Genomic DNA, 115,343 nt, shown 5'->3' with positions numbered 1-115,343 from the left:
CAAGACACCGGGCTTTACCGTCACGGTTCTTTTAACGCTGGCTCTCGGCATTGGCGCTAACTCCGCCATCTTCACGCTGGTCAACGCCATCCTCATGCATAACCTGCCCGTCACCGATCCCAAAACTCTGGTCCGTATTGGTGACCAGGACGATTGCTGCGTCAACGGCGGCTGGAATGACAACGGCGATTATTCTCTCTTCGACACCGACAGCTATTACATGTTCAAGAAGAGCCTCCCGGAGTTCGAAGAACTGGCAGCAATGGAGTCCGGCTACGCCTGGCGGCCCGTTACCGTCCGCCGTGCCGGCCCGCAGACCATTGCGAAATCCGTGGCGGGAACCTTCGTCTCGGGAAACTACTTCCGAGTCTTCGGCCTTTCACCAGCCGCAGGCCGCCTGTTTGTGGACTCCGATGACCAGAAGGGCGCACCTATCACTGCCGTAATGAGCTATGACACCTGGATGCAGGACTTCGGCGGCGATCCCTCCGTTGTCGGCAGCAGTTTCTTCATCAATACCAAGCCTGCCACACTCATCGGTATTGCGCCGAAGGGCTTTTACGGCGATCGCATCGATACCAATCCGCCGAAATACTTCCTGCCCATGAACACCATGGATATGGTCATCGGTGCGCCATACTTCAACGATCCGGACTCTCGCTGGGCCTACATCATCGGTCGCGTAAAACCGGGAACCTCCCTGCCCGCGCTGCAGGCCAAGGCCAGCACACTCCTCAAACAGGAGTTCGCACCGCTCAAGACATTTACGGATCAACGCGCGAAGAAGGCCCTCCCCAACACTCATGTGGTGCTCTCGCCCGGCGGAGGCGGCATCCAGAACATGCAGGATGGCTATAAGGATCACCTCCAGCTGCTGCAGTGGATTGCCGCAATGGTGCTTCTGGTCGCATGCGCCAATATCGCCAATTTGCTCCTCGTCCGGGGCATGAGCCGCCGCGCGGAGCTTTCCATCCGCTCGGCTCTTGGCGCGCAGCGCAGCCGTATCGTCCGCCAGTTGCTTACGGAAAGCGTGCTCCTCTCCGGCCTGGGCGGCCTGCTTGGGCTTGCGGTCTCCTACCTTGGCGCACGCGCACTGCTGATGCTGGCCTTTCCTGACCAGCACAATATGCCGGTCAATGCTTCTCCTTCCCTGCTCGTCATCGGCTTCTCCTTTGCGCTTTCGCTCGTCACTGGCGTCCTCTTCGGTTTGGCCCCTGCGGTGATGGCCGCACGCGCCCAGCCGGCCGAAGCCCTTCGCTCCAATGCCCGTACCACTTCGCAGGGCGCATCTTTACTGCAGCGCGCTCTGGTTGTGCTGCAGGCTGCGCTCTCGCTCGTGCTTCTCGTCGCCGCAGGTCTGTTTGCGCAGAGCCTAAGCAAGGCTGAGGGAGTGGACATGAAGCTGAACACAACAAACCGCTACATTGCACATATCAATCCGCAAGCGGCCGGTTACAAAAACACTGAGGTAGAGCCTCTCTATCAGACCATCGTGGACCGTTTCCACGCCACTCCCGGCGTGCTCAAAGTCGGCCTCGTCACCTATACGCCGATGGAAGAGAACAACTGGGGGTCCGGTGTAAAAATTCAGGGCGAGAACGACATCAATAAAGGCGCTTCGTGGGTGAAGGGCACGCCGGAATACTTTGATTCGGTGGGCACGCACGTCGTCTCGGGACGAGGATTTACATCGCAGGACACGCTCAACGCGCCATCCGTGGCTGTCGTCAATCAGGAGTTCGTCAAGCAATTCTTCGGCAACCGCAATCCCATCGGCCATCGTTTTGGCTTTTCAGGTCCGAACAAGACTCCACAGGATGGAGCGCATGAGATCGTCGGCGTGGTGGAAGACACCACCTATACCAGCGTCTATTGGAAGAACCACGCCATGTACTTCCTGTCGCTCACGCAACCGGCCGGCATTCCAGATGCTGACAATCCCCTCGACAAAGACCAATCTATGTACGCGGGCGCAATCGTGATCCAGACAGCCCATCCCATTGCCGGCTTTGAAAAGATTGTCGGCGATACCCTGGGGAGTATCAATCCCAACCTCACGATCGTGAAGTTCCAGACGTTTCAACAGCAGATTGACGATCGCTTTATCGATGAGCGCCTCATTGCGCGTCTCACTTCCCTTTTCGGCTTGCTGGCCCTGCTGCTTGCCGCTATTGGGCTCTACGGCGTCACGGCATACACCGTCGTTCGCCGCACGCCGGAGATCGGTATTCGCATGGCTCTTGGAGCCGCAAGGGCACGGGTCATCGGCATGGTCATGCGGGGAGCCATGTTGCAGGCCCTTATCGGACTAGCCATAGGCATTCCCGTTTCGATCTTCTGCGTGCGCTATGTCAAATCGCAGCTCTACGAGATCACAAGCGTCAACACGTCCGTCATGGTGGGCGCGATCGCCGTACTGACTCTCGCCGCGGCAATCGCAGGTCTCATCCCTGCCCGCCGCGCTGCCTCAATTGACCCTGTGAAAGCGCTGCGTGTCGACTGAGACTGGTACGCAGCAGATACACTGAATGTCATCAGCGAACCATTTAACCGAGGCTCCAGGCCATGGCTAATGGTTCGCTGCTTTCCTATGAAATGGAGACATTCATGAAAACGGACAGGTTCGTAAAGCTGCTTTTATTGGTGATAGCCGTCGCTACTTCGGTCATCGCGCTCCGCCCTTACCTTGCTCCCACGGTAGTCAAGGCGCAGGATGGCACGAATCCCTATCCGTTCTATATTGAACCCGGCACTTATATGCTGCGTGCGCCAGACGCCAGCCGCCAGGTGCTCGGCAGAGTCGTAATCGACATGCGCAATGGAAACGTGTGGGGATTTCCTACGACTTCGTCGGACCCGTATCCCTCAAGCCCTGCAAGCAGCACACCGGTCACATCCCATCCGTTCCTGCTGGGCAACTTTGCGTGGTCGGACGTCGACAAGGCGAATCAGCCTAAATAGCCAGGCGGAGAAAGTTCGCCTATTACAACACGGCTTTAACTGGCTTTTTCTGATCCGGATCTACGGCCCCGCTGACATTCATGGCGGACTGATGATCCATCCATTCATCCAGCCGCGAGCGCTTGAAGCGCCAGCGATTGCCTAGCTTGAAAGCAGGCACAAAGCCCTCGGATGCGTATTTATACAGCGTGTCGGGAGATATGCCCAGATAGTCCGAGGCCTGGCGGATGTCCATGACCTCGCGCACCTCAGGAACCAGAAGATTGGAACGACGGGCAGACGCGTTATGCATGGAGATCCTCCAGATAGGTCGTGCCAGGCTGCAAGTCATTTCGCTTTCTGGCCGGTGATCTTGTATATAACGCGGTTTCATCGGGTAATTCAAGGATTTTTCCGGCTTTTAGCGTAATTTTTTGCCTGACAATCAGCGGCGGCCTGCGCCGGACCACGAAGAATCCTGAAGAAGTCGCCTATCTTGAGATACTGCGCCGGGTCAGCGCAAGATATTGGGCTGTTATGCCAAATGGTGCGTCATTTGCCGGGACTGTGAAACGGGCAGTTCCGGGGCGGAATGCAGGTTTTACAGATTCTGTGGCAAAAACCGGTACCCTGTGATGCGATCTATTTATTTTTCAATAGTTTAGGCCTCATAGAAGCCACAGATTTAAAGAATTACAGATTCTGTACGAAGCAAAAATCATGCATTTTCTGTTTTTCCATCCAAGTAAGTCATTTATTTTCAACTTTTTGCGACCGTATTTTCGATTGATAAAGAGTGCGAAAATGCGGTCAAAATGCGGCCAAAGTGACACTTTTGAGATCCAATCATGTTGAGAACGCCATACGAAGACACTTCACGGCGCAAAATATCAAGGCCTGTCCTCTGGTTTGCGGAGAGGATCGGGCCTTTTTCCACTTCAAGATAAGCATGGCACAAATGGGGATAATTTTATGCAAACTATCTGGAAGGAATTTGGGTACGAAAGAACAATGGACGAAAGTAATGAAGAGGACAAGCTGGCGAGTCAGCCTGGATTATCGGCTGTTATTTTCATTTCTCAAGTCAGCGCTGGGAGACACAAACAGAGTACCGCACTTGCTCGAAGCAAATGCGGTACGAAGGGGATAGAAACTTAACACATCTGTGCTAATCAGTTTTGCTGGTTTGGCTGTTGACTTCCACTGCCACTGCCGCCGCTATTGCCGCTTCCGCTGCCCTGCTGGCCGCTTTGCTGCCCCTGATCATCGCGACGCTTGAGCGTGGGGCGATCATCGCCGCTGCTCGATCCGTCGCTTGAATTGGGATCAGAGCCCGATGCGGTGCTGGCACGGCGCAGGGATGGCTTCTTGTCCTTGGTATCGGTCAGCCGGCGCTTATTCTCAATGCGGGCCAGGCGGGCCTTAACGTCTTCAAATTCTGACGTGGTAACGGTGTACTCATCGCGCGGCGGCAGAATCCGTGCAATTTCCTCCTGAGAATGCAGGATGCGGTCGGGCGTCTGTGGATGGTCGGAGAATGCCTTGGCCACAAGCCCGGGCTTGCGCTTCTCCAACGCTTGAACCTTCTCAAAGAAGGCGATAAATGCCTGTGGATCGTACCCGGCGCGATACATGTACTGCACACCCAGGTAATCCGCCTGCGCCTCAAACTCGCGGAAGAAGTGCAGGAAGGTCATCGGGATACCGATATTGGCCGCTTCGTAGATGCCGTATCCTGTCCAGCCGCCAATAAAGATCAGCGGAATGGTGCCAAGCTGCGCGTACTGCGCCCGGGTCATCTCACGCGCCGTATGGTGCGCGCATACGTGCGCCGTCTCATGCGCCATGACGCCGGCCAGCTCGGCCTCCTCGTCGGCGTTGAGAATCAGGCCGGAATTGACGTAGAAGAAGCCGCCGGGGAGGGCCATCGCATTGATCTCGTCCGAATCGATGACCTTAATGGTGAACGGCACCTTGCAGTCTGAGTTCTTGACGATGTTCTGACCGATACGATTGACGTATTCGGTCACCACCGGGTCGGTGATGAACTTAGTGCTCTTCTCGATATCCATCGAGGCGGACTTGCCCATCTTGATCTCAGTATCGGTGGAATACCAGTTGCCCAGACCACGGCCGCCAATCTCCCGATTGCCGACGGCGCTCACGTCATCGATGCTGCCCGGCTTGACATTGATCTTCTGGCTGCCCGGCTCAACTACCTTTTCCGGATCAACATTGACCGCTGGGGCTACATCGCCCTTTACCGGCTCGGTGCCGGGCGCAGGACTCTGCTTGTCTTTGTCCTTGCCTTCCTTGTCCTGAGTCTGGCTTGGGCTCTGTGCCGTGCTCTGGTTGGCGCTTTGACTGGCGGGTTGGGAGGAAGGCTGCGTATCTCCTGCCACTGGCGCGGTGCCTGGGGCGGGAGCAGTGGTGGATGGTGTGGAAGAAGGCGGGCTTTGCGGCTGTGCCGGAGGCTGCGTCTGAGGAGCCTGCTGCGCGTATGCCGTTGTGGCCAGCAAAACTGCCAGCGATAGAACTATTCTTTCCGTTGCCCCGTGCCTCATGGCGCACCTCCCCTTGAGACTACACCCACTTCGCTCAAGTCGTTAGACGCCAGTATCCGCCTGTTAGGCAGCAAAGGGGGAATATTTCATTCCCTCAAAGATTCTTTTCGATCCTGTGAAACCAAATAGACCTCAATTTCGTTTGGCTTGTAAGCGGCTGGCCAATCTGTCGGGGGACGAACCCGACTCCTCACCCCGACAGCAGTTTTGCGCTACAAACTGTCTGTTAAAGTGGAGTTCCAAGAGAAATGAAGCAAAAGCCACTTCTGAACCTTTGCTTGCTCGCTGTCGCACTGCTGGGTCTGTGCGGAAGTAGAGCTGCGGAAACGCAGGCGCCGCCGGACTCCCCGCCACCTCCTGCTCATTCGCGATCGCATAGTGGCCCGCAGGAGCAGCATTCCGCCAGCAAAAAATCCGCCAATACAGATTCCGATGAATCGATTCTCCTGGATGCAACCCACATCGGCGCGCCGGTGATGCTGACCAAAGGGTGGCGCGTCGGCGTGACTGGCGACGAGGCTGCTGCATCCGACTTTGACGATTCCAACTGGGCGGTGCGCGATGCAGCCGAATCCATCGCCGACGTGGATGACGACTCCGACTCCGATAAAAACAACGACAACGGGCTCCGGAGACACGGCCCGCATGACTTCGTCTGGTTCCGTCTGCATCTGAAGCTCGCGCCGAACCACGGCCCACTCGCTTTGCTCATCGAAGTGCCAGTCAAGGGAAGCGCGTCCTTAAGCGGAGTCGGCACCCTCAGTTCTGACGCTGTCGTTTTCGCCAATGGCCAGGAGATTCGTCCAGATGGACCGAACAATGCCACTCCGGAGCGCTACCAGTCCATTTCCCGTCTTTACCATCTGCAGGTGCCGCCGGGGGAGACAGGTCTTACTCTAGCCGTTCGCACATTTCACATCCCGTTTGGACTGACGGCATACACACGCTTCTTTGCCGCTCGCACGCTTATGCTGGGTAGTCCGGAATCGCTTACCCGTTCTGTTGAACTGTGGCGCGATCACAGTCTCTTTGAGCGGCTGCCCAAAGTAGTGAACTCCATTCTGCTGGTGGTTTTGGCCGGGTTTCTTTTTGCTCTTTACTTCACGCAGAAGGGGCACCGGGAATATCTCTGGCTGGGCTTATATGAGCTGGTGCAGGCGCCGATCAGTCTCATCGACATGGCAGGCAGCTTTGCCTATATGGAAACGCTGCTCTACGCTGCCATTTTCCTGCAGCTCGTAGCCATCTCCGCCTATCTTTACTTTGAATTCCTGGTGGCCTTTCTTGATCTGAGCCACCGCTGGACGGGGAAATTCAAGCGGTGGTTTATCTATGCGCTCCGCTTCACCGCGCCTGTTCTGCTCGGCGTTGGCCCGCTTCTGCTGTTTGTTGAGCACGGCCGGTTCGTTGGCGTTTTGCTGGGATTTGACATGGTGGCAAGCGCCTTCTGGATGCTTCTCTGGCTGGTCTTCTGCCTGGTGGTGCTGATTGCCGCCACGGCGCGCCGCAACTACGAAGCAGGCTTGCTTCTTATTCCGCTGCTGCTCTCGTTCGTTGGGCTGATCGAACCCATCTTCACCTCCGGCATGATGGACACCAATGGCCACCCGTACCATTCGCCCCTCACCGTCTATGCCGGTCCGGTGCCCATTCACTTTGCTTCCATTGCGGATTTTGTGGGCCTGCTCACCATTGTGCTGATTATTTTCGGGCGATTCCTCCGCATCCACCACGTCCAGGAACGTGCCTCAAGCGAGCTGGCCGCAGCGCGCAGCGTGCAGGAGCTGATGATTCCCCAGGAGAAGGTCAAAACTCCCGGCTTTGAAGTCGAATCCGTCTACAATCCTGCGGCCGAGGTGGGCGGAGATTTCTTCCATATCGAAAACACTCCGGACGGCGGGATGCTGATCGTCATTGGCGACGTGGCTGGCAAGGGCCTGAAGGCCGCCATGAATGTCTCCATGCTGGTGGGCGCTCTTCGCGGCGTGGATGTGCACAGTCCCGCCAAAGTTTTGCAGTCCCTGAACAGGGCAATGGTCGGCAGCGACAGCTTCACTACCTGTCAGGCCGCATGGTTCGGCCCCAATGGCGAACTCGTCATGGCCAATGCCGGTCACCTGCCGCCTTATCTCAACAGCCAGGAGATTGCCATTCCTGGCGGTCTGCCGGTTGGCGTACTCGCCGATGTTACTTATGACGAGATTCGTCTATTTCTGCATCCCGGCGACCGCGTGCTATTTCTCTCCGATGGCGTCGTTGAAGCCCGCCAGCCTTCTGGTGAACTCTTCGGCTTTGACCGAGTGCACAACCTGAGCAATCAATCCGCCTTCTATATTGCTGATGCAGCCAAGGAGTTTGGCCAGGAGGACGACATTACTGTCCTTACTGTGCGGCGACTGGCACCTGCTGCTGTTGCGGCCTAACGTTGAATTTACGCATAATCTAGCTTAAGCTGGCTTAAACAGGAGCCTTCAATGCTGGAAGTTGGTGCTTTTGAAGCGAAAAATACTCTTGGGGCATTACTTGACCGAGTCGAAGCCGGTGAAGAAGTCCGTATTACGCGCCATGGCCGACCCGTAGCTCGCCTTGTTCCGGACGTGAAACCCGACATCGCTCGCGCACAGGAAGCCGCTAGACGCATTCGCGAGCGCGCCAAAGAGAATAAGCTAGGTGCGTTCAATTGGGACGAGTGGAAGGCATATCGCGATGAAGGCCGCCGGTGACTCTCGTTTTGGATGCTTCCGTGACGCTGGCCTGGATTTTGCCCGGGAAAAGAACGCCGGCAATCGAATTCGTACTTGAGACTGTTGTGAGTTCTGGTGCTGTTGTTCCCGAACTCTGGCGAATTGAAATAGCCAACATCCTGCTGGTCAGTGTTCGCCGTTCGCGAATAACGCGTGCGTACAGAGATGAATCGCTGGAAGACCTGAACGGCCTCGCCATTACTATTGACAACGAAACCAGCTTGCATGCTTGGTCACGCACTCTCGCCTTGGCGGATAAGCATGGCCTCACACTTTACGATGCCGTGTATCTGGAACTCGCGCATCGACTTGAATTGCCTCTTGCAACACTTGATGAGGATTTGCGTCGTGCTGCTGAAAAAGAGAAGATCCTTCTGCTCGGCATATAGCTTTCAAAACAATAAAAGCCCCATCCGTTTGGATGGGGCTTTTATTGCATATTACTCACCTGGGATTAGTCGTAATACTCCAGCCCGAGGTGCGTAATCAGTCCTTCGCCCTTGATGTAGCGCAAGGTGTTCTTCAGCTTCATCGACTGAATGAATAGATCGTGCTCCGGGTACAAGCCCTCGGCGGTCTGCGGTGACTTCAGGTAGAAACTCAGCCACTCCTGAATACCAAGCGAGGCCAGTTCCGGCGTGCGCTTTGCCAGGTCGAGGAAGAGCACCAGATCCAGCGCAATTGGCGCAGCCAGAATCGAATCGCGGCAGAGGAAGTCCACCTTGATCTGCATCGGATAACCGAGCCACCCGAAGATGTCGATGTTATCCCAGGCTTCCTTGTCATCTCTGCGCGGCGGGTAGTACTCGATGCGAATCTTGTGGTAGATGTCCTTGTACAGGTCCGGGTAAAGGTCCGGCTGGAAGATGTATTCGAGTGATCCCAGCTTCGACTCTTCCTTCGTCTTGAAGCTCTGCGGCTCGTCCAGCACCTCGCCGTCGCGGTTGCCCAGGATATTCGTCGAGAACCATCCGCGCACACCCAGCATGCGAGCCTTGAAGGCCGGCGCAAGCACCGTCTTCATGAACGTCTGCCCGGTCTTGAAGTCCTTGCCGCAGATTGGCGCGGAGTTCTTCTTTGAAAGCTCAATCATCGCCGGCGTATCCACCGTCAGGTTCGGCGCGCCATTGGCAAACGGCACTCCTTCGCTCAGCGCCGCATAGGCATAAATCTGTGAAGGCGCAATGCCCTCGTCGCTGTTCTCCAGGCCCTTTTCAAACGCTTCAATGGACTGATGCACTGCCGACGGCTCAAGGAAGATCTCCGTCGACCCAGCCCAGATCATCACTACGCGGTCCACGGTCTTTCTAAAGTTGCGGATATCTTCAACGACCTGGTTGGCAAGATCTTTCTTGTTCTTGCCCGTCTTCACGTGCGTACCGTGCAGACGCTTCACATAGTGCTGGTCAAACACCGCAGGCAGCGGCTTGATGGTCTCAAGATACGGCTTCAACCGAAGCAGAAGATCTTTATCGAGCACCGCCGCGTGCGCTGCGGCCTCATACACGTTGTCTTCAAAAATATCCCAGCCGGTGAAGACCACGTCATTCAGGTCCGCCAGCGGCACAAAATTCTTAATCAGTGGCGAGGTACCATCTGTGCGCTTGCCCAGCCGAATCGTGCCCATCTGCGTCAGCGAGCCAATCGGCTTCGCAATCCCGCGCCGAACTGCTTCCACACCTGCAATCATCGTGGTGGCCACGGCGCCCAGGCCGACCACCATTACTCCCAATTTGCCCGTCGCGGGCGCAATGCTCTGCACTTCCTTGCTCGACATCGTTACTCCTCGTCCTTCCTGTCTGTTTCAGCGTGGCTTTTCACGCGCCACCTGTTTCAATTCGCCATCATGGCCAAACACGTAAGTGTATCGTGTCAGCCCATGTTTTCCCTGCGGGCGCGCTGCACATGCGTCCATACAAACCAAACACCGGCAACCAGAATCAGAACAATGATTGCCGTATGGAACCGATGAAAGTATTCGTGGAATGGCGAGTGCGGATCGTCCCACTGCTCGCCCAGCTTCATGCCTGCATATGCCAGCGCCAGGCACCACGGCCATGAGCCGATAAATGTGTAGAGATGAAACTTTCCCTGCGGCATCTTCGCAATGCCTGCGGGAAACGCGATAAACGTCCGCACCACAGGCAGCAGCCTTCCCACCAGCACCGTAGCCGAACCATATTTCTCAAAAAACCGCGTCATGCGATCCAGGTCGTGCTTGCTCATCAGCACCCAGCGGCCGTAGCGCTCCACCAGTGGCCGTCCGCCCTTGGCGCCAATCCAGTACGCCACCACGGAGCCCAGATTGCACCCGATCGCACCTGCCGTGGCCGTCCACCACAGGTTCAGGTGTTTGAGGTACACCAGGTAGCCCGCAAACGGCATGATGATCTCAGAAGGCAGCGGAATGCACGCCGATTCAATCGCCATCAGCGCGGCAATTCCGGCATACCCGCCGGCATCAATCACACTCGTTACAAAGTGAACAAGGAAGGCAACAATCTTATCGCTCATGCGTGGTCTCCAGTATAAAGGGTCTCCTGCGCGGACGGCGAACGTACTGCCTCGCGGCAGGTTGCGCGAAAGAGACAGACTCGCTGCGCTGTTACGATAGATAGTCACGCAAAGATAAAAAGAGGTGCCGTTTTGTCCGACTTTCCTCCCGTTCCGCTCACGCTTGAAGGCTCCGCCGTACTGCATCAGTTCTTCCGCTTTGACTGGAAATCCTGGCGGGCCTTCGCGGATACCTCCTCGTATAGCGAGTCCTACTCGGAGAGCGAACGCAAGAAAATCGTTGCCGAGTTCATTTCTGTATTTCACGGCCTTGAGAAATCCACCGACGGCAAAGTTCAGTCCGCGCTGTTTTCGCAGCTCGGCCACAAGGGCGACTTGATCTTTGTGCACTTCCGCGATTCGCTCGAAGCGTTAAACCAGGTGGAGCTGACACTAGCGCAGACTCGCTTCTATGATTTTCTGACCCCGGTGCACTCCTATGTTTCCGTTGTGGAGCTTGGGCTATATGAGTCCACGCGCAAGACGTATGAGGCCGCGGCGGAGAAGGGCCTGGCGCAGCACTCACCGGAGTGGAACGCGGAGATTACTGAATCGCTCGCGCGCGCTACGGCAGCGATGGCTCCGCGCCTCTTTCCTGGGATGCCGGAGGCGAAGTACCTCTGCTTTTATCCCATGGACCGCAAGCGCGACGAGCAGAAGAACTGGTACAACATTCCCTTTGTCGACCGCCAGCGCATGATGCACGACCACGGCATGATCGGCCGCCGCTATGCGGACCAGGTACGTCAGATTATTACCGGGTCCATTGGCATGGATGACTGGGAGTGGGGCGTGACGCTCTTTGCGGAAGAACCGGTGGTCTTTAAAAAGCTCATTTACGAGATGCGGTTTGATGAGGTCAGTGCGGACTACGCGCTGTTTGGGCAGTTTTTTATTGGGTTGAGGTTGCAGATTGATAAGCTCACTGACTGGCTCAGTGGCAAGCTATAGTTAGTCAAACAAGCATGCCAACAATTTTCGACAATGTCGTTCGAAAAGAGAATGATCACACCGGTCTTCTCCGCAATCTGATGGACCGCTACCCTGTCGTTGCGTCTCAGGTCCTTACCTGTCTTACGGGGAGCGACATATCCGAGATTGAAGCAGCAAAACTGACTTATCGAACTCAATGGATATTTGAGGGACCTGGCGGTCGTGAAATTCCAGACATTGTGGCGCGCGGAGATATGCTGTACTGTCTGATCGAAGCGAAAATTGATCCTCAACTCGGATTAACTGAAAAGCAATTGCAGGGCTATGCGGAGTGCTTTTCTGATAGCGTCGGCAGAAGGCATTTATGTTTTCTTGTGCCTGATGATTGGAAGCACTGTGAACAAGTTGCCAAGATCAAAGCTGTGCTTGAGCCTCAGCATATCAATGTACATCGACTTACCTGGGGAGAATTGGTTAAGCATTTAGCAGAGGCGGCCGCCAAAGTTCATAGCGACGAGATATTGAAAGAGGTTATAGGCTTCTGGAAGTGGAGGTTTGAAAGCTGCAGCATGGACCCTAAAGAGCGTGATTTTCTTCAATCTTGGTCAGGCGCGGAATATCGCGCAATTCGTAAGTTAGAAAAAGCAGTTGACCAGGCGAGGAAACTATTTGATGCACGATTGAGCCAGACGGAGTCCGAGACAGATATTGGAGCGTACGGCTTTTACATCAAACGCGATAATCATTATGTGCTTTGGGTGGGAATCTGGGATAAAGCTCCGACACCTTTAGGTTTTAGCTGCCTCCCCGCAAAATCCAATTGGATTAAGCCAATGAAATCCCTCTCCGGATATGATTCCGTAAATGGTAAATTTGGGGAACATTACTTTTGGAAACTTCAACCAGAAACCTGGGATAACCCAGAGGCTATTTATACGACAGTGAAATCGTTTTTGGATACCAACTATTAACCCCTCACGCCGCATCCAGCACAAGCTTCTTCCCCAGTGCACGCAGAGCCACGTCGATCCGGTCGATCTTGGTGGCGTGTTTCAGATCGGTCAGGCGGTTTACTTCCTGCTTTGTTGTTCCGATGCGCCGCGCCAGCTCAATGGGCCGCACCTTCTGCCGCAGCATTTCATTCAGCAGCAGAACCTTTGCCATCACGCTTAGCGGCAATTCCACGATTGCCTGCCCGCGCTTAGGCTGAGACGGCATGGGAACTGGGCGCTGGTCTTCAAAATAAAAGTCCATCGACACTTCAAGTGCTTCCTTGGCCATCTCCAGCGCCTCAGCACGATTTTTCCCGTGCGTAATCGCTTCCGGAATGTCGGGGAAGGTAGCGAGAACAAATTCTCCATCCTTGCGAAGCTTAACCGGATAGCCATGCATAGTGTTACTCCTTCTCCTTGAGCCCAAGCTGCTTCTTGATGGCTTCCACCAATCCCTTGCCAAGCTCCTTGTCGTGCATCGGCACCACGGATTGTTTCCCGTTGAAATAGAGCTTGAGATGGGAACCCTTCTGATCCCCGAAGATCACACCCTGTTTTGCCAGCCACCGTTTGAACTCGGAGCTCTTCACGTTTCAAGAGTACACACTTTTGTTTACTGCGACAATCCCGCAAACTCCGCTACTATGAAATTTATGGCCGCGACCAGAACTGCCCCCAAAAAGTCCGTAGCGAAAAAAACTACCCCAAAGAAAACCGCCCACCGCGGCGATCTTGCTCCAGAACGCGTTGCCGCGATTTTGCGTGGGCTGGATGAAGCCTATCCCGAAGCTATCTGCGCACTCGATCACAAGTCGCCATGGGAGCTGCTGGTGGCTACGATTCTTTCGGCGCAGTGTACGGATGTGCGGGTGAATATGGTTACGCCCGCGCTCTTCAAACGCTTCCCTACTCCGGCGGCAATGGCGAAGGCGACACTGCCGGAGCTTGAAGCGCTGATTAGGACGACGGGGTTCTATCGGAACAAGGCCAAGTCTCTTCAGGGTGCGGGAAAGACCATTACAGAAAACTTTGGCGGCAAGGTTCCGCAGACGCTTGCCGAGCTGATCACCGTTCCCGGAGCGGCGCGGAAGACGGCGAATGTGGTTCTTGGGGTCAGCTTCGGGAAGGCTGAGGGCGTGGTGGTGGATACGCATGTCTTTCGTATCTCGCGGCGGCTTGGTCTGGCCAAAGGTGACACGGCTCAGAAAGTCGAGCAGGAGCTGATGCATGTGATTCCGCAGAAACGCTGGATCAGCTATTCGCACCAGATCATTCATCACGGGCGCAAGGTCTGCATTGCCCGCAAGCCGAAATGCCATGAGTGCAACCTGGAGCAGCTCTGCCACTCGAAGGATAAGACCTGGCATTCGTGAAATTTGCCTGAGTTATCCTGTGCAAGCTTGATTCCGAACCTAATTTATTTTGTGCAGGTTGCAGTTCTTCGCTCAGTTTCTACGGAAATCTTTATGTGATCCTCATTCCCTGACTGTGCAACGCTGGGTGTTTACTCTTTGCATAACATATATGGTTACCTGCCCTCGAAAAGGATGGGGGAGGGGGGCCTTCCTCTCTTAAAACATGAAAGCCCGAATCCGCTATGGATTCGGGCGTTCTTTCTGCTGCTGATTATGAGTAAAGCACAAATGGGGTTAATTGCACGCAAAGTTTCTGGAGTGAGAAGACGGTACGAAAGGACAGTGGACTTTGGTAACGGTCAGCGAAAGAAGAAATCCGCGACTGCAGCGATGAGGCCGGGGACGTCGGAGGGATTGGCCTGGATGGCGGGGAGCCAGTTGTGCTCCCGCAAGGTCTGGCTGGTGACGGGGCCGATGGAGATGGCGGGAATGTCTGCCAGTGGAAACTGAATTCCTGCTTTGGCGGCAGCTTGTGCGAGATGCGTCACGCTGGAGGAACTGGTGAATGTCACGGCGTCGAGTTTCTTCCCTAAAGCTGCGCGCAGTTTTTCGGGAGCATCGGCTGGAAGGACGTTGCGATAGGCGTCGACTACATCGACTGTGGCTCCCGCAGTACGCAACGCCTCTGGGATGACGTCGCGGGCCTGCGATGCGCGGGCGAGAAGGATGCGCTGGCCGGGCCAGTAGCTGGCCAGACCTTCAACGAGACTTTCAGCTACATAGCTGGTGGGAATGAAATCGACCTGAAGGCCTGCGTTCTGAAGCGCGGCGGCAGTGGAAGAGCCGATGGCGGCTACTTTGGCGCGGGCAGAGATGCTGAAGTCCAGATTCAGTAGTTTCGCGCGATTGAGAACAGCTTGCACGGTATTGGTGCTGGTGAAGATGAGCCAGTCATAGGAGGCGACGTCGTGGAGCGCTGAGTCGAGGGCGGCAAAACTTCCGGGAGGACGGATTTCGAGGATGGGGACTTCAACGGGTTCGGCTCCAAGGGAGCGGAGGCCTTCTGAGAGCTTGCTGACCTGGTGCGCGGCTCGGGTTACGAGGATGCGGCGGTTGGTGAGGGGGAGCGGGATTGAGGCGGAGTCAGGCATTGGTGGTTTGGAAGGATGGGGACGGGTGAATGGTTGGATTTGTGATATCCCAGGTCTCAAAATCGAGACCTGGGGCACCCTCAATTTGCGGTAGAACGGATAAAAAGCAACGACAAGAACAACCGCAGATCCTTCACTCCGCCTGAAGAACGGCTTCGTTCAGGATGACACGCCATAGGGAATAAGAAGTTTGGCAGCGCCGGATTGCATCAGGCGTTCGGCGGCGAGGAGGCCGAGGGTGTGCGGCTCGGTTCCCTGCCGCAGATTGCGCTCATGAATGCGGATGGAGGCGCCGGTGGCGGGGTCGGCTACGACGGCGAAAATTTCTACTTGCGCAGAGACTGGGTGTGCTGCATCTGGGAAGCGGCAGTGGACGCCGATGGGGACCTGGCAGCCGCCGCCGAGGTCGGAGAGGCAGGCGCGTTCGGCGGTGACGGCGTAATGCGTGTCGGGATCGTTGAGGAAGCTGAGGGCGGCGATGGTGACGGTATCGCCGAGGCGAGTTTCAATGCCGAGTGCGCCCTGGCCGGCGGCTGGGCAGAACTGATCGGGCTCGAGGCGCTGGCGGATCCACTCAGTGCGTTCGAGGCGGTCAAGGCCGGCGGCGGCGAGCAGGATGGCGTCGACCTGGCCTTCTGCCAGTTTGCGAAGGCGGGTATCGACGTTGCCGCGAAATTCTACTGCTTCGAGGTCGGGGCGTAGGGCTTTGAGCTGGGCGCGGCGGCGCTGGCTGCTGGTGCCGATTCTTGCTCCCTGCGGAAGTGCGGCGAGGCTCTCGTAGTGAACGGAGACTAGAACGTCACGTGGGTCGACACGCTTTGGTGTGGCGGCTAGCTCGAAGCCTTCGGGCAGGTCCGTGGGCAGGTCTTTGAGAGAGTGGACGGCGAGATCGACCTTGTTTTCGGCGAGGGCATCTTCAATCTCTTTTGTGAAGAGACCCTTGGTGGTGCCGGACTGCTGGGCTACCTGCGCGAAGGTGATGGACTGGAGGCGGTCGCCGGTGGTCTTGATAATTTCGATTTCGACGGAGTGGCCCTGGGCGCGGAGAAGGCCGGCGATGTGGTTGGCCTGCCAGAGGGCGAGCTGGGAGCCGCGGCTGCCGATGCGAAGGTTCATTTGCGGGACTCCGCTGTAGCTGATTGCGTATCGAATGCCTGCTCGGTGGGCTCAGGCGAGGCGGAGATGATGTCAGGGCCGTTTTCCGTGATCACAGGCAGCGAATAGGTTTCGCAAATTGCGTCGAGGCGGGTTGCGTCGTTGTCGCGGGCGGCCTGCTTGAGGGCCTGCATGGGTGGGTGAAGGAACTTGTTGACGAGGCCGCGAGTGAGGGCTTCGACGGCTTCGAGCTGATCGGGGGTGAGCGGGCCGAGGCGGGAGAGTGCGCGCTTGATTTCAGACTGACGGAGCTCTTCCGCCTGCTTCTGGAGAGCAACGATGGCAGGCGCGGCGGAGACGGCACGCTGGCGTTCATGGAAGCGCTCGACCTCGCGGGCGATGAGGGCCTCGGCGTCGGCTGCCTCCCGGCTGCGCTCGTCGAGGTGCGAAGCGGCTACCTGCTGGAGGTCGTCGATGTCGTAGACGAAGAGGCCTTCGAGCTTGTTGACTGCCGGGTCGACATCGCGGGGAACGGCGATATCGATGAAGAACATGGGGCGGTTGCGGCGTTTCTGCAGGTACTTCGTACCGTGTTCCTTTCGGAATATGGCATGGGGAGAACCTGTGGAGGTGATGACGATGTCTGCCTCAGCGGCGGCTTCATGGAGCTGATCGAACGGGATGACGCGGGCGTTGAAGGGCTCGGCCATTTTGTGCGCGCGCTCTGCAGTGCGATTGGTGACGAGGACGGTGCCTGCGCCCTGTTGGACCAGATGACGTGCGGCTAGCTCTGACATTTTGCCTGCGCCGACGAGGAAGACGGTGCGGCCGTTGAGGGATCCGAAGATGCGGCGGGCCAGCTCGACGGCGACTGAGGCGATGGAGACCGAGCTGGAGCCGATCTCGGTTTCTGTGCGGACTTTTTTGGCAGCGGCGAAGGTGGATTGAAGGAGATGATCAAGCTGGCCGCCGATGGTGCCGGATTCGCGGGCGACGGAGAAGGCTTCTTTGACCTGGCCGAGGATTTGCGGCTCGCCGATGACCATGGAGTCGAGGCTGGAGGCGACGCGGAAGAGATGGCGTACGGCCTGCTTGCCGCTGTGCTGGTAGACGTGGCCTTCGAGGGAGTTGGGGCCGAGGTTGAACTGGTCGCGCAGGAAGGCGGTGAGATCGGGGCTGATGTTGTTGTCCTGATGGTCTGCGGCAGGGATGAGGGCAGTAATCAGTTCGACGCGGTTGCAGGTGGAGACGATCATGCACTCGGCGACGCCGGGGACGGAGGCGAGGGCGCGAGTGACGGAGGCGAGATCGTCGCGGGAGATGGCGATGCGCTCACGCAGCTCAATGGGCGCGGTTTTGTGATTGACGCCGAAGACGCCAAGGACGGTTTTGTGGCTCTGTTCGGGTGACAGGTTAGGCGTCATGGGGCACCGTACCTGTGGACCGAGCTGAACACGTTGGCTGCCCAGACGGCGAGCATGACCAGAAGGACGGCTCCGGAGAGATATGCGGCGCGGCGGCCGCGAAGGCCGGCAGAGTTGCGGACAAAAAGCAGCAGCACGTAGACGGCCCACATGATGAAGGAGGCGATGACCTTGGGATCGCGGAAGTAGGCTGCGCCGAGGACGGAGTCCTGCGCGAGGACTGCGCCGATGATGAGGCCGACGGTCATGCAGGGAAAGCCGAAGAGCAGCGTGGCGTGCGCCATGCGCTCGAGGTTGTCGAGGGGCGGAAGCCAGTCAAGGGCGCGGGGACTGGTACTGGAGGGCTTGGCTTTGATTCGTTTTTCCTGCACGAGATACAACAAGGATGCGAGAAGACTGAAGCCGAGGGCTGTGTATGCGGCGAGGAGGGCTACGATGTGCGCGACGAGCCAGCTGATGCGGACGCCAGCGGAGGGAAAGATGTATCGATCTACGCCGAGCGCTGGGATGAAGATGATGAAAAAGGTGACGGGCAGGGCGAAGATGCCGAGCGAAACCGCTCTGTAAAGCCACCAGACGAGGAAGAAGGCGGCGGCGACGAGGAGGGCAAGGAGGGATTCCGTATCGCGGACGCCTACCGGGAGCCAGCTATGGGCGGCGGCGAGCATTTCCACGACGGAGACGAAATGGAAGAAGAAAGCCAAGCCGCCGAGGTAGAAGGTGGCTTTGCGCCAGCGCTCACGGGCAAAGAGCACGGCGGGAAAGACAGCGACGCCTGCCGCTGCATACAACACCGCCGCTACTCTGAGCCAAAGCAAATACATTCCGCCGACCTCTTGGGACGCAAGTACCAGTATAGTTTGCGTTCGTGTTCCGTTCCCTGAATACGTGGGGAGGGTGGAATGCAACATCCTCAATATGGTTGATTTGGGTGGGGCGGGACGGTGTCTGGCGTCACAGTGCAAAGGCTGGTTCGCTTTGGAGTCTAAGGTGTGGGGCGCACGGTAAGCTTGTAATCAATTGTGATCAAGGATGAAGGTCAATCCGTGGTGGAGGCGTTTGCGTTAACTAGCCCTGGTGTGGGGGCGGACGCTGAGGCTGTTGTGGGTGAGGCAGGTGCTGGCGCGGCGGGTAAGGCTGCAGAGCTGACGCCTTTTATGCGGCAATGGACGGCGGCGAAGACGGAGAATCCGGATGCGCTGCTGTTCTTCCGCATGGGGGATTTTTACGAGCTTTTTTACGACGATGCGGTGACGGCAAGCCGCGAGCTGCAGCTGACGCTGACGGCGCGGGATCGCGAACGGCTGGTGCCGATGTGCGGGGTTCCGTATCACTCGGTTGAGGGCTACCTGACGCGGCTGCTGAGGCGGGGATTCCGGATTGCGATCTGCGACCAGATGGAAGACCCGAAGCTGACAAAGAAGATTGTGCGGCGCGAGGTGACGCGGGTGCTTTCGCCGGGAACGGCTCTGGATGCTTCGCTGGCTGCGGAGCAGAACAATTTTCTGGCGGCTTATTTTGAGGCTGGTGTTTCCCACCCTAACGACAAAAACAAAAGCGTCGCGAGGGTGGGGCACCCTGTTTGTGCGGTTGCGCTGCTGGATGTTTCGACGGGGGAGTTTCGCACGGCAGAGTTTGCGGGTGCGAATGCGAGGGCGCAGGCTGCGGACGCGATTCTGATGGCTGGGGCGAATGAGGTGCTGCTGGGGGTGAGTGCGGAGACTCCGGCGGGGTTGGAGCGTGTGGCGGCGAAGACGCGCGTGGAGGACTGGGTCTTTACACATGATTTTGCCGTGCCGCTGGTGGAGCGGCAGCTGCATGTGAAGTCGCTTGAGGGCTTTGGGCTTGTTGGGCACGAGGCGGCGGCGATTGCGGCGGGCGTGGTGCTGCATTATGTACGGACGACGCAGAAGAATGAGGCGCTGCATATTGATTCGCTGCGGTTCCAGGAACACTCCACGGCGCTGGAGCTGGACCAGGTTTCTGTGCGGAATCTCGAATTGATAGAGCCGCTGTTTCAGGGACAGAACTCGCACGTAACGCTGTTTCATACGCTGGATGAGTGCCTGACACCGATGGGCAAGCGGCTGCTAAGGGCGACCATTCTGCGGCCGCTGATCGAGGCGCGGGAAATTGACGCGCGGTATGAGGCGGTGGGTGAGGCCGCGGGTGATTTGATGCGGCGGGAGGAACTACGGCGTGCGTTTGCGGGGATTCTGGACCTGGAGCGGCTGCTGGCGCGGCTGTCTTTGGATTCGGCTGGGCCACGGGATGTACGGGGGCTGGCGGCGAGTTTAGCGAAGTTGCCGGGGCTGAAGGCGGCGATTGGCGCGATGGACGCGCCGCTGTGGAAGGCGATTGCTGCGCGGCTGGATACGCTTGAGGATGTGACGGCGCGGGTTGCGACAACGCTGGTGGATGAGCCGCCGCTGACGTTGGCGGATGGTGGTGCGATTGCCGTGGGTGTGGATGCGGAGCTCGATGAGCTGCGGACGATTTCGACGAGCGGGCGGCAGTCGATTGCGGCGATTGAGGAGCGTGAGCGGCAGCGGACGGGGATTGGATCGCTGAAGGTTCGATATAACTCGGTGTTTGGTTATTACATCGAGATTACGAAGTCGAATCTCTCGCATGTGCCGGTGGATTATGAGCGCAAGCAGACGCTGGTGAATGCGGAACGGTTTACTACGCCGGAGTTGAAGGCGTACGAGTTGAAGATTCTTACGGCGCATGATCGCTCGATTGAGATTGAGAAGCGCATCTTTGCTGAGCTGAGGCGGTTTGTGCTGGAGGCGGCTGGGCGAATTCGGCGGAGTTCCGCGGCTGTGGCGGAGGCGGATCTGCTGGCTAACTTTGCGCACCTGGCTGCGGCGCGGAGGTATGTGCGGCCGCAACTGAGTGAGGAGACGGTGCTCGAGGCTGTCGGGGCGCGGCATCCGGTGATCGAGCATTGGATGGAGGAAACGCGCGAGGGACGGTTCATTCCCAATGATATTTTTTTGAATGCTGGCCAAGGTCCGGAATCGCCGGGGCCGAGCCTGCTGCTGATTACTGGGCCGAATATGGGCGGCAAGAGCACATATCTGCGCATGACGGCGATGCTGGTGCTGATGGCGCAGATGGGATCGTTTGTGCCGGCGACGAGTTTGCGGCTGGGGCTGGCGGATCGTATTTATACGAGGATTGGCGCGAGCGATAATGTGGCGCGCGGGCGCTCCACTTTTATGGTGGAGATGACAGAGACGGCTACGATTCTGAATACAGCGACGCAACGATCGCTGATTCTGCTGGATGAGATGGGGCGCGGGACGGCGACCTTTGACGGGCTAAGTCTGGCGTGGGCTACGGTGGAGTATCTACATGCGGAGACTGGAGCGCGCACACTTTTTGCGACGCACTATCACGAACTGACGATGCTGGCTGAGAAGTTGCCGCGCGTGCGCAATCTGCGTGTTGGCGTGAAGGAAGCGGCGAGCGGTATTGTCTTTCTGCATACGATTGAGCCGGGTGCGGCGAGCAAGAGCTACGGCATTGAAGTGGCGAAGCTGGCGGGGTTGCCGCCTGCGGTGATTGAGCGTGCGCGGCATGTGTTGAAGCAACATGAGAAACAGGAACGGCAGAGTGTGCAGGTAGAAACCGAGCCGGAGCCGATGCAGTTGACGATTTTTACGCCGCTTTCGCAGCGGATTGTGGACCGGATTGCGGAGGTGGATGTGAATTCGCTGACGCCGCTGCAGGCGCTGAATCTTTTGGAAGAATTGAAGAACGAGTTGAAGAATTAAGTACGAGGGGCGAAATTGGCATTGAACGTTCGTCAGGCTGCGGGAAGTTTGATGGTTGTCGGGCTGAGCGGAACTGAGCTTTCCGGCCTGGAACGTGCATGGCTGAAGCTGGTTCGGCCGGGAGGGACGATTCTCTTTCGGCGAAATATTGTGGATGCTGCTCAGACACGATTGCTGCTCGATGAGATTACATCTTTCTCTTCGCCGCGGGCGTTGAGATGCGTCGATCTTGAAGGCGGGACGGTGGACCGGCTGCGCGATGCGCTTGCGCCAATGCCTGCGGCGCAGCTTGTAGCGAGAGCGGATGCGATTCCCACCCGCTCGCAAAAAGCGCGAGCGAATGGGGCACCCAGGTCTATGGCTCATCAGCATGGAACTTTGATTGCGCAATCCGTGAGGGCGTTTGGGTTCAATGCGACGCTGGCGCCGGTGCTTGACCTTGCGCTTCAAGACTCGATGCAGGTGATGGGCACGCGGTCCACTGGCAGCAATGCGGATGAGGTTGTGGCTTTTGCTCGGCCATTTCTTGCGGGGCTTGCGGAACAGGGCGTTGCGGGATGCGGAAAGCATTTTCCGGGACTCGGCGGAGGGACGAAGGATTCGCACTTTGATACGCCGGAGGTTGAGCGTACGTGGGGTGAATTGTGGGAGCAGGATATTGCGCCTTATCGAGCGCTGCGAGATGAGCTGCCGATGGTGATGGTGAATCATGCGGCTTATCCGCGTACCAAGGGGAAAGATTTGCCGGCTACAGCTTCGTCCTTTTGGATCCATGAGGTGCTTCGCAAGCAGGTCGGTTATCGCGGGCTGATTTTTTCCGATGATATGGAGATGGGCGGCATCCTGAAGTTTCTGCCGATGGAAGAGGCTGCCGTTGCTGCAATTCGTGCGGGGATGGACATGATTGAAATCTGCCACAGTGCGGAGTTGATTCTGCGCGCTTATGAGGCGCTGATTGCGGAGGCAGAGCGGTCTAGTGCGTTCAGAGCTCTGCTGTTGAAGCGCGCGCAGGAGGCAGCGAAGAAGCGGGCGCGGATTGTGCCTGCGCAGGCTGCGAAGGCACTGACTGCGAAACAGTATGAAGCGCTGCGGGCGAAGGTTCGTGCGTTTCACGAAAAGGTTCTTGCGCTGGCGGGAGATACTGCGCCGGATTCGGCGGGCAGTAAGTTGAAGCCCGTGGTGGAGACGGCATGAGCACAAAGGCAATGATTGTGGCTGGCGTTATGAGCGGCACATCGGCGGATGGAATCGATGTGGCAGTGGTCAAGATTGCGCCGGGCAGACAGCGCGCAAAGCTGACGCTGTTGGCTCATGAGGGATTTCCCTACCCTGCTGCGCTGCGTAGCGCGATTCTTGCGGCGATGAATGCGGCATCGATTTCTACAGCAGAGCTAGCGCGGCTGAACTGGCGGCTGGGGCTTGAATATGCGGATGCGGTTCGCAAGACTGTTGCGAAGCATGGGGTGAAGGTTGATCTGATTGGATGCCACGGGCAGACGCTTTATCACCAAGCGCGTACAAAACGTTATGCGGGACGAAACTTTGCCTGCACCTGGCAGCTTGGTGAGCATGCTGCGATTGCGCAGGCGCTGCATGTGCCAGTGGTTTCAAATTTTCGACCTGCGGATATGGTTGCCGGCGGACAGGGTGCGCCGCTGGTTTCTCTGCTGGACTATGTGCTCTTTGCGGATGCGAGGCGCGGACGCGTGCTGCAGAATATCGGCGGCATTGCGAATCTGACAGCGATTCCTGCGGGGTCGGGAGCGGATGCGGTGATTGCTTTCGACACCGGGCCGGGCAACATGGTGATGGACGCGCTGATGCAGAGGCTTTTCGATAAGCCATACGACCGCAATGGATCGATTGCTGCGCGCGGCAAGGTGATTCCGGCTGTGCTGAGTGTGGAGTTGAGGCATCGCTACTACCGGACTGCGCCGCCGCGCACGGCAGGGCGCGAGGAGTTTGGCCGTGAATATGCGGAAAGCTTTCTGAAAGCTTGCAAGAAGCAGAGCAAAGCTCCTGAAGATGCGATTGCAACCGCGACGGCGCTGACTGCGGAATCGATTGCGGGAAGCTATGGGCGCTTTGTTGCGCCTGTCATGCACGGCAAGCCGGTCGACTACATCGTTTCCGGTGGTGGTGCGCGCAACCGCACGCTGATGACGATGCTTGGCGAACGACTTGCGCCGCTCGGATGCAGGCTCGCTGCGATTGACGGATTCGGTTTGCCTGCTGAAGCGAAAGAGGCTGCGGCGTTTGCGCTGCTGGCTTGGCAGACATGGCACAGGCTTCCGGGGAATGTTCCGGCGGCGACTGGCGCGGAGCGAGCTGTTGTGCTGGGACAAGTGACGTATGTTTAGGCGCGTCGGCATCCAGTTATCCCACATCCCAACTGGAGGGATGTGGGGCACACGGGCATCCCACCCCAGGCGCAAAAACAAAGGCGCGCCGAGGGTGGGGCACCCATTGTTGTTTGTCTGCATAATTGCCTTTGCTTTGGCGGGATGTAAATCCGCGCAGCGTGATCCGCGCACGGTGGTGTTTCTGATTGAGAGCAGTCCGACGAGCCTTGATCCGCGCGTGGGTACGGATGCGCAGTCGGAACACATCGATGAGCTGATTTTTGATGGACTGGTCAAGCGCGATTCCAGCTTTCACTTTCTGCCGGCTCTGGCGGAAAGCTGGGAGCAGCCCGATCCGCTTACGTTGATCTTTCACCTGCGCGATGGGGTGCATTTCCATGATGGACACGCACTGACGAGCCGCGATGTGGTGTGGACGCTGAACTCGATGCGGGATGGAACGGTGATCAGCGCGCGGACGGCGTCTTATGCATCTGTGGACACGATGGAGACGCCGAATGCGCATACAGTCATCTTTCATCTCAAGAAGCCGGACAATTTTCTTTTGACGAATCTTTCGACGGGGGCGATGGGGATTGTACCGGAGGGCAGCGGGAGGGATTTCTGGCGGCATCCGGTGGGCACGGGACCCTTTCGGTTTGTGAGCCAGCAGATTGACCAGGATGTAGTTGTAGAGCGTAATGCGCAGAGCTGGTCTGGTTCGCCGAAGATTGAGCGCGTGCGATTTACGGTGGTTCCGGATTCAATCACGATGTCTCTGGAGCTTGAGAAGGGTTCTGCGGATGTGGAGAGCAACGCGGTGCCGATGGATGCGCTGCCGGTGCTGGCCAGCCGCCCGGACCTGGAAGTATCGGATGCACCGGGAACGCAGGTGCAATATCTAAATTTCAATCTACGTGATCCGTTGTTGAAGGATGCGCGTGTGCGACAGGCGATCTCATGCGCGATTGATCGCGATCTGCTGATTCGCACGCTGATGAGCGGGCGTGCGCGACCGGCGAAGAGCTTGCTGCCAACGACGCACTGGGCGTGGAACAATGATGGGCCTTCGTTCAACTATGATCCGGCGCGGGCTGAACAGTTGCTGGATGACGCGGGCTACAAGCGTGGTAGAGATGGCGTGCGTCTGCACCTGACGATGAAGACCAGCACGGTGGAAGATGTGCGGCTGCTCTCGGCTGTCTTTCAACAACAGTTGGCACGGGTGGGAATTGCGCTTGAGCTTCGCAGCTACGAATTTGCGACGTTTTATTCCGACGTGGTGAAGGGCGCTTTTCAGATGTATTCATTGCGATGGATTGGCGGAAACGAACAGCCGGATATTTTTACCTACGCATTTTCAAGCTCGCGCTTTCCGCCGAAGGGCGCGAACCGCGGACATTACTCGAATGCCCAAGTGGACGCGCTGCTGGAGGATGCCTGGCAGAGCCCGGACCAGGAGCGGCGGCGCGCAGATTATGCGCAGGCGCAGCAGATGCTGGCGAGCGATCTGCCTGCGATCAATCTGTGGTATCGGGATACGGTGGTGGTGCACAACCTGCGCCTCACAAATGTACAGCCGACGCCTTCCGGCAGCTTTACCTTTCTGGAATCAGCCGAGTTAACGCAATAGCGTTCATTTTCGGGCATTTCGGCGTCTTTTGTCGTCTTTTTAGCCCCCTTGATCGTCTACAGTAATGAGCAATGAATTCTTTAGTTGCAGGTTGAGAAACCTGCAAGCGGGGACGAATGAAACGTACGACTCAAATTCGGATTCGCATGGCAGCTTTGGCTGCACTGGTTCTCTCTTTTGCTTTCTCTTTTGGCGCGCTGGCGCAGACGGCCTCGCGGTCACTGCGTGGCGCCATTACGGCGATTAATGGCAATACGCTTACGGTCAAGACCGACACGGGCGAATCGCACCAGGTAACGGTTGCGGCGGATACCGATCTGAAACGCATCGAGCCGGGCCAGACGAGCCTGAGCGGTGCGGCTGCAATTACACTCTCCGACTTAGCTGTGGGCGACCGCATCCTGGTGCGCGGACTGGATGCAGCTGCAACGGCGGACCCGCTGCAGCCGAAGCAAATTGTTGCGATCAAGGCTGCGGATATGGCGCAAAAGCAGGAGAAGGATCTTGCTGACTGGCAAAAGCGCGGGATTGCAGGGCTCGTGAAGAGCGTGGATGCGGCGAACGGCGCCATTACAGTATCGACCGGTGCGGGGCCGACCGCGAAGACCTTAGTCGTGAAGACGACGAAGGCCACGGTTCTTAAGCGCTATGCGGCGGGTACGGTGCGCTTTGACCAGGCGCAGCCTGCACCGATTGACGCGATTCATGAGGGCGATCAGCTTCGCGCTCGCGGCGAAAAGAATGCCGATGGAACGGAGATTGCTGCTGAGGAAGTTGTTTCCGGCAGTTTCAGAAATGTTTCCGGAACGATTCTGGCTGTTGATGCCGCCGCTTCTACGGTGACGCTGAAGGATCTGACCACCAAGAAACAAGTGACGATTCATATTGGACCGGATGCACAGATGCACCGTATTCCGGACCAGATGGCTCAGTTCATTGCTGCGCGGTTGAAGGGCACGACCCCTGCAAGTGCTGGTGCGGCAGGAGGACAGCGTTCTGCAGGGTCCGGCGCAGGTGCCGGCTCTGGCGGTGGACGCGGAGCCGGTGCAGCCGGTGGTGATCCACAACAATTTCTGAACCGCACGCCTGTGATTCAAATTAAGGATCTGCAAAAGGGCCAGGCCGTCATGGTGGTGGCGACGGATGCAGCAGGCAGTTCCGGAGATGTAAATGCCATTATGCTTCTTGCCGGTGTGGAGCCGCTGCTGGAAGCGCCCGCTGCACGTGACCTGCTCTCTAACTGGAGCATGGGCGGCGGCGGAGGAGAAGCAGCCGCTGGAACGCAATAAGCTTCAGACGACTGCGCTAAATCAAAATTTAATACTGAACTCATCGACTGAACGAATCTCAGATCACGAAGAGGATTACTTTGCATTCAGCATTTCATCGATCTTTTTATCTTTTGGTGGCCCTTGGCGCAGGTGCGTCGACAATGCTTTCCGCGCAGGCTGCGTCGCCTCCGCCGGCAGCTTCTGTATCGGCCACTGCGCAGGGTGCGCCTGGTGCATCGACTGTGACCATTCGCGGGCGTATTGCCGATCCTGACGGTGCATTGATTCCCGGGGCCAAGGTCACCATCAACGGACCGGACGGTAAGGCGGTTGCCTCGACGACGGCGGATTCCGCAGGTAATTATGAGATTCGCGGCCTGAAGCCGGGCAGCTACGTTGTGATGGCGAGCTATCCGGGCTTTGCACCGTTCCAGTCACAGCCGATCGCTATTGCCGCAGGACAGGCCAAGCGCGTTGACGTCGCCATGGCAATCCAGGTGGAGCAGCAGAATGTGGTTGTTACCGATGACGCGCCTACGGTGAACGTGGAGGCCAGCGGCAACTCGAACGCAATTGTGCTCAAGGGCAAGGATCTTGAAGCCCTATCGGATGATCCTGATGAGCTTTCGAACGAACTGCAGGCTCTGGCCGGTCCTTCGGCTGGTCCCAACGGCGGACAGATCTACATTGACGGCTTTTCCGGCGGTCAGCTTCCGCCCAAGTCCGCTATTCGCGAGATTCGCATCAATCAGAATCCGTTCTCCGCAGAATATGACCGCCTGGGCTATGGGCGCATTGAGATTTTGACCAAGCCCGGCACGGACAAGCTGCACGGACAGGCTTTTATTCAGGGTAACGACAGCGCGTTCAACACAAACAATCCGTTTAATAAAACTCTGCCTTCTTATTACAGTTATCAGTACAACGGAACGGTGAGCGGCGCGATCAATAAGAACACCTCATTCTTTGCCAGCGCGGAGCGGCGCAACATTGGGGATGTGAACTCGTTTCTGCTGTCGGAGGCTGTTCTTCCTGATGCGAATGGGATCTACCAGGTACTTCCGAATTACTCCGTTGCGCTGCCAACACAACACAACCGCACCAATGTTTCAGGGCGCATCGACTGGCAGGTAGGACAGAAGAACACCTTCACGGGGCGCTACAGCTTTTACGACGATTCGCAGCAGAACAATCTCAATTCTGCGTCATTGCCGAGCGCAGCTTACAATTTGTCCACTACTGACCACACGGTGCAGATCAGCGATGCGTATGTGATCAACGATCACATTGTGAACGAGAGCCGCTTCCAATATCAGCGAACGAATGAGTACACTACCCCGGCATCGACGGACCGTACCGTATCCGGAGCAGGCGAATTCACAGCGGGAGGCTATCCGGCGCAGTCGGGTTCAGACCATACGACGAAGCTCGAATTCCAGAACCTGACGACATGGAGCGTGAAGAATCACGCTATAAAGTTTGGCACACGGCTGCGCGATGGGCGCGACGCGAACTTTACCGATTCGAACTTTAATGGTGAATTGGGCTTCAGCGCCAGCTCACAGAGTGACCCGTCAACAAAGCTCCCATACACTGCTGGGGATGTTTACGCAAATTTTGCCAATGGTCTGGCAAACGGTCAAAGCTATCAGCAGTTGCAAGCCGAAGGATGGGCCCCGACCACTGTAAATTACACCACCGGCAACGAACATGCGTTGGCGAATATGTTCGATGCGGCGCTCTTCTTTCAGGACGACTGGAAGGTAAATACCCGGCTAACACTTTCCGGCGGCGTTCGCTGGGAGGCTCAGAATCATGTGGGTGACCATAACGATTGGGCTCCTCGCATGGCCCTTGCTTATGCGCTGGATGGCGGCAACGGCAAGCAGGCCAAGACCGTGGTACGTGCCGGATGGGGCTTCTTTTACGATCGCTTTACTATGAGTAACCTGCTGTCAATTCAGCACGCCAATACGCAGGATTCGTTCGTGCTGAACCGGCCTGTATGCAATGAGACGACACCTTCGAATACAAATTCGTGCGCAGCCACAGGCGTCACGGTGAATAGCCTGGATCTGAGCACTCTGACGAGCACTGCGGGAGCTACTACAGGGAACAGCATTCCATTGCGGTATCGCGTGGATGCGAACTACCACTCGCCTTATACCAGCCAAGCCGGCGGAAGCCTGGAGCGGCAGATTACGAAGACCACAACTGCAACGGTGACGTATCTGCACTCTTTTGGCGGGCACCAGATGGTGACCACCAATGCGAACCAGCTGAATTCCGATGGCGAGTATCCAGTCAACCCTGCGGGCGGATATTTCTACCAGTACACGCCGGAGGCCGTCTTCAAGCAGGATCAGCTGATTTCGAGCGTGAATGCGCGCATCAGCCCGAAGCTGAGTTTGGTCGGGTTCTACACTCTTGGGTTCGCACATAGCGATGGCGGCGCCGGATCCAATGCCTCAAATGCTTACGACATCAGCCAGGATTATGGCCCGGCGACGTTTGTCTCGCGGCACCAGGTCTTTGCCATGGGCAACTACACCGGCCCCTTTCAGCTGCGCTTCAGTCCATTCATGATTGCGCAGTCGGGCAAGCCTTACAACATTGTCCTGCAGAATGACTTTCTGAATGGGTTCAACAACCAGCGTCCGGGAACGGCTTCGGCTGCACAGTGCGCGGGCGATCCCAGTGAAACACGTTATTACTCAACCCAGTATGGCTGCCTGGACTCGCAGCCTGTGACCGGCGAAGCACTGATTCCGGCAAACATCGCCAAGGGACCGGCAGCCGTGGCTTTCAATCTTCGCATCAGCCGCAGCTGGGGCTTTGGGCCCGCGACGGGCGGCCCTGCTGGCAACCAGGGCGGAGGGCCCGGCGGTGGTGGACCTCCGGGCGGCGGTGGTGGCGGTGGCCGCGGCGGCGCACCCGGTGGAGGACTTGGCCCGGGTGGATTAGGTGGCGGTGGTGGCGGCCGCGGCGGGTTTGGTGGCGGAGGAAGCACGAATCGCCGGTATTCGCTTACCTTCAGCGTGCAGGCACTGAATCTGTTCAACAACGTCAGTTACGGAGGCCCGAACGGGACTCTTGGATCGAGGGACTTCGGCGAATCGACGACACTTGCCAAAGGTGTCTTCAGCAGTCCTACGGGTTCGGCAGTGCGGCGTATCTTCGGACAATTGATCTTCCAGTTCTAGTTGGCTGGCAGTATCTGCAGAACGGCCGGAGCAGATTGCTTCGGCCGTTTGCTTTTAGTGCAGCCTTCATCACAGTGCGGATCGGTAAATCTCTTCCCACTCGCGCATTTTGGCTTCCATGCTGAAGTTCTCCAGGATGCGAGTACGTGCGGTTTCGCCGATCTTGAGTTGATCGTCGACGCTGAGGGTCATCATTCGGACCATTGCCTCCGCCAGAGCGCGAGAGTTCCCTGCCTCGACAAGCCAGTTGGTGTGGCCAGCCATCTCGCGTACCCCACCGACATCTGTGGCAACGACTGGCTTCGCCATTGCCATGGCTTCGCCGAGCGCCAGAGGCATTCCCTCCCAGGCGGAAGCGAGTACGAAGGCATCGGCGGCATCGAGGAGTGCGGCTACGTCCTGGCGTGCGCCAAGCCAGCGGACACGATCTTCGATGCCGAGCGCCCGCGCCAGCACTTGCAGTTCATCTGTGTAAGAGGGCTCGCCGGCGCCAATAATCCATAACTTCGCGGTAGGCTGCTCCAGGCGGAGAGCCGAAAAAGCATGCAGCAGGTTCGGATAATCTTTGGCCGGAGCGAGCCTGCCGACTGCGATCCAGACAAAATCGTCTTCGGCGACGCCCACCTCTGCGCGTATCGCGTTGCGCCGTATTGGACTGGGAAGAAAGTTTTCTGTCTCGATGCCATTGGCAACGACGCCGGCTTTGCGCACGGGAATCGCCCGCAAATACACATAGCGGTCGCGGGCGGCCTCACTCACTGCGATGGTCTGCTTGCTGAGCGGGTCCGAAATGCGGTAAGCGAGCATGCGGAGCCGACCGCCTTCATAAACGTTGTGAATTGTGGAAATTACCGGAATTCCTCCACAGAGCCGGCCCAACAGCCGACCGGCAAGATTGCCGTGAAAATTGTGCGAGTGGATCAGATCGGGGCGGAAGTGACGAATGACAGAAGCTCCGCGTGCGAGGCCTCGCAGGGCGCTCCACAGATTTTTTTGAAAGCCCAGATAGACCACGTCGAACGGGGTCGAATCAGCGTTCGCGGCTGATCTTGAGAGTAGATCGTCTGCACCGCGCGGCAGCAAAACTATCAGCCTGACGGTGTGTCCGGCGCGCGCCATACGACTTGCAAGCCAGAGGACTTGCCGCTCGGCGCCACCTACGCTAAGAGAGGTAAGAATATATGCGACACGCATCGAAACTTAAATCTTACAAAAAAACTACAAAAACAGTGGTAAAGTTGGCAGTACATCTCACGAGGAGCCCCATGGCTGGCGATATTCAACTCACATGCAGCGACTGCGGACAGGAATTTTCCTTCACCGCTGCCGATCAGGCGTTTTTTTCAGAACGAGGTTTTTCCACTCCAAAGCGTTGTAAATCATGCCGCATGGCGAAGAAGGGCGAGCAACAGGGTGGTGGTGGCGGTGGCTATCGCTCTCAGGCGCCGTCATCGCATGGGTCTGGGACTCCGGTAATCTGCTCGGGATGTGGGCAGCCTACGACTGTTCCCTTTGAGCCGCGTGGCGATCGGCCTGTATTCTGTCGCGACTGCTATGTGGCCCGTAAAGGCTCAAGCGGCGGCGGTGGTGGTGGACGCGGACGCTACTAGATTTTCCGCTGCGGCATGGACTGCAGTTGGAATGACGACACGCTTCCCGATCGTCTGATTTGCAGCCGCTGTTCTTTGTGCGAATGGCGAAGCGTTGTTGCGCACAGCAGCAGCCCGCTCGAAGTACAGCGGGCTGCACACTGGCGCGAGTAGGTTCGCCCGGTTTCCTAAACCACGATTCACCTGATTTACAAGTAGTGGCTACTTCTTTTCGCCGACGGTGAACTCCGTCCACGGCCCAGAAGGCATGTCCTTGAGGATCGGCTTGAGATAGCTGTATTGAGGATGCGCGGCCAGGAACGGCGCAGCGAGAAAATCTTCTCCGCAGGGATGGCCTGCGTGGCCGATGAGACTGATTTTTGCTGCGAGGTCCGAATCCGTGACCTTGCCGGTGACAGCGCCATCAGGGTAATACGGGGCGTCGCCCCACTCAGGAACGCCACGGGGATCACGATCCACGTGACCGCACAGTGAGCGGCCGTCGGGATTGACCTTGCCGGTGTAGCTGTCCTCATGTGCGGAGAGGAATTGCTCGGCGATAGCGACGTCGATTCGTCCGCGCGCTTCTTCGATGCGTTTTTCGGCGCTGACGCGACGGGCGTTCGGCGAGCTCTGCATGTTTTTCGTATCGAATTCAGGTGCTTCTGTGCGGAGCAGCTTTGGGTCACGGGCAAAGTTTGAGCTGACGAAGTAGCCGTCTTTCGTGCGCCAGAGCGGTGTGTTCTTCAGGCCGAGTTCGAGATACGCGATTTCGCCGGTATTGCGGTCGCCGATAAGCCAGTCGTTGGCGTAGCCGCCATTGTTGCCGTCCTTGATGATGGCGACGTACTCATCGATGGAGCCGGCATACTGCATGGCTTTGCGGGAGCGAACAAACTCCGGCTTGCCGTCGGGATTCCAGCCTTCAAACTGCGTGATGGTGGTCTCGGTGATCATCAGGCCGGCGTCGTTGACGCCAAAGTCGTCCTGGCTGGTGATGACGCCCGGCGAGCCGTCCATCAGGATGCGATGGCCATGCGCGGGCTGAATGTCAAACATGATCGTCCAGCGCGCGCCCTCGGCATAAGTGGACCAGTTGTTGTGGGCGATGACGATTTTGCCGCCTTTTGTGTAACTTCCGGTGGCAATAAAGGCCGAGCAACGTCCGCGCGGGAGAATGACTGGCGCATTGGCGGCCTTCTGGTTCTTGTTGAGCCATGGCAGATAATACTGCGGCAGTTCGATGCCGCCGTTGAGTGCGACGACATCCCAGAGATCAAGCTTGCTGCCTTTGGACTGAAGGCCTTTGGCGATGCCCTGGAGCTCCTGCTGATATTCGCTGTCGATGTGCGGCCAGAGCTGGGTCTTTGCCGCCTCGCGGTAGAAGGCCCAGTCGCGTTTGGTATCGTGGCCGGTCTCCACCTGGGTTACATGAATCATGTCCTCGATCTCATCCTTGAGCAGGCTGCCGTGCTGGAATCCGATTTCCCCGGGCGTGCCTTGGAGATGGACGTAGGTCCAACCGCCGGAGTGAAATTTATAGCCGGGGCCGGAGGTTTCGGCGGCGCGGGCTGTGCAGGCGGCGAGTAGAAGAACCAGACAGGCGAATGAGATACGGAAGGCGCGGTTCATTGCGGCGGAGGCTCCTCGGATCGACGGGATTGAACCGAAGATACCACGTTCCACGCCTTCACGATTTTTCAGCTTCGCAAATGCGAAGGCCCGGTCTGAGGGACCGGGCCTTTTCTGACTTGATGATTTTGAGTTTGACAGAATCCTCGAATTATTCCGCAAACTTTTTACAAAAATTACCGAAGCACCGAGTTGCGAGATCAGCGCTTCTTGGCGTGCTTCTTTACCGGCTTGGCGCTCTTGTGCGGCTTTGGCTTTGCGGCTTTGGGCTTGGCATGCTGCACGATCTTCTTCGGCTTGGCAGGCGTTACCCTGGCTGCTGCTTTTTTGACCGGAGACTTCTTTGCCAGCGGCTTGTGGGCAGGCTTGGCCGCGGCCTTTTTCACTGGAGCTTTGGCATGCGGCTTGGGTGCAGGCTTCGGCTGAACCTTTTTTACAGGAGGCGCAGGCGCGACGGTTTTAGCCGGAACCTTAATTTGCGCGGGAGCCGGCTTTGCTGCCTTAGCGGGAGTTTTTACCGGAGCTTCCGGCTTTGCTGGAGCGTGGGTTGCCACCTTTTCGGCTTTGGCCGAAGATGGAACGGGAGTTGGTGCATGCGCTGGCACCTTCTCGGTTTTGGCTGGAACTGGAGCTGGAGTTGGAGCCGGGACGGGTTTTTCGGGCGCGGAAGCCGATTTCACAGCTTTGGGAGCAGCAGAAGATTTACCGCGCTTGACGGGAGGAGCCGGCTCGTCTTCTTCCTCTTCCTCGTCCTCATGGTCGTGGTCTTCTTCGGCTTCGCCAGCCTGATCGGTCCTTGAGAGGCCGAGACCTACCTCGTCCTCGCCACCCATGTCGTCCAGATCATCGTCAGAGGATCCGCGGACAACATCCTCCTCCTCGTCCTCTTCAAAGTCGCGGGAACGTGCTTCGGCAGCTTTGCGGCCGCGGGGACGCTTGATGGTGACGGGCGGCGGCGGCGGCGGCGGGGAGTGGGGTTCAAGATATGCCTTGATCTCCTCAGGAGTGGTCAGCTTGCCGTCAATCAGCTGAAGGAAGATGGCATGCAGAAGGTCGTTGTAACCGGGCAGCTCCGGGCGGATGCGCATCTCCTGCAGCAACGCAAAGGGAATCTGCTTGCGGGTCTCGGGCCAGACCTTGAGGAACTGGTTGTAATGTTCCTTGACCGCCGCATCCTTGCTGGTAAATCCAAGCCAGAGAATGGCTTCCGGATTGTAGCTGGTAAAGAGCCTGTAGGCTGCCGAAGGGGTCTTATTTTCCTTTGAGAGCAGCACCTTGGCAAAGGCCGAGGCGGCCGCATCCAACCCATTCCACTCTTCCACGAAACCGGGACGCAGTAGTGCTTTTTTGAGTGTGGCGAGATCCTTGGGCTGAAGCTTGGCTGTGAGCAGCTGCATCTGGGCGGCGGACATGTCGGCATGGACGCCCAGCACCAGCAACTCGACGCGCAGATCATGCAAAGCATGGAGCCTGGCGGCGTCGACCTTGGCGTGAGTCCATTGCGGAAAGAGAACCGCCATCCAGCCTTCTGTTTCAAAGGCCTCGAGGACCTTCAGGCCATCGTCTTCATGGCCGATTTGCTCCAGTTCACGACTGCGGGCCAGCTTGGAAAGGTACTCGATGGCACCGTCGGCCTTGGCGTTTTCATAGCGTTGCTGGGTGCGGGGATCGAGTTCCCAGCCGAGGCGAACCTTGAACCGTGTGGCTCGAATCAGCAACGACGGATCTTCAATAAAACCGTAATTAGAGACCAGGCGGAGCACACGTGCTTCAATGTCTGCCGCGCCATTGAGGGGATCCATCAACAGGCCGTAAGAGCCCTCATTGAGGGAGATAGCCATGGCGTTGACGGTAAAGTCGCGGCGGCGCAGGTCGTCCTGAATGTTGGCGGCGGAATAAATGGGATGGCCGGGCTTGGGGTACTCAACGCGGTGCGTGCTGACGAGATCGACGCGGACGGTGCCCGGAAAACAGAGGTAAAGGGTCCGGGTGGTTTCATCTTCGCCCCAGATTTTTGCGCCAGACTTCTCTATCCTTTTCTTTAACTTAAGAGCGCTTCCTTGAACAGTTACTTCAAGATCGCGCACGGCATGGCCGCTGGTGAGGTCACGGACTGCGTCGCCGGTGAGAAAAAGGATCAGTTCGGCGTCCCGGGCTATTTCCCGGAGGGTGCGGAGGGCATGTTGCTGGTCGGCAGAAAGCCTGTTTTCCAACAGGTAGACATAATCGGGCATCGAGGATTCCTGTTTTGCTCCAAGTGCCTGATAGGCTTACTCTTACGCCGCACAGGGCACACATTACAAAGGTGTACATTAACACAATCGGCCGGGCTTGGCTAGATATCTTTTGCACCAAGATGAGTGAAGGAAGGGATAAGGGAAGAGGGACAAGTGCGAGGATGGCTTTGTGCGGACTTTGGAGATTATCTCAACCGGCTTAGCGCGGCGGTGCGTTGCCCGTGGCGGTTGTGGTCCGTTGTCCCTCTTCCCTCGTCCCCTTAGCTCTTTCTGCATGCGACAATCCTGACTAATGCCCTCACAGCGCAAACCCGTGATTGTACGCAGGTTCTCCCGCGACTGGTTTGCGGGGTACGCTCCCGCAGGCTTTGTTACCGGAGCTGAGGAGATGGAAATTCTGGACCCTGGCGGGAAGGTTCTTCGGTTTGCGTGGGCGTCCGTGAAATGGGTCTGCTATGTGCGAGATCTTCCTGGCGGGGCTGCGAGCGACCCCAACCCGGAACGGCTGCTGCACAAGCGATTTACCGTACGGCCCCGGGCGGCTGGGCTGTGGCTTCGGATGGAGCTTAAGGATGGCGATGAGCTCGAGGGCCTGGCAACCAACGACCGCAGCCTGGTGGACGGTGCGGGTTTACTGCTGACGCCTCCCGATCAACGATCGAATACCCAGCGAATTTATGTTCCCCGCCCCGCGATTGCGACGCTGGAGGTGGTGAGCCTGATTGGGGCCGGGAAGCGTGGACGGCGTGAGCCGCAGCCGGAGCTGTTTCCCGAGGACTAGCCGTGCAGGCAACGGCGTCTTCGGCGCAGGAGCTTAGTCTGGATCGACTAGCCCAAACCCCGCGTTGTGGAAAATGCATCTAATGGAATTGCAGAGACGGCCATTCCGTGCGAAGATTCATGCGTCAAAACCTTGAGCGGTTTTGCCGCCTCAGCTGAGGCCCAGCCATGCCAGTTACCTTCACACGCACACCGACGGAGATTGAACGGAAGGAGCCGGGAATCGGCGGGAAACCGCCTGTCGATCGGCGGCCCACCGGCGGCGGAGGTGGCGGCGGCGACGATGACTGGCACGGCCCGCGCGGCAGTGCCCGCGACAGGCTGCACCGCTTCCGATTCTTTGTCTTTTTTGGACTATCCGCAGACATGATGGCGTTTGCTGTGCTGGTGGTCTTCTTTTTTGCCAGGCAGACGAGCAGACATCTGGCCCCGCGCACCTTCGAAATGATTGGAGACTGGCGGCCTATCTTGCTGCCTCCGATTGTGTACCTCAATACCGCGGTGCTGGTGCTGAGCAGCCTGACTATGGAGATGGCTCGGCGTGGAATTTTCCACGAGATAGACGCGCTGGAGGAATGGTTTGGGCTGGGTAAGCCGGCTGTGAAGCGGGCGCGACCCTGGCTGGCGGCAACTTTGATTCTGGGCGGGCTGTTTGTGGCCGGGCAGATGGAGGCCTGGCGGCAGCTTACGGCCGAGGGCTTTGCCTTTGATCGATGGGCTACGCCGGCGAGCTACTTTTTTTACCTGATTACCGGGCTGCACGCGCTGCATCTGGTGCTTGGAGTGGTGTTTCTGGGCTTTTGCCTGTGTGCGCTGAGCCTTTTAAAACAGGTGCAGGCACGGCAGATTGCTGTCGATGCGACGGCCTGGTACTGGCACACGATGGGGCTGGCGTGGCTGCTGCTGCTGGGCGTGCTGGCGGCGGGTCAGTAGCGCATAACTCGACGCGATACAGATGTTTGCTGCTTCGCCTGCGGTCCCACTCACTGGCAATTACAGCCCTCATAGTCCGCAATAGACGTTATATATACTGCACGCATGGGAGAAGAAAAAGTCTACCGGGGACTCCAGACGATGCGCGCCGTGGCCTCGATGCTGGTTCTTGTCCTTCACAGCGGCCTGTATTACGTTTCGCGGCTCAGCCCGCAAACACCTCAGTGGGACTGGCTGCGTGGAGCCAAGGGAGTGGACCTGTTCTTTGTACTGAGCGGCTTCATGATGGTCTACTCATCAGAAAAACTCTTCAGCAACCCGGTTGGATGGAAGCTCTTCGCCCAGCGGCGCATTGTCCGTATTGTGCCGATGTACTGGATTGCGACATCGATTAAGCTGGTTGCGTTTTTGGTTACTGCAGGCATGCTTATGCACTCCCACCTCGATTGGGGCAGGGTGATTTCATCCTATTTCTTCCTTCCCTATCGCAGCAGCGAAGGAATTGAGCCGCTTCTGATTGTCGGGTGGACGCTGAATTTCGAGATGTTCTTTTATGCGATTTTCACGAGCGCGTTGAAACTGCGCGCCAATGTTTATATCTTCGTCGCCGCGGTTCTTTTTCCCCTTGCCGTCGCATCGATCTTCCGGCAGCCTGACTGGCCCGGCGCATCCTTTTATCTGGATCCGATTGTCCTGGAATTTTTCTTCGGTATGCTGATTGCCAAGTGGGTGCTGAGCGGCAAACGCATGCATCCGGCGCTGGCGGCCCTTATGCTTGTTGGCGGAATGACATGGCTGCTGTTTTTACCGGTGCCAAAGCCATATATTATTTCGTTTTACGGGATTGCGGCGGCGCTTACCATCTGGGGGACTGCGGCATTGGAGCCTCGGCTGAAATGGCTGCCCAAGTGGGCGCTATTCCTTGGCGATGCATCCTATGTACTTTACCTGTTTCATCCCTTCATTGCGCCTGCGGCCCCTGAGATTCTAAAGCGCCTGCATATGAATAATCCCCTGCTGTCCATCGGGTTGAGTATGGCTACCTCGATCGCAGTAGCCTGTCTCATCCATCAGTACGTGGAAAGGCCGATTACGGACTATTTGCGTAAAAAGACGTCTCCGAAGCGCGCAGCTATCTCAGATCAAGCTACGCAAACAGTCGCTTGAAAAACGCGGCGCAGCGTTGTTCGAGAGTGGGAATCTCAGGACATGCGATGTAGATGCTGCGGTTGGCGGCCATGAGAATCTGCATGGCCTGGACCTGGCCATCACTGCCTTTAAGCTGGCCGCCGTGATGGACGTATTCGTCGGCCAGATATTCAATGGCGTGGGCCAGTATCTCAAGGGCGCGGCCAGAATCCCGGTCAATGCGGCGGCGACGGCTTACGTGCAGGGGCAGAGCCTGGGCAGCAGGTGGGGCGGCCTGGAGCAGGAAGCTGGAGGTAGTGGTCGCAGCCATGATGAGATTCTCCTCATGCATTTCTTCGACTTGAATAAGTTTTTCTTCATATGACTGAAGTACTGTTCCGTTATGAATTGGAGGAGCGGGCGTGGATCGAGTTGGGAAATTTGCAAACGCGTGAATCGCAGTCATGGAGAGCAGCCGGGGCTTGAGGGATATGTGTGACAGCGATCACAGCCTTGACGTATGGAGCTTGAAAACCTAATCTCAAATCAGCACCTTATCGCACAGGAACTCCGATTCTCTTTCCTGTGTTCACGGACTTTTACCCTTTCTTTTCCGAGCGGATGAGATGAATCCCATTCCCTACCATTGGCAGTACTTGCCGTTGCTGATACAGATTGTGGTTGCGTTCGGGCTGGGCACGAGCATGATTCTGGGCTCGAGGTTTGTCGGCCGTCACCGCAACTCGAAAACGAAGCTTGCCGCATACGAGTGCGGCGTTGAGGCTGTGGGCGATGCGCGCGGACGCTTCAGCGTGCGCTACTACATGGTGGCGATGCTGTTCATCCTCTTCGATGTAGAGGCGGTCTTCATGATGCCGTGGGCGGTGATTTACAGAAAGCTGCCTGAGATTACCGGCTCCCGATTCTTTGGATTCTGGGAGATGATCGTCTACCTGGGCTTCGTGGCTGTGGGAATCTTCTATATCGTTCGTAAGGGCATCCTCGACTGGAGCCTGGACAAGGCGGATCTTTAATGGCAGAAACGCTGCTGGGAAAAGCCGCCGTGACCGAAAAGCTGCCGGAGCATCCGGCTGTGAAGGCTTTGGGCGAGCTGATTACGGACGCGAAGTTTGATCGCGGCGAGCTGACGTTGACGGTGGCGAGTGACAACATTGTTGCTGCGCTGAAGGCTGTGCAGGCTGCGGGGTACAACGCGTTTCAGGATATGACGGCGGTGGACTGGTATCCTTCGACGCCGCGGTTTCAGCTGAGCTATCACATTCAGTCGCATCAGTTTAAAGAAGTGGTGCGGTTGCGCGTGCTGGTGGATGAGGCGGATGCGTCGGTGGAATCCATCACGCGTATCTGGCCGGGCGCGAACTATTATGAGCGCGAGGTCTTTGACCTTTTCGGCATTCGTTTTGAAAACCATCCGAATCTGCGGCGTATTTTGATGCCGGATGACTGGGTGGGACATCCGCTGCGCAAGGACTATCCGGTGGAGGGGTATCGCTAATGGCGGATTTCGACGTAGGCACGCCGATCCTGGAAGCTCCTGTTGCCGAGGGTTCAAGCGATCAGCACATGGTGTTGAATATGGGCCCGCAGCACCCGTCCACACATGGTGTGCTGAGGCTGGTGCTGGAGATTGACGGCGAGATTGTCGTCCGGCTGTATCCCGAAATTGGCTATCTGCATACGGGGATTGAGAAGACCTGCGAGGCAAAGTTTTATCAGCAGGTGGTTCCGATGACGGACCGTGTGGATTACCTGGGGCCGCTGGCCAACAACCTCTGTTACTGCCTGGCTGTTGAGAAGCTACTGGAGTTGGAAATTCCCGAGAAGGCGCAGTGGATTCGCGTGTTGCTGACGGAGCTGACGCGCGTTAATTCGCACCTGATCTGGCTGGGCACGCACGCCATGGACATTGGCGCGCTGACGGTTTTTCTCTATACCTTCCGCGAGCGCGAAGAGATTCTGAAGATCTTTGAGATGGTGGCAGGTCAGCGCATGATGACCAGCTACTTCCGCATTGGTGGCCTTTCAATGGAGCCGCCGCTGGGAATGTATGAGCGGATCAAGGGCTTTATAACGACCTTTCCGGAAAAGATTGATGAATACTCGAATTTGTTGACGGGCAATCCGATCTTTGTGAACCGGCTCAAGAACATCGGGCACCTTTCGAAGGAAGATGCTATTGCTCTGGCTGTTACCGGGCCTGTGGCTCGCGCTTCGGGAATTGATGTCGATCTGCGGCGTGATATGCCGTACTCGAGCTACGAGAAGTTTCAGTTCAATGTGCCGATATCGGACGGCTGCGATGTTTGGGCGCGCTATGTTGTGCGGCTCGACGAGATGCGCGAGAGCGTGAAGATCATTAATCAGGCGCTGGATGGAATGCCGGAAGGCGATTACAAGGCGTATGCGCCGAAGATTGTGCTGCCGGATCGCGAGGTGATGAAGACGCAGATGGAAGCGTTGATTCATCACTTTAAGATTGTGACTGAGGGTTTTGCGGTTCCGGCGGGCGAAGTGTATCAGCAGATTGAATCGGGTCACGGCCAGATGGGGTATTACGTGGTTTCCGACGGCACCGCTAAGCCATATCGCGTGCACATGCGGTACCCGGGATTTGCTTCGTTACAGGCGCTGGAAACGATGTGCAAGGGACGGATGCTGGCCGATGTGGTGGCTGTGATCGGTTCGATCGATATTGTGCTGGGGGAGATTGACCGCTAGTGTCGGTCACTGACCACAGCGAGCGGTTGTATGTGGAACTTTGGGTATCGCTCGCTTCCCTGCTCCGCAGTTACACCGCGGCGCATGGATTGAACGGAAACCGGCAAGCCACGGTGGAGTTGGGCGAGGAGCAGATTACAGTCCGGCACGGCGACAAGTGGCTGGATTTGAAACGCGGCGGGGCAAAAGTGAACTGGCAGCGTGAAGATGGACAGAGCGGGATGCTGAAATTAACCGAAGCCGGGCAGCTGAAAAGCGCGGCAGGTGAGGAAGAGATGGATTTGGCAGCGGAAGCCTGGGCACGGGAGTTGATGCAATGAGCCCCAAAGAATCGAACACGGAGACGATGTCCATCTTTTCGCCCCAGCTGTCGGCGCGCTTTGACGTGCTTGTGGCCAAGTATCCGGTGAAGCGCTCGGCGCTGATTCCCATGCTGCTCTATGCGCAGGACGAGATTGGTTATCTCTCTGATGCTGTGATTGCGGAAGTGGCTGAGCGCATTGGCATCACGCAGCTCGATGTTCGCAACGTGGCGACGTATTACTCGATGCTTCGCTTCAAGCCTGCGGGAAAATTCAACATCCAGGTATGCACCAATATCAGCTGCATGCTGCGCGGCGCGTATGAGTTGTATGAGCGCTTTCAGGATGAGCTGCATATTGGGCACAAGGGCGTTACATCGGATGGAGTTTTTTCGCTTGAAGAAGTGGAATGCATCGGGGTCTGCTGCTGGGCGCCTGCAATCCAGGTGAACTATGCCTTTCATGATGAGCTGACTCCGAACGATGTGCCTAAGATCATCAGTGAATATAAGAGCAAGGCGAACGGGAGCGTGAAGAATGCCTAGGCTGGTCTCGCATCCCGATGAAGTGAAGATTGTGACGAAGCGCTTTGGTATGGGCGCGGCGAATATCGACAAGTACATGGAGCTGGGCGGGTACGAGTCGCTGAAGAAGTGCATTGCGGAAGGGCCAGAGTGGGTCATCAATGAAATGAAGTCCTCGGGCCTGCGCGGGCGCGGCGGGGCTGGCTTTCCGACGGGACTGAAGTGGTCGTTTGTGCCCAAGCAGAGCGCCAAGCCGAAGTATGTGCTGGTGAACGGCGATGAGAGCGAGCCGGGCACTTGTAAGGACCATCTGATTTTTCTGCACGATCCTCATGCGGTGATTGAAGGCACGATGATTGCGGGTCTTGCGATTGGCGCGAAGACGGGCTTCATTTATCTTCGCGGCGAATACCGCTACCTGCTGGAGATCACGGAGAAGGCTGTTGCCGATGCCTATGAGAAGGGCATCCTGGGCAAGAATGTTCTCGGCTCGGATTTCGAGTTCAATGTGATTACGCAGAGCGGTGCGGGTGCGTACGAGGTTGGCGAAGAGTCGGCGCTGATGGAGTCGCTTGAAGGCAAGCGGGGCGTGCCGCGCATCAAGCCGCCCTTCCCTGCAGTGGTTGGTTTGTATGGCGGCCCGACGGTGATCAACAATGCTGAGACTATTGCTTCTGTTCCGCATGTGATCAGCATGGGGGGGGCGGCGTATGCAGCTGTGGGCTCGGAGCGCAACGGTGGAACGCGTCTCTTTGGTCTGAGCGGACATGTGGAGCGGCCCGGGATTTACGAGCTGCCAATGGGCTACAACCTCAAGAAGATGATTTACGAGGTTGGCGGCGGCGTGCGCGGCGGACGCAAGCTGAAGGCGGTTGTGCCGGGTGGGTCTTCGACTCCAGTGCTACTGCCCGAAGAGATTGAAAACCTCGGCATGGATTTCGACCAGGTGGGTAAAGCGGGATCGATGCTTGGCTCAGGCGGGGTCGTGGTCATTGATGATCAGACCTGCATGGTCGAGTTTGCACTGCGGACGATCAGCTTCTATGCGCATGAGAGCTGCGGATGGTGCATTCCGTGCCGCGAGGGAACGGATTGGCTGAAGAAGTCGCTGACGCGCTTCCATGCGGGCTTTGGCACGGAGAAAGATATCGATAACATTCAGTACCTTGCCGAAAACATGATGGGGCGCACCTTCTGCCCGCTTGGCGATGCGGCAGCAATGCCAACGATTGGATTTGTGAAGAAGTTCCGCAAGGAGTTTGAGGATCACCTGAACGGGAAACCGTGCCCGTTTGCGAAGCATGTAGAACTGGCCGTTGTTTAGCGGCGTCAAGGATGAACTGGAGACGAAGTGGCTGACGTAACCTTCACGGTCGATGGAAAGAAGCTGATGGCTCCCGCAGGGACGCTGCTGATCGATGCTTGCCGCAAGGCCGGTATTGAGATTCCTGCTTTCTGCTATTACCCGGGGCTGAGCCTGCAGGCCGCCTGCCGTATGTGCGTGGTGCGCCAGGAGAAGGTTCCCAAGCTGCAGACCGCATGCACGACGACGGTTGCCGAGGGACAGGTCTTCGTTACCGAGTCGCCCGAGATTGCGCAGGCGCGCAAGGCGACGATTCAATTGCTGCTCGGCAATCACCCGCTGGACTGCCCGGTCTGTGATGCGGGCGGCGAGTGCGAGCTGCAGGATATGACCTTCAAGTACGGCGCGGGCGAGAGCCTTTATGTTGAGGCGAAGCAGCACCGCGAGGAACAACAATGGTCTCCAGCGGTCTATTTTGACAGGCCACGCTGCATTCTCTGCTATCGCTGCGTGCGCATGTGCGGCGAGGGGATGGATGTGTACGCGCTGGGTATTCAGAACCGCGGCGTGACGTCAGTGATTGCGCCGAACGGCGGCGATCATCTGGATTGCGAACAGTGCGGCATGTGCATTGATGCCTGCCCGGTGGGCGCGCTGACTTCCGGATCGTATCGCTATAAGACGCGGCCGTGGGAGATGAACCACGTTTCTACCGTATGCACGCATTGCGGCGACGGATGCAAGGTAACGCTCGGCGTGAAGCAGTCGAATGACGGCACAGAGATTGTGCGCGCGGATAACCGCGACAAGAGCGGCATCAATGGCGATTTCCTTTGTGCCAAGGGACGGTTCGGATTTGATTTTGTCGAATCCAGTGAGCGCCTGACCAAGCCTCTGGTTCGCAACGCCGCAGGAAAGCTTGAGCCGACGACCTGGGAGCATGCGCTGCGTGTGGCCGGCACGAAGCTGAAGGAGATTCGAGACAACCAGTCTGGAAAGACTGGGGGCGGCGATGCGATTGGCGTCATCGGCTCCAACCGCACGACAAACGAAGAGAATTACCTGTTGCAGAAATTTGCGCGCACGGTTCTTGGCACCAACAATATTGATCACGACCGCAGCACCGACTATGTGAGCTTTGTGCAGGCACTGGCTGGGCATGAGGGTAAGATCGCGACCTTGCGCGAAACGGCGAGTGCTCCGGCGATTCTGCTGATTGGCGGCAATCCGACGGAAGAGCATCCGCTGCTGGCGTGGAACCTGCGCACGAATGTGCGGCTGAATCACGCGCGGCTGTATGTGGTGAATCACGAGACGATCAAGCTGGAGCGGCAGGCGAAGGCTGCGCAAGGCGTGCCACCGAATGGCTACAAGGATGTGACGACGCTGCTGGATCAGCAGCAGAGCGAGTTTGCCAAGGCCGTCATGGCTGAGGACTCGCTGCTGATTATCTTCGGGCAGGAGTTCCGTGGTGCGCAACTGAAGTCGCTTGTGGCGTGGGGATTGAATCGCGGCAATGTGCGGTTTGCGTATCTGGGCGATCATTCGAACTCGCGTGGCGCGGCTGACATGGGCTTACTGCCGGATTTGCTTCCTGGCTATGTGCCGGTAGGCGAGGCGGGAGCTTTTGCGCAGGAGTATTCGGGACTGCCGGTGAAGGCCGGCAAATCGCAGGCGCAGATCTTTGATGCGGCTCGGGAGGGCAAGCTTGGTGCGCTTCTTGTTGTGGGCGCGAACCCGGCGAAGAGGGCAGGCGTTGATCCTGCAAACCTGAATGGCGCGTTTGTCATTGTGCTCGATCTGTTTCCGACGGAGACGACGGCGCTGGCGGATGTTGTCTTCCCTGCTGCAAGTCTCTATGAAAAGACCGGCACTGTGACGAATACCTTTGGCGATGTGCAGCTGGTGAAGAAAGCCGCCGATCATGCGGGTACGAAGCCGGATTTCGAAATTCTAGTGCGACTCGCCGGCAGTATGGGCGTGGATGTAAAGACGCTTGTGCCGTTTGGCAAGGGCGGTGCGGTTGGAGACTTTGGCCAGTCGCGCGGCGCGCAGGCTGGCGAAGCTGATCGACATGCCGTATGGCTCACTGCGAATGGTCTTGAACCGAAGGTCAGCCCGTTTGATCCGCTGGCAGTGCTGGATGAGATCGAGCGACTGGTGCCTGCGTACAAGCTTGACCGGCTGAATCTTTTTGCCGGAAACGATGTTTCCACTGAGCCGGGTTTTGTGCCGGTTTCGGCGATTGCTTCGGCTGGCAGTGAGATGATTGCACCGGCGCATGATGGGTTATTCACCTCCGGTGAACTGGGCCGCCACAGCGCGTATTTGAGCGAATTGAATCAATATGAATCCCGCGAGCTGGCAGAGACCGCAGCGGACTGAACCACACGTTTTTTGAGGACGAAAGGCTAAAGTCAAGTGACGATCTGGTGGTTTGTTCTTTGGAGCATTCTTAAGGTGCTGGTAGTCACGGTGGTGCTGTTGACCGCTGTGGCATACACGGTGCTTCTGGAGCGCAAGGTCGTCGGCCGTATCCAGAACCGCTGGGGACCCAGCCGCGTGGGCCCCTTTGGCCTGCTTCAGCCGCTGGTGGACGGCGCGAAGCTCTTCCTGAAGGAAGACATTGTGCCCACCAGCGTCTACAAGCCGCTGTATCTGCTGGCTCCTGTTCTGGCGCTTGGCTGCGCTCTGATTTCTATCGCAGTGGTGCCGTTCGGCAATCCGGAGGTTGCGCCGCAGGGCTTTCGCATCTTTCAGATTTCCGACGTCAACATTGGCCTGCTCGTTGTTCTCGGCATCACGTCGATCGGCGTATACGGCATTGCGCTGGCAGGCTGGTCGTCGAACAATAAATATTCTCTGATGGGGTCGTTGCGCTCTTCGGCTCAGCTGATCAGTTATGAGTTGGCGCTTGGTCTGTCGCTTGTCGGCGTTGTGATGCTGGCAGGATCGCTGAATCTACGCGTGATTGTGGAGAGCCAGGCTGCGCATGGCCTTCTTTCGTGGAACATCTTTGGCGGATTCCAGTTCGTCGCGTTCTTTATCTATCTGATGGCGGCATATGCGGAGACCAACCGCGCGCCCTTCGATCTGCCGGAAGCGGAAAGCGAGCTGACTGCGGGCTATCACACGGAGTACAGCTCGATGAAGTTTGCCACCTTCTTCATGGCGGAATACGCGAACATGATTACGGTGAGCTGCGTGGCTACGCTGATGTTTTTTGGTGGCTGGACCAGCCCTCTTGGCAATTTGATCGGCCCGTTTCAGAACCAAATCATTAACGCGATTCTGCCCATCTTCTGGTTTGTCCTCAAAGTTTTCTTCTTTCTGTTTCTTTACATCTGGGTGCGCGGCACGCTGCCTCGCTTCCGTTACGACCAACTGATGAACTTCGGGTGGCGCTATCTGCTGCCGCTTGCAATTCTGAACATTGTGGGAACAAGCCTCTGGCTTGCGTTGAAGCAATAGCGTTGCGTACGAAGGATGCGCTTTTTACGCGCAACGCTCATTTACAATCGGAGAGAACTTTTACTGCGACGAAGTTACTTCGCTGCCTCTCTTCCTCGACCGGCTCAATCTTCGAGCCGCTGCATTATGCGATGGAACGATGCACCTGATTCTCTTTATTGTTTTTGCCGGATTGTGCCTGGCGGGAGCACTGAATCTCCTGCTCCAGAAGCATCCCATCAACAGCGCGCTCTCGCTGGTGGTGGTGATGACTTCGCTGGCGGTGCTGTATCTGCTGCTCGGCGCGGAGTTTCTGGCCGCTGCGCAGATTATTGTCTATGCCGGCGCCATCATGGTGCTCTTCACCTTTGTCATTATGCTGCTCAACGCGGGCCGCGAAGAACGTACGCTTGGTAGTAAAGCAGCCGTTGCGCTCGGCTTCCCTGCTGTGGCCGCGATTCTCGCCGTGATTGCAACCGTGATTCTTAAAGCGCAGGACCTCGGCTCGGTTTCGCTCAGCGACGGGATCACAAGCACAGAGGAGTTAAGCCGCGTGCTCTTCCACGAACTGCTGCTGCCCTTTGAGGTCACATCCGTGCTCATCCTCATCGCCATTCTTGGCGCAGTCTCGCTGGCGCGCAAAGGTCACGGAGACCAGGAGGCCGGCAAGTGATTCCTCTCTCGTGGTACCTGCTGCTGAGCGCGACGCTCTTCTGTCTGGGAATCGTCGGATTCCTCGTTCGGCGCAATCTCATCACCATCTTCATGTCGATTGAGCTGATGCTCAACGGCGTCAATCTCTCCTTTGTCACCTTTGCGCATCAGTGGCACCTGGTGAAGGGACAGATCTTCGTCTTCTTTGTGATGGTTGTTGCCGCGGCTGAAGCTGCCGTGGGCCTGGCCATCATCATCGCCATCTTCCGCGCTCGCGCCACGCTGGCCGTCGACAGAATCGACCTGATGAAACTATGAACGGACCACTGCTATTTTTACCGTTGATTCCGCTGCTGCCTTTCGCCGGCTTCCTGCTGAACGGGCTCTTTGGCAGCCGTCTGCCCAAGGCGCTGGTCACGCTGATCGCGCTTCTGGCGCCGCTCGGGTCTCTGGCGATTGTCGCGCATGACGCGTACCTGTTCTGGTCCGGCGCAATCACGTTTCCGGTCATCGAGCAAGGCGCGCCCACATGGATCAGTGTCGGCACGCTGCATGTCGATTTCGGCTTCGTACTCGATCAGCTTTCGCTGACGATGCTGCTCATCATCACTGGCGTCGGCTTCCTTATCCATATTTACTCCGCCGGTTACATGGCGCATGAAAAAGGCTACTGGCGCTACTTCGCGTACCTGAACCTCTTCCTGTTCTTCATGATCGTTCTGGTGCTGGCCGGCAATGCGCTGCTGATGTTCGTCGGCTGGGAGGGCGTGGGCCTGGCGTCGTATCTGCTTATCGGCTTCTGGTTCCAGAAGACATCCGCGGCTGACGCGGGCAAGAAGGCATTCGTCGTCAATCGTATAGGCGACTTTGGCTTCCTCATCGGCATGTTTCTACTGCTGGCAAACTTCGGCACGCTAACCTTCAGCGAGATTGCAACGAAGATTGGTGAGAACCCCGGCTGGACCGGCGGCGTGCTGACCTGCATCGCCATCTGCCTCTTTGTGGGCGCCGCGGGCAAGAGCGCGCAAATTCCGCTTTATGTCTGGCTGCCGGATGCGATGGAAGGCCCTACGCCGGTCTCCGCACTTATCCACGCGGCCACCATGGTCACAGCGGGCGTGTACATGATTGCCCGATCGCACGCTATCTTTGACCGCTCGCCGGTTGCGCTCAGCGTTGTGGCGATTATCGGCGCAGCTACCGCGCTCTTTGCTGCGACGATGGGATTGGTCCAGACGGATATTAAACGCGTGCTGGCTTACTCCACTATCTCGCAGCTTGGTTACATGTTCCTTGGCTGCGGTGTGATGGCGTATTCGGCAGGCGTCTTCCATCTGATGACGCACGCCTTCTTCAAAGCGCTGCTCTTCCTTGCAGCAGGTTCAGTGATTCACGGCATTGGCGGTGAGCAGGACCTGCGCAAGATGGGCGGCCTGAGAAAGAAGCTGCCTGTCACCTTCTGGACGATGACGGCAGGTGTCTTTGCGATTGCAGGCGCGCCCTTTCTGTCTGCCTTTTACTCGAAAGATGCGATTCTTTACGCTGCATTCCAGCAAGGGACTTTTGGAAGAGTGTTGTGGGCGGTTGGACTCTTCACTGCCCTGCTGACTTCGTTCTATATGTTCCGGCTCTGGTACCTGGCATTTTTCGGCAAACAGCGCGCTCCAGAGCTGCATCCGCATGAGAGTCCGTGGTCGATGCTTGGCCCTCTGGTGATACTTGCACTGCTCTCGATTGGCGGCGGCTGGATTGGCATTGAGAAGTTCAGCGAATGGCTTGCGCCGGCAGTCGGTACACATGCTGTTGAGGCCGCGGGCGGTATTCCCGAGTGGGCATTCAGCGTGATTGCGGTTTCCATGGGACTTATTGGCTGGCTCGTCGCACATGTTCTCTACTTCGCCAAGCCGGATCAGCCTGCGAAGCTTGCCGGATCGTTTTCCGTCCCATATAAGGTGCTCGTAAACAAGTATTGGGTGGACGAGATCTATAACGCGCTCATCGTGAAGCCGCTGTTGATGATCTCGCGGTTCCTGCTTGAGTGGGTCGTTGAGTTCGCGATTATCGGCGGCGTTGTTTGGCTGCTTGCGGGCATCGCACTGCTGACTGGGGCCATTCTGCAGAAATGGCAGTCGGGTAATCTGCGTTCGTATGCCGCATGGCTTGCGGCGGGCGCGGCTGCGCTGCTGTTGTTCGCAGGGGCCGTGCTGCTGGCAGCCAATGGTGTGGACATCAAATGGGCGGGGTGGAAATGAACGCAATCGACAGCTACATCCTCACGCTCATTCTTCTGGTGCCGCTGGCCGGAGCGTTGCTCATTGCGCTTCTGCCGGACCGCGGCAAGCTCTCGGCGTGGATCGCGCTGCTTACGGTGCTTGCGAGCTTTGGTCTGACGCTGCACCTGCCTGCGCATTTCCTCGCTGGCCAGCCGGGCTTTCAATTTGAAGTGACTCAGCCTTGGATCTCGAACCCCGCTATCAACTATCACGTGGGTATTGACGGCCTGAGTCTTTGGCTTGTTGTGCTGACCGGACTGCTTGCGCCCGTCGGCGTGTTGGCCAGCTGGAATGTCATCCAGACGCGCAGCAAGGTCTTTTACGCGCTCTTCCTGGTGCAGCAGACGGCGATGTTCGGCGTCTTTGTGGCGCTGGATCTGATGCTTTACTACGGCTTCTGGGAGCTTTCGCTTGTGCCCATGGCGATTCTCATTGCCATGTACGGCCGCAAGGAAGGTCCGAAAGCTGCGACGAAGTTCTTCCTCTTCACCTTTATTCCATCTGCGCCTCTGCTCGTTGCCATCCTATGGCTCTATGCGAAGACCGGAACCTTCAACTTCACGGAGCTTCAATCCGCCATTGCGGGCGGCGCGCTGCCTGCAGGCGCACTCTTCTGGGTTGCGCTGGCATTTCTCTTTGCATTTGCGGTCAAGGTACCGATCTTCCCGCTGCATGGCTGGCTGGCGGATGCATTTAGTGAAGCGCCGGTCGCGCTGGCCATGGTCATCGCAGGCAAGCTTGGCCTTTACTCCATGCTGCGCTTCCATGTTGCGCTCTTCCCGGAGCAGGTCAAGTGTGTCGCGCCAGTTCTGATTGCGCTTACCGTGATCGGCATTCTTTATGGCGCGTGCCTTGCGCTGGTGCAGCGCGATTTCTGGCGGCTCATTGCGTTTGGAACTGTCGGCCACTTCAGTCTGACAACGCTCGGCATCTATGGGCTTACACTCACCGGACGCACCGGCGCTGTTTACCAGACGCTGAATCAGGGCGTGATGGAAGGCGCACTCTTTGTGCTGCTTGGCGTGATTTATTCGCGCTATGAATCGAGCCAGATTGCCGCGTTTGGCGGCGTGGCGGCCAAGTTGCCGCGCACGGCTGTCTTCTTCGTGATCACCTCGCTCGCCATGGTGGGCCTGCCTATGCTGAACGGCTTTGTCGGCGAGTTCCTGATTCTCTCCAGCACCTTCATCGGTGTCAGTCAGGGCTGGGCCACCGCAGCTACCGTCAGCGTGATTCTTGGCGCGGCCTATACGTTGTGGCTCGTGCAACGCGTATTTTATGGTCCTGAGAGTGCGCTGGCCACGGAAAAGCCTGCCGCAGATCTGCGCTGGAATGAGTGGATCGTCCTTGCGCCGCTTGCCCTCCTGATGCTGATGATGGGGCTCGCGCCCGGACTCTGGCTACCCACGATTGAAAGCTCTATGAAGCTCGCTCCGATTCAGCAGACATCGTCCTCGCAGCGAATCCTGTTGCCACCGCTCGCTGTAACATTCCATGACAGCAAGGAGGCCGCACGATGAACACTGACCTTCTGCGCATCCTTCCGGAAACTATCCTCGTCGTGGCCGGTATTCTCGTCATGCTCATCGATGCATCGCTGCCTCCACGTGCACAGCGGCGCGGACTCATCTGGGTTGCCGCTCCGGGAACTATGCTTGCGCTCTGGGCCAGCCTGATTCAGCTTCGCCTTGATCCTGGAACGGCCTTCTTTGGCGCGGTCGAGACAAGCCCGTTTACGATCTTCTTTCATGTACTGATTTGCGGCATTGTGCTTGTTGCGCTGCTGCTTGCCTATGACACTCTGCCCCGCGACAGCCATCACCAGGGCGAGTTTTACGCACTGGTTCTCTTTGGCGCATCCGGCATGTGCCTGCTCACCGGCGCAGTCGAGTTGCTGGTTGTCTTCATCGCGCTTGAAATTTCGTCCATCTCGACTTACATTCTTGCGGGCTACCGCAAGCACACGGGAAAAGGACCGGAAGCAGCTATCAAATACTTCCTGCTGGGGTCTTTTGCCACGGGATTTCTGCTCTATGGCATTGCGTTGATCTTTGGCGCTACGGGCAGTACGCAGATTTACGAAGTTGCGCACAAAGCTGCATCCGCGCAGAATCACACGTTCATCGTCCTGGCGTTGATGTTGATGCTGGTCGGCATCCTCTTCAAGGTCTCTGCCGCACCCTTCCATGTCTGGACGCCGGATGTCTACGAAGGCGCGCCTTCGCCTGTGGTTGCACTGCTTTCGACCGCTCCCAAGGCCGCCGCATTTGCGCTGCTGTTGCGCGTACTGTATCAGATGCTGCCCGATCTGCGCTCGCTCTGGATGCCGTTGCTGTGGGTTATTGCCGCCGCGTCCATGACCATTGGCAACCTGGCTGCACTGCGCCAGCAGAATGTGAAGCGCATGCTAGCCTACTCGTCCATTGCGCATGCGGGTTATCTGCTTGCTGCGTTTGCCGGGCTTGCGGACAAGGGCATTGCAGCGGCAGCCTTTTACATTGCTGCTTACGCGGCCATGAATGTCGGTATCTTTGCGGTGGTCACGCTCATCAGTGGCTATGACGAACATCTGCCGTTAGTGGCGGACTTCCGCGGCGTGCTTTATCGATCGCCACTGCTTGGGTCGCTGCTGATCTTCTTCCTGATTTCGCTGATTGGCATTCCGTTTACCGGCGGTTTCTTCGGCAAGTTTTATTCCTTCTCGGCTGCGGTTGGTGGCGGCGCTGTGGTGCTGGCGATCATTGGCCTTCTGAACTCCGGCGTGGCGGCAGCGTATTATGTGCGGCTTGCGGTCACCGTTGCTCAGAAGCCTGAAAATGGAATGAGTCAAGCCGCTCTACCGGTGCCGCAAATTGGCGTGGCTGTTGGCGCTGCCCTGCTCTTCACTGTCGGAGCTACGCTGTGGCTTGGCATCGCGCCGGAGCCGATTCTGCGCGCTGCCGAAAATGCGGCGCACGCGCTGCAGTAAACCGGATTCGCTACTCCATCTCTGCAAGCGCGGCCTCACTGGGCGCGCCCCCGGCATCGGCGCTCATCAATTCGCGATAAAGCGCCGCCGTCAAGCTCATCACTCGCTCTTCAGAGAATCGGTCAATCGCCCATCGCCGCGCGGCAACTCCCATTGTGCGCCGACGCGGCTCACTGCCAAGCAGCTGAAGTATCGCTTCGCAAATTGCCTCCGGATAGCCGGGTGGAACCAGCAATCCGGTCACCTCTGGAATTACAGCATCGCGCGCGCCGGTAGCCAGCGTGGTAATCACCGGCAATCCGGAAGAAGCTGCTTCGAGCGCAGCATTTGGAAAGCCCTCGCGCCGGGTGGGCAGAACCATCATGTCCATGGCGCGATACCACGGCGCAGGATCCGGCACAAATCCCGTACAGACAATGGCTGGATGGCTTTCAATTGCCCGCCGCATCTCGGGGGCGAGTGCGTCTTCCGAGGCGTCAAACCAGCCTACCAGCAACAGGCGCGCATGCGGCTGCGACTGCAGCACGCTTTCAAAGGCCTCTACCAGCTCTGGAATGCCTTTGTCGCGCGTAAGCCGGCCGACGAACCCGATCACAGGCGCGTCGGGAGCTATTTTCACTTTCTCCCGCAGCGTGCAGGGCCCCGGCGCAAACCGCCGGGTGTCAACGCCATTGCTGCTTCCGTCTCCAACACGCCGAAATTTTTCCTCCGGCGCAAGATGTATACCTGCTGCTTTGGCTTGCAGGCTGGGACTGTTGCAGAGAACATGATGCGCGCTCCACGCCGCCAGCCGCTCAGCGGCCAGCAGAATGCGCCGCCGTAGTCCGATTGAGGTTTCCAGTTTGAGGCCGCGCAGAAAATAGATTCTTGCCGGAACACCCGCCAACAGGGCTGCCAGATTGCCCAGCAGGCCGGCCTTCGGCGTGCTGAATTCTGTGAGATCCGGCCGCAACCGAGCAAGCAGCCACCAGAGGCGGAGAAGAGCAACCAGGTCGAGGAGCGGGGAGATACCACGCCGCATTGTAACGGCGTCTGTTTCAATTCCCTCTACTGCTGCAAAGCGGTCCAACATGCGGCCCGGGCTGGAGATAACACGGACGCGAAAACCCGCCTGGAGCAGTCCGCGCACGCGCCCGGAGAGCAACAGGCATGACTGTGGATGCGTAACACCGAGAACTATAAGTGGCTGACGATTGAGAGATGCTGCCTCATTCCCACCGGAATTTTCCATTTGCCCTCATTGGCCCAGAAATAAACCAACAAGCAGGCGGGGATGAAAAGGCAAGTTCAGAACAACAGAGGCAAAATTTTGCCCCGAAAAGTTACTGCAGCTTCCAACTTCTTATTACTGTGGTGTATTTTGTTCGTAGCATATCATGACAATTCACAGAACTGTGCTTTTCCTGATTCCTCATCTTGGAGGAGGGGGAGCAGAACGGGTTACGGCCAATCTCGTCTGCGGCCTGCCGGAGGGCCGCTTCCGCGTGCATCTCGGGCTGGTGACGGGGCTTGCTGCGCAGGCGATTGACGGCGTTGAGAAGCTGCCGCCGAACGTGATGGTCCATGCGTTGGGCGCAACCCGCGTTCGCTCTGCCATGTGGCCGCTTCTTCGATTGGTGTGGCGGCTGAAGCCGGACCTGATCTTCTCGAACATGTTTCACGTGAATTTTCTGGTGCTGCTTCTGCGTCCATTTTTTCCGCGCCGTACGCGGTGCATCATCCGGCAGAACCAGATGACCTCGGCGGAAACGGGCACGGGCGACTTCACCCGTAGGTTGTATCGCGCACTCTATCCGCGAGCCGATAAGGTGGTGTGCCAGAGTGAGGCAATGGCGAAAGAGATGCGTGTCTTGATTGGAACAGCAGAAAATCTACGAGTCTTGCCAAATCCGGTTCTTCCGAATTCAGCACCCGAGGGAGGCAAATCTTTTGCTCCCGTCTGCGAAAATCTCTGGCGCGACTCCGGACCGCGGTTTCTTGCGATGGGACGGCTAACGCATCAGAAGGGTTTCGACATGCTCCTTCCTGCGTTTCAACAGGTGCTGCGCTCCTATCCCACGGCGGAGCTGGCGATTCTCGGCCAGGGACCGGAGGATGCCGCTCTAAAGACAATGAGCCGTGAGCTTGGCATCGAAGAACACGTTCATTTCGCGGGCTATGTGACGAATCCGCAGGCGTGGTTTGCGGGTGCAACGGCCTTTATCATGTCCTCGCGTCATGAGGGCATCTCCAACGCGCTGCTCGAAGCTGCGGCGGCTGGGCTGCCCATTGTGACTACGCCTGCGCTGGGCGGCATTGCAGAGCTTCTGACTGGCCAGCCGGGCGCATGGATCACTCGTGAGATTTCAACTCAGGCAATTGTAGAATCACTCATCTTCGCGCTCGAATCCATCGCGCCGGGCGAGCGCTTTTCACATCTCTGGCTTCAGGACTACCGCATGGAAAACGCTATTCCACGGTTCGAGAGCCTGATCAACGAAGTTCTGGCAGGCACACACGCATGAAGCACATTGCATTTCTTCTTCCCACATTGAACCGTAATGGCGGAGCTGAGCGGCAGGTTGTTCTGCTTGCCACGGGTCTTGCTGCGCGCGGCTGGCGCGTCACCATAGTGGCGCTCTCCGGCACATGCGGAGAGGCCTGCGGAGAACTGCACACCGCGGGAGTGGAATTTTTAAGCCTGCATATGCGGAAGGGCCTGGCCGATCCGCAGGGATGGATACGTCTGAATGCATGGCTGAAGCAGGCACGCCCGGAGATTCTGCACGCGCACCTGCCCCATGCTGCGTGGCTCGCGCGTTGGTCGCGACTTGCAGCACCGGTGCGCGTGGTCGTCGATACGATCCATACTGCGGGAACCGGCACACGAGGGCGCAAGCTTGGCTACCGGCTCAGTAACTGGCTCACGGACCAGGTCACCGCGGTAAGCGAGGGGGCGGCGCAAGCCTGGACCTCAGCACGTATGGTCAGCGCTAAGCGGCTGGAGATCCAGCCTAACGGCATCAACAGTGAAATGTGGAAGCCTGATGCCACTGTGCGTGCCGAACTCCGTGCCGAACTTGGCTTGCGCGATGAATTCCTGTGGCTTGCAGCCGGACGGCTGGAAACGGTCAAGAACTTCCCCGCGCTTCTCAAAGCCATGGCGGCACTGCCACAACATGCGCGATTGGTGATTGCGGGGAGTGGCTCGCAAGCTGAATCACTCTGGGCGCAGGCTCGCAGCCTGGGGGTTGAAAGCTCTGTGCGCTTTCCCGGTCACCAATCTAATCTGCTGCGCTGGATGCAGGCCGCGGATGGTTTTGTGCTCTCCTCACACTGGGAAGGTCTGCCCATGAGTCTGCTTGAGGCCGGAGCCTGCGGCCTGCCGTGCGTCTCGACTGCGGTTGCAGGGGCAACAGAGATCGTTCTCGACGGACACACAGGCCTTCTTGTACCCGCGGGAGACCAGAATGAGCTGAATGAAGCCATGCGCCGCCTGATGGCTATGGGCGCAAGCGAGCGGCTAGCAATGGGCAACGCTGCACGGCAGAGCATCCTTGCGCGGTACAGCATCCATTCGGTGCTAGACCATTGGGAAGATCTTTACGCAAGGCTGCTCGACGAGCATCCAGTTGCAACACGCTGGTCTCGTCCTACTGTGCGCAATGGCTTGGCCGTCTTTACGCCTGCCATTGGCGAACCAGCTTCTTCACCGAACGGCGTAGCTGCAGACGCCCAATAACAGCGGCCTCATAGATTCGTTCATCGGTACGCATCTCGTGGGCCTCGTAGTCCTTCACTACGCGGTCAAATGAGGTGAAACGCGCGGCGTTGCGGCTGAGAAAGGCGCGCAGCTCCTCTGCCACAGGACGCGTTGTGGTGCCAGGGTGCAGGCAGATGGTCCATAGTCCTCTCTTGCGTTCGACGGGCGACCATATCTGCTGTGGAATCCACACCACGCCACCACGGAGAAATGGACGGAGCGCAATCCCGTCCGACAAATAGCCGATGCCTTCTTCGCGCAGAGCTGCCAGAGTGTTCGAGTCAAAACCGTGGCGGGGCGCGACCCACAGTCGCGGATTCAATCCCTTGGTCCGCAGCATTTCCAACCCCGCGCGCAGCATTGCGCGCTGTTCTTCCACGGGCCGACCGGAGAACTCCGTATGGCTGTGAAATGGAAGGATGCTTTTGCCCTGTTGCACGCATTGGTGCCGGTAACCATGAATTGCAATGGCCGCTCCCGCCACTTGCATCGCACGCATCTGCGCCCAGAAGGCGGGATCAGGCGGCGAGTTGCGTAGCTCGGAATCCTGATTGTCAGGTACCACGGCAAGAATGGGACGGATGCCGAATTCGCGAATGATGGCGGCCAGCCGCTGCCAGCGACGTTCATGCACCGTGGGACAGAGATCGTCAACGCGAAGCAGGTATTGAGCGGGTTGCGGAATCCTTGTCATGCTCAACTATCCCTGCCGTCCTTTCTTGTCGGTGCAGTAACATGCAAGCGCTGTTTAAGCAGCCGATACGACCAGTACCACAGGAATGCAAGCGTCGAAGCCGTCCACAACGATGTGGCCAGAGCAATGCCGGCGAGTCCCATCCAACGCATCAGCACGAGGTTCAGCACAATGTCGAGTACCAGGTTGATGATGCCGCAATAGAGAATCAGATCGGTTCTGCGCATGGCAAGCACAAACCGGTAATAGACGCGACTTACGGCGAAGAATGGAATCTGCACGGCGTACATGACCATCACAGGAGTCACAACAGCCGTGTCACGCGCTGTAAATACACCATGCTGGAGCGTGAGTCGCACCAGAGACGGCGCGCCGGCAATCAGCACAATCGCAATGGGCACGGAAACCAGTGCGGTAATGCCAGCCCAGTGACGCAGAGACCTGCGGCAACCGCTCCAGTCCGCATTGGCAACCAGAACGGAGAAATGCGGCGTGAGAGCCGATGCCAGCGCGCCGGCCAGAAGCGTTACCACCACGGAGGTAAAGCGTCCCGCATAGACGAGCGCGGAGACGCTGCCTGGAGGAAGCATTGCGGCCATTGCCTGATCCGCGAGAAGGCCACCTGACGCCACCACGGAACTGAGCAACACCGGTCCATATTGCCGAGCCACCTCGCGTGCGGCCTGCGATTCCCCGCCCCAGCTCAGCGCAAACCGGTAGCCGTGCCCGTTCATCATCCATGCCATGAGCGCGGCGTAGGCTGCGACTCCCAGCAGGTTTCCGCAGACTACTGCCCAGACGCCGTATTGCTGCCCGAAGAGCAGCGCGGATGCAATAATGCCCAGCGGCATCAGCGTTGGGGCTAACGCTGGAATGGCAAAGCGATCCATCGTATTAAGAACCGCCGTGCAATTGCTGGCAACGCCCGCCAGCAGAACCACGGGCAACAGCGCCCAGAAGATATGGATCGAAAATTCCAGCTTCGGCGCGGCAAAGTTCGACGCTATCAACGGAAACGCCACAGGAGCCAGTACCGCCATCGCAACGGATGCGCTTGTCAGCAGTAAAACCAGCCGCATCATGCTATGAGCCAGCAGCTTCTGCGCCTGTGCCGCGCCTTGCTGTAGTCGCACGCGGACAAGCGTAGGAATCAGCGCCTGGTTCATCGATTCTGCAAAGAGATTGATCAGCAGATTGGGAATTAACGCGGCAGCGAGATACGCATCCATCGCATCCGAGCGGCCATAGACACCGGCCAGCACAAACTCCTTGGCTGTTGCCGCCAGCTTCACCGCTATGCTGAAGAGTGCAACCGTGGTTGCCGCATGAAACACACGGCGGAATGTGCTGCGCTCATGCTGCGCAGCAACGATCGTGTTGCTCATGCCGGTTCCGCCAGCGCATGCGCGGAGTGCAATTCGCTCCCTGTAGAAAAGCAGCGGGCGGTTTCATCCGGTGCCTCAACGGCAAGGCGTCCAGCGCATGCGATTAGCCCAAGGAGAACCCACGTGGTGCGGTTCTGCTCGACGGTGGCTGCAAGCAGCGTAAGGCACCAGACGGCAAGCGCTGTCCCCATGCCGATGCGCAATGTACCCGCCATGCGCCGCACGCTCCCTACACAAGCCGCCACGATGGTTGCACAAATGGTCAGCTCTACGATGCCACCCTCGACCACAAGCGACAACAGCGTATTGTGCGCTGTATCGATGGGCGCGAGACCCGCAGCTGCAACGAAGGTTCCCGCACCTGATCCGAAGAGCGGCCTGCGCACAAACGCCTGCCATCCTGCTGTCCAGATATTGAGCCGCTGATTCAGGTCTCCGCCCTGCATCTGTTCGGGAATCGTGGCCAGCCGATCCAAAGTGGCTTCCGGCACCACGGCCCAGATCAATGCAATGAGCAGCGGCACGCAAAATAGCGCCGGACCCAGTCGCTCCGGCCTGCGCCGGAAGAGCACCACAGCGCCGCCCGCCAATGCCAGCAAGCCCGCCAGCAGTCCCTCACGCGAGCCGGTGAGCAGCACGCACAGAAATCCCAGCGGAAGATAACCCAGCGCAAGCAGTCTTGCCCACCAGCGGCGCTCCGAGTTCAGGAGAAGCGCGGCAATCGGGAGACCAAGATCGAGAAAGCGCGCCACATCATTGGGATCCTGTCCCTCAGCCACAAAGCGCGCCTGATCCGCTGTGTCGGGTGATGCGAAGTTTGCCAGCGTCAGCGCTGCCAGAACGCATGCTCCGGCAACGTAAGCGCGCAACAGAATGCGCAGATCTTCGGGCTTCTCCACCAGCTCCCACAGAAGCCAGACCGACATCATCACCTGGAATGCACCGCGAAGCCGATCCAGCGTGGCATCCGTATCGATGCTCCACATCGCCGAACAGCTCCACCAGAGAAATAGGGCCATTACCAGCCATTGCAGTGCTTTCGGCGTACGCAGGCGTCCTGCCTGCAGCGCGGCGGGAATCATGAAGAAGAGCAGCAGCACTCCGGCGACGCGCGCCACATTGCCGACGGGCTCACCGAAGTCCAGTGAGTACTCCCATGGAACTGCAAAGGTGAAGATCACCATCAACGCCCATGCCGCACTACGCATGCCTAGAACCTCTGCGAGTACACAAGACCCGCATAAATGCTGACTCCGACAGCCGACTGCACCAGGGATTCGAGCGACCGGTTCAAGATATTCTTCGCCATTGAATCCGGAACGTACAAAATGTCGCGCTCATGTATCGGCTGATCCGGGTCCTGTCCGCGCAGCATGCGCTTCAGGTTCAGTTCCGTAACTGTGCGTCCTCCGCCGGACTGCTCGCGAATCAGCAGCGCCTTCTGTGCCGATGCATTCTGGGACGGTCCCCATGCCAGGGTAAGCGCCTGCAGCACCGTCAACTGTTGTGCGGGATCAACCGTAAAACCACCCGGACGGATTACATCGCCCACCACATATACAAGCTGCGCACGGCTTACCTGAATTGTGTCGCCCGGTTCGAGCTCAGGATTGCGCTCCGCCGCTTGTGCGGCGTTCTTATCTTCTATCTGCGCGCTCAGAGCCACTAACTGCGTTGTATCAGGTGTGTCTCGCTTGTAGATAGACACAACGCTTCCGGCCGCCTGGCTCACTCCAGATGCAGCCGCAATCAGATCCAGCAGCCTGTGATGCGCCGTGTACGGATACACACCCGGATGCGTAACCTCTCCCAGCACGCTCACATCCTGCGCGGCATACTGCGTGACCAGGATGAAGACCTGCGGATGCAACAACATTCCTTTTTCCATCAACGCAGCGGCAATTGCCTTCGAAGCATCCGCCTCGGCGAGACTTCCGACCTTGATCTCGCCAATCATCGGCAGCGTCACGGTGCCCGCCTGAGAGACGCGCACCGTGGAATGAAATTCAGGACTATGAAACTCGCTCACTTCAAGCAGATCGCCCGGCCCGAGCTTCCCCGGCACAGGAGCCGCGCCCATTCCTCCCTGTGTTGGAGCCGGGCCTGTATTCGTGCCGGTGCCATTCCATACTGGAGGCGCTTCCTGCGGGTTCGGCGTAATCCTTGTGTCGGAACTCTGAGACATCTTCGTCACTCCCTGCGGCAGCCCGGAGGTGGTGTACGTCGGCGCTTGCGCTCGCGCCGCAAGACCGGCCATGCATATAAGCAGCAGCGCAACTAGGCGCGCCGCACCAGACGATTTCCAGGACTCCATCAGGAATGCGCCTCCAAACGCCAGCCACAGCGCAACAAAGAGCGTGATGGCCATATACAGCGGAAGATTTGGCGCCGCGGGCTTGGCCGGCGGACGCGCCGGATCCACTACCCATATATCCGCCGGATGCGCGCCTGCCTCCAGGCCCGCCTGCCGCACCTTCTGCTCTGTGCTGATGTAGAGGTCGCGCGTGGCGTCTGCCTCGTGGCGCATGACCTCGTACTGCGCCATTGCGGCGACGGCAGAAAACCCCTGCCCGGTCTGGACTTCAAGGCTCCGCTTCACCATCTGCTCGCGATCGATAGCCGTCTGCCATGCGCCGCGCAGGCTCTCGCGCAGCTTTGTGTTCTCGGCCTGCAACTGTTTGTCCAGGTCTGCAAGCTGCTGGCGAATCTCCGCCACTCTGCTGTAATTCGGCCCGTGCTCCAGGCTCAATTGCGCCATCTCCTGCTGCAGGTCGATGCGGCGCGCGCGAATCTGCCGAAAGATGGAAGCCGAGAGATTACTGTTTTCATTTTCAAGATGTGGATCGGAAGCCAGCGCCAGTTCCGGATCGCCCTGCATTGCGGCCCTGTATTCCGCTTCACGCAAAATCCGCTCGGAGGTCGCCGTTACGAGTTCCTTTGACAACTCATCTACCTGCGTCATGGCAGAGAGATGTTGCCCGGACTGCTCTTTGCCCGGATCTTCCGGTGCAATCAGAATCCCGTTCTTCTTTTCAAACTCCGCAATTTTGCGATCCTGGTCATCGGCCTTCGCCTTCAGCTCCGCAAGCTGCGTTTCCAGCCATACTACGGCCTGCCCGGTGTCGGCCCGGCGAGAGTCCGACTGCTGCTGCACAAATGTGCGAATCAGCGCATTCACCACATCCGAAGAAACCACCGCGCTGTGCGTGCGGAAGCGGATCTCCACCAGCAGCGTGCGTGGAACCGTGCCCACATGCAGCCTGCGCTGAAAACGTTCCAGCAGATACGCCTGCGCATCAGGATCCGGTGCGGCTGGATTGAAATGCGGAAATTTTCGGTCAAACCATCCGTTCAATGCGGGCTCCGCGTAGAGCTTGCGCTCCAGAATCACGCGCCACGCAAGCTGGTCACTGCGAAAAACCTGCGCCAGCGTCTCCACTTCGGCCTGTCCCATCAGGGCGGAAGTGGCCGGCGGTTGTCCTCTCGTGCCGGTATTCATCACTTCGCCGCCATCCACGCGGAGCGCCACGCGGGCCTTCGCCTCGTATTGGTTTGGCACAATCAGGCAATACAGCAGGCATAGCAGCAGCAGCCCGCCCACCACACTCAGTACGAACCGCCTGCGCGCCTTAACCGTTCCCACCGCCGCGCGCAGGGACATCGAATGGCCCGCGCGGCTGGCTGCCGGTTGCGAAGCGCCTTGTGGCTGTGCGGTCTCAGGCAATCCCAAATCCTCGGTTCCTAAACTCTGTAGCTAAAAACAGCGATTCACTGCTATCCAGCCCGCATCTCAAGCCAGCGCCGGCACCACACTCGTGACCCGCCGCGCCCTTTGCCCGTGCAGCTTGAAAATGCCTTCCGCAATCTCGGTCTCGCGATACCACTCCACCGTCCGCCGCAACCCTTCGCGAAAATCCACCAACGGTACATAGCCCATCAGTTCCGCGGCGCGGCTAATATCGGCCTGTGAGTCGCGGATGTCGCCAGCGCGCGCCTGGGTGTACTCCGGATCGCCGATGTAGCCCGTCAATTCACGCAAAATGCGAAAGGTGTCATTCAACGTATTCCGGATCCCCGTGGCAGTATTCAGCACCTGCCCGGAGACGCGTTCAGCCGGCGCTTCAGCAGCCAGAAGATTGGCATGCACCACATTGTCAATGTAGGTAAAATCGCGGCTCTGCTCGCCATCGCCGAAGATCGTCGGCTGCTCGCCCGCCAGCATTTTGCGGCAAAACACCGCCAGCACGCCGGAGTAATACGAGGCCGGATCCTGGTAAGGCCCAAAGACATTGAAGTACCGCAGCACCACTGTCTCCAGGCCATACACACGCGTGAAAGATCGCACGTAATGCTCGCCCGCCAACTTTGCCACGCCATAGGGAGAAAGTGGATGCTCTGGCATTGCTTCGTGCTTGGGCAGCGTGGGCGTGTCTCCATATGCAGAAGAAGACCCTGCATAGACTACCCGCCGCACCCGCGCCCCGCGCGCTGCCTCCAGCAGATTCACTGTGACATCCACGCAATTCCGGTTTGTGCCTACCGGGTCCTCAACTGATCGCGGAACTGAGGCCAGCGCTGCCTCATGAAACGCAATCTCCACGCCTGCGCAGGCCCGCATACAGACAAACGGATCCGTAAGGTCACCCTCAAGGAACTCCATTCCCTCCAGGCCGACCAGGTTTTCCCGTTTTCCGGTTAAAAAATTATCGATGCCGCGCACTGTTTCGCCGCGCCGCAATAACTCCGCCACAATCGATCGGCCAATAAAGCCGGCCGCCCCCGTCACAAGAAAGCGCGCCAAGACAGTCAATCCCCTCCTCGGGGTAATGAAACAATGCTGCACTGGGGTAATGAGTGGATATTACTCGAAAATGTTCTAAATTGATACGTTTTGATTAGGCGGCTCTAATTTGACAACACTCCTCAGGTCGTAGAATCAATTGAGTATGGCTACAACACTGGTCGGCTCGCTTGCCGACGTCAAGCAGCGCATTGCCTCCCGCGAAGCCCGCGTGGGGATTGTCGGAATGGGTTACGTTGGTCTTCCGCTGGCCCTTCTCTTCTCCGCGGAACGCTTCCGCGTTACCGGCTTCGACATTGCCGCAGACAAGGTGGAAACCCTCAACACCGGCGGCTCTTACATCGTCCGCATCCTGCCCGAAGCCATTCAAGAAGCACAAAAGTCCGGCTTCTGCGCCACCTCCGATTACTCGCACATCGCTGGGATGGACGCCGTGATCATCTGCGTACCCACACCGCTCAACGAATACCATGAGCCGGACCTGAGTTACGTCACCGGCACCATTGAGTCCATCGCTCCGTGGATTCACGAAGGCCAGCTCATCGTCCTGGAAAGCACTACCTACCCAGGAACCACCGAAGAGATCGTTGTTCCTCTGCTTGAAAAAGGCAATCCGCATGGCATCAAGGTCGCCTGTGCTGAAGGCTCCGGAGTGCACGTTGCTTTCTCACCGGAACGCGAAGATCCCGGCAATGATACTGTCGCCCGCCACGACATTCCTAAAGTAGTAGGCGGCTGCGGTCCCGCCGCCGTGGAGCTGGCCTCGGCGCTTTACGGCTCTATCTTCCGCCGCGTCGTGCCTGTCTCGAGCCCCGCCGTAGCGGAGATGACCAAACTGCTTGAAAACATCTACCGCTGCGTCAACATCGCGCTTGTCAACGAGCTCAAGCAGCTTTGCATGCGCATGGGCATCGATATTCACGAGGTCATCGACGCCGCGAAGACCAAGCCCTTCGGCTTCCAGGCCTTCTACCCGGGCCCTGGGTTAGGCGGCCACTGCATTCCCATCGATCCTTTTTATCTCTCGTGGAAGGCCAAGGAGTTCGACTTCCGGACGCGATTTATCGAGCTAGCAGGCGAAGTCAATACGAAGATGCCGTACTTTGTGATCGAGCAGACGGCGGATGCGCTCAATGAGCATTCGAAGGCCATTAAGGGCTCGAAGATCCTTGTACTCGGCCTCGCCTACAAACGCGACATCGACGACCTGCGTGAGTCGCCTTCGCTCACCATCATTGAGCTGCTCCGCGAAAAAGGCGCGCACGTCTACTACAACGATCCCTACTTCGCCAAAGTTGGCCGCGGACGTCACTATGACCTCAACATGACCAATACGCCGCTCGATAATCTCGGCCAGTACGACGGGGTCCTCATCGTAACCGACCATACCACCTACGACTACGAGGCTATCGTCGAGCAATCGCAGCTGGTGATCGACACCCGTAACGCAACGAAAGGCATCGTTTCGCCGAAGATCGTGCGCTGCTGATACAACTCAGCGGTATAATTCCGCCCGCGGAGGCTCGCTGTGCCAAAACTCCATCTTCCTGGCCGGATGATGTCCTGCCCTGCGACCTTCGCCTGCCCGCTGAAGCACTTGCATACCGCCGCAGGGAGGGCCTCACCAGCGAGCTGCTTCTAGGCAGCATCAACATCACCGCGTGGCTTTTTCGTGACCGGAATGGCCAGATAAACGTAAAAGTAAACCCCAATATCACCATTCAAGAGATTGTGAAGGAATTCGGCCGCGCCGAAACGCCCGATGCCGAAGTTGGTCTCCACTCGGAAATGCTCGCCGCCGAATGGTTCCGTCAGCAGCGCGGCTTACAGGTGCTGCAGGTCTTCTCCTAGCGCATTCCTTGTCCAGCCGTGTGCGCGCCCATGTTGAAGCACTATTACCCCGGAATTCCCTGGTATTACTACTACAATCCGCGCTCGTGGAAAAATGAACAAGGCGGCATCGTCAGGCGCGTAGCCGCAGTTCTTAAATCAGCCTATGGAATATAAAACCATTTGCGGTGTTGTCTGAGGGAAGTCCCGGCCTTAGCATCCCTTGTCCCTTGTCCCTTGTCCCTTGTCCCTTGTATCGTGGTCACGGACGCTTATGTTCTCTTTCCACGCCACGCTGGCTGAACCGCAGCACTTCTCACTCCTCGAAAAGCTCCTCTTCGCCGCGCTGGTCATCGCGAGCGCCGGACTTTTCTTCCAGCGCTTCGACCCCATCCTTCGCAAAATCCTCAAGTCGAAAAATGATCCCGGCTTTCATCTTGCGCCGCTTGGCCGTCGGATCTGGGAATTCTTCTCAGAGGTCCTTCTACAGTCCAAAGTCATCGCACAGCGCCCGCTTCCTGGCGTCGCACACGCCTTCGTCTTCTGGGGCTTCCTCGCCTTTGCGCTCGTCACCCTGAACCATGCCGCCGTCGGTCTTGGCGTCGGCTTCCTCGACCCCACCGGTCAGGGCTTCTCAGGCTGGTTCGGACGCTTCTACTTCTACTTCGCCGCCGCCTTCGCGCTCACCTGCGCAGTTTCTATCGTTGGTCTCTTCATCCGCCGCTTCTTCGTCCGTCCGCGCTGGCTTGGCGAAAAGCTCTCCTACGAATCCGGCTTCATCGCCTTCCTGATCTTCGCGCTCATGGTCACGTACCTCGGCGCGTTCTTCACCACGGATGCCTCGCCCACAGCACGCGCGCTCTGGTGGCTGCACACGCTGTCACTGCTTATCTTTCTTCCGCTCATCCCGCACACCAAGCACCTTCATCTCGTGCTCAGCCCCGTCACGGTCTTTCTCTCTCGCGGAGAGTTCAGCGACATTCCCCCGCTGGCCAATGACGATGATTTTGGTCTCGTCGCCGGCCAGGACTTGACCAAGATCGTCAGCCTGCAGGCCTACTCCTGCGTAGAATGCGGCCGCTGCACTGAGCACTGCCCGGCCAACAACACCGGCAAGGTCCTCAATCCGAAAGAAATCATCCTCGGCCTGCGCTCGTATCTCAACGACATCGGCCCTGCAACCGAAGAACCTCTACTCGGCAAATACAACTCGCAGGAGGCCGTCTTTCAATGCACCACCTGCGGCGCATGCGAGTTCCAGTGTCCCGTCGGCATTGAGCATCTGCCCATCATCATCGGCCTGCGTCGCGGTGCTGTAAATACAGGCGCATGGGAAGACGACTACGGCGGCAAGCTCTTTAACCAGCTCGAACGCGGCTCAAACGCGCTCGGCATCAGCGCGCTTGAACGCGACAAGTTCATCCAGAAGGAAGCTTTCCCCGTCTTTGACGGCACGCAGGAATACTGCCTCTGGCTCGGATGCATGGGCGGCTACGATCCCAAGGGCCGCGAGATCATATCTGCCTTCGCCCGTGTCATGAACCACCTGGGCACAAGCTACGGCGTTCTGAAGAAAGAAAAATGCACCGGCGATCCCGTGCGCCGTCTCGGTAACGATCTCGTCTTTCAGCAGCTCGCGGAAGCCAATCTCGAAATCCTCGCTCAGAACAATGTCAAAAAGATCGTAGCTATCTGCCCGCACTGCGTTCGCACGATACAAGAAGATTGGAAAGCCTACGGCACACCGCCCGAAATCGAACATCACAGCGAGTTCATGGCACGTTTCGCTCATCTGCTGCCGCAGAAACCCAGCGACGAAAAAATTGTGTATCACGACCCCTGTTATCTTGGACGCTATCGCAACGTCTACGACGAGCCGCGCCAGCTTGTGCAGATCACCGGCACACTCGTCGAAGCCCCGCGCAACAAGGAGCGCAGCTTCTGCTGCGGCGCAGGCGGCGGCCTCGCATTTTTAGGCGAAGAGTCCGGCGAGCGTGTCAGCCATGTGCGTGCGCAGGAGCTCGTAGCCACCGGAGCCACTACTGTCGGCACAGCCTGCCCCTTCTGCAACACCATGTTCCGCGACGCGCTCGCGGCAACAGATACGCCACCGCAGTTGCTCGATATAGCTCAGCTCATCGCCCGCAATCTACCAGCTCACAATAGCCAATAAGGAAACTCCCCAGATGAAAATCGTTGTAGCCATCAAACAAGTCCCCGATCGCGACGCTCCCGTCCGCATAGACGCATCCGGCAAGTGGATCGAAGAATCAGGCCTGCAGTTCGCCATGAACGAGCCCGACGCCTACGCTCTCGAAGAAGCGCTGCGCCTCAAGGAAGCCCAGGGCGGCGAAGTCATCGTCCTCAGCGCCGGGCCAGAGCGGGTCGGCACAACCATCCGCGAAGCCCTCGCCAAAGGCGCAGACCGCGCCATCCACATCACTGCGGATGATCTCGGCACACGCGATGCCCTCGGCGTTGCGAAACTCATCGCTGAAGCCATCAAGCCCGAGTCGCCCGACCTCATCCTCACCGGCCTGCAATCGGAAGACCTGGGCCTCGGCCAGACCGGCGTTATCCTCGCCGAGCTGCTCAACCTGCCACATGCCTCGCTCATTCTGCATGTTGAAGCTACCGGGACGGGACTCAAGGTGAAACGAGAGCTCGAAGCCGGCTGGTTCCAGGAGATCGAGTTGCCCACACCCGCTGTGCTCACCATCCAATCCGGCGGCAACAAGCTTCGCTACGCCACGCTCATGGGGATCAAGAAGGCCAAGACCAAGGAATTCCGCGCCGTCAGCGCCGCCGATCTCGGACAGTCATCCGCGCCAACCGTCACACTCGGGCAGATCGCGCTTCCTTCCAAGCAGCGCTCCACACAGATTCTGTCCGGCAGCGCAAAGGAAGCCGCCGCAGCTCTTGTCGAAAAATTGAAATTCGAGGCCCGCATTATATGAGCGCCATTTTTGTCATTCTTGAAGAAAACGGCGGCCACATCAGCCGCATCAGTTGGGAAGCACTCGCAGCAGGAACCGCGCTCGCCGAGCAAACCAGCCTTCCGCTCCACGCAGTCGTCATTGGCTCATCCACAGAAGCTCTCGCCGCAGAAGCTGCCGCAAAACAAGTCGCCGCAGTTATACGTATCGAACACGCGCTGCTGAATGCCTACACGCCCGATGGCTGGACGTCTGCCCTGCATCAGTTCCTTACCGCCAATCCCGCAACGTATGTCATCTTCCCGCACACGTATCAGGTCCGCGATTATGCGCCCGCACTCGCAGCGCGCATGAATCAGGTTCTCATCGGAGATGTCACCGGAATCGCTGCCGGTCCAGTCTTCACGCGACAACTCTTGCAGGGTCGCCTCAACGGCAGCTACAAGCACGCGAGCGACGGCCCCTGCTTCGTCTCCGTGCAAGCGGGAGCCTTCCGCGCCGATGCCCTTGCCGTTGGCTCCGCATCCGTCACAACCTTCGCACCCACCATTGAGCCATCGCAGATTCGCACCAAGCCCGGCGCGCCTTTCCGCGCCTCAGCGCAAACCGTCGATCTCTCCTCTGCTCCGCTCATCGTCAGCGTAGGCCGAGGCATCAAGGAAGCCGACAACCTCCCGCTCGTGCAGGATCTAGCCGCAGCACTCGGCGCGGAGCTAGCCGCTTCGCGTCCCATCTGCGACAACGGCTGGCTCCCCATGGAGCGCCAGGTCGGCAGCAGCGGCCAGACTGTTGCGCCCAAGCTTTATCTGGCAGTAGGCATCTCCGGCGCAATCCAACACCTGGTCGGCATGAAGGCCTCGCAATGTATTGTTGCTATCAACAAAGACCCCGACGCGCCCATCTTCGAAGTTGCGGATTACGGCATCGTCGGCGACCTTTTCGAAGTAGTCCCCGCACTTACCGAAGCCATCAAGTCTGCGAAATAAACCATGTTCATCCCACAGACCTACCAGGCCGCGCTTCTGCTCATGTTCCTCAGCATGATCTGCTGGGGATCATGGGCTAACACGCTCAAGCTCGCACCCGGCTTCCGCTTCCAGCTCTTCTACTGGGATTACGTGATCGGCCTCACTGCTGGAGCCGTGATCTGGGGACTGACCGCGGGCAGCGTGCCACACTTGGGCCTTCCATTCCTTGACGCAGTGAAGAATGCATCAGGAGATACGATCGCTTACGCAATTTGCGGTGGCATCATCTTCAACATCGCTAACCTGCTGCTTGTCGCAGCAATCGATGTTGCCGGTCTCGCTGTCGCCTTTCCCGTCGGCATCGGTCTAGCCCTCATTGTCGGCACAATCTCCAGCTACATCGTCCACCCGGCGGCGAATCCGACGCTACTCTTCGGCGGAGTCGCGCTGGTGACCGTTGCCATTGTTCTTGACGCGGCTGCTTATCGCAAACGCGAGCAGAGCGCCAAGGCCGCTACTAAGCGCGGCATTGTTCTCTCGCTTATCGCCGGCCTGCTCATGGGCAGCTTTTATCCGCTCGTCGCCCATGCCATGGGTATCGTGGTCGTCATGCCCGGCGGAATCACCCCATTCTGGCCAGGCCCTTATGCAATAGCATTCTTCTTCGCCATCGGAGTGCTCATCAGCACCATTCCTGCCAATCTCGCGCTCATGGCCCGCCCGCTCGACGGCAAGCCGCCCGTCTCCCTCAGCGGCTATTGGTCTGCTCCCTTCGGCTGGCACGTAGCAGGCTGGGTCGGCGGAGCCATCTGGGCTACCGGCGCAATTGCCAACTTCGTCGCTTCACAAACCCACTTCGTCGGCCCCGCCGTCTCCTACTCCATCGGCCAGGGAGCCACCATGGTTTCGGCCTTCTGGGGCGTCTTCATCTGGCGCGAATTCGCAGGCTCGCCCCCCTCCGCAAAGCTTCTGCTCTTCTTCATGTTTGTCTTCTTCCTGCTCGGCCTCAGTTCGATTGCGCTCGCGCCACTTCACTAAAAGGCTCACAGATGTTCACGAAGCCCATCGTCGTCATTGGCAGCATCAACATGGATCTCGTGGCCCGCACGCCACGTATTCCGCTCGCAGGCCAAACCCTCACCGGCACGGACTTCGCCACCACGCCCGGTGGCAAAGGCGCCAATCAGGCTGTCGCGGCTGCGCGCCTTGGCGCACATGTTCAGATGATCGGAGCTGTCGGCAATGACGTCTTCGGCGAAGCCCTGCTCAGCAATCTTGCAAGCGCCGCCGTCGATACCAGAGCGGTCGCTCGCGTTCCCGGCCCTTCCGGCGTAGCGCAGATTCAGGTTGCGGACAACGGCCAGAACAGCATCGTCGTCGTGCCCGGAGCCAACGGCGCAGTCACTTCCGAACTCATCCGCCAACATACCAAGCTCATTCAAGCCGCCGGCATCGTTCTCCTGCAGCTCGAAATTCCGCTCGACACTGTACTCGCCGCCTGCGAGCTCTGCGCTGCGGCACAAGTGCCCGTCATCCTCGATCCCGCGCCCGCCGCGTCCTTGCCGGAAACCATCTGGCCGCAGCTCGCCTGGTTCACACCCAACGAAACCGAGCTCGGACTCTACTCTGGCAATGGGTTTCCGCCCGAAACCGCAGCCAAACAACTGCTGGCACGCGGCGTACACGGCGTCGCTCTCAAGCGTGGTGCGGAAGGCGTTTATATCGCCACATCTGCTGGAGAATCTTCATGGATTCCGGCGTTCCACGTCGAAGCCATCGATACCGTTGCCGCAGGTGACTGCTTCAACGGAGCCTTTGCCGTCTCGCTTCTCGAAGGAACTTCACCCACAGACGCCGCACGCTTCGCCTCCGCTGCCGCAGCCATTTCCGTTACGCGCAGAGGCGCTCAAGCCTCCATGCCTGCGCGCGCCGAAGTCGACGCATTCCTCGCTGCACAGAGCTAATCAGCACCACTCGCGGAAAGCGCCACCCCGCACCGAACGCGCCATCGCTTCCATATCGCCGGACAACACGCGATCTTCGCCCAGCCGAGTCACCACCGCGCGTACCGCGCCGTACGCACCTTCCACCGCCGCGCTCGACTTCAACGGCCTGCGGAACTCCAGCGCCTGCGCCGCGCACATCAGCTCAATGCCCACCACTCGCTCCGCATTCTCCACAATCTGCCTTAGCTTCAGCGCGCCTGTCATGCCCATCGAGACATGGTCTTCCTTGCCGCCATCTGTGGGAATGCTCCCCGTTGAAGACGGCGTGGCCAGCACCTGACACTCGTTAATCAATGCCGCCGCCACAATCTGCGCCATCATGAACCCCGACGAAAGCCCCGGATCGCCCGAGAGAAATGCCGGCAGCCCTTCATTGATATCCGGATTCAGCAGCCGGTCAATGCGCCGCTCGGTAATGCTCGCCAGATCTGTCAGCGCCAAGGCCGCATAGTCAAATGCATACGCCAGTGGGGCGCCATGAAAGTTCCCGCCTGAGATCACTCCGTCCTCAAGTTGTTCAGCACCCGGAAAAACAAGAGGATTATCCGTAGCGGAACCAGCTTCCGTCTCCAGCACACCCGTCACATGATCCAGCACGCCGCGCACCGCGCCATGCACCTGCGGCATGCAGCGCAGGCAATACGCATCCTGCACGCGCGTATCGCCCATGCGGTGCGATTCCCGAATCTCAGACCCCGCAAGCAATCCCATCAGATGCGCTGCTGCAGCAATCTGCCCCTTATGCGGACGTGCCGTGTGAATCCGCTCATCGAAGGCCGCAGGCGTGCCCATCAACGCCTCCAGACTCATCGCGCCGGCAACGTCCGCCAACCGCACCAGCCTTTGCGCCCGCGCCACAGCCAACGCACCAACAGCCGTCATGGCCTGCGTGCCATTCAGTAGCGCCAGACCTTCTTTTGCGGCCAACTGAACCGGCTTCAACCCTGCGCGCGTCAGAGCTTCACCACCCACAACCCGTTCGTCTTTGTAGAACGCCTCACCCTCGCCAATCACCACCAGCGCCAAGTGCGCCAGCGGAGCCAGATCGCCGCTCGCGCCCACCGAACCGCGTTCAGGAATTACCGGCGTCACGCCCGCATTCAGCATCGCCGCCAGCAGATCGACAACCTCCAACCTGTTTCCGCTGAATCCCTTCGCCAGCACATTCGCGCGTAACAGCAGCATCGCGCGTGCCTCGCCTTCGGCCAGCGGATTCCCTAGCCCGCCCGCATGGCTCCGCACCAGGTTCGTCTGCAACTGCGCGAGCTTGTCCGCGGGAATGCGCACGTCGGCCAGCTTGCCAAAGCCGGTGTTCACGCCATACACCGTCTGCCCAGTCGCCAGAATTTGCTCAATCAGCGCGCGCCCCGCCGCCATGCGCTCCCGCGCCGCCGCGGCAATCTCCACGCGGCATCCGTCCAGCGCAACCGCTTCAATCTCCGTCAGGCTCAGCGGCTGTCCATCCAATTGCAACGTATCCATAAATTCCTAAATCCCCAGAATCCGCAGATTCTTTTCCTTATCCGAACCCGCGCCCGCAAAATCGTCAAACGCCTTTTCCGTCACGCGAATGATGTGGCTCTCAATAAACGGAGCACCCTCCGCAGCCCCCTGCTCCGGATGCTTGATGCAGCACTCCCACTCCAGCACTGCCCAGCCGGGATAGTCATACTGCGCCAGCTTCGAGAAAATCCCGCCGAAATCCACCTGCCCATCACCAAGCGACCGGAACCTTCCCGGCCTCTCGATCCACGGCAGGTAGCCGCCATACACGCCAGCCTTCCCCGTCGGATTAAACTCAGCATCTTTCACATGGAAAGCCCGCACGCGCTCGTGATACAGGTCCAGAAACGCGAGATAATCCATCTGCTGCAGCACCATGTGGCTCGGATCGTAGAGAATGTTCGCCCGCTTGTGTCCCTCCACCACATCCAGAAAGCGCTCGAATGTTGCGCCATCGTGCAGATCTTCGCCCGGATGCAGTTCGAAGCACGCATCCACGCCCGCCTCATCAAACGCATTCAGGATCGGCAGCCATCGCCGCCCTAGCTCCGCAAAGGCCTCTTCCATCAGCCCCGCGGGCCGTTGCGGCCACGGGTAAAAAAACGGCCACGCCAGCGCGCCGGAGAAGGTCGCATGCGCCGTCAATCCCATCCGCCAACTTGCCTTCGCAGCCCAATGCAACTGCTGCACCGCCCACGTCTGCCGCGCCTTCGCGTCGAGTCCCGCCGGCGCAAAACCCTCCATCATGGTGTCGTATGCCGGATGGCTCGCAACTAACTGCCCCTGCAGATGCGTTGAAAGCTCCGTCACTTCCAGTCCCGCCGCGCGAACTGTGCCTAAAATTTCATCACAATATTCCTGGCTCTCCGCCGCGCGCTGCAGGTCGAAAAGCCGCTTGTCCCACGTGGGAATCTGCACGCCTACAAAGCCCAAGTTTGCTGCCCATTCGGTAAGATTGGCAAGCGTATTGAACGGCGCTTCATCGCCCGCAAACTGCGCCAGAAAAATCCCCGGTCCTTTAATCGTCTTCATCGCAATCCCTCAGAACTCAATCCAATTTCCGCTCGCATTACTCGTAATCGCCCGCTCAATAAACCGCATTCCACGCACCCCGGCACGAATCCCCGGCAGTGTCGCCGGAGGCTTTGCCGACTTGTCAGCCTTCCATGCCTCAAGCCAATCCGCAAACTCGCGATACAACACCGCAAAGGCTTCGAGATAGCCTTCGGGATGTCCACCCGGCAACCGGGTCACGGCTCGCGCGTCGGCGCTGAGATACGCACCGGCAGCATGGCGAATCTCTTCCGGCCCACTCGCCGGCCGGATGCGCAGATGATTCGGGTCCTCCTGCTCCCAGTGCAGCGAAGCCTTCTCGCCATACACTCGCAGCCGCGGATTGTTTCCCTCGCCCGTTGCAATCTGTGAAACCAGCAGCACACCTTCCGCTCCGTTATCCAGCTTCAGAAGTGCCGTGCAATCATCATCCACCTTACGCGTCGGAATCACGCTGCGCAGAGACGCATAAATTCCAGTTACATCCAGCCCCGTCACATACTCCACAAGATGAAATGCATGCGTCCCAATATCGCCAATCGCACCACCGGGCCCGCTCAGTTTCGGGTCCACACGCCACTCCGCCTGCTTCTGTCCCGTTCCCTCAATCGGCGCACTCAACCAGCCCTGCAGATAATCCACCGCAATCTTGCGAATCTTTCCCAGCGCGCCACTCGCGCAGATCGCCCGCGCCTCGCGCACCAGCGAATAGCCCGCATACGTATGCGTCAGCGCATATGGCAGCCCGGCAGCAGCAACCACTCGCTCCAACTCCAGAACCTCGTCGTAGGTCGCAGTTGCCGGCTTATCACTCACAACAGGAAAACCCGCGTCCAGCGCCGCCTTCGCAATTGGCAGATGCAGATGGTTCGGTGTGGTAATCACCACAAAGTCGATGCCATCCTCTCGCTGCTTCTCAGCAGCAAGCATCTCCTCCCAGCTCACATATGCCCGCGCAGGATCGATCCGGTACATCGCAGCCGCAGCCTTCGCCTTCTCCGCTGAAGAAGAAAACGCGCCCGCTACCAACTCAATCCGACCATCAAGCTCAGCAGCCATCCGGTGCACCGGTCCGATAAACGCACCCGGCCCGCCGCCCACCATTCCCATCCGTAATTTCCGCGCAGTCATTATCCCTCTACCAATCGGTTAATGTTCCATCCAGCTTTCGATTCACCGGCAGATAAGCCCGATGATACGGATACTTGCCGGCGAGCGTCTCATCCAGGTCCACGCCCAGCCCCGGCTTCTCTCCCGGATGCATATATCCATCCGCATACGTGTACGCATGCGGAAACACCGCATCCGTCTCCTCCGTATGCGGCATGTGTTCCTGTATCCCGAAGTTATGAATAGCCAAACCAAAATGCAGCGCCGCCGCCATCGTCACCGGCGAGAGATCCGTCGCCCCATGGCATCCTGTACGCACGTGATACAGCTCCGCAAAATCCGCAAGCTTCTTCATCGCTGTGAGTCCGCCGCCATGCACAATCGTCGTGCGAATGTAATCAATCCACTGGTTGCGAATCAGGTCATGCGAGTCCCAGATCGAATTCAGCACCTCGCCCACCGCAATCGGTGTCACCGTATGCTCGCGGATCAACTTAAAGCCTTCCTGTAACTCTGCCGGCGTAGGATCTTCCATCCAGAAGAGATGATACGGCTCCAGCTCCTTGCCCAGCCGCGCCGCCTCAATCGGCGTCAACCGGTGGTGGCAATCATGCAGCAGGTGCAGATCCTCACCAAATCTTTCTCTCACTTTTTCAAATAGCTTCGGAGTGGAACGAAGATACGGCTCAGTAGCCCATTCATATTCACTCGGCAGCCCGCGCTCCGCCGGCTCATATCGTCCGCCGCCCTTCGATACTCCATAGGTACTCTTCAGCCCAGCCACGCCGCTCTGCACACGGATTGCCTTGTACCCCAGCTCCTGATGCGCCGCCACATCGTCCAGCGCCGCTTCCGTATCCTTTCCAAAGGCGTGGCAATACACCAGCACGCCGTCGCGGCTCTTGCCGCCCAGCAGATTGTACACAGGAGTATTCAACGCCTTGCCCTTGATGTCCCACAACGCCACGTCCACCGCGGCAATCGCACTCATCGTCACCGGCCCGCGCCGCCAATACACCCCGCGATACAGATACTGCCAGATGTCTTCGGTCTGAAACGGATCGCGCCCAATCAGGCATGGAATCACATGCTCCGTCAGGTAGCTGGCAACAGCCATCTCGCGCCCATTCAGCGTGCCATCTCCCAGCCCGTAAATCCCCTCATCGGTCTCGACCTTCAGCGTCACAAAATTCCGCCCCGGCGAGGTGATATTCACATACGCATTCGTAATCTTCACAACATCTCTCCGAGCTTTAGTTCCTTAGTCCCTGAGTCCCACAGTCCCGTCGTAAACCAGTACTACTGGTTTACCGCACTCGCCAAAAATCCGCCATCCACCGCAATAATCTCGCCTGTCACAAAACTCGCCGCCTCGGAAGCAAGATACACGGCCGTACCCGCCACTTCCTTCGCTTCGCCAAACCGTCCCATCGGCGTCCGCATCTTCAGCTCCGCCCCGCGCGCCGTCCCTTCCACAATCGCCCGGTTCAACGGCGTCGGAAAAACCCCCGGCGCAATCGCATTCACATTCACGCCGTGAGTCGCCAGCTCAATCGCCAGCACCTGCGTCAGCGAGCCGATCCCCGCCTTGCTCGCGCAATACGCCGCCACTTCCTTGAATCCCGCAAAGGTGCTCAGCGAAGCAATATTGATAATCCGCCCATATCCCGCCTTCACCATTCCCGGCGCAAACACCTGGCAGGCACGCAGCGTCCCCGTCAGGTTGGTATCCATCACCCGCGCCCACTCCGCTTCAGTCTCTTCCAGCGTCGGAGCCTTGTGCGTCACACCAGCCGCATTCACCAATATGTCAACTTTCCCAAACTCCGCCATCACCGCATTGCGCAACGCCTCCAATGTTCCGCGATCCGTCACATCGCTCGTAGCGCGCAACGTCCTGCGTCCCAGCGCTTCCATCTCACCCGCCACCATCTCCACCTGCTCCGCGCGCCGCGAACTCGCCACCACATCCGCGCCGGCCTCGGCCAGCCCAATTGCAATCGCATGGCCCAGGCCCGTCGTTCCGCCCATCACCACGGCCACACGGCCACTTAAATCAAAGAGGCTCTTTGCCATCTGGTTCCTCTGTTCCCAAATGCACACTTTACAGGATGCCCCGCAACCCAGTCACACAGTTCCGCACTCGCTCCTCAAATTCCACTAAGTCGATTTACTTCAGGCCTCGTGCATCTCCGCCGCAATGCGTGACAGTATTCTGGTACTTTCGATAAGGTTATTTAGTATGCAACCCGTCCTAATTCCGTCCCAGCGCCGCTGGGATCTCCTCTCACTCGGCGAAGTCATGCTCCGCCTCGATCCCGGTCCCGTCCGAGTGCACACCGCGCGCCAGTTCACCGCCTGGGAGGGTGGCGGAGAGTACAACGTCGCCCGCGGCCTGCGCCGCTGCTTCGGCCTCCACACCGCCATCGCCACCGCGCTCGCCGACAACTCCGTTGGCCGCCTCGTGGAAGACTTCATCTTTCAAGGCGGAGTCGATGCGTCGCTCCTCAAATGGGTTCCCTATGACGGCGTAGGCCGCGCCACGCGCAACGGCCTCAACTTCACTGAGCGTGGCTTCGGCATCCGCGCCGCCGCCGGAACATCCGACCGTGGTCACACCGCCATCAGCCAGGTCAAATCCGGCGATTTTGATTGGCTCACAATCTTCGGAGACAAGAACGGCACGAAGTGCCTGCACACAGGCGGCATCTTCGCCGCGCTCTCACCTTCCACGGCAGAAGTCGCGCTGGAAGCCATGACCGCAGCGCAGGCTGCAGGCACCATCGTCTCCTTTGATCTCAACTTCCGCGACTCCCTCTGGAAAGCCATCGGCGGCAAAGCCAAGGCGCAGGAAGTCAACCGCGCCCTCGTCAAGAAAGTCGACATCCTGCTCGGCAACGAGGAAGACTTCTCCGCCATGCTCGGCGTCCACCTCAAAGGCGTCTCTGAAGACTTCGCCGAACTCCCCATCCACGCCTACGAAGAGATGCTCCGCGAAGTCGCCGCGCTCTATCCCAATCTCAAGCTCGTCGTCAGCACCCTTCGCACCGCGACAACAGCCTCAGTCAACTCCTGGGGTGCGATTGCTCTCTACGAAGACAAAATCATTCACGTCCCGCAGCGCGAAATCGAAATCTACGACCGCGTCGGCGGCGGCGACAGCTTCGCTTCCGGCCTGCTCTACGGCTTCCTCGCCGGCAAATCAGCCGAGTGGGCTCTCCAGTGCGGCGTAGCCCATGGCGCGCTCGCTATGACCACACCCGGCGACACCTCCATGGCCACACTCGCTGAAGTCGAGCGCGCCATGAAAGGCGGCAGCGCCCGCATCGCCAGATAGTATTCCCTTCGCTCAGAATAAAAAATTATGATGCGTCATCCTGAGCGAACGGGGCCCCGAATGTTTTTCAGTTCGGGGGTGGTGAGTCGAAGGACCTGCTTTTGCTTTTTACTAACTTGCTAACTCGCTATCGCGCGCAGCGCGGCTAACTCGCCAAAAAGGAACATATGTCCACCACAGCCCAACTCATCGAATCCGCCGGCCTCATCCCCGTCCTCCGCGCCAAAAGCGAAAAGCAGGCCCACGCCGTCGTCCAGGCAATGATTAAGGGCGGCATCCGCGTCGTCGAAGTCACCATGACCGTCCCCGACGCAGTCGATCTGCTCAAAGTTCTCAAGAAGGAATACGGCGACGCCGTTTTACTTGGCTCCGGCACCGTCACCACCGCAAAAGAAGCCGAAGAAACCATCGAAGCCGGCGCGGAATTCGTCGTCTCTCCCAGCCTGCACCTCGAAGTCATCACCGCCACCAAAGCCCTCGGCAAGCTCTCCATCCCCGGCGCGCTCACACCAACAGAAGTGATCACCGCCTATCGCGCCGGCGCGGACTACGTAAAAATCTTCCCCTGCTCCGCCATGGGCGGCGCACCCTATCTCAAAGCCCTGCTCGCCCCATTCCCATTCCTAAAGCTGATTCCCACCGGCGGCGTCACGCTCCACACCGCAACCAGCTTTCTTGAAGCCGGAGCCAAAGCCCTCGGCGTCGGCAGCGACCTAGTCAATCTCTCCGCCATCGACGAAGGCAAGCCCGAAATCATTACCGGCGCAGCGGAAGCCTATTTGCAGGTCCTCGCCAACCATCGCAAAGCCTGATGCGAAAATAGCTCATGGACGCCAAGGAATTCGCCAGGGACTGGATCGATGCATGGAACTCGCATGATCTTGATCGGATTCTCTCCCACTATGCTACCGACGTCGTGCTTATTTCACCCGCGGCTGCCAAGCTGACCGGCGACCCGTCCGGTACCGTGCGCGGAAAAGACGCGCTACGTAGCTATTTTCAAAAGGGCCTGGAGTTCTTCCCAAATCTGAAATTCACCTTGGTCGATGTAATGCAAGGCCTCTCCAGCGTCGTGCTTTATTACGAAAACCAGCGCGGCACCAAAACGGGAGAGTTCATGGAATTCGATACAGATGGAGCTGTCGTCCGAGTAGTGGCCAATTACAGCTAAGAGCTGGACGCTAAAACAGCCTTTGCTTTCCTGGCACGTCGAATAATTCGCAATGCATCTTAACCAGAGGATCTCGAATGCGATCTGTCCCGTTCCGAACCTTTCTTCTTTGCCTTCTAGCTTCCTCCATTCACATATCCGCATACGCATCCGATCTGAAAGACTTCGCCGGAAGCTGGGCACTGAAACTAGGCGACCGCAATCTATTCATCTTCACTCTTTCGCCATCCGCAGATTGTGTCACCGGAACTCTGGATCGTCCTTCCAGCATGTCGGCCACCAACTCGCTCTATGCCAATATCACCAACACCAGTCGCCGCGACCTAATCACTAAGTGTCATTTTGCAGACGCAATTCTCCACATCACCACGCAAAACTCCGGCAATCCGAAAGACGAAGACAGCTACGCAATCACAATCCAGGGCAATCAGGCTCAGTTCGTCGAAGACGACATTCCTCCCGGCGAGCCCTACATTCCTGAGCCGGTCAAACTCACTCGCGTTGCCCCAGAAACAAAGGTCTCCACTGACTGGGAGCCAAACCGCGCCTACACGCTCACGGATTCCGATACATCCAACGCTGAGATGAAAGCCATCTACGATCAGGATCAGCACGACCGCATGACGCAGAACATTAATTGGAAAGTTGTTGGCAAGTCAGACGCCGAGCGTCGCGAAAAAACGCGCAAACTTCTGGCAGATGGCGCCCTTCACACTGGCAAGGATTACGAGGAAGCCGCATTTGTCTTTCAACACGGAGACTCTGCGCAGGATTATCTTCTGGCGCACACGCTCGCGATGGTTGCCATCTCCAAGGGGGACAGCACTGCCATCTGGATTGCCGCGGCCACGCTCGACCGCTACCTTGAAACCGTCAAGCAGCAGCAAGTCTTTGGCACACAATATTCCAGCGATCCCAAGCAGAAATGGACGCAGGAGCCTTATGACCGCACGCTCGTCTCCGATGCGCTGCGCAATCAGCTTGGCGTACCCTCGCAAGCCACTCAAGCCAAACAGCTCAAGGCATATCAGGATCAGCAGTAGCGGCATCAGTGCGGTCTTGGAAATCTCGTCGCCGCATTCCTGTGGCAGAATAGCCTTGTCATGGAACTCAAAGGCCTATCCTTTCTCGGCACGCAACGCGGCTCACGCGACACCCTCACGTTTCACGCAATCAACCCGCAAACCGGCGCTCCCATCCCGCCCTCATACCACTCAGCCTCACTCGCCGAGCTGAACGCCGCCGTCCAGGCCGCCGCCGAAGCCTTCCCCGTCTACAGCCAGCTTCCCGGCAAAGCCCGAGCTGCATTTTTGCGCCGCATCGCCGACTCCATCGACGCCCACGCCACGGTCCTCATCGAGCGCGCGCATCTTGAATCCGCGCTCCCCGCCACGCCGCGTCTGTCCGGCGAAACCGCGCGCACCTCAAACCAGCTCCGCGTCTTCGCGACGCTGCTCGAAGAAGGCTCCTGGGTCCAGGCACGCATCGATCCCGCGCTCCCCGACCGCAAACCTCTCCCGCGCGTTGACCTCCGCTCCATGCTGCGCCCGCTAGGCCCCGTCGCCGTCTTCGGCGCCTCCAACTTCCCGCTCGCCTTCTCCGTGGCCGGCGGCGATACCGCATCGGCCCTCGCAGCAGGCTGCCCCGTCGTCGTCAAGGCGCACGCCGCCCACCCCGGCACCAGCGAGCTCGTCGCCGAGATCATCGCCCAGGCCGTCGCCGCCGAGTCGCTTCCCGCCGGCGTCTTCACCATGGTCTTCGATTCCGGAATCGACATCGCTACCGCCCTCGTCCAGCATCCGGAGATCAAAGCCGTAGCCTTCACCGGCTCCCTTCGCGGAGGCCGCGCGCTCATGGATCTCACCGCCGCCCGCCCGCAGCCCATCCCCTGCTTTACTGAGATGTCCAGCGGAAATCCCGTCTTCGTGCTGCCGTCGGCCCTTCGCAAAGGCCCCGCCGAGCTCGCAAAAAATCTCTTCGGCTCTGTCACACTCGGCGCAGGCCAGATGTGCACCAAGCCCGGCATCGTCCTCGTTCCGGAAAGCCCGGACGGCCCCGCATTCTTCGAGGAACTCAAATCCCTCGTCGCCCAATCCCAGCCCTTCACCCTGCTCACCGCCGGTATCGCCCGCGAGTACGCCCGCGCCACAGTCGCCCGCTCCGGCCAAATCCCCGTCGCCGCCTCCGGCCCGGTCGCAGAAGCCGCTCATCAAGCTGAACCCAAGCTCTTCACCGTCTGTTTCGAACAGCTTCTAGCACAGCCCGAACTCACCGAAGAGATCTTCGGCCCCGACACGCTTCTCGTCTCCTGCGATTCAACCTCCGACTACATCAGCGCCGCCCAATCACTCGACGGCCATCTCACCGCCACCATCCTCGGCGACGAAGCCGATCTCCTCGCCCACCGCGAACTCGTCCAGATACTGGAGCAGAAAGCCGGACGCCTCATCGTCAACGGCTTCCCCACCGGCGTCGAAGTCGCGCACGCCATGGTCCACGGAGGACCGTACCCGTCTACATCCGACCCGCGCTTCACGTCGGTCGGCTCACAAGCCATTTACCGCTTCGCCAAACCCGTCTGCTACCAGAATTTCCCGGATGCGCTCCTGCCCCCGGAATTGCAGGCCGCCAACCCCCTCAACATTACCCGGTTCATCGACGGCAAACCGGAAGGCGTTTAGCGTGATAGACTAGACCTAGTCGGACTAGACCAATTAAAAGGATGAGTCATGCCTACCGTGAATATCTATGAGGCCAAGACACAGTTCTCCAAACTCGTGGACAAAGCCGCCTCCGGCACCGACATTATCATCGCCCGCAATGGCAAACCCGTCGCCCGCATCACGACCTTGCAAGAGACCAAGAAGCTTTTCAGTCCTGAAGAACGTGAAGAGCGCCTGAAAGCTCGCGGAATGGGAGCTCTTCAAGGACAAGGATGGATCGCTGACGACTTCGACAATCCACTTCCACCAGAGATTCTCGCTGAATTTGAGGGGATGTACTGAGTGGATGGAATGCACATTCTGCTAGACACGAACATTCTCTATTGGTGGCTCTACGAAATCGAGCGCTTATCAGGGCCCGCGCGCGATCTCCTGGCAGATGCAGAGGGGTTATACGTATCCTCGGCATCCATCTGGGAGATCGCCATCAAAACCAGCATCGGAAAGATGGATGCAAAAGTGGATCACGTCCTTGAGCAGATAGAGACAAAGGATCTTCACGCTCTACCGATCACATTCGCACATGCCAGACGGGTCGTTGAATTGCATCTGCATCACAAGGACCCCTTTGACCGGCTTCTGATTGCCCAGGCAATAACTGAACAATTCAACCTCCTCACGGCCGACACCAAGCTCAAGCCCTACAGCAACCTGGTCCTCTGCGTCTAGAGCCAGTTCACAGCACCCGGGCCAGCCACTTCCCCGTATGCGAGTGCAGATTCGCCGCAATCTCCTCCGGCGTGCCCACAGCCACCACCTTGCCGCCGCCATCGCCGCCCTCAGGCCCCATATCAATCACCCAATCAGCAGACTTGATCACATCCAGATTGTGCTCAATCACCACCAGCGAACCGCCGCCATCGATCAGCTTCTTAAACGCCGTCAGCAGCTTCGACACGTCATCGAAATGCAACCCCGTCGTCGGCTCATCCAGAATGTAGAGCACCCTGCTCGCCTGCGATGGCCTTACGTTGGCATTCGCGTTTCGCGCTTGCGCCAGGTGCGAGGCCAGCTTCACCCTCTGCGCCTCGCCGCCTGAAAGCGTTGTCGCGCTCTGCCCCAGCCGTAAGTAGCCTAGTCCTACTTCGTCCAGCACAGCCAGCTTTTCGAGCAGCCGCGTTTGCCCTACAAAGAACCGCAGCGCTTCCTTCACCGTCATCTGCAGCACTTCGTGAATGTTCTTGCCCTTGTACTGAACCTCCAGAATCCGCTGCTGGTAACGCGTTCCTCGGCACTCCTCGCACGGCAGTTCCACATCCGCAAGGAACTGCATCTCCACCGTCACCGTGCCATCGCCCTCGCAGACATTGCATCGCCCGCCCGGCACGTTAAACGAGAAATGTCCCGGCGACAACCCTTTGCGCTTCGCCTCCGGCTGGGACGCAAACAGCTCGCGAACCAAATCGAACCCCTTGATGTACGTCACCGGATTCGACCGCGGCGTCCTTCCAATCGGTGTCTGGTCCACCAGCACCACATCGTTCAGCCGCTCCACGCCAGTCAATGACTTGAAAGTCCCCGTCGGGTCCACTGAATCCGTCTGCCCCAGCGCCCGCGCAATCGCGCGATACAGCACATGGTGCACCAGCGTCGATTTCCCCGACCCCGAAACACCCGTAATCGCCACCAGCATCCCCAGCGGAATCTCTACGTCGACATTCTGCAGATTGTTCGCAATCGCTCCGCGCAGCACCAGCTTCTCGCGCCCCGGCTCTCTGCGCCGCGTCGGCACTGGAATCGAAATCTGCCCCGACAAATACCGCCCCGTCAGTGACTGCGGATTCGCTTCAATCTCCGCCAGCACGCCTTCCGCCAGCAGCTTGCCGCCAAACTCACCCGCGCCCGGCCCCAGGTCCAACAAGTGGTCCGCAGCCCGCAGCACATCCGGATCATGCTCCACCACCACAATCGTGTTTCCCAGGTCGCGCAGTTTCTTCAAAATCGAAATCAGTCTTTCCGTATCGCGTGTATGCAGCCCAATTGAAGGCTCATCCAGCACATACAGAGCACCCACCAGCTGAGAACCCAATGAAGTCGCCAGCTGAATCCTCTGCGCCTCGCCACCGGAAAGTGTGGAAGCCAATCTGTCCAGCGTCAGATACTCAAGGCCCACGGCATCCAGAAACGTAAGCCTCTGTCGAACTTCTTCCAGGATGCTTCCCGCAATCTCCGCCTGCATCGGCGTGAGCTTCAGCCCTGCAAAAAAATCATTCGCTTTCGCAATCGTCAGCGCCGCCGCCTGGCAAATGTTCATACCATTCAGCCGCACCGCGCGCGCCTCCGCCCGCAAGCGCTGGCCTCTGCACTCCGGGCACTCCGCATACCCGCGATATTTGCTCAGCATCACGCGCACATGGAGCTTGTACTTCTTCTTCTCCATCTCGCGGAAAAATCCATACACGCCCGTAAAACTTCCCTTGCCGTGCAGAATAGTCTCGCGCGCCTCGTTGCTCATCTCGCGCCACGGCACATCCATCGGCACGCCCAACCCCGCCGCCTGCTTCTTCAGGTCGGTAAAATGTGGCCTGTACTTCGGCCGGTTCCACGGATCAATCGCGCCATCACTCAAGCTCAGCGTCTTGTCCGGAATAATTAGGTTCAGATCGAAGTCAACCGTGTTCCCAAATCCCTGGCATCGCGGGCACGCGCCAAAAGGATTGTTAAAGCTGAACAGTCTTGGCTCTGGCTCGCGTCCCGGCCGGTGGCAGTCCACGCACTCAAACGCCGATGAGTAACGATAGTGTTTCCGCTCTGCATCTTCTTCGCGTGGAACTACTTCGAAGATGACTTCCTCCGCCTCGCGATACGCAGTCTCCGCCGCATCCACAATCCGCGCGCGGTTTTCGTCATCGACGACAATACGATCAACCAGCACAAACACCGGCAGCGTAAAGTCAACCTCCAGCAAACTCTCTGGCGTTGAAAATTCAAAGATGCGCCCCTGCTGATACAGCCGGCCAAAGCCTCCACCGCGCAGCTCAGTCAGCCGTGCCTTCAAAGCTTCCGTCAAAGGCCCATCTGTGTCCACAGTTTTCGCTGATGTCTTCGCAGTTGCGCGCGTCTTCTTCACCGGCTTCTCAGCCGCACTCTCAATCGAAATTGTCTTCACGGGAAATAGCGCGTGCAGCCGCGTTCCCTCGCCCAGCGCCATCACCGCGTCGGCCATCTCATCTACGTTGTCGCGTCGCACCAGGCCATCGCAATGTACGCAATGCACCGTGCCGCAACGCGCATATAACAGCCGTAGATAGTCGTAGATCTCCGTCGCCGTCGCAACCGTCGACCGCGGATTCCGTGTCGTATTTTTTTGCTTGATCGCAATCGCCGGCGCAAGCCCGTCAATCTCATCCACATCAGGCTTTTCAATGCGCTCCAGAAACTGCCGCGCATACGACGAGAGCGATTCCACGTACCGCCGCTGCCCCTCGGCATAGATCGTATCGAAGGCAAGGGACGACTTCCCAGAGCCCGACACGCCGCTAATCACCGTCAGCTTACCGTGCGGTATATCGCAGGAGATGTTCTTCAGATTATGCGTCCGCGCACCGCGGATCACGATCGCTTCATTTGGATTCGTCAACGAAAAGACACCGGCAGATCAAAAAGTCGGCACTCACACTGTCACGCTTACGCGATTAAGCGTGTAGCTGCCCATTCTTATTATACGAACGCTAAAAAAGAGAAATGCGCCAAGCATTAGCTCGGCGCATCCTCGTACGGCTTCTCGCGGCCGCATCGCGTTGGCTTTATGCGGCCACTTCTTGCAGTTGGCGCATCCGGATCGAAGCGGGAATAAATTCGTACTCGTACTCGCGCTCAATCTCTTCCACCACCGTCTCTACCTTGCGGTCGAGTACGGTAGACAGGTTCAGCAGCACAGTCGAGGCGCATGCGGGACATTGCATTGCGCTGTTGCCCACACTGTTGCAGTCAGGGCAAAGATATGCGGAAGTCAGAAGAAAATGTGCGGGCTCCGTACATGGAGTCGCTTCGTACTCGTCTTGTCTTTTGTTCAGAATGAGTGAAAGCATCGGCTCACCTAAGGCTTGGCTGGTTAAATTGAGATTAGAAGCAGCCGCAAATCGTACACCCCAGGGTGGCTGCCTATATAGAAAGAGATGCTCGTGGTATGGCCGTAGTTGCTTGCTTTTTCAGGGCTTTACCGTGTACACTTTCGCGACATTTCGCGCAACTACTATTGATGGTGTGCTTTGCGGCTCATCCGTTTCATGGGGTAACCATCTTTTGATTATCTTTTTGTAGTCAGCCAAGCCGCGGCGCTCGCCGTACAGCCCCCAGCGCCGTCCAACTTTCATACAACTTTCGGCCTTTAAACTAATATTTGAGGTTCTTCGTGCTTCGTTCTGTCTCTCTGTTTGTTTGTCTTTCTGCTTCTACCGCGCTCCCCCTCTCTGTCCTCGCCCAGCAACAGGTCGCACCGGCATCCGCTCCCTCAAACACATCTTCCCCGCAACTTCAGGAAGCCGAAGCTCTTCTCGCGCAATCCAACTGGAAGGCTGCAAGCGACAAGCTCAACGCATATCTCTCCGCCAATCCCTCAGACACGCGCGCACTCTTCGATGCCGGCTACGCCGCAGACGCGCAGAATCACGCAGACGATGCGGCCGCCTTCTATCGCCGCGCCATCGCTGCCGATAATTCAATGCTTGAAGCGCATCTCTCGCTCGGTCTTCTACTCGCGCGCCAGAACAAGCTCGATGAAGCGCGCACAGAACTTCAGGCCGCCACGCAACTCAATGCCGGAGAGAACGGTCCATCCCTTCGTGCCCGCGCCTGGCGCGCCCTCGCACAGGTGGATCGCGAATCCGATCCCGCCGCCGCATCGAACGATCTCATCGAAGCACTCAAACTAACTCCTGAAACTCCTGAAGACACCCTCCTCGCAGCGGAGCTCGCCAGCTCAGCCGGCGAATGGGACGCAGCGGAAAAAGCCTACCGCACCCTTCTCGCAAAAGATCCCAAGTCGACCGCCGTAGCAGCCGGCCTCGCCCACATTCTCATCGTGAAGAAGAATTATCCTGAGGCCGAAACCGTTCTCCGCTCCGCACTCGCGTCCACTCCCAACGACCCCGCGCTCACCGCGCAACTGGCTCTCGTCCTCGCCGCGCAGGATAAAGGCGAAGCTCTCCCAGTTCTTGAAAAGCTTCATACAGATCACCCCGCGGACGCCTCCATCACCCGCATGCTCGCCGAAATTCGCGCTGAAGCCGGGGACGCCGCCGCCTCCGACCAACTCTACGTAGCGCTCCTGGCCGCCAGCCCACACGATCCTGAGCTGCTCATCGGCCATGGCCAGAATCTTATCCGCCTCATGCACTTCGCCGACGCCTACCAGGTCTTTAAGCAGGCCACAGACGCCGCGCCCGCCAATCCTGACGCCTGGAGCGGCCTCGCCTTCGCAGCCTCCAAAACCAATCGCCCCTCTGAGGCTATCCACGCTCTCACCGTGCGCTCGCAATTTCTTCCCGAATCCGCGTCAACCTATTTCCTCTGGGCCACATCCTACGATGCATTGCACGACCGGGCTTCCGCAGCCGCCTACTACCATCACTTTCTGGATGCGGCGCAGGGAAAATTCCCGGATCAGGAATGGCAAGCCCGCCAGCGGTTGATTGCGCTCAATAAGAAGTAACAGGCGCTCGATGAAGGAAACACTGGCGGCAGAGGCATTGCCGGTTATCACAGAATTGTCATTCTTTGCGCAACCTATTGCGTTCACTCAAAAAATGGCCTATAGTTCCGGCCCAAGGACGCTTTCTGAACGTTTGCCTTCCTGGCGTTCGGAAGATCCAATTGCTTCATGCCACGGTCGTCAGCACGGAGGTCGTTATGCGTACTTTCCCGGCTGTTGTAGTTCTCTTTTGCTGCTGTTCGCTCCCGGCTCTCGCCGCTTCACTGGACGACAAGCCCATCGATCAGCAAAGTATTTCCGCGCTTGAAGCCCGCGCCGCGCAAGCCTCTCCGCGCGAACAGTGCTTCCTTTACGCTCAGCTCGTACATGAAATGATCGAGTTCAGCGCCCACCAATACTCCATTGGAGAGTTCGAGCAATCAACAAGCCTTCTCAAGCGCGCCCAGGAGATTACCCACAAGCTCCATACCGCCCTCACCAATGACGACAAAAAGCTCAAGGATGCCCAGATCCTCCTCCGCCATACCGCCTTCCGCCTCAATGAGCTCATCCACTCTGCCGGCTCTGACGACCGGCCCCTGATGGCCGAAACTCTTATCCAGCTCAACGCCGCGCAGACCGAAACCATGCTCGCCGTCTTCAAGAAATAAGAATGAATGGCCAGAGGTCAGCGATGCAAAGGCCGCGCGAAAGCGTGGTCTTTGCATTTCTACTCCCTATGTCGCTGGTCCCTTGGTCCCCGTCTTTGTCATAATGTCCGCATCGGAGAAAACTCCCGTGCGCCCTCTTGCTATCTTTCTACTCGCCCTTCTCGCCATCCCCGCAGTCGCGCAAAAAGAGAAGCGCGAGCCTCTGACCGAAACCCAGATTGAGGCCATTCGCGAGGCTGGTGTCGACCCCAACCTCCGCGTAGCTCTCTACACCAAATACGCCAACGAACACGCCGATACCATCAAGAGCCTCATCAACCGCGGCAAATCCCGCGACCGCGTCAAACGAGTCGATGACGAGCTGCAGGACTTCACCGCTCTCATGGACGAACTCGGCTCCAATCTCGATCAGTACGGCGACCGCAAAGCCGATCTGCGAGAAGCCCTCAAGCTGCTCAATGAGGATTGCCCGAAATGGGTCACCATCCTCAAGTCACTGCCCGGCGAACCAGCCTTCGACGTTGCTCGTAAAGAAGCCATCGAAAGCGGCGAAGATCTTGCCGACCAAGCCAACCGCCTGCTCAGCGAGCAAAATACCTACTTCCTCACCCACAAGGATGAGAAAAATCAGCAACGCGCCGAACCGAAAGACCCGCAGCCTCCGCAGCAATAACGACTCCGTCTGCCAACGATCGATCACAGCGCGGCAATAAATATCGAGTGTGTTTCCACGGTGGTTATGGTAGCTTGGCGAGCATGATTCGATCCGGTTGTGTACTCCTCATTGCCACATGGATTGCTGTTTCTCAGGCGCATGCCCAACAGACAGACGTGCCGGAAACGCTGCGCTACACCGTCATGTCCAACAACACAAAGTCCGGCGCGGAGGTAGACACATTTCATGTGGACGGCCAGGTGGACAGCACATTCGAGTTCAACGACCGCGGGCGTGGCCCGAAAGTAACAGCGCACTGGGCTTTGAATGCAAGTGGCATGCCGGTCAGTGTAGACGTGACGGGAGTCGACTATCTCAAGGCGCCGGTAGACGAGCACTTCTCGGTGACAAGCGGCAAGGCGCACTGGAAAAGCACATCGGAAGAAGGAGAAGCTCCGGAAGGCCGGTTTTACAGCGGTATCCAAACCCCACAGGCGGAACAGACTCTGTTGATCCGGCTGTTGTCGCGCTCAGGTGCAGCGGGAGTTCCACTATACCCGTCAGGCGTCGCTCACCTCGATAAGATGCAGGAAACCACAGTGCATAAGGCAGACGGCGCCGCGATGCATGTAACCGAGTACGCAATCTCAGGCTTCTCCCTGGAACCCTCAACAATCTGGATGGACGATCATCTGCAGTTCTTCGCAGAACCCGGTCCATGGTTCGCGATCCTGCGCGAAGGCTGGGAGACAACCAACGATCAGCTTTATCAGTTGCAGGCAAAAGCGGACCAGGAACGCTATCAACGTCTGGCTCAACAGTTGACACAGCATCCCGAGCACCCCGTCGCAATCGAGCACGTGCGCTTATTCGATGCGGAACATGCTGCCATGCTCGAAGACCAGACCGTAGTGATAGCCGGTGACCGCATCAGCACCGTTGGAGCCGCAGACAAAGCCAAAGTTCCCGCGGACGCGGACCGGATCGACGGACGCGGCAAAACCCTGCTTCCGGGGCTCTTCGATATGCACGTGCATGTAGCAGGCGGCCTTGACGGAATTCTGCACATTGCCAGCGGCGTGACATCGGTACGCGATATGGGCAACAGCATCGAAACGCTGGCGCAGATGGATGAGCAGTGGCGGAACGGGACCGGCATCGGTCCACGCATCTCGAAAGCGGGTCTGATCGATTCACCCGGACCATATCAGGCGCCGACCGGAATCTTCGCGGCAACTCAGGCCGAAGCAAACGCCGCCGTCAATCGGTACGCGGATCTCGGGTACGTGCAGACCAAACTCTACAGCTCATTTGATCCAAAGCTGGTGCCGGAGGCCATCTGGCTCTCCCACGCGCGTGGCATGCGAGTAAGCGGCCACGTGCCGAGTGGCATGACGGCACGGCAGTTCGTGGAAGAAGGCGCGGACGAAATTCAGCACATCAACTTCATCATGTTGAATTTCCTCACAGACAAGGTGCCGGACACGCGCAGCACGCAGCGGTTCATCGGAGCGGGCGAGTATGCCAACGGCATCGATCTCCAATCACAGGAAGTCAAAGATTTCATCGCCTTGCTCGTCAGGCATCACACCACGGTCGATGTAACGCTGGCCACCTTCGAGGACATGTTCACGGCACGGCCCGGACACCTGGCGCCCACCTACGCTCCCATTCTGGACCGGCTGCCTCCACAGGTACAGCGCGGCGCATACACCGGCGGGCTGCCCGTCACCGCAGCAAATGACGAGAAGTATCAGAAATCATGGGTAGCAATGCTGCAGATGACCAGGCAGCTCTATGACGCCGGAGTACCGATTCTTGCGGGAACCGATGACTTGGCCGGGGTCATGCTGCACAGGGAGCTTGAGCTCGAAGTACAAACCGGAATTCCGCCACTGAAGGCGCTCAGGAATGCAACCTGGGTCGCAGCGACGGTCTTACGCAAGCAGCAGGAGCTGGGCTCCATCGAAGCAGGAAAGATTGCAGACCTCGTACTGGTGGAAGGCGATCCCGGCAAAAACATCAGCGACGTGCGACGCTGCCGCTTGGTATTCAAGGGAGGCCTGATCTACGACTCCGCAAAGCTATACGCGGCAATCGCAATCTCACCCGCGAAATAAAGCAACTCCGCCAGCGCTCATAGAAAATCTCTCTTCCTCGATTGAAAGAAGAATGTAAGGCAAAGTAGCGCGGCAATCGTTGCGAACTCGATCAGCAGCGCTGTAGACGCGGTCGAGCTCCACATGACAGAGGAGCCTCCCATTCCTTTGGCGATGCCTGGAAGATGCGCAACATAGTAGCCAACGAGATTGATGGCAATATTGCCTACCATGATCGCCGCGACAGTCCATCCTTGTGATTCCGTCACCAGCGCGACGGCGATCATAAGGCATGTATTCACCAGAATTTCTATCGCCATGATGGCAGTGAACGGAAGTAATCCATGCGGTATTCCGTGCGGCACGGCAAACAACGCGAGAGTACCAAGCACAAGCAGCATCCACGGGACCATGAAGATGAGAACGGTGCCCAGTATCTTCGCACTAGTGTAATCGGCGTAGGAGATGGGCAAGCTCATAACGAAGGAGAGCGTCTGCTCTTTGCGCTCGTTCACCATGGTCGCGATAGCCAGTTGCGCGCCTACAGCAATGAGCGCGGTGAGGAGCAGGATAAGGCCAACCATGAAAGCGGCTTGTCCTCCCAGGCAAACAATACCGAGAGCGACAATTCCGCCGAGCACAGAGGCAGCGATTATCCATCGCTGGAGATACCAGTCTTTCAAAATAAGGCGCCTGATCATGGAGTAATTCATACCGCCAGAGTCTCCCTTCGGTACTGAACGCTGGTCACAAAGATTTCTTCCAGAGTCATGCTGTCCACTGCCTGCACCGTCGCGCCCAGGTCCTGGCAGACCGAGAGCATGGCAGGTTCAAAGCGATTGGTAGTCAGAACCGGAAGCCTGCTGCTGCCCCCCACATCGATCACACCCGGCAGATGCGGCAGCGCGATGCTCTCCGGCAGAACCAGACGAAGTCGGCGCCAACGATCAAGAAACGTCTCCTTGTCGTACGAGTCGAGAATCTTCCCCCGGTCGATGAAGGTGATCTGATCAGAGATCTGCTCTACGTCCTGCGTGTTGTGCGATGAGAAAAGGATGGTCCTCTCTTCGTCTGCCAACACAGCCATAAGCTCCCCCAGAACCTCATGACGCGCCACAGGATCAAGGCCCGTAGTCGGTTCATCCAGCACCAGAAGACGCGGACGCCGCGCCAGGGCGAGTAGCAATGCCGCCTTTACTCGCTGGCCGTGTGAAAGCCCCTTTATCTTTTGTTGTGGCTTCAGATCAAACCGGTGCAACAATTTCTCCGCGTAGAGTTGGTCCCATAGCGGATAGATAGAGCGCACGAACTCCATGTGCCATCGCAGAGTCGCTGCACCATAAAGCCGCATATCTTCCGATACGAAGCCGATATCGAACTTCGCAGCAGCTTGATCGGCAGGCATGGAATGGCCCAGCACATTCACTTGGCCTTTATCCTGATGAACCAATCCCATGAGGATGCGAATCGTCGTGGATTTGCCTGCGCCGTTTGCGCCGATGAATCCCATGATGCTGCCCGTGGGCAATTCAAGATCGATACTGTCGAGATCAAAGTGAGGATACCGCTTGCTCACTCCCTCGAAATGAACTGTCAGATCTTTCATAACGTCTCCTTCATCGTCCTGCGCTCGGCAAAGCGGACTGTCGCCTCGTGTAAGCGAGACGCGAGCTCATTCTTACTAAGCCCAAGTAGTTCCCCGAGCCTCGCAACGTGGTCAAGATGCTCCGCCAGCTCCTCGTCATAGAGCCTCGAACTCAAGGCGGGATCGGACGCTACGATCGACCCCTTCCCGTGCTGCGTGGCTATGACACCTTCGCGTTCAAGCTCCAGGTAAGCCCGCTTGACCGTAATCACGCTGACTTGAAGGGATACGGCGAGCTGGCGAATCGAGGGGATCTCTTGCCCTCGGGCCCAATCCCCGACGGCGATTCTCTGCTTGATCTGCTCCATGATCTGCAGGTATAGCGGCCGACCATCCGATTGCGAGATAAGCAAGTCACTGTGCATGTCAATATACTGAGTATACACAGCTAGTACAACTAGTCAAGCTCCTCTGGCAGCAAACCGTCTGCCATCAGAACCCCTCAATCCCGCACTCTTCAATTTCTTGTCAAGCCCCTTTTCGAAAACTATTTTCTAACTTGCTCATTCTAAAGCGCTAAAAACTTCGTCCACTTTGCGTATAATTACCGCCTTTTATGCCACACTATAAATATCCGTACAAACTACTTTCACTCAGCCGGCATTCCACGCTGGCTCGGAGGCACGTCTATGAACGCGGACTCAACCACAACCTGCGCGCATTCGCACCCCAACCCATCTCTTCGACGCTGCTGCCAGGCCCGCGATCTGGCCATGCAGATTGAGGCGCGCCGCCAGCTTGCCGCGCTTCTTCGTGGCAAATACAATAGCCCGGAGTGCATTCAGCTCGCCGCGCAAAATCTCAATCAGCGTCTGATCCTTACAGCAGGAACCCAGGCTTTTATGCAGGCAATTCCTGACCTTGACGGCCGCGAAATCGCGGATTACGTCAACTGCATCGTCTACGCGGCTATCCAGGGGTTCATCAGCTACAAGAGCCTCAGAAAATTTCTCAACCTGGCCCGGTTCTCGGCCCAGATGAACTAGCAGTTGCTCGCATCCTCCTGAAAGCCTGCCCCCTCCCCCTCCTTTTGCGGGGTAGGTAACCACTTCATATACCAATCAGTAAACATCGCACATTTTGTAAGATAAAATGTATATTGTTGCAAATAAACATTTTACATCCATCATAGCTTATTCCCTCTCCGCATCGCTCGCGCAGCGCGCCTTCTCTCTGCATTTCTGCTAACCTCAAACTCAGTGGCTTCCGAACTCATTCCCATATTTCAGGAGGAGTACCGGGCACTGCGTCCGCGCGCGCCCATGCCGCCGTTTACCATTCGTTTCCGCAAGTTCGTCTCCCTCAACACCACCATCCGCCTCCGCGAAGACCACATGCACGTTAGCCTTTCGGACCTGCTTGAAGGGGCGCCAGAACCCGTGCTGCGCGCCATAGCGCACATCCTGCTGGCCAAGCTCTATAAAAGGCCCATCGACCCGACGCAGAATCACCGCTACAAACGCTTCGTCACTTCCTCCGCGGTCATGCGGCAAACGGAGCTCACCCGCAGCCGCCGCGGCAGCAAGCGCTACCTTGGTCCTCAGGGCCGTTATTACAACCTCGAAGAGGTCTTCGAGTCGCTCAACACTCGCTTCTTCAACGGCTTCATGGGCCGTCCGCAGCTTACCTGGAGCGAAAGCCTGGCCAAACGCCTCCTCGGTCACTACGACCCCGCTCACAACACCATCGTCGTCAGCCGTGTCTTCGACCGGCCCTCAAGTCCTCGCTATGCCATTGAATACCTGCTGTACCACGAGATGCTGCACCTGGTTCACCCGGTCAAAATGAAGGGAACGCGCCGCTGCGTCCACCCCGCCGCCTTCAAAGCCGACGAAGGGAAATTCCCGCAGCTAAAAGAAGCGCTGGCGTTTCTGAAACGGCTTTAGAATTAACCTGCCAAGGACCTGTATCGTGACTCAAGAAACCCTAATCCGCTGCAAGTGGGCTGGCTCCGATCCGCTGTATTGTCAATATCACGACGAAGAATGGGGCGTACCCAATCACGACAGCCGTGCGCTCTGGGAAATGCTCATGCTGGAGGGCTTTCAGGCCGGCCTGGCGTGGATCATCATTCTCCGCAAGCGCGAAGCCTTCCGCAAAGCATTCAAGAACTTCGATCCCAAAAAGGTCGCCCGCTTCGACGAAGAGGACATTCAGCGGCTCCTCGCCGACCCTGGCATCGTCCGCTCTCGTGCCAAGATAGAAGCCACCATCGCCGGCGCGCGAATTTATCTCGAAATGCAGGCAGCAGGCGACGATTTCTCGGGCTACGCATGGAGTTTCGTAGGCGGCAAGCCCATCCAGAACACCGGTCCTGTGCCTGCCCTGACGCCGCTCTCGGAGCAGATTTCAAAGGCGCTCAAGAAACGCGGCTTCAAATTCGTGGGGCCGACCATCGTCTACGCCTGGATGCAGGCCGTCGGCATGGTCAACGACCACGCGCCGAACTGCTTCCGGCACAAAGAAGTTGAGACACCCGCTGAAAACCTAGGATCAGCGATTCACAAACGCTTCGCTGCGCTGGGCGGAATAGAGCTCCAAACTCCTCCGCGAAAAAAATCGCACCGCAAACCGCCCACTTTTGAATAGAACGAAATCTTAAGCCGTCGGCTCCGCCGTAGTCTCCTGCACTGGCACGAATTCCGCCGCCCCTCGCCGCGAAACAAACAGCAGCAGAAGCACGCCCGCAACCACGCTGCCCGCGCTGGCAAGCTGCGCATTGGTCATGCCCCACAGCACATGCGGGTTCCTGCGCAGGAACTCCACCAGGAAACGCGCCGCGCCGGTAAGGATGAGGTACTCGGCCAGGAGTGCTCCTGTAGGCCGCCGCTTTCCTCCGCGCAACCAGAGCCACGCGCCAATCACCAGTGAGCTGCCCAGCTCATACAACGGCGTCGGATGCACGCGTTCGTAGGTCGGCACAATGCCGTGCGGAAAGCTCATGCCCCAGGGCAGCGTGGTGGGCTTGCCATAACAACCGTCACCGGAGAGAAAACACCCGATGCGCCCAATACCGTAGCCGATAGCAGCGGCGGGCGAGGCCAGGTCAAGCGTCCTGAGGGCGCCAATCTTGGCGATAATTCCCTGCCCTACCAGTGCGCTGATACCGAAAACCAGACCGCCAAACCAGGCGAAACCAGCCGTGTCCCACAGCACGCGCCAGCCCTGCTCGCGGAACTCCTCAGGCGTATCCAGCACATGCCACAGCTTGGCGCCAATAATGCCGGCCACCACTGTAATCATCACGATACCAATGGCGTCAGCGGAGATTTTAGCCCGCCGGAAGCTGCGCTCCAGCACCAGGCCGCCGACAACAGCAGCCAACCAAAGCATTAGGCCGAAAGTAGGAATTGCGTGGGGCCAGAACGGAAGAGGAATCTCAGGCAGCATCGTCTCCAGTATAGACCCCAAATCGCTGCAGAAGTTAGGTCGCGATGACGTCAAAAGGCATCAGATTTTTTTAATCCTCACTTGCATCCCTCCCCGTATCTCGTTTCATACTGGGAACATGACCACAGTGGCCGAACCTGAAGACCAGCAGCAAGGGCTGCAAGTTCTTTACACCCGACAGCAGATCGCCGGCCGCGTAGCGGAGCTCGGTGAGGAGATCACCCGCGACCTGAACGGCGAGCCGCTCATCATGATCGGCGTGCTGAAAGGCGCGGCAGTCTTTTTGGCCGACCTCGCGCGCGCCGTACAGGCCGATACCACCTTCGACTTCATCGCCGTTTCCAGCTACGGTAAAGGGCAACGCTCCTCCGGAGCGGTCAAGCTCATCAAGGATCTTGATCATCCGATTGAAGGCAAAAACGTGCTCATCGTCGAGGACATTCTCGACACCGGGATCACGCTCACATATCTCCGCAAAATTCTTCAGCAGCATCATCCAAAGTCACTTCGCATCGCCGCGCTGCTCGACAAACCGGCACGCCGCATGGAAAAGATCGAGGCCGATTACGTCGGCTTTTCAATTCCGAATCTCTTCGTGATCGGCTACGGCATGGACTATGCCGAGCGCTATCGCAACCTGCCTGATATCTGCCTGATGACCCCGGAACATCCGGAGTAACCCGCGAACGAGAGGGCGCGCAATGGACAAGGAAATCGAAATCCTGCAAGCAGCTTACCGCAACTTCAACGCGCGGAATCTCGATGCAGTGCTGGCTCTCATGGCCGAGGATGTACAGTGGCCGAACGGGTGGGAAGGTGGTTACGTACATGGGCATGATGGCGTGCGGGACTACTGGACGCGTCAATGGGCTGTGCTTGATCCCAAGGTAGAGCCGCAGGAGATTTACAGGCTGGAGGATGGCCGGTTTGCGGTGGAGGTGCATCAGATCGTGCATGACCGCGAAGGCAAACTGCTCGCAGACCAGCGAGTGCGGCACATCTACCGATTGAGCGCTGAACTGATCGAGCGTATGGACATTGAAGAAGTAATCCCCTGACCGGCAAACTTCATCTAAGAGCTGTGTGAAAGTACAGTCCCGGTGCAATTTTTTCGGGATTTGGTGCATGACTCATCCGGGTTCTATACTCATACTCCGGACTGAACAATTTGGGCAGCACCGCGAACGAAAGGAGCATTCCCATGGCAGCAGGCGCTTCCATCTCAACGGCCTATCTTGAGTTTGATAATGGCGACTTTGACGCTGCCGGATTTACCGCGCAGACGCTGGCCAATGCTCGTTCGCTCGCTGCCGTAATCGACCACACGCTGTTAAAGCCGGAGGCCACACGCGAGCAGGTCGAAAAGCTCTGCAATGAGGCAGCCGAATACAGGTTTGCCTGCGCCATGGTCAACCCCGTCTGGGCATGCACCGCAACCTCCGTACTTTCAGGAACGGGAGTTCCAGTAGGTGTAGTGGTCGGCTTTCCACTCGGAGCCTCACTTGTCTCCACGCTCCGCTATGAGGTGGCAACACTGGCACGGCTCGGCGCAAAAGAAATCGACATGGTCCTGCCCATCGGCCAGCTCAAAAGCGGCAACCACCAAGCCGTCGAGCACACCATCCGTTCGGTCGCATCCGTCACGCACCATCACGGCGCAATTCTCAAGGTGATTCTGGAGACTTGCCTGCTCACCGTGGAAGAAAAGCTGCGCGCTGCGGAGATCGCCATTCAAGCCGGAACGGATTTCCTGAAGACCTCAACCGGCTTCTCCACCGGTGGTGCGACCGCTGCCGATGTGGCGCTATTGCGCGGCGTCGCCGGCGCACGCTGCGGCGTAAAGGCATCAGGCGGAATCCGCACGCTTGCGGACGCGCGCGCGATGCTGGAGGCCGGCGCCAACCGCATTGGCGCTTCTGCCAGCGTAGCCATTCTCCGGGAGTTGGGTGAGCTAACTGACGAGTAATCAGGTATCATTCGCTACGATACGGATGCCCGAACCTCCCGAGCCATTACCGCCGCCAATTCACGAATTTGAAGGCGACTATCGTCCCGCCGAGCCCTCACGCATTGACTCGGCCAATATCCGCGTCGAAACGGCGGATCTCGCCTATCTCGTGCAGATGGCGGATACGCTCAACACCACGCTCGATCTGCAGACGCTCATGAATCGCACAGCCGAAATGGTGCGGGCAATCATCCCCTACAAGATATTCGCCATCCTGCTGCTCAATGACCGCACGCAGGACTTGCGCATGCGCTTCCAGATCGGCCACACGCCGGAAGTGGAGCGAATGAAGCTGCCGCTCGGCAAAGGCGTTGCCGGCCACGTAGCGCTCACGCGCAAGCCGATCCTGCTGAACGATATAACCAAGGCGCCCTTCTACGTCAGCGCAAATCCTCAGGTGCGCTCGGAGCTCGCCGTTCCGCTGATCGCCAAAAACCAGCTGATCGGTGTAATGGACATCGAAAGCGAGCAGTTGGACTTTTTCCGCGATGAACACCTGCACCTGCTCACGCTGACCGCCTCGCGCATCGCTCAGGCCATTGAGAACGCGCGCCTCTACACGCGTGCCGCACGCCAGGCCCAGCAGCTTTCCGTACTGAACGAAATTGCCGCGGAGCTGACCTCGATTCTCGATATTGACCCGCTGTTTGAGCGCATCGGCCAGTTGCTGCGCCGCCTCATCGACTACCAGATGTTCACCATTATGCTGGTCGATGACACGGGTGAGACGCTCATCACACGCTACGCATGGCGCTTCGGATACTCGCACGCCCCGAAGCGGCGCATCCCCATTACCAGCGGCCTCGTTGGTGCATCGGCGCGCGAGTGGCGCGTGGTAAATGTGCCGGATGTTCGCAAAGACCTGCGTTATATCGAAATGAATCCCGAGACCCGCTCCGAGATGATCATCCCGCTCTTTCACAAGGGGCGAATCATTGGCGTGCTCGATCTCGAACACACGCGCACCGGCTTCTTCAACGAAGAGCATGAGCGAGTGTTGACAACGCTTGCCGCACAAATCGCCATTGCCATCGAAAACGCGCGCCTCTATCAGGCAGTACGCCGCCAGGAGCAACAACTGGAACGCGACATCGCCATGGCTCGCGAGGTCCAGCTTCGCCTGCTGCCTTCCGCGCCGCCCGTACACACAAATGCAGAACTTGCGGTTCGCTTTTTGCCCGCGCGATCCATCGGCGGCGACCTCTATGACTTTCTCGATTACGGGTCGAACCAGAGCGCCATCGTGCTCGGCGATGTCAGCGGCAAAGCCGCACCGGCAGCCCTGTTTTCTGCGCTTGTCAGCGGCATCATGCGTTCCGAGTCCACGTTGCACCCCGATCCGGCGCGCATGCTCGCCATCCTCAACGATGCCCTCCAGGTTCGTAAGCTCGATTCGCAATACGTCGTTATGTTATTCGCGCTATGGAACGACGAGAACCGCACCTTACAGGTGGCAAACTCCGGCGCGGTGCAGCCCATCTTCTGTCGCGGCGGCAAATCAACAGTCGTGCGCGCAGAGGGCTTTCCCCTCGGCATGTTCCCCGATGTAACCTACGAGGAATTCACACTCGCCACGCAGCCCGGCGACGCGCTGCTCTTTGCCTCGGACGGCATTACGGATGCCGAAAACTCGCAAGGAGAAATGTACGGCGATGAACGCCTGTCGGCAATGCTATGCGCCAATCGCAAGCGCTCCGCAGCCTCCATCGCCGAGGCAATTATGTCCGACGTAACCCACTTTCAGGGCGGCCATGACCGATTCGACGATGAAACAATCATCGTTTTGCGTGTGCGATGAAGCCCGGTAAAGTATATTTTCCCTGATGAAAACATTGCTTCGCACGCTGCTTTTTCTCGCACTCATCGTCTGGCTGGGCGCAGAGGTTTTCTTTCCTGTCATTGCTGCCGTCACATTCACCACCCTCGCACCAGATACACATGCCGCAGGTTCCATCGTTGGCCAGTTACTGCGCACGCTGCATTGGATGGGCCTCATCGCAGGCCTCGTAGCTCTACTCCTGCTAGCCATCGCGCCGACGTGGAGAATTTACAAGCCGCACTCGGTTCTGGTCCCAATGGTGCTGCTGTTGCTGATGATCGGAGCGACAGCGTATTCGCAATTCGGCATCATTCCATCCATGGAGCGCGATCGCATCGCCGCAGGCGGCGCAATCGACAACACAGACACCAGCAGCCCGCAGACAATCCACTTCAACAAGCTGCATCGCCGCAGCACGCTGGTCGAGGAAATCGTGCTGCTCTTCGGCATTGCCACGGTTGTCTTCGTAGCGCGAGCAGAATCCGTGCGGGCCTGAGACCTGCGCGCCCTTCTCATCAGCTAAAATCGTAGAGGCCCTTGTCGCTTCATCATCCTCGCAGGGCCGCTACGGGAAGTGCATGAAAACTGGCATTATTGGCCTACCGCAGGTGGGCAAAACATCGCTGTTCAAAATCCTCACCAAGGCCAAGGTGGAAGACCGCGGCTATTCGCGTGAGGCCCACATTGGCGTAGCCCGCGTGCCGGATGAGCGGCTGGACAAGCTCTCCACACTCTACTCGCCGAAGAAAACCACCTACGCCACGGTCGATTACGTAGACGTCGCCGCCATCGGCCAGGAAGCGCTGAAGGAAACAAATTTCCTCACCAGTCTCCGCAACAACGACGCTCTCATCCACGTACTGCGCGCCTTTGAGGACGACTCCATCCCGCACGTCGGAGCCATCGATCCGCTACGCGACATCAAGAATGTCGAGTTCGACCTCATGGTCAGCGATCTTACCCAGATCGAAAAGCGTCTGGAGCGCGTCGAGAAGGACCTCAAGCGCGCCCGCACCGGCGATCTCGAACGCGAACAAGCGCTTCTGCTGCGCTCCAAAGAAGCGCTGGAACAGGAACAGCCTCTGCGCGAGCTCGAGATGACAGCCGACGAAAAAAAGCTCATCAAGGGCTTCATGTTCCTCTCGCAGAAACCCATTCTCTACGCACTCAACATCGGCGAAAGCACTACACTCGGCGACGATCTTGAAGCAGCCGTAGCCAAATACAAGCTCGAAGAAGTAGCCAGCCGTCCCAATGCCGGCGCAACGGCCATCTGCGGCAAGGTCGAAGCCGAACTGGCCGAGATGGACGATGATGAAGCAGCGGATTTCCTTTTAAGCTACGGTTTGAAGGACAGCGGCCTCACGCGCCTCATCCGCAAGAGCTATGAGCTCCTGGGCCTCATCAGCTTCTTCACCGCCGGTGAAGATGAGTGCCGCGCATGGACCATTCCCGCAGGCTCCAAAGCCCCGCAGGGAGCAGGCGCCATCCACTCTGATCTCGAGCATCACTTCATCCGCGCGGAAACCATTCGCTGGGACGCATTGCTCGATGCCGGCTCTGAAGCCAACGCCCGCTCACGCGGCACCCTGCGCCTGGAAGGCAAAGAGTACATTGTGCAGGATGGCGACGTGATGCACATCCGGCATAGCGGCTGACAAAATGATCCGCTTATCCATCCTGCTCGGGCTCCTCGCCGCGCTGGCCGATGTGGCCGGCGGGCTGGTGCTCGTCCGCGCGCGTGGTATAGAGCGATACCTGCGCTATTTTGTCGCGTTGGGCGCAGGTTTCCTCATGGCTACGGCTGTGCTTGAAATGGCGCCGGAGAGCATCAAGCTAAGCCCGCAGCTTGGCCCGGTCCTCATCATGGCGGGCTACTGCCTTATGCACTTGCTTGAGCACACCATCAACGCGCACTTTCACTACGGCGAAGAGACACACCATCATGAGTTTGTCTCCCGCCACACCAGCTACTCTGTGTTGGCTGGCCTCAGCGTGCATGCGCTTTTCGATGGCGTCGCCATCGGCTCGGGTTTTGTGGTCAGCAGCGCACTCGGCTGGCTCATCTTTCTAGCCATCCTGCTGCATAAAATGCCAGAGGGCTTCACCATGGCCTCCATCATGATGGCCAGCGGACGCAGCCGTGCAGCTGCCTTTTATTCCGCTGTGGGCTTGGCCGTGGCCACACTCATCGGAGTGCTCGTAATACAGCTTGTTCCAAGCTGGCTTCCATATGGCCTGCCCATCTCCGCAGGCGTAGCGCTATATGTGGGTGCGAGCGATCTGGTTCCTGAAGTAAACCGCGAGCCCGGAATCCGCATGGCGCTGATCTTCTTTCTCGGCGTGGCAGGCTTCCTTTTGCTGCGAGTGCTGCTGCCGGCACTCTGATCGCACGTCTCAACTTTCACTATTGCATCCCGTCTAACTGGAGTGATCTTGGGCCGCGCGAACTTTTGCGCCGTTGCCGAGTACTTCAATATGTCCACTTTCGCAATTGAGACCGAGCTTCATGTTTCAGAGCATCGCCTCCTTAAGAAAAATCGCTCGGGCAGATGGCCTGTAGTAGCCGCACTGTTGCTCGTCTACGTTGCGCAGTGCGCGTGGTTCATCCGCACGCAATCCTTCACAAACGACGAGCCGGAGCACCTCGTAGCCGGCCTCGAAGCATGGAAGTTCGGCGAATTCAAACACTGGCACGACCAGCCGCCGCTGCCGCGAATGCTCTTTGCACTGCCCCTCTTAGGAACAGATTGGAAATACCACATCGCCGATGACCAGGTCCGTCTGGACAAACCTGCTGCAGAGGTATGGCTCAATCGCTCGCGGTGGATAAATACGCTGCTGGGCCTGATTTTGCTCTTGCTAGTCTGGTCCACAGCATGCAGGCTCTTTGGAGAAACCGCCGGACTCTTTGCGCTGGGGTTGGCCGCAGTTTCGCCGGACCTAGTCGCGCATTTCTCGATGGATACCATGGATGGACCGGCAACGCTGGCGATCTTCCTCACGACGCTGCAGTTTCTTCGCTACCGCCGCAATCCCACATGGGGCCACGCAGCCCTGTTGGGATGTGCCACAGGCATCATGATGCTCGCCAAGTTCAACTGCCCGCCCATCATCTTGCTGGTGCTTGCTCTCGTTCTGCTTCACAAGCTGCCGGGGCAGGGGCGGGGCATCTCGGGATGGCTGCGTGGATTACAGTGGAAGCGCACAGGGGCCATATTATTGACGGCGTTTCTCGTCGTATGGGCGGGCTATTTCTTTCACGTCTCCCGGGTCACCTTTGCCGATCAGATGGTGACAATCCACTTCGCTGGCTACACAAAACTGCTGCAATACGAAATGCCAACGCTACGGACGCCGATCACCATCTTCTGGCCGGCCTGTGAGTGGTTTACCGGATTGGGGCAGGTGGTGGCACACAACGCGGAAGGACACAGGAGCTTTCTACTCGGCCAATACAGCGCGGAGGGCTTCCATATGTACTTTCCGGTGGCGATGCTGCTGAAATGGCCACCCATTGTGCTGCTTGGCGGCATCATAGGAGTTGTGACCACAGCATCCCGGCAACTTGAGTGGCGACCTGACGCTTCGGATGAACAAGTGGCTGATCGAGAACTGCTGCTGCTATCGGTCTTCCCTGCCGTCTATATGGCCTTTGCGTTGATCTCTCATATCAACATCGGGGTTCGCCATGTGCTGCCGATGTATCCATTTCTCCTGTTGTATGCTGCGGCAGCAGGTGCGTGGCTGGCTAAGGCTAAGCGGCGGTGGGCGCTTGTTCTGCTGCCCTTGCTGGTTCTGGCGCAGGCCGTGGACACTGCGCGCTATGCACCCAACGATCTGGCGTACTTTACCCCTTTCGTAAACCCGGATCGGACATGGACGCTGCTCAGCGACAGCAATACAGACTGGGGCCAGGGGCTTTACGCGCTTCGGGAGTACCAAATTGCCCACCCGCAGGAAACCATTCATCTGGCCTACGTGGGTGAAGTGGATCCGGCCTGGATGGGCATTAAATATGAACGATTAGGCGAGAAGGACCGTCCAACAGGTACAGTTGTAATAAGCGCCGCGCATCTTTCGGGGCAGTTATTGAGTGATCATCAGGCATACCGGTGGCTGCAGCAGTACCCGCTTAAAGCAGTTTTGGACCATGCGATGTATGTTTTTGAGGTTTCAGATACTAAATGAATGATGAATCATTAGAATTCCCTTTAGTTATGTAGGCTCTACAATGCATAATTCGTCTAAATTTGGGAGCCGTGATTTTCCCACCCGTGGCGTCTGCTGAGTGTAGCCGCCGGATTTTTGAACGGAGTTTTCGATTGCGCCGGTTTTTAAGTCGTACCACCATCCTGCCGGTCCTCCTGTTTTCCTTTCTTGGATTTCTAGCGATGGGGTATCACCCCGGCGCAGAGGATGATGCCGTCTACCTGCCTGCCGTCAAGGCGCACCTCAATTCCGCTCTCTATCCGCACGATGCCGCCTTCTTCATGCTGCAGATGCGGACCAGCTTCTTCGATGTCTGGATGGCGAACCTGGTGCGGGTTACGGGACTTCCCGTAGCGTGGGCCGAGTTGCTGGTTCATGCCACTGCAATTTTTCTGATCGTTCTGGCGGCATGGAGAATTCTCTGCTTGCTCTTCGAAGAGACCTCAGCGCGCTGGGGCGGAATCGCCATGCTTGGCGCCATGCTGACACTGCCTGTTGCGGGCACAGCTCTCTATATAGCCGATCAGTATCTGCACCCGCGAAATCCAGCAACGGCGCTGGTTCTCTTTGCTGTGGAGCGGATTCTCCGTCGTAAACGCTGGCAGGCCATTCCGCTGTTGACAGTTGCGTTTGTGATGCATCCGTTAATGGGCGCGCTGGGAATCTCATTCAGCTGCATTCTTAGTCTGGTGCTGCATCAGCCGTTCCGGGCACGTATGCGCGCGTGGCTCACTCGCTATGAATCAGGCCCGATGAAGGCTCCTGTGCCGGCCTCCGCGCTGGTTCTCATTCCGTTTGGATGGGCCTTTGCGCCGCCGAGCAAGTTCCTGCTCCAGGCCATGAGCACACGGCATTGGCTGCGCGTTTACGACTGGACCTGGTACGAGTGGATCGGCGATCTCGCTCCAATCGTTCTCTTCGGAGTCCTCTATTACGTGGCAAAGCGGCAAGGCCGTAGCAACCTCTCGTTGTTTGCGCTTGCGGTCTGCATCTACGGCATCTTTCAGCAGTCCGTGGCCATGGTGCTGCAGGGGCCGGAGGTTCTGCAGAGCTTCCGCGCGCTGGAGCCAATGCGCTTCCTTCATCTAATCTACGTCTTTATGGCAATCGTCGGCGGAGCCTATCTGGGCATGTACGCACTTCGCGGCAAGGCATGGCGATGGGCCGTATTCATGGTGTTGTTTTACGGAGGAATGTACTTCTCCCAACGTCAGCTCTTTGCCAGCACAGAGCACATCGAACTACCCGCGGCAGGTTCGCGCAATCCCTGGTTGCAGGCCTTCACATGGATTCGCCAGAACACTCCCCAGGACGCCTATTTCGCGCTCGATCCGCATTACATGGCCGCACCAGATGAGGATTACCACAGCTTCCGCGCTCTCGCGGAGCGAAGCGCTCTGGCAGACGCCATCAAGGACACCGCTGTCATCACCAAGGTCCCCGAACTCGGCCAGATGTGGTACGACCAGACGCGCGCTGAGGAGGGCTGGAACCAATTTGGCCGCGCAGACTTCCAGCAGTTGAAATCAAAATTCGGCGTGGATTGGGTTTTGGTGGCCAACCAGCAGGCTTCCGGCATGGCGTGTCCCTGGCATAACGACCGCCTCAGCGTCTGTCGCATTCCATAAGCGACTCCCCGCGAGTTGGCAATCCGCATACTATAGAGACTGAGATTCGCGGATGATGCTAAGCCTCACACAACGATTGATTCTGGGCTGCGCGGCGCTGGCTGGGCTAACGCTATGGCTAGCACTAGCAGCCCGCGGAGCACTGGCAACAGCAGGGCATCACACACTTGCCATTGCCCTGCCCGCAGCCGCAATTGCGCTGGCCATTCTTACAGTACTTGTAGTCCTGGCGCCGCTTCGCACGCTGGCCAACGACGCCCGCAAGATCGCTCAGGGAAATCTCGAACATCGCTCAACGTGGGCCGGACGCGACAGCGCCGGAGTGCTCGCCGCCGAAATCAACCGGCTGGCGGTACGGCTGCGCGAACTGCGTGAGTCCGATGCCGGCCGGCGGCAGATGGAGTTTCAGCTCTCAGACGCCGTACTGCAATCCATCTTTGAACCGATCATCGTTACTGACGCAAAAGGCCATCTGCTCAAGGTGAATCAATCTGCCGCCGAGCTTCTGGGCCCTTCGTCTACCGACCGCATGGCGCTCACAAACACTCCTGGCGGAGACAAGATTCTCTCTGCCATTCGCGATGCCGTCGCTATGCAGAAGCCCATCGCCGCCGAAGGCGACTCCGCCGTGCTGCCCATGCGCATCGGCCAGCATGACCGCAGCTATCGCCTCCGCGCCACGCCCATGCGCGACACCGAAGGCCGCCTGCTCGGCGCAGTTACTACGCTCGAAGACGTCACCGCAGTGCAAAACACCGATCGCTTCAAGACGCAGTTCATTGCCGTAGCCAGCCGCAAGCTGCGCGATCCACTGCTCCAGTTGCGCCGTGGGCTCTACGCCATTGGCCAGGGCTTTGCCGGCGATCTTTCCCCTTTGCAGGCCGAGCTGGTCACAGATGCCAGTCGCGAGGCGCAGATCCTCGACGACCTCATGGCCGACCTGATTGAAGTGGCGGAGATCGACACAGGCAAGCGCGAAATGAAGCTCGAAAACCTGCGGCCCATCGCGCTGCTGCAGGAAGTCGATGACCGCTACGCCGATCCGGCTACGCAGAAGAAGGTCCACATTGAGATTCAGGCCTACGCGGATCTCTCCTTCATCCGCGCGGACCGCCGAGCTGTGCGCTCGATCTTCGATAATCTCCTGGCAAATGCGATTCGCTTCACGCCCCCGGAGGGCGAAATCCTGCTCGCTGCCGAAGAGCTCAAAAACTTTGTCCAGTTCACGGTGCGCGACGCCGGTCGCGGCATTGAGGCCGACCGCCTCGCAACCATCTTCGACCGCTTCAATGCCTCTTCCGAGAGCGGCACCGGCATGGGCCTAGCGCTCGTGCGTCGTCTCGTCGAATCTCTGGGCGGCCAGATTGCCGTCGAGAGCCGGCTCGGCCAGGGCACCACGTTTCGCTTCACCCTACCCGTGGCCACGGTGGAAGCCGTCCGTCATCCAGTCGAGGTGGGTTAAGTCCGCATGGCCGAACTCCAGCTCGATCCCAAACCTGAACAAGGTAACCTTCGCATTTACATTGGCGCGGCACCCGGCGTGGGCAAAACCTACACCATGCTGAACGACGCTTATTTGCTCAAGGAACAAGGCATCAATGTCGTCATTGGCCTCGTAGAAACGCATGGCCGCAAGGAGACCGAGGAGCGCATCCGCGATCTCGAGATAATTGCACAACACGTCATCCCCTATCGCGGCGTAGAGCTCAAAGAGATGGACGTCGATGCCATCCTGGCGCGGCATCCCAATACCGTGGTAGTTGATGAGCTAGCGCACACCAATGTGCCGGGCAGCAGGAACCGCAAGCGTTATGAAGATGTTCTGGACCTGCTGAACGCAGGCATTAACGTCATGACCGCCGTAAACATTCAGCATCTTGAAACGCTGAATGACGCTGTCAACAGCTCAGCGAATACAGTTATCCGCGAAACGGTCCCGGACAACTTCCTGAAGCGCGCAGACGAAGTTGTAAACGTCGATGTCACGGTCAATGAGCTGCGAAATCGCCTTCGCCAGGGCAAGATTTACGCACCCGAAAAAGTAGAGCAGTCGCTCGCCAACTTCTTCCGCATCGGGAACCTGAATCTGCTGCGTGAGCTCTCCCTTCGAACCACTGCTGAACAGGTATCCAACCGCGAGGCCGAGTTTCGCCGTTCGCGCGGCTGGGAGCAGGCATCCGTTCCGGAGAAGGTGATGGTCTGCCTCACGCCGCGTCCAGGCGGCGAGCGCCTTCTGCGCGTGGGTGCGCGTATTGCCGGCAGGCTTTCGACAAACTGGTATGCCGTGTACGTCTCCCGACCTACTGACGACAAAGGCCACGGTGACCCGGAGGCGCATCAGCGGCTGGAGGAATACGAGCGCATGGGCCGTGATCTCGGCGCAAAAGTGGTGAACCTCGTCGACAAGAACGTCTCGAATGCACTCATCCGCTATGCGCAGCAGGAGAGTATTACGCACGTCGTCTTCGGCCAGTCGGCACGGTCACGGCTGGATATTCTGCTGCGTGGCTCCGTGCTCAACCGGTTCCTCTCTGAGGTGCGGGACGTCACTGTTCAGGTAGTCCCCATGCACAAGCCGTTAAAACGCGCGTAAGCTTCTTCGCTTAGAGCCCCAGTTCCGCAGCGGCAAGAGCCGTTCCCTCCACACGCGCGCGAATCTTGGCAAAAGCAATATCCCGCGCAGTCGATGTGTCGTCCGTGAAAGGCGAAAAGCCGCAGTCATCCGTTGTCCCAAGCCGCTCCGGAGCAAGAATCGACGCAGCTTCGAGGACTCGATCGCGCACCTCTTCCGCGGTCTCAACGCGAGGAGATATCGGATCGATCACGCCCACAAAAATTTTGTGGCTCTTGTCTGCCAGTTCGGCAATCATGCGCAACACACGTGGGCGATCAGCCTCGCTGGCCAGTTGCAGATAAAAACGTCCCGCATGCATCGCAAACAACGAAGGCAGCAGGCCGGCATAGTCCACATCCGCCGAGTGCGTGGAATCATGATCTCCTCCGGGGCAGACATGCACGCCAATCCGCGCACGCTCCGTATCGTTGAATCGATCAAGCACCCGGTTGTTGAGATCCACAAAGCTGCGCAGCAGTCCGCCGCTCGGATCAAGCTTGAGCGAAAGTCGCCCCTCGGTAAAGTCAATCTGCACCGTCTCCGCTCCGGCATAAAATGCGGAGACGATATCGGAAACCGCTTCGTTGATTAGATCTTCAACGAACGCTTCCCGCGAGTAACCCGCGATCCCGTCAGCGGGATACAGCAGGCTCAGTGCTGAGGCCGAAATCACAGCCTGCTTCATCGGCCGCGTAGCCAGCGGCTTGGCGCGTTGTAAATACTCGCCTGCGAACTTGCCGTAACGAAACGGTCCTTGCGCAAGCCGGGGCAACTGGCGCGTGTGGCCGTCCTTGAAGGGAATCACAGCGCCATCTGGTGCGAGATTAGTCAGACCCTCAAGCGGATAGGTTGCGAAGCTCGATTTTCTCTGCTCCCCATCGGTGATGACCGGCGAACCAGTCGATTCAAAGCGGCGAAGTGTGTCGCGCACCGCATCTTCATAGGCCGTTTCAAGTTCGGCGGCGGAGACGCGGCCTGCCGCGTGGGCTTGAATCGATTGCAGGAGTTCGGGCGAACGGGGAATGCTGCCAATGGGTTCCGTAGGAATGCTCATGGCCGCAAGTCTAGATTGCCAATCGCGGGAGACCATCCACCAAACGATGGAGAGAGCGTTGCCGAGTCCTCGTGCCTACTCGCAGAAGACGCGCACCTTGGCCTTGTTGCCTTCCGCGCCGTTCATCTCTACGGTCAGGTCTTCAAGGTGATCTACCAACTCTTCGAGATTTTCAGGTTTGATCTGCGAGAGCGTGAGCGGAACGCCGTGGCGGCTAAGAGCTTCGTCAAACTGGTTGTGAGCCTGTTGAGGAATCAGCGCGGCAAGGCGCACGCCGGCGCGCAGAAGCTGCATCGGTACGCGGACGTTGACCGTGCTCAGGCCCTTCTTTCCAGTCCTGGACTCGTCGGCCTCAACCAGCACGCGCAGATATTTGGCGCGCGTTTTGATGGTGGCGGCGGGCGCTGCGGTGGCTCCGCCAATGGTGCCGGCGTATTCGCCAACCGGAACGCTTGTATGTTCAGGTTCAATGGCGGTGAGAAGCTTTTCCGCCTGCTCGGCGGTAATCTTCCCGGCGGCCAGCATCTCCAGAATCTGTCTGCGATGTTCGTTCATAAAGTTCCTCCTGCTATGCGGCAAAGAATGAAAGTACGTGCTGCAGGTGCGTGAGCGCCTGGGGCAATTGTGTCGCTGTCCACTGCGAAACGGTTGTAACAGCCGGCCAGAACTGCACCAGCACCGCAGCGACCAGAGCGGTAAAAATCCAACGGTTCTCGCTGCGCGCGAGCCGTTCTTCGCGGCTAGCCGCAAGCCATCGCTCGGCCTCGGTGGAGCTCATGCGGCCGGCGGCCACAAGCGATAAAAGAGTGCGTACATACTGATTCATAACGACGACTCCTACAGAATGCTGACAGTCACGTGGCTGCCATTCGAGGCAACGCGGACATCGGTGCCGCGCAGGCCGGCAAGCAGCCCCCAAAAGGTGGCGACGGCGGAGAAGAAATCGATGCCCCCGGCTATGCAGCAGGCCAGAAGGACAAGCAGGATCAGCGGCGAGAGCAACAGGATGGGAATCCAGAGAAGAAAGAGCGGAATCCAGAGACGGAAGCCGCGCCAGTGCGGGCTTTGAATTCTGACGATGGCGGCGGTTGGAATCATTGCACTCCCTCCAGAGCCTGAATGGCCTCGTCCGGCGAGATCTCGCCGCGGTTGAGCCGATCGAGAACATCCGACCGAACCTCTGTCCGGGCGGGGGCGGGGTTATTGTCGACAAATTCGAGCTGGCCGGCGATGCGGGTCAGACGAGCCTTGATGGTTGGGTAGCTTTGGCCGAAGACCTGTTCCATCTCCTTGATGGAGCCGTGAGAGCGGAGGAAGGCGACGATGAAGACCTGATCCTCCAGGCTAAGCCGGGCAAGCTGGGGAAGGGTGAATGCCCCTTCCACCGCGATTCCCTTCTCCGGGATGCGGACGCGCTCGACGACTAGCGAGCTGCCCTGGGCGATGCGGAGGAGTTCCTGCCATTCGGCGATCGTTTTGTCATGGATAGTCATAAAGTTTCCTGCTTGACAAGAGAACTTTAGTTAACTTTCGTGAGAATTACAAGTTATATTTTTAACTTTATTTATTTTTTCTACTCACTAAATCAAGTTTTAGTTCAATCAGAGGCGAAAAATTGCTGCTGAGGCTACCCAGTATGCGATTCAGACGGGGTACAGAATTAAAGATTTACAGAATCTGTACCGGGGAAAAATCGTGTATTTTGCGGTCGACATCGATTCTAAGTTATTTATTTATTGGTATTTGCGGATCATTTTTGACTGAAAAAAGGGTGCGAAAATGCGGTCAAAATGCGGCGAAATTGCACTTTTTGACTCCAATTCGTGCAGAAATACGAAGGCCCGGTCTTGAGGGCCGGGCCTTTTTTGATTCCAGGACGAGTATGGCATAGATGGCGGTAATTTTGTGCAAACTATCTGAAAGAGATTTTGTGCACGGAAGTCAGTGCGATGATCCGATTCCGAATACCCCATGCTACGGAACGCTGAAGGGGCGCAGGCCATCTGTCGGGAAGAGGCCGGTAGGCGAGGTTACCGTGGGAGACTGCGCACGGAAGAGGTAGTGGACGGAGAAGCCCGCTGACACGGCGTTGTAGTTGGAAGTATTGTTTGCGCTGAGGAAGCCACCGACGAACCAGTGGGCACCGAGTTGATGCGCGATGGCGGCGCGGAGACTGTAGTTTGCGCCCACCGTGGTGAGGGCCGGCAGCGCTGCATTGTTCAGAAAGACTTCAAGCGGCTTTTGCTCAGCGAGCGGGAAGAGCGGGGTCTTGTCTTCCTGGAAGGCCTGAATGCCAACGCCGCCGTTGATCTCATAGTGCAAGCGCGTACCGGCGTGGCCGGTCCAGGCAAAGGGAATGGTGGCCAGGAAGTAGAACTGGGGGCTGAAGTAGCCGCCCATGCCATAGGTGTAGGCGGACTCGTTGTGCGCGTAGTGCATGCCGAAGAAGTTGGCTCCGAGAGTAAGCGAGCCGTACTCCGGCAGCGTGTAGACGCGCCAGTAAGCGCCGCCTGTGCCGTCAAAGCGGGTATTGGTCTCAGTGTGGTAGCCGTTGAGGTACTGTCCGCCGAGGCTGACGTAGTAACCGGAGAGCGCATCCCCCTTGGAGAACTGCACATTGCCCTGGTTGGCCATGACCGCGCCCCAGATTGCTCCGGGATTGGTGAGCGATCCCGGCGGATTTCGAAGACCGCCGTAGGAGAGCTGGGTTTCCTTGACCGAATCGCGGCTGGCGGTAATGGTGAACGGGCCACCGTCGGGTTTCCACTGACCGCGAGCGGTCCAGTTGCTGACCAGGAAGCCGTACGGAGAATAGCCGGCGGCGAGGGCGAGATGCGGGAAGGCTAGCTGCACTTCGCCACCGATGCCGGATGCGTTCTGTTGTGGCGGCGGAGTGCCGGTGACGCCGGTAGTTCCATTGGCTCCGGTGTTGGTGTCAGTACCGAGCGGCTCAGGGATGTTGACCAGCTGAAAACTGGAAGAGACGGACTCAACTACCTGGATCTGGGCGGAGCCATCGGCCTGGCCAGAGTCGAGGAAGACGGGCTTGGCGATGAAGGTGAGGCGGCCGTTGTTACCGAAGGGCATGGAGGCCTCAAAAGGCGCCTCAAGAGCAGTGAGACGGTCGTAGCCTAGATTGCCGCTGCGGTAGTTGACCAGGCCGGCGCCGCCGAGCCAGGCGGAGTAGCTGCTTTCGAGGGACTGGAGCTGCTTTTCAACCTCGGTGCGCGGGTCAATGGGCTGGGGCTGGCGTTGGACGCGGACCCAGGGTCCGCGGAGTGGCGGAAGGTTCTGCTGCTGGAGCTCCTGATCGCTGACGCCGGACTCGGCAGACTGCTGCGCCGGAGCCTGGGCAGGAGCCTGCGGCTGAGTTTCAGCGGGTACTGTGGCGAGCGTGGGAACGGTCTGCGTGGCCTGCGGCGGTGCTGTAGCAGCGGCTTTCTTAAGCTTCTTCTTTTTTGACACCGCGGGCTGCTGTGCGGGCTCAGTTGTTGCGGGAGTGGGCTTCTGAGTCTGGGCTTGTTGCGGGGCAGAGTATGCGCCGGTGGCCGCATCCTTCGCCGAGGGCGTGAACTGGACAGGCTCCATGGAGGCGGAACTGGTGGCTACGGCATCCTGCGTAACGGGTTGCGCATTCGGACGGACGGGAAGAGGAACGGATGGAAGCGTGAGAGGCACGTTTTCGATGGGGCGGATGGGCGATTCAATCAGGGCGTCTATCTGGGCCACGGAGGTGGTCTGCGGCATCTTCAACCGCTCGGCTGCCTGCTGCTCAGGATCAGAGAGCTTGAGACCGGTCTGGAGATCGTAGTCACGCGGAGTGGGGCCCATGGCTTGCGGATGCTGCGGGATGAGCGGCGTGGTGGGTTGCTGATTTGGCGGCGCGGTCTGGCCGGGGAGATAGAGAGGCTGTTGCGAGGGCTGGGCTGGAGCGGTTGGGGATGGCTGGACTGGAGTCTGGAAAGGAGTCATAGCCGGCGATGAGGGCGTGTATGTCTGGCGGGAGGATGGCGGCGTCGACTGGCCCTGATACGTGGAAGGCGCAGGCAGAGAGGAGTCGGCGGATTTGTGATGGCGTTTGGTAGCAGGCGGTGTCGTTGTGTCGGGCGCGATTGCCGCGGGTTGTGATTGCGTCTGCGTGGATGCAGCGGGAGCCGGGATCTGCGTCACGAGCGGCACGGAAGCCTGATACGCCGAGTCAGGAAGGACGACGGGGGCTTTGCCGAGGTAGGGATCGGGACCATAGGAGGGCAGCGGTGGAAGCTGGACGGTTTTAGCGAATGGCTCGTCGTCGGGATTGAGCAGACGGGCGAGATCCGTGGCGGTATAGGCTTTGCGTGGCTTGGTGTCGGCGTCGGGATAGGCCAGCTCGTGGGCCAGACGATCTGTGGGCGAGCCGGGTGGAAGCGAGGCGAGAGCGGCGCGCCAGTAGTCGGCGGCGCGCTGGTTATCTCCGCGAGCCTGCTCAAAGCGGGCTGCCGCGCCGAGAACTCGGTAGTCGTTGGGATAACGCTCGAGGGCTTGACGCAGCCATGCCTCGGCCTGGGATTTGTCTCCGGCGGCGAGGGCGGCAGAGATGGCTCCCTGGAAGTCGGCGGCGCTGGCGTCGTCGTTGGACAGGGATTTGAAGATGGCGAGCGAGGCTCTGGCCTCTCCGATGCGGAGGTAGCCGCCGGCGAGGACGCGCTTGACGGTGATGTTGTCCGGGAAGGCGGCAGATGCGGCTTCAAGAATTTCGACGGCGCGCTCGTTGTTACCGGCGTCAAAGGCGGTTCCGGCGCGCTGGGTGCTCCAGCTGGCCCAGATGGTCTGGACCTGTTCGCGCTGCGCGACGGTGAGGTCTGCGCGGCCGCCGAGGCGCATGAGCGCGGGGTAAAGGGCGCGCTCGTTCTTTGTGTTGTAAAGGACCCAGGCGTTCTGAATAGCGAGGTCGACGGGCATGGGCTGGCCGAGCTTTGCGTAGTACGCGGAAAGGCGGTTCATGGCCTGGGTAGCGCGGACGGCGTCTCCGGCGGTGGCGTAGAGGCTGGCTTCGCTCTGCACGAACTGCGGGTCCAGCTCAAGCTGCGCGCGCACGGCGGGAGGAATGTAGGCGATCTGCTGGAGAGCCTCGTTGGCGTGATTGGTCTGCTGCAGCGCGGCGATGAGACCCTTCCATGCTTCTGCGCGATCCGGGTGGGCGAGGAGAATCTGACGATAGATGCCGTAAGCCTGATCGGTGTTATTGCGCTGCAGATAGATGGCGGCGAGCTGCAGTTGCAGCTGAATGCTGAGCGGCGCGCCGGATACGGCCTGGAGCTTGCCTGCGCGCTCGATGAGCTGCTGCGCAATGTCATAGCGGCCAGACTGCTGGTAGATGGAGCCGAGCATGGAGAGGAAGTTCGCGTCGTTGAGCGCCTGCTCGTAGATGGTGGGCGGCATCTTCTCAACGTCAGCGATAGCGGTCTCATCCTGCCCCATGGTGTGATGCGCGCTGACAAGGCCCATCCATGCATTGAGGTTGGTGGCGTCATCCTGAAGTATCTGTGTATAGAGAGTGGCCGCCTGGCTGTAGCGTCTGGCCTCCATGAGGATGGCGGCGTATTGCAAACGAGTGTCAGCCTTGAGATCTGCGCCCTGTGCCGGGAATGGCAGCGAGAGAGCCTGGGCGAGGACGCGCTCGGCATCCGCGGGACGGCCCGAAGCGTTATAGAGCACGGCAAGAGTACGGAGGTAGTCTGGGTCGCGATCGAGCCAGGCTTTTACGGCTGGCGGAAACTGACCGGCAAGAGCGAGCGCTTTGTCGTTCTGACCATCGCGGGCATAGGAGAGAAAGAGTCCGCGCCAGGCGTCTGCGTTTCCGGCCTGGTTTTTGGGCTGGTCTTTGAGCAGGCTGGAGTAGACTTCGGCGGCCTGCGCGTACTGCTGCTCTTTCATGTAGAGGCCGGCGAGGCCGTTGAGGGCTTCGGGACTGCCGGGGCGCATGGCGAGCGCCTGCTTGTATTTGGAAGCGGCAAGCTCGGGCTGATTTTCGTCGACGGCCTGCGAGGCCTCACCCATGGTGAACCAGAAGCGCGAAGTAGTGAGGGCGTCGACAACGGATTTGTCGCGGAAGCCGCTCTGCTCGGCCTGCGTGAGGTAGCTGACGGCGCCGCCGAAGTTGTTCTGCTGCATGCGCAGGAAG

At 58.3% G+C, this 115,343-nt stretch carries 101 protein-coding genes (2 of these 101 cut by a window edge); 64 read left to right on the top strand and 37 right to left on the bottom strand.

Features of this window, described 5'->3' with window-relative positions; genetic code table 11:
- Together VO84_RS02540 and VO84_RS02535 are read left to right on the top strand one after the other, a co-directional pair.
- On the top strand, window positions 1-2,503 hold the 3' portion of the coding sequence (locus VO84_RS02540) for an ABC transporter permease (RefSeq protein WP_058185718.1). 47 nt of this gene lie to the left of the window's left edge; only the last 2,503 of its 2,550 coding nucleotides appear in the window; the start codon falls outside the window, past its left edge; it ends in the stop codon at window positions 2,501-2,503.
- 104 nt (window positions 2,504-2,607) lie between these two features.
- A complete protein-coding gene (locus VO84_RS02535) occupies window positions 2,608-2,961 on the top strand; it encodes a hypothetical protein (protein ID WP_058185923.1) in 354 nt (117 codons plus the stop codon).
- A 22-nt stretch (window positions 2,962-2,983) separates the two neighbouring features.
- Here VO84_RS02535 and VO84_RS02530 read toward each other — a convergent pair whose 3' ends face one another.
- Complete coding sequence (locus tag VO84_RS02530; RefSeq protein WP_231737742.1) at window positions 2,984-3,253, bottom strand: helix-turn-helix domain-containing protein; 270 nt, start codon at window positions 3,251-3,253, stop codon at window positions 2,984-2,986.
- An 859-nt stretch (window positions 3,254-4,112) separates the two neighbouring features.
- Window positions 4,113-5,504: a M48 family metallopeptidase gene (locus VO84_RS02520; protein ID WP_082661629.1), complete on the bottom strand. Its 1,392-nt coding sequence runs from the start codon at window positions 5,502-5,504 to the stop codon at window positions 4,113-4,115.
- Window positions 5,505-5,752: 248 nt separating this feature from the next.
- On the opposite strand from VO84_RS02520, the gene VO84_RS02515 reads away from it, so the two are divergent.
- From VO84_RS02515 to VO84_RS02505, 3 genes are read left to right on the top strand one after another with little or no spacing between them, the layout of a single operon-like run.
- Window positions 5,753-7,927, top strand: a complete 2,175-nt coding sequence (locus VO84_RS02515) for a PP2C family protein-serine/threonine phosphatase (RefSeq protein WP_058185716.1) — start codon at window positions 5,753-5,755, stop codon at window positions 7,925-7,927.
- Window positions 7,928-7,978: 51 nt separating this feature from the next.
- On the top strand, window positions 7,979-8,227 hold the full coding sequence (locus VO84_RS02510; RefSeq protein WP_058185715.1) for a type II toxin-antitoxin system Phd/YefM family antitoxin: 249 nt from the start codon (window positions 7,979-7,981) through the stop codon (window positions 8,225-8,227).
- A complete protein-coding gene (locus tag VO84_RS02505; RefSeq protein WP_058185714.1) occupies window positions 8,224-8,637 on the top strand; it encodes a type II toxin-antitoxin system VapC family toxin in 414 nt (137 codons plus the stop codon). Before VO84_RS02510 ends, VO84_RS02505 begins: the two co-directional genes overlap by 4 nt.
- A gap of 65 nt (window positions 8,638-8,702) precedes the next feature.
- Here VO84_RS02505 and VO84_RS02500 read toward each other — a convergent pair whose 3' ends face one another.
- Window positions 8,703-10,025: an inositol-3-phosphate synthase gene (locus VO84_RS02500; protein ID WP_058185713.1), complete on the bottom strand. Its 1,323-nt coding sequence runs from the start codon at window positions 10,023-10,025 to the stop codon at window positions 8,703-8,705.
- A 95-nt stretch (window positions 10,026-10,120) separates the two neighbouring features.
- Complete coding sequence (locus VO84_RS02495) at window positions 10,121-10,762, bottom strand: DedA family protein (RefSeq protein WP_058185712.1); 642 nt, start codon at window positions 10,760-10,762, stop codon at window positions 10,121-10,123.
- A 132-nt stretch (window positions 10,763-10,894) separates the two neighbouring features.
- Here VO84_RS02495 and hemQ point away from each other — a divergent pair, with 132 nt between their 5' ends.
- Complete coding sequence (gene hemQ / locus VO84_RS02490) at window positions 10,895-11,752, top strand: hydrogen peroxide-dependent heme synthase (protein ID WP_058185711.1); 858 nt, start codon at window positions 10,895-10,897, stop codon at window positions 11,750-11,752.
- Between the two features lie 14 nt (window positions 11,753-11,766).
- Entirely contained in the window at window positions 11,767-12,705 is a 939-nt protein-coding gene (locus VO84_RS02485; RefSeq protein WP_058185710.1) for a hypothetical protein, read from the top strand.
- 4 nt (window positions 12,706-12,709) lie between these two features.
- Here the strand turns inward: VO84_RS02485 and VO84_RS02480 are convergent, their stop codons facing one another.
- Entirely contained in the window at window positions 12,710-13,126 is a 417-nt protein-coding gene (locus VO84_RS02480; protein WP_058185709.1) for a type II toxin-antitoxin system HicB family antitoxin, read from the bottom strand.
- 4 nt (window positions 13,127-13,130) lie between these two features.
- Window positions 13,131-13,316 carry a type II toxin-antitoxin system HicA family toxin gene (locus VO84_RS02475; protein ID WP_058185708.1) on the bottom strand — a complete coding sequence of 62 codons (186 nt, stop codon included), beginning with the start codon at window positions 13,314-13,316 and terminating at the stop codon, window positions 13,131-13,133.
- Between the two features lie 63 nt (window positions 13,317-13,379).
- On the opposite strand from VO84_RS02475, the gene nth reads away from it, so the two are divergent.
- On the top strand, window positions 13,380-14,099 hold the full coding sequence (gene nth / locus VO84_RS02470; protein ID WP_058185707.1) for an endonuclease III: 720 nt from the start codon (window positions 13,380-13,382) through the stop codon (window positions 14,097-14,099).
- Window positions 14,100-14,440: 341 nt separating this feature from the next.
- On the opposite strand, the gene VO84_RS02465 is transcribed toward nth, so the two are convergent.
- The 4 genes from VO84_RS02465 to VO84_RS02450 all read right to left on the bottom strand — a co-directional run bounded on the left by VO84_RS02465 (window position 14,441) and on the right by VO84_RS02450 (window position 18,575).
- On the bottom strand, window positions 14,441-15,232 hold the full coding sequence (locus VO84_RS02465; RefSeq protein ID WP_058185706.1) for a uroporphyrinogen-III synthase: 792 nt from the start codon (window positions 15,230-15,232) through the stop codon (window positions 14,441-14,443).
- 159 nt (window positions 15,233-15,391) lie between these two features.
- Entirely contained in the window at window positions 15,392-16,348 is a 957-nt protein-coding gene (gene hemC / locus VO84_RS02460; protein ID WP_058185705.1) for a hydroxymethylbilane synthase, read from the bottom strand.
- Window positions 16,345-17,751, bottom strand: coding sequence for a glutamyl-tRNA reductase (gene hemA / locus VO84_RS02455; protein ID WP_082661627.1), 1,407 nt, complete (start codon window positions 17,749-17,751; stop codon window positions 16,345-16,347). The genes hemC and hemA overlap by 4 nt, the downstream gene beginning before the upstream one ends.
- Window positions 17,748-18,575: a cytochrome C assembly family protein gene (locus tag VO84_RS02450; protein ID WP_058185704.1), complete on the bottom strand. Its 828-nt coding sequence runs from the start codon at window positions 18,573-18,575 to the stop codon at window positions 17,748-17,750. The genes hemA and VO84_RS02450 overlap by 4 nt, the downstream gene beginning before the upstream one ends.
- Window positions 18,576-18,908: 333 nt before the next feature.
- On the opposite strand from VO84_RS02450, the gene mutS reads away from it, so the two are divergent.
- From mutS to VO84_RS02420, 6 genes are all read left to right on the top strand, one after another.
- Window positions 18,909-21,533: a DNA mismatch repair protein MutS gene (mutS, locus tag VO84_RS02445; RefSeq protein ID WP_058185921.1), complete on the top strand. Its 2,625-nt coding sequence runs from the start codon at window positions 18,909-18,911 to the stop codon at window positions 21,531-21,533.
- A 15-nt stretch (window positions 21,534-21,548) separates the two neighbouring features.
- On the top strand, window positions 21,549-22,727 hold the full coding sequence (gene nagZ, locus VO84_RS02440; protein ID WP_157439687.1) for a beta-N-acetylhexosaminidase: 1,179 nt from the start codon (window positions 21,549-21,551) through the stop codon (window positions 22,725-22,727).
- Window positions 22,724-23,893 (top strand): anhydro-N-acetylmuramic acid kinase, encoded by a 1,170-nt coding sequence (locus tag VO84_RS02435; protein ID WP_058185702.1) that lies wholly within the window; start codon window positions 22,724-22,726, stop codon window positions 23,891-23,893. Before nagZ ends, VO84_RS02435 begins: the two co-directional genes overlap by 4 nt.
- A 136-nt stretch (window positions 23,894-24,029) precedes the next feature.
- Window positions 24,030-25,508, top strand: a complete 1,479-nt coding sequence (locus VO84_RS02430) for an ABC transporter substrate-binding protein (protein WP_231737741.1) — start codon at window positions 24,030-24,032, stop codon at window positions 25,506-25,508.
- Window positions 25,509-25,624: 116 nt separating this feature from the next.
- Window positions 25,625-26,797 carry a DUF5666 domain-containing protein gene (locus VO84_RS02425; protein WP_058185700.1) on the top strand — a complete coding sequence of 391 codons (1,173 nt, stop codon included), beginning with the start codon at window positions 25,625-25,627 and terminating at the stop codon, window positions 26,795-26,797.
- A gap of 116 nt (window positions 26,798-26,913) precedes the next feature.
- Complete coding sequence (locus VO84_RS02420; protein WP_197413864.1) at window positions 26,914-29,982, top strand: TonB-dependent receptor; 3,069 nt, start codon at window positions 26,914-26,916, stop codon at window positions 29,980-29,982.
- Window positions 29,983-30,051: 69 nt separating this feature from the next.
- On the opposite strand, the gene VO84_RS02415 is transcribed toward VO84_RS02420, so the two are convergent.
- Window positions 30,052-31,176 (bottom strand): glycosyltransferase, encoded by a 1,125-nt coding sequence (locus VO84_RS02415; protein WP_058185698.1) that lies wholly within the window; start codon window positions 31,174-31,176, stop codon window positions 30,052-30,054.
- Window positions 31,177-31,247: 71 nt separating this feature from the next.
- Between VO84_RS02415 and VO84_RS21970 the strand changes: the two genes are divergently transcribed.
- Window positions 31,248-31,592: a zinc-ribbon domain containing protein gene (locus tag VO84_RS21970; RefSeq protein WP_082661625.1), complete on the top strand. Its 345-nt coding sequence runs from the start codon at window positions 31,248-31,250 to the stop codon at window positions 31,590-31,592.
- 201 nt (window positions 31,593-31,793) lie between these two features.
- On the opposite strand, the gene VO84_RS02405 is transcribed toward VO84_RS21970, so the two are convergent.
- Entirely contained in the window at window positions 31,794-33,203 is a 1,410-nt protein-coding gene (locus tag VO84_RS02405; protein WP_058185696.1) for a C45 family autoproteolytic acyltransferase/hydolase, read from the bottom strand.
- 200 nt (window positions 33,204-33,403) lie between these two features.
- Window positions 33,404-35,437, bottom strand: coding sequence for a tRNA nucleotidyltransferase/poly(A) polymerase family protein (locus VO84_RS02400; RefSeq protein ID WP_058185695.1), 2,034 nt, complete (start codon window positions 35,435-35,437; stop codon window positions 33,404-33,406).
- A 295-nt stretch (window positions 35,438-35,732) separates the two neighbouring features.
- Between VO84_RS02400 and VO84_RS02395 the strand changes: the two genes are divergently transcribed.
- From VO84_RS02395 to VO84_RS02385, 3 genes are all read left to right on the top strand, one after another.
- Window positions 35,733-36,221, top strand: coding sequence for a DUF6982 domain-containing protein (locus tag VO84_RS02395; RefSeq protein WP_058185694.1), 489 nt, complete (start codon window positions 35,733-35,735; stop codon window positions 36,219-36,221).
- A 167-nt stretch (window positions 36,222-36,388) separates the two neighbouring features.
- Window positions 36,389-37,153 (top strand): cytochrome c oxidase subunit 3, encoded by a 765-nt coding sequence (locus VO84_RS02390; RefSeq protein ID WP_058185693.1) that lies wholly within the window; start codon window positions 36,389-36,391, stop codon window positions 37,151-37,153.
- A 105-nt stretch (window positions 37,154-37,258) separates the two neighbouring features.
- Window positions 37,259-38,320 carry an acyltransferase family protein gene (locus VO84_RS02385; protein ID WP_082661624.1) on the top strand — a complete coding sequence of 354 codons (1,062 nt, stop codon included), beginning with the start codon at window positions 37,259-37,261 and terminating at the stop codon, window positions 38,318-38,320.
- Here the strand turns inward: VO84_RS02385 and VO84_RS22375 are convergent.
- Window positions 38,301-38,612: a hypothetical protein gene (locus VO84_RS22375; RefSeq protein ID WP_157439685.1), complete on the bottom strand. Its 312-nt coding sequence runs from the start codon at window positions 38,610-38,612 to the stop codon at window positions 38,301-38,303. The two genes, VO84_RS02385 and VO84_RS22375, sit on opposite strands and share 20 nt — an antisense overlap.
- Window positions 38,613-38,907: 295 nt before the next feature.
- Here VO84_RS22375 and VO84_RS02375 point away from each other — a divergent pair, with 295 nt between their 5' ends.
- The 13 genes from VO84_RS02375 to VO84_RS02315 all read left to right on the top strand — a co-directional run bounded on the left by VO84_RS02375 (window position 38,908) and on the right by VO84_RS02315 (window position 52,494).
- Window positions 38,908-39,315, top strand: a complete 408-nt coding sequence (locus tag VO84_RS02375; protein ID WP_058185690.1) for an NADH-quinone oxidoreductase subunit A — start codon at window positions 38,908-38,910, stop codon at window positions 39,313-39,315.
- Window positions 39,315-39,797 (top strand): NADH-quinone oxidoreductase subunit C, encoded by a 483-nt coding sequence (locus VO84_RS02370; RefSeq protein WP_058185689.1) that lies wholly within the window; start codon window positions 39,315-39,317, stop codon window positions 39,795-39,797. The genes VO84_RS02375 and VO84_RS02370 overlap by 1 nt, the downstream gene beginning before the upstream one ends.
- Window positions 39,797-41,020: an NADH dehydrogenase (quinone) subunit D gene (gene nuoD / locus VO84_RS02365; RefSeq protein WP_058185688.1), complete on the top strand. Its 1,224-nt coding sequence runs from the start codon at window positions 39,797-39,799 to the stop codon at window positions 41,018-41,020. Before VO84_RS02370 ends, nuoD begins: the two co-directional genes overlap by 1 nt.
- Complete coding sequence (locus tag VO84_RS02360) at window positions 41,020-41,340, top strand: hypothetical protein (protein WP_058185687.1); 321 nt, start codon at window positions 41,020-41,022, stop codon at window positions 41,338-41,340. The genes nuoD and VO84_RS02360 overlap by 1 nt, the downstream gene beginning before the upstream one ends.
- Window positions 41,337-41,867, top strand: a complete 531-nt coding sequence (locus VO84_RS02355; RefSeq protein WP_058185686.1) for an NADH-quinone oxidoreductase subunit NuoE family protein — start codon at window positions 41,337-41,339, stop codon at window positions 41,865-41,867. Before VO84_RS02360 ends, VO84_RS02355 begins: the two co-directional genes overlap by 4 nt.
- The gene (nuoF, locus tag VO84_RS02350; protein ID WP_058185685.1) at window positions 41,860-43,170 is read left to right on the top strand and encodes an NADH-quinone oxidoreductase subunit NuoF; all 1,311 of its coding nucleotides are present in this window, start codon (window positions 41,860-41,862) and stop codon (window positions 43,168-43,170) included. The genes VO84_RS02355 and nuoF overlap by 8 nt, the downstream gene beginning before the upstream one ends.
- Before the next feature lie 27 nt (window positions 43,171-43,197).
- On the top strand, window positions 43,198-45,534 hold the full coding sequence (locus VO84_RS02345) for a molybdopterin-dependent oxidoreductase (RefSeq protein ID WP_058185684.1): 2,337 nt from the start codon (window positions 43,198-43,200) through the stop codon (window positions 45,532-45,534).
- 36 nt (window positions 45,535-45,570) lie between these two features.
- The gene (gene nuoH / locus VO84_RS02340) at window positions 45,571-46,620 is read left to right on the top strand and encodes an NADH-quinone oxidoreductase subunit NuoH (RefSeq protein ID WP_058185683.1); all 1,050 of its coding nucleotides are present in this window, start codon (window positions 45,571-45,573) and stop codon (window positions 46,618-46,620) included.
- Between the two features lie 139 nt (window positions 46,621-46,759).
- The gene (locus tag VO84_RS02335; RefSeq protein ID WP_058185682.1) at window positions 46,760-47,272 is read left to right on the top strand and encodes an NADH-quinone oxidoreductase subunit J family protein; all 513 of its coding nucleotides are present in this window, start codon (window positions 46,760-46,762) and stop codon (window positions 47,270-47,272) included.
- Window positions 47,269-47,571, top strand: coding sequence for an NADH-quinone oxidoreductase subunit NuoK (gene nuoK, locus VO84_RS02330; RefSeq protein ID WP_058185681.1), 303 nt, complete (start codon window positions 47,269-47,271; stop codon window positions 47,569-47,571). The genes VO84_RS02335 and nuoK overlap by 4 nt, the downstream gene beginning before the upstream one ends.
- Window positions 47,568-49,505, top strand: a complete 1,938-nt coding sequence (gene nuoL / locus VO84_RS02325) for an NADH-quinone oxidoreductase subunit L (protein WP_058185680.1) — start codon at window positions 47,568-47,570, stop codon at window positions 49,503-49,505. Before nuoK ends, nuoL begins: the two co-directional genes overlap by 4 nt.
- On the top strand, window positions 49,502-51,046 hold the full coding sequence (locus VO84_RS02320) for a complex I subunit 4 family protein (RefSeq protein ID WP_082661623.1): 1,545 nt from the start codon (window positions 49,502-49,504) through the stop codon (window positions 51,044-51,046). Before nuoL ends, VO84_RS02320 begins: the two co-directional genes overlap by 4 nt.
- Window positions 51,043-52,494: an NADH-quinone oxidoreductase subunit N gene (locus tag VO84_RS02315; protein ID WP_058185679.1), complete on the top strand. Its 1,452-nt coding sequence runs from the start codon at window positions 51,043-51,045 to the stop codon at window positions 52,492-52,494. Before VO84_RS02320 ends, VO84_RS02315 begins: the two co-directional genes overlap by 4 nt.
- A gap of 10 nt (window positions 52,495-52,504) precedes the next feature.
- Here the strand turns inward: VO84_RS02315 and VO84_RS02310 are convergent, their stop codons facing one another.
- Window positions 52,505-53,725 carry a glycosyltransferase gene (locus tag VO84_RS02310; protein WP_058185678.1) on the bottom strand — a complete coding sequence of 407 codons (1,221 nt, stop codon included), beginning with the start codon at window positions 53,723-53,725 and terminating at the stop codon, window positions 52,505-52,507.
- A gap of 145 nt (window positions 53,726-53,870) precedes the next feature.
- Between VO84_RS02310 and VO84_RS02305 the strand changes: the two genes are divergently transcribed.
- The gene (locus tag VO84_RS02305; protein ID WP_058185677.1) at window positions 53,871-54,998 is read left to right on the top strand and encodes a glycosyltransferase; all 1,128 of its coding nucleotides are present in this window, start codon (window positions 53,871-53,873) and stop codon (window positions 54,996-54,998) included.
- Complete coding sequence (locus VO84_RS02300; RefSeq protein WP_058185676.1) at window positions 54,995-56,215, top strand: glycosyltransferase; 1,221 nt, start codon at window positions 54,995-54,997, stop codon at window positions 56,213-56,215. Before VO84_RS02305 ends, VO84_RS02300 begins: the two co-directional genes overlap by 4 nt.
- Here the strand turns inward: VO84_RS02300 and VO84_RS02295 are convergent.
- The 5 genes from VO84_RS02295 to VO84_RS02275 all read right to left on the bottom strand — a co-directional run bounded on the left by VO84_RS02295 (window position 56,154) and on the right by VO84_RS02275 (window position 63,116).
- Window positions 56,154-56,930, bottom strand: a complete 777-nt coding sequence (locus VO84_RS02295) for a DUF2334 domain-containing protein (protein ID WP_058185675.1) — start codon at window positions 56,928-56,930, stop codon at window positions 56,154-56,156. The two genes, VO84_RS02300 and VO84_RS02295, sit on opposite strands and share 62 nt — an antisense overlap.
- Before the next feature lie 2 nt (window positions 56,931-56,932).
- Window positions 56,933-58,315 carry a murein biosynthesis integral membrane protein MurJ gene (gene murJ, locus VO84_RS02290; RefSeq protein ID WP_058185674.1) on the bottom strand — a complete coding sequence of 461 codons (1,383 nt, stop codon included), beginning with the start codon at window positions 58,313-58,315 and terminating at the stop codon, window positions 56,933-56,935.
- Window positions 58,312-59,523, bottom strand: a complete 1,212-nt coding sequence (locus VO84_RS02285; protein ID WP_058185673.1) for an O-antigen ligase family protein — start codon at window positions 59,521-59,523, stop codon at window positions 58,312-58,314. Before VO84_RS02285 ends, murJ begins: the two co-directional genes overlap by 4 nt.
- Before the next feature lie 2 nt (window positions 59,524-59,525).
- Complete coding sequence (locus tag VO84_RS02280; protein ID WP_157439684.1) at window positions 59,526-62,039, bottom strand: polysaccharide biosynthesis/export family protein; 2,514 nt, start codon at window positions 62,037-62,039, stop codon at window positions 59,526-59,528.
- A gap of 66 nt (window positions 62,040-62,105) precedes the next feature.
- On the bottom strand, window positions 62,106-63,116 hold the full coding sequence (locus VO84_RS02275; protein ID WP_058185671.1) for an SDR family oxidoreductase: 1,011 nt from the start codon (window positions 63,114-63,116) through the stop codon (window positions 62,106-62,108).
- A gap of 145 nt (window positions 63,117-63,261) precedes the next feature.
- On the opposite strand from VO84_RS02275, the gene VO84_RS02270 reads away from it, so the two are divergent.
- The 6 genes from VO84_RS02270 to rbsK all read left to right on the top strand — a co-directional run bounded on the left by VO84_RS02270 (window position 63,262) and on the right by rbsK (window position 70,814).
- Window positions 63,262-64,605, top strand: a complete 1,344-nt coding sequence (locus tag VO84_RS02270; RefSeq protein ID WP_058185670.1) for a nucleotide sugar dehydrogenase — start codon at window positions 63,262-63,264, stop codon at window positions 64,603-64,605.
- A 615-nt stretch (window positions 64,606-65,220) separates the two neighbouring features.
- Window positions 65,221-67,119, top strand: coding sequence for a (Fe-S)-binding protein (locus tag VO84_RS02265; RefSeq protein ID WP_058185669.1), 1,899 nt, complete (start codon window positions 65,221-65,223; stop codon window positions 67,117-67,119).
- A gap of 13 nt (window positions 67,120-67,132) precedes the next feature.
- Entirely contained in the window at window positions 67,133-67,903 is a 771-nt protein-coding gene (locus tag VO84_RS02260; protein ID WP_058185668.1) for an electron transfer flavoprotein subunit beta/FixA family protein, read from the top strand.
- Window positions 67,900-68,868: an electron transfer flavoprotein subunit alpha/FixB family protein gene (locus tag VO84_RS02255; protein WP_058185667.1), complete on the top strand. Its 969-nt coding sequence runs from the start codon at window positions 67,900-67,902 to the stop codon at window positions 68,866-68,868. Before VO84_RS02260 ends, VO84_RS02255 begins: the two co-directional genes overlap by 4 nt.
- 3 nt (window positions 68,869-68,871) lie before the next feature.
- Window positions 68,872-69,888: a GRP family sugar transporter gene (locus VO84_RS02250; protein ID WP_058185666.1), complete on the top strand. Its 1,017-nt coding sequence runs from the start codon at window positions 68,872-68,874 to the stop codon at window positions 69,886-69,888.
- A gap of 11 nt (window positions 69,889-69,899) precedes the next feature.
- Window positions 69,900-70,814 (top strand): ribokinase, encoded by a 915-nt coding sequence (rbsK, locus tag VO84_RS02245; protein WP_058185665.1) that lies wholly within the window; start codon window positions 69,900-69,902, stop codon window positions 70,812-70,814.
- On the opposite strand, the gene hutH is transcribed toward rbsK, so the two are convergent.
- The 5 genes from hutH to VO84_RS02220 all read right to left on the bottom strand — a co-directional run bounded on the left by hutH (window position 70,815) and on the right by VO84_RS02220 (window position 76,598).
- Window positions 70,815-72,338 (bottom strand): histidine ammonia-lyase, encoded by a 1,524-nt coding sequence (gene hutH, locus VO84_RS02240; RefSeq protein WP_058185664.1) that lies wholly within the window; start codon window positions 72,336-72,338, stop codon window positions 70,815-70,817.
- A gap of 6 nt (window positions 72,339-72,344) precedes the next feature.
- Window positions 72,345-73,391 carry a sugar phosphate isomerase/epimerase family protein gene (locus tag VO84_RS02235; protein ID WP_058185663.1) on the bottom strand — a complete coding sequence of 349 codons (1,047 nt, stop codon included), beginning with the start codon at window positions 73,389-73,391 and terminating at the stop codon, window positions 72,345-72,347.
- Between the two features lie 9 nt (window positions 73,392-73,400).
- A complete protein-coding gene (locus VO84_RS02230; RefSeq protein WP_058185662.1) occupies window positions 73,401-74,543 on the bottom strand; it encodes a Gfo/Idh/MocA family protein in 1,143 nt (380 codons plus the stop codon).
- Between the two features lie 7 nt (window positions 74,544-74,550).
- Window positions 74,551-75,759, bottom strand: a complete 1,209-nt coding sequence (gene manD, locus VO84_RS02225) for a D-mannonate dehydratase ManD (RefSeq protein WP_058185661.1) — start codon at window positions 75,757-75,759, stop codon at window positions 74,551-74,553.
- Between the two features lie 62 nt (window positions 75,760-75,821).
- On the bottom strand, window positions 75,822-76,598 hold the full coding sequence (locus tag VO84_RS02220) for an SDR family NAD(P)-dependent oxidoreductase (protein ID WP_058185660.1): 777 nt from the start codon (window positions 76,596-76,598) through the stop codon (window positions 75,822-75,824).
- 166 nt (window positions 76,599-76,764) lie between these two features.
- Here VO84_RS02220 and VO84_RS02215 point away from each other — a divergent pair, with 166 nt between their 5' ends.
- From VO84_RS02215 to VO84_RS02185, 7 genes are all read left to right on the top strand, one after another.
- Window positions 76,765-77,859: a sugar kinase gene (locus VO84_RS02215; protein ID WP_058185659.1), complete on the top strand. Its 1,095-nt coding sequence runs from the start codon at window positions 76,765-76,767 to the stop codon at window positions 77,857-77,859.
- A gap of 167 nt (window positions 77,860-78,026) precedes the next feature.
- Entirely contained in the window at window positions 78,027-78,671 is a 645-nt protein-coding gene (locus VO84_RS02210; protein WP_058185658.1) for a bifunctional 4-hydroxy-2-oxoglutarate aldolase/2-dehydro-3-deoxy-phosphogluconate aldolase, read from the top strand.
- Window positions 78,672-78,685: 14 nt separating this feature from the next.
- On the top strand, window positions 78,686-79,030 hold the full coding sequence (locus tag VO84_RS02205; RefSeq protein ID WP_058185657.1) for a nuclear transport factor 2 family protein: 345 nt from the start codon (window positions 78,686-78,688) through the stop codon (window positions 79,028-79,030).
- A gap of 77 nt (window positions 79,031-79,107) precedes the next feature.
- Window positions 79,108-80,073, top strand: a complete 966-nt coding sequence (locus tag VO84_RS22710) for a hypothetical protein (RefSeq protein ID WP_058185656.1) — start codon at window positions 79,108-79,110, stop codon at window positions 80,071-80,073.
- Between the two features lie 60 nt (window positions 80,074-80,133).
- On the top strand, window positions 80,134-81,711 hold the full coding sequence (locus tag VO84_RS02195) for an aldehyde dehydrogenase (NADP(+)) (RefSeq protein ID WP_058185655.1): 1,578 nt from the start codon (window positions 80,134-80,136) through the stop codon (window positions 81,709-81,711).
- A gap of 48 nt (window positions 81,712-81,759) precedes the next feature.
- On the top strand, window positions 81,760-82,035 hold the full coding sequence (locus VO84_RS02190) for a type II toxin-antitoxin system Phd/YefM family antitoxin (protein WP_058185654.1): 276 nt from the start codon (window positions 81,760-81,762) through the stop codon (window positions 82,033-82,035).
- 9 nt (window positions 82,036-82,044) lie between these two features.
- Window positions 82,045-82,422: a type II toxin-antitoxin system VapC family toxin gene (locus tag VO84_RS02185; protein WP_157439682.1), complete on the top strand. Its 378-nt coding sequence runs from the start codon at window positions 82,045-82,047 to the stop codon at window positions 82,420-82,422.
- Between the two features lie 7 nt (window positions 82,423-82,429).
- Here the strand turns inward: VO84_RS02185 and uvrA are convergent, their stop codons facing one another.
- Entirely contained in the window at window positions 82,430-85,333 is a 2,904-nt protein-coding gene (gene uvrA / locus VO84_RS02180) for an excinuclease ABC subunit UvrA (RefSeq protein WP_058185652.1), read from the bottom strand.
- Window positions 85,334-85,499: 166 nt separating this feature from the next.
- A complete protein-coding gene (locus VO84_RS22705; RefSeq protein WP_058185651.1) occupies window positions 85,500-85,784 on the bottom strand; it encodes a hypothetical protein in 285 nt (94 codons plus the stop codon).
- A gap of 323 nt (window positions 85,785-86,107) precedes the next feature.
- Here VO84_RS22705 and VO84_RS02170 point away from each other — a divergent pair, with 323 nt between their 5' ends.
- The 4 genes from VO84_RS02170 (at window position 86,108) to VO84_RS02155 (ending at window position 90,831) form a co-directional block, all read left to right on the top strand.
- On the top strand, window positions 86,108-87,406 hold the full coding sequence (locus VO84_RS02170) for a tetratricopeptide repeat protein (RefSeq protein ID WP_058185650.1): 1,299 nt from the start codon (window positions 86,108-86,110) through the stop codon (window positions 87,404-87,406).
- Window positions 87,407-87,603: 197 nt separating this feature from the next.
- Window positions 87,604-88,056 (top strand): hypothetical protein, encoded by a 453-nt coding sequence (locus VO84_RS02165; protein WP_157439680.1) that lies wholly within the window; start codon window positions 87,604-87,606, stop codon window positions 88,054-88,056.
- A gap of 127 nt (window positions 88,057-88,183) precedes the next feature.
- Complete coding sequence (locus tag VO84_RS02160) at window positions 88,184-88,729, top strand: hypothetical protein (protein WP_058185648.1); 546 nt, start codon at window positions 88,184-88,186, stop codon at window positions 88,727-88,729.
- Window positions 88,730-88,812: 83 nt separating this feature from the next.
- On the top strand, window positions 88,813-90,831 hold the full coding sequence (locus tag VO84_RS02155) for an amidohydrolase family protein (RefSeq protein ID WP_058185647.1): 2,019 nt from the start codon (window positions 88,813-88,815) through the stop codon (window positions 90,829-90,831).
- 17 nt (window positions 90,832-90,848) lie between these two features.
- On the opposite strand, the gene VO84_RS02150 is transcribed toward VO84_RS02155, so the two are convergent.
- The 3 genes from VO84_RS02150 to VO84_RS02140 are packed head-to-tail and all read right to left on the bottom strand — an operon-like array spanning window position 90,849 to window position 92,820.
- Window positions 90,849-91,511, bottom strand: coding sequence for an ABC-2 transporter permease (locus VO84_RS02150; RefSeq protein ID WP_197413863.1), 663 nt, complete (start codon window positions 91,509-91,511; stop codon window positions 90,849-90,851).
- Between the two features lie 8 nt (window positions 91,512-91,519).
- The gene (locus VO84_RS02145; RefSeq protein ID WP_058185645.1) at window positions 91,520-92,416 is read right to left on the bottom strand and encodes an ABC transporter ATP-binding protein; all 897 of its coding nucleotides are present in this window, start codon (window positions 92,414-92,416) and stop codon (window positions 91,520-91,522) included.
- Entirely contained in the window at window positions 92,413-92,820 is a 408-nt protein-coding gene (locus VO84_RS02140; protein ID WP_058185920.1) for a GntR family transcriptional regulator, read from the bottom strand. Before VO84_RS02140 ends, VO84_RS02145 begins: the two co-directional genes overlap by 4 nt.
- Window positions 92,821-93,084: 264 nt before the next feature.
- On the opposite strand from VO84_RS02140, the gene VO84_RS02135 reads away from it, so the two are divergent.
- The 3 genes from VO84_RS02135 (at window position 93,085) to VO84_RS02125 (ending at window position 95,044) form a co-directional block, all read left to right on the top strand.
- Complete coding sequence (locus VO84_RS02135; protein WP_058185644.1) at window positions 93,085-93,441, top strand: hypothetical protein; 357 nt, start codon at window positions 93,085-93,087, stop codon at window positions 93,439-93,441.
- A 213-nt stretch (window positions 93,442-93,654) separates the two neighbouring features.
- On the top strand, window positions 93,655-94,341 hold the full coding sequence (locus VO84_RS02130) for a SprT-like domain-containing protein (protein WP_058185643.1): 687 nt from the start codon (window positions 93,655-93,657) through the stop codon (window positions 94,339-94,341).
- Between the two features lie 25 nt (window positions 94,342-94,366).
- Window positions 94,367-95,044, top strand: a complete 678-nt coding sequence (locus VO84_RS02125) for a DNA-3-methyladenine glycosylase I (protein ID WP_082661620.1) — start codon at window positions 94,367-94,369, stop codon at window positions 95,042-95,044.
- Window positions 95,045-95,053: 9 nt separating this feature from the next.
- Here the strand turns inward: VO84_RS02125 and VO84_RS02120 are convergent, their stop codons facing one another.
- Entirely contained in the window at window positions 95,054-95,845 is a 792-nt protein-coding gene (locus VO84_RS02120) for a prolipoprotein diacylglyceryl transferase (RefSeq protein ID WP_058185642.1), read from the bottom strand.
- Window positions 95,846-95,963: 118 nt separating this feature from the next.
- Here VO84_RS02120 and hpt point away from each other — a divergent pair, with 118 nt between their 5' ends.
- The 11 genes from hpt to VO84_RS02065 all read left to right on the top strand — a co-directional run bounded on the left by hpt (window position 95,964) and on the right by VO84_RS02065 (window position 108,105).
- Entirely contained in the window at window positions 95,964-96,524 is a 561-nt protein-coding gene (gene hpt / locus VO84_RS02115) for a hypoxanthine phosphoribosyltransferase (RefSeq protein WP_058185641.1), read from the top strand.
- 22 nt (window positions 96,525-96,546) lie between these two features.
- Window positions 96,547-96,903 carry a nuclear transport factor 2 family protein gene (locus tag VO84_RS02110; RefSeq protein ID WP_058185640.1) on the top strand — a complete coding sequence of 119 codons (357 nt, stop codon included), beginning with the start codon at window positions 96,547-96,549 and terminating at the stop codon, window positions 96,901-96,903.
- A gap of 143 nt (window positions 96,904-97,046) precedes the next feature.
- The gene (gene deoC, locus VO84_RS02105) at window positions 97,047-97,811 is read left to right on the top strand and encodes a deoxyribose-phosphate aldolase (RefSeq protein WP_082661619.1); all 765 of its coding nucleotides are present in this window, start codon (window positions 97,047-97,049) and stop codon (window positions 97,809-97,811) included.
- A 25-nt stretch (window positions 97,812-97,836) separates the two neighbouring features.
- On the top strand, window positions 97,837-99,651 hold the full coding sequence (locus VO84_RS02100) for a SpoIIE family protein phosphatase (RefSeq protein ID WP_058185639.1): 1,815 nt from the start codon (window positions 97,837-97,839) through the stop codon (window positions 99,649-99,651).
- A 25-nt stretch (window positions 99,652-99,676) separates the two neighbouring features.
- Window positions 99,677-100,168, top strand: coding sequence for a DUF4149 domain-containing protein (locus tag VO84_RS02095; RefSeq protein WP_058185638.1), 492 nt, complete (start codon window positions 99,677-99,679; stop codon window positions 100,166-100,168).
- Window positions 100,169-100,250: 82 nt separating this feature from the next.
- Complete coding sequence (gene ychF, locus VO84_RS02090; RefSeq protein WP_058185637.1) at window positions 100,251-101,330, top strand: redox-regulated ATPase YchF; 1,080 nt, start codon at window positions 100,251-100,253, stop codon at window positions 101,328-101,330.
- A 4-nt stretch (window positions 101,331-101,334) separates the two neighbouring features.
- Window positions 101,335-102,060 (top strand): ZIP family metal transporter, encoded by a 726-nt coding sequence (locus VO84_RS02085; RefSeq protein ID WP_058185636.1) that lies wholly within the window; start codon window positions 101,335-101,337, stop codon window positions 102,058-102,060.
- 90 nt (window positions 102,061-102,150) lie between these two features.
- Window positions 102,151-103,863 carry an ArnT family glycosyltransferase gene (locus VO84_RS02080; RefSeq protein WP_157439679.1) on the top strand — a complete coding sequence of 571 codons (1,713 nt, stop codon included), beginning with the start codon at window positions 102,151-102,153 and terminating at the stop codon, window positions 103,861-103,863.
- Window positions 103,864-103,997: 134 nt separating this feature from the next.
- A complete protein-coding gene (locus VO84_RS02075; RefSeq protein ID WP_058185634.1) occupies window positions 103,998-105,512 on the top strand; it encodes a DUF6798 domain-containing protein in 1,515 nt (504 codons plus the stop codon).
- Window positions 105,513-105,564: 52 nt separating this feature from the next.
- A complete protein-coding gene (locus tag VO84_RS02070) occupies window positions 105,565-106,974 on the top strand; it encodes an ATP-binding protein (protein WP_157439678.1) in 1,410 nt (469 codons plus the stop codon).
- A 6-nt stretch (window positions 106,975-106,980) separates the two neighbouring features.
- On the top strand, window positions 106,981-108,105 hold the full coding sequence (locus tag VO84_RS02065; protein WP_058185633.1) for a universal stress protein: 1,125 nt from the start codon (window positions 106,981-106,983) through the stop codon (window positions 108,103-108,105).
- A gap of 10 nt (window positions 108,106-108,115) precedes the next feature.
- On the opposite strand, the gene VO84_RS02060 is transcribed toward VO84_RS02065, so the two are convergent.
- From VO84_RS02060 to VO84_RS02035, 6 genes are all read right to left on the bottom strand, one after another.
- Window positions 108,116-109,180, bottom strand: a complete 1,065-nt coding sequence (locus tag VO84_RS02060) for a cobalamin-independent methionine synthase II family protein (protein WP_058185632.1) — start codon at window positions 109,178-109,180, stop codon at window positions 108,116-108,118.
- Window positions 109,181-109,255: 75 nt separating this feature from the next.
- Window positions 109,256-109,735 (bottom strand): SHOCT-like domain-containing protein, encoded by a 480-nt coding sequence (locus VO84_RS02055; RefSeq protein ID WP_058185631.1) that lies wholly within the window; start codon window positions 109,733-109,735, stop codon window positions 109,256-109,258.
- Between the two features lie 13 nt (window positions 109,736-109,748).
- Window positions 109,749-110,006, bottom strand: coding sequence for a hypothetical protein (locus VO84_RS02050; protein ID WP_058185630.1), 258 nt, complete (start codon window positions 110,004-110,006; stop codon window positions 109,749-109,751).
- 11 nt (window positions 110,007-110,017) lie between these two features.
- Window positions 110,018-110,278, bottom strand: coding sequence for a hypothetical protein (locus VO84_RS02045; protein ID WP_058185629.1), 261 nt, complete (start codon window positions 110,276-110,278; stop codon window positions 110,018-110,020).
- Window positions 110,275-110,673 (bottom strand): DUF2089 domain-containing protein, encoded by a 399-nt coding sequence (locus VO84_RS02040; RefSeq protein ID WP_058185628.1) that lies wholly within the window; start codon window positions 110,671-110,673, stop codon window positions 110,275-110,277. The genes VO84_RS02045 and VO84_RS02040 overlap by 4 nt, the downstream gene beginning before the upstream one ends.
- 481 nt (window positions 110,674-111,154) lie before the next feature.
- Window positions 111,155-115,343 carry the 3' portion of a cellulose synthase subunit BcsC-related outer membrane protein gene (locus tag VO84_RS02035; RefSeq protein WP_058185627.1) on the bottom strand. Its footprint extends 968 nt past the window's final position, so 4,189 of the gene's 5,157 nt are visible here — the last part of the coding sequence; the start codon falls outside the window, past its right edge; the stop codon is at window positions 111,155-111,157.

It is taken from the genome of Occallatibacter gabretensis (assembly GCF_001449115.1).
Classification (GTDB): Bacteria; Acidobacteriota; Terriglobia; order Terriglobales; family Acidobacteriaceae; genus Telmatobacter; species Telmatobacter gabretensis.
The sequence above is the reverse complement of the archived record's forward strand: the minus strand, read 5'-3'. Positions and strand labels throughout refer to the sequence as shown.

What these genes read in the sequence shown, in the direction of transcription:
- VO84_RS02535 (WP_058185923.1), top strand. Translation starts at nt 2,608, where the DNA reads ATGAAAACGGACAGGTTCGTAAAGCTGCTTTTATTGGTGATAGCCGTC.
- VO84_RS02530 (WP_231737742.1), bottom strand. Translation starts at nt 3,253, where the DNA reads ATGCATAACGCGTCTGCCCGTCGTTCCAATCTTCTGGTTCCTGAGGTG.
- VO84_RS02520 (WP_082661629.1), bottom strand. Translation starts at nt 5,504, where the DNA reads ATGAGGCACGGGGCAACGGAAAGAATAGTTCTATCGCTGGCAGTTTTG.
- VO84_RS02515 (WP_058185716.1), top strand. Translation starts at nt 5,753, where the DNA reads ATGAAGCAAAAGCCACTTCTGAACCTTTGCTTGCTCGCTGTCGCACTG.
- VO84_RS02510 (WP_058185715.1), top strand. Translation starts at nt 7,979, where the DNA reads ATGCTGGAAGTTGGTGCTTTTGAAGCGAAAAATACTCTTGGGGCATTA.
- VO84_RS02500 (WP_058185713.1), bottom strand. Translation starts at nt 10,025, where the DNA reads ATGTCGAGCAAGGAAGTGCAGAGCATTGCGCCCGCGACGGGCAAATTG.
- VO84_RS02495 (WP_058185712.1), bottom strand. Translation starts at nt 10,762, where the DNA reads ATGAGCGATAAGATTGTTGCCTTCCTTGTTCACTTTGTAACGAGTGTG.
- VO84_RS02485 (WP_058185710.1), top strand. Translation starts at nt 11,767, where the DNA reads ATGCCAACAATTTTCGACAATGTCGTTCGAAAAGAGAATGATCACACC.
- VO84_RS02480 (WP_058185709.1), bottom strand. Translation starts at nt 13,126, where the DNA reads ATGCATGGCTATCCGGTTAAGCTTCGCAAGGATGGAGAATTTGTTCTC.
- nth (WP_058185707.1), top strand. Translation starts at nt 13,380, where the DNA reads ATGGCCGCGACCAGAACTGCCCCCAAAAAGTCCGTAGCGAAAAAAACT.
- VO84_RS02465 (WP_058185706.1), bottom strand. Translation starts at nt 15,232, where the DNA reads ATGCCTGACTCCGCCTCAATCCCGCTCCCCCTCACCAACCGCCGCATC.
- hemC (WP_058185705.1), bottom strand. Translation starts at nt 16,348, where the DNA reads ATGAACCTTCGCATCGGCAGCCGCGGCTCCCAGCTCGCCCTCTGGCAG.
- hemA (WP_082661627.1), bottom strand. Translation starts at nt 17,751, where the DNA reads ATGACGCCTAACCTGTCACCCGAACAGAGCCACAAAACCGTCCTTGGC.
- VO84_RS02450 (WP_058185704.1), bottom strand. Translation starts at nt 18,575, where the DNA reads ATGTATTTGCTTTGGCTCAGAGTAGCGGCGGTGTTGTATGCAGCGGCA.
- mutS (WP_058185921.1), top strand. Translation starts at nt 18,909, where the DNA reads ATGCGGCAATGGACGGCGGCGAAGACGGAGAATCCGGATGCGCTGCTG.
- VO84_RS02435 (WP_058185702.1), top strand. Translation starts at nt 22,724, where the DNA reads ATGAGCACAAAGGCAATGATTGTGGCTGGCGTTATGAGCGGCACATCG.
- VO84_RS02425 (WP_058185700.1), top strand. Translation starts at nt 25,625, where the DNA reads ATGAAACGTACGACTCAAATTCGGATTCGCATGGCAGCTTTGGCTGCA.
- VO84_RS02415 (WP_058185698.1), bottom strand. Translation starts at nt 31,176, where the DNA reads ATGCGTGTCGCATATATTCTTACCTCTCTTAGCGTAGGTGGCGCCGAG.
- VO84_RS21970 (WP_082661625.1), top strand. Translation starts at nt 31,248, where the DNA reads ATGGCTGGCGATATTCAACTCACATGCAGCGACTGCGGACAGGAATTT.
- VO84_RS02405 (WP_058185696.1), bottom strand. Translation starts at nt 33,203, where the DNA reads ATGAACCGCGCCTTCCGTATCTCATTCGCCTGTCTGGTTCTTCTACTC.
- VO84_RS02400 (WP_058185695.1), bottom strand. Translation starts at nt 35,437, where the DNA reads ATGCCCGATTATGTCTACCTGTTGGAAAACAGGCTTTCTGCCGACCAG.
- VO84_RS02395 (WP_058185694.1), top strand. Translation starts at nt 35,733, where the DNA reads ATGCCCTCACAGCGCAAACCCGTGATTGTACGCAGGTTCTCCCGCGAC.
- VO84_RS02390 (WP_058185693.1), top strand. Translation starts at nt 36,389, where the DNA reads ATGCCAGTTACCTTCACACGCACACCGACGGAGATTGAACGGAAGGAG.
- VO84_RS02385 (WP_082661624.1), top strand. Translation starts at nt 37,259, where the DNA reads ATGGGAGAAGAAAAAGTCTACCGGGGACTCCAGACGATGCGCGCCGTG.
- VO84_RS22375 (WP_157439685.1), bottom strand. Translation starts at nt 38,612, where the DNA reads ATGGCTGCGACCACTACCTCCAGCTTCCTGCTCCAGGCCGCCCCACCT.
- VO84_RS02375 (WP_058185690.1), top strand. Translation starts at nt 38,908, where the DNA reads ATGAATCCCATTCCCTACCATTGGCAGTACTTGCCGTTGCTGATACAG.
- VO84_RS02370 (WP_058185689.1), top strand. Translation starts at nt 39,315, where the DNA reads ATGGCAGAAACGCTGCTGGGAAAAGCCGCCGTGACCGAAAAGCTGCCG.
- nuoD (WP_058185688.1), top strand. Translation starts at nt 39,797, where the DNA reads ATGGCGGATTTCGACGTAGGCACGCCGATCCTGGAAGCTCCTGTTGCC.
- VO84_RS02355 (WP_058185686.1), top strand. Translation starts at nt 41,337, where the DNA reads ATGAGCCCCAAAGAATCGAACACGGAGACGATGTCCATCTTTTCGCCC.
- nuoF (WP_058185685.1), top strand. Translation starts at nt 41,860, where the DNA reads ATGCCTAGGCTGGTCTCGCATCCCGATGAAGTGAAGATTGTGACGAAG.
- VO84_RS02335 (WP_058185682.1), top strand. Translation starts at nt 46,760, where the DNA reads ATGCACCTGATTCTCTTTATTGTTTTTGCCGGATTGTGCCTGGCGGGA.
- nuoL (WP_058185680.1), top strand. Translation starts at nt 47,568, where the DNA reads ATGAACGGACCACTGCTATTTTTACCGTTGATTCCGCTGCTGCCTTTC.
- VO84_RS02320 (WP_082661623.1), top strand. Translation starts at nt 49,502, where the DNA reads ATGAACGCAATCGACAGCTACATCCTCACGCTCATTCTTCTGGTGCCG.
- VO84_RS02315 (WP_058185679.1), top strand. Translation starts at nt 51,043, where the DNA reads ATGAACACTGACCTTCTGCGCATCCTTCCGGAAACTATCCTCGTCGTG.
- VO84_RS02310 (WP_058185678.1), bottom strand. Translation starts at nt 53,725, where the DNA reads ATGGAAAATTCCGGTGGGAATGAGGCAGCATCTCTCAATCGTCAGCCA.
- VO84_RS02305 (WP_058185677.1), top strand. Translation starts at nt 53,871, where the DNA reads ATGACAATTCACAGAACTGTGCTTTTCCTGATTCCTCATCTTGGAGGA.
- VO84_RS02300 (WP_058185676.1), top strand. Translation starts at nt 54,995, where the DNA reads ATGAAGCACATTGCATTTCTTCTTCCCACATTGAACCGTAATGGCGGA.
- VO84_RS02295 (WP_058185675.1), bottom strand. Translation starts at nt 56,930, where the DNA reads ATGACAAGGATTCCGCAACCCGCTCAATACCTGCTTCGCGTTGACGAT.
- murJ (WP_058185674.1), bottom strand. Translation starts at nt 58,315, where the DNA reads ATGAGCAACACGATCGTTGCTGCGCAGCATGAGCGCAGCACATTCCGC.
- VO84_RS02285 (WP_058185673.1), bottom strand. Translation starts at nt 59,523, where the DNA reads ATGCGTAGTGCGGCATGGGCGTTGATGGTGATCTTCACCTTTGCAGTT.
- VO84_RS02270 (WP_058185670.1), top strand. Translation starts at nt 63,262, where the DNA reads ATGGCTACAACACTGGTCGGCTCGCTTGCCGACGTCAAGCAGCGCATT.
- VO84_RS02265 (WP_058185669.1), top strand. Translation starts at nt 65,221, where the DNA reads ATGTTCTCTTTCCACGCCACGCTGGCTGAACCGCAGCACTTCTCACTC.
- VO84_RS02260 (WP_058185668.1), top strand. Translation starts at nt 67,133, where the DNA reads ATGAAAATCGTTGTAGCCATCAAACAAGTCCCCGATCGCGACGCTCCC.
- VO84_RS02255 (WP_058185667.1), top strand. Translation starts at nt 67,900, where the DNA reads ATGAGCGCCATTTTTGTCATTCTTGAAGAAAACGGCGGCCACATCAGC.
- VO84_RS02250 (WP_058185666.1), top strand. Translation starts at nt 68,872, where the DNA reads ATGTTCATCCCACAGACCTACCAGGCCGCGCTTCTGCTCATGTTCCTC.
- rbsK (WP_058185665.1), top strand. Translation starts at nt 69,900, where the DNA reads ATGTTCACGAAGCCCATCGTCGTCATTGGCAGCATCAACATGGATCTC.
- hutH (WP_058185664.1), bottom strand. Translation starts at nt 72,338, where the DNA reads ATGGATACGTTGCAATTGGATGGACAGCCGCTGAGCCTGACGGAGATT.
- VO84_RS02235 (WP_058185663.1), bottom strand. Translation starts at nt 73,391, where the DNA reads ATGAAGACGATTAAAGGACCGGGGATTTTTCTGGCGCAGTTTGCGGGC.
- VO84_RS02230 (WP_058185662.1), bottom strand. Translation starts at nt 74,543, where the DNA reads ATGACTGCGCGGAAATTACGGATGGGAATGGTGGGCGGCGGGCCGGGT.
- VO84_RS02220 (WP_058185660.1), bottom strand. Translation starts at nt 76,598, where the DNA reads ATGGCAAAGAGCCTCTTTGATTTAAGTGGCCGTGTGGCCGTGGTGATG.
- VO84_RS02215 (WP_058185659.1), top strand. Translation starts at nt 76,765, where the DNA reads ATGCAACCCGTCCTAATTCCGTCCCAGCGCCGCTGGGATCTCCTCTCA.
- VO84_RS02210 (WP_058185658.1), top strand. Translation starts at nt 78,027, where the DNA reads ATGTCCACCACAGCCCAACTCATCGAATCCGCCGGCCTCATCCCCGTC.
- VO84_RS02205 (WP_058185657.1), top strand. Translation starts at nt 78,686, where the DNA reads ATGGACGCCAAGGAATTCGCCAGGGACTGGATCGATGCATGGAACTCG.
- VO84_RS22710 (WP_058185656.1), top strand. Translation starts at nt 79,108, where the DNA reads ATGCGATCTGTCCCGTTCCGAACCTTTCTTCTTTGCCTTCTAGCTTCC.
- VO84_RS02195 (WP_058185655.1), top strand. Translation starts at nt 80,134, where the DNA reads ATGGAACTCAAAGGCCTATCCTTTCTCGGCACGCAACGCGGCTCACGC.
- VO84_RS02190 (WP_058185654.1), top strand. Translation starts at nt 81,760, where the DNA reads ATGCCTACCGTGAATATCTATGAGGCCAAGACACAGTTCTCCAAACTC.
- VO84_RS02185 (WP_157439682.1), top strand. Translation starts at nt 82,045, where the DNA reads ATGCACATTCTGCTAGACACGAACATTCTCTATTGGTGGCTCTACGAA.
- VO84_RS22705 (WP_058185651.1), bottom strand. Translation starts at nt 85,784, where the DNA reads ATGCTTTCACTCATTCTGAACAAAAGACAAGACGAGTACGAAGCGACT.
- VO84_RS02165 (WP_157439680.1), top strand. Translation starts at nt 87,604, where the DNA reads ATGCGTACTTTCCCGGCTGTTGTAGTTCTCTTTTGCTGCTGTTCGCTC.
- VO84_RS02155 (WP_058185647.1), top strand. Translation starts at nt 88,813, where the DNA reads ATGATTCGATCCGGTTGTGTACTCCTCATTGCCACATGGATTGCTGTT.
- VO84_RS02150 (WP_197413863.1), bottom strand. Translation starts at nt 91,511, where the DNA reads ATGATCAGGCGCCTTATTTTGAAAGACTGGTATCTCCAGCGATGGATA.
- VO84_RS02145 (WP_058185645.1), bottom strand. Translation starts at nt 92,416, where the DNA reads ATGAAAGATCTGACAGTTCATTTCGAGGGAGTGAGCAAGCGGTATCCT.
- VO84_RS02140 (WP_058185920.1), bottom strand. Translation starts at nt 92,820, where the DNA reads ATGCACAGTGACTTGCTTATCTCGCAATCGGATGGTCGGCCGCTATAC.
- VO84_RS02135 (WP_058185644.1), top strand. Translation starts at nt 93,085, where the DNA reads ATGAACGCGGACTCAACCACAACCTGCGCGCATTCGCACCCCAACCCA.
- VO84_RS02120 (WP_058185642.1), bottom strand. Translation starts at nt 95,845, where the DNA reads ATGCTGCCTGAGATTCCTCTTCCGTTCTGGCCCCACGCAATTCCTACT.
- hpt (WP_058185641.1), top strand. Translation starts at nt 95,964, where the DNA reads ATGACCACAGTGGCCGAACCTGAAGACCAGCAGCAAGGGCTGCAAGTT.
- VO84_RS02110 (WP_058185640.1), top strand. Translation starts at nt 96,547, where the DNA reads ATGGACAAGGAAATCGAAATCCTGCAAGCAGCTTACCGCAACTTCAAC.
- deoC (WP_082661619.1), top strand. Translation starts at nt 97,047, where the DNA reads ATGGCAGCAGGCGCTTCCATCTCAACGGCCTATCTTGAGTTTGATAAT.
- VO84_RS02100 (WP_058185639.1), top strand. Translation starts at nt 97,837, where the DNA reads ATGCCCGAACCTCCCGAGCCATTACCGCCGCCAATTCACGAATTTGAA.
- VO84_RS02095 (WP_058185638.1), top strand. Translation starts at nt 99,677, where the DNA reads ATGAAAACATTGCTTCGCACGCTGCTTTTTCTCGCACTCATCGTCTGG.
- ychF (WP_058185637.1), top strand. Translation starts at nt 100,251, where the DNA reads ATGAAAACTGGCATTATTGGCCTACCGCAGGTGGGCAAAACATCGCTG.
- VO84_RS02085 (WP_058185636.1), top strand. Translation starts at nt 101,335, where the DNA reads ATGATCCGCTTATCCATCCTGCTCGGGCTCCTCGCCGCGCTGGCCGAT.
- VO84_RS02080 (WP_157439679.1), top strand. Translation starts at nt 102,151, where the DNA reads ATGTCCACTTTCGCAATTGAGACCGAGCTTCATGTTTCAGAGCATCGC.
- VO84_RS02070 (WP_157439678.1), top strand. Translation starts at nt 105,565, where the DNA reads ATGATGCTAAGCCTCACACAACGATTGATTCTGGGCTGCGCGGCGCTG.
- VO84_RS02065 (WP_058185633.1), top strand. Translation starts at nt 106,981, where the DNA reads ATGGCCGAACTCCAGCTCGATCCCAAACCTGAACAAGGTAACCTTCGC.
- VO84_RS02060 (WP_058185632.1), bottom strand. Translation starts at nt 109,180, where the DNA reads ATGAGCATTCCTACGGAACCCATTGGCAGCATTCCCCGTTCGCCCGAA.
- VO84_RS02055 (WP_058185631.1), bottom strand. Translation starts at nt 109,735, where the DNA reads ATGAACGAACATCGCAGACAGATTCTGGAGATGCTGGCCGCCGGGAAG.
- VO84_RS02050 (WP_058185630.1), bottom strand. Translation starts at nt 110,006, where the DNA reads ATGAATCAGTATGTACGCACTCTTTTATCGCTTGTGGCCGCCGGCCGC.
- VO84_RS02045 (WP_058185629.1), bottom strand. Translation starts at nt 110,278, where the DNA reads ATGATTCCAACCGCCGCCATCGTCAGAATTCAAAGCCCGCACTGGCGC.
- VO84_RS02040 (WP_058185628.1), bottom strand. Translation starts at nt 110,673, where the DNA reads ATGACTATCCATGACAAAACGATCGCCGAATGGCAGGAACTCCTCCGC.